Below are 113,742 nucleotides of genomic sequence, written 5' to 3' on the forward strand. Positions count from 1 at the left end.
ACGGTGAGGACGGTTTCGCCGACCGGCAGGAAGCCGCCGAAGTCGGGGTCACACGCACGCGGATGATGGTGCAGGACGCCCAGCGGTTCATGTCGGCCGTGATCCGGATGATCGCCGCGAGCGGGGTGATCACCGCGCTGCATCCGCTGATGCTGCCGCTGGTCCTGCTGGCCGTGCTGCCGGCCGGCGCCGGGGCCGTGCTGTCCGCGCGCGTCGACTACGAGACCCACTACCTCAACGTCGGCGACAGGAACGTCAGGTCGATGATGCGCTGGTGGGCGACGTACTCCCGGCACGGCGACGAGGTCCGGGCGAACGGCATGACCGGCTACCTCATCTACTGGTACCGCGCCCTGTCCGACCGGATCGACCGACGCACCCTGACCGCGGCCCCGCGGATGCTGCGCATCGTTCTGGTCACCAGCGCCCTCGGCGGCCTCTTCCTGCTGGGCACGTGGGCCGCTCTCGCCTGGCTCGCCACCACCGGCCGGGTCGCTCTGCCCGTCGCGGCGACGGCGGTGGTCGCCGTCCAGACCACCCTGGCCGCGCTCTCCCAGTCCGTCATCCATGGCGCCGCGATGTTCCATACGTCGCTCTACCTGGCGGACATGCGGTCGTTCCTCGACATGGCGGAGGAACGCGCTCCCCAGCGCGGTGACCTGACCCTCCCGGAGCGCGTGGACGAGATCCGCCTCGACGAGGTCGTGTACCGCTACCCCGGCAAGGAGGAACCGGCCGTCGCGGGCGTGTCGCTCACCCTGCGCCGGGGCGAGATCCTGGCCGTCGTCGGGGAGAACGGCTCGGGCAAGTCGACCCTGGCCAAGCTCTTCACCGGCATCCTCCTCGCCGACAAGGGCCGTGTCCTGTGGGACGGAACCGATCTCGCCCAGGCCGATCCCGACTCCGTGTGGCAGCGCACCGCGCTGGTCCCGCAGGGCTTCGCGTGCTGGCCCCTGCGCGCCCGCGAGAACATCACCCTCGGCCAGCCGAGGACGTACGACGACGGGCCGGTGTGGGATGTCGTCGACGCCGTAGGGATGCGCGAAGCGATCGAGGCACTGCCGCGGCAACTCGACACCCTTCTCGCCAAGGAGCTCTGGGGCGGCGCCGAACTCTCCGGCGGCCAGTGGCAACGGCTCGTGTGCGGCCGCGCGCTCTACCGGCAAACACCGCTATTGATCCTGGACGAGCCGACCTCACAGATGGACGCGCGCGGTGAGCACGCGGTCTTCACGCAGATCAAGCAGATCGCGGCCGAGCGCATGACGATCGTCGTCACCCACCAACTCGAGAACACACGGCTCGCCGACCGCGTCCTGGTGATGGACAAGGGCCGGGTGATCGAGCAGGGCACGTACGAGGAACTCGTGGGAGGCGGCGGCCTGTTCGCGGACCTCGTCGCACTGGCCAAGGACCGCTGACGGCAGAGCTGTTCCCGCGTCCCGACACCCTTGGGGCAGTTCCGTACGGCTCGGTCCGGCACCCGTCGGCATCTGTTTTTCCTTTCTGTGGACAAAGTATGGACGCACTCCGGCACCATCCCTACGCTGAGCGTCGCTTTGCCACATAAATCTGCGTAACCCCCGTAGGAACCACGCAGGAGGAAGAGTGAAGCCACGCCCCAAGCCGATATCCGGCACCACCCGTCGCAGGGCTCGAAGATCCACCGGTCTGTTGCTCACGGCGATGCTCTGCGGCGGGCTGGTGGCGCCCGCCGTCGGCGCCGAGGACGACCCGCGGCCGTTCGCCGACCTGCCACCGCAGGAACCCGGCGTCACCCTGCGGGTGTTCGACATCCAGTCCCCGCTCGACAAGCTGTGCGACCTCAAGCCCGCACAGACCCCGAACGTCGACAAGTTGATCCCGACCGCCGACTGGACGTCCACCGAAGGCTTCGGGTTCAGCAACAACTTCGTGTCGCAGATCATCGGCAATCTGAACGTGCCCGAAGCAGGCGCGTACACCTTCCGGTTGATCAGTGACGACGGCTCACGGCTCTTCGTCGGCGACCAGCAGGTCATCGACCACGACGGAAAGCACGGCGCCGAGCCCAAGGACGGCGAGATCACCCTCAACGCCGGCTACCAGCCGCTGCGCATCGACCACTTCGACGCGGACGGCGAGCAGCAGGTCACCCTCCAGTGGAAGCCGCCGGGCGCCGACGAGTTCAAGGTCGTGCCGAACTCCGTGCTCAGCACGGACGCCGACGTCGTACGCGTCACCGCGCCCGGCCGCAAGGAGTGCGAGGGGACGCTCGACACCCCCGGCGACGGTCTCCCGCTCACCGAGGTCAACCCCGGATACAAGCTGACGGACCTGCGCCCGAAGGGCTTCGAGCCGCAGGTGTCCGCGATGGACTGGCTGCCCGACGGGCGGCTCGCGATCTCCACGTGGGGCGGCAGCACCGAGACGAAGGGCGAGGTGTACCTGCTCGACAACGTCACCGGTGACACCGGCCCCGAGAAGGTCACGTACAAGAAGGTCGCCGACGGGCTCAAGGAGCCGATGGGCATCAAGTACGTGGACGGCAAGCTGTACGTGTCGGAGAAGCACCAGCTGACCGAGTTGAACGACACCAACGGCGACGACGTCGCCGACGACAAGGAGAAGATCGCCGAGTGGCCCTACGGCGGGAACTTCCACGAGTTCGCCTTCGGACTGCTCTACGACGAGGGCGACTTCTATCTGAACCTCTCCGTCGCCATCGACTACGGCGGCGCCACCACCGACCCGCAGCCCGCCAAGGACCGCGGCACGACCATCAAGGTCAACAAGAAGACGGGCAAGGTCAGTTACCTCGCCGGCGGCCTTCGCACCCCGAACGGCATCGGACGCGGCCCCTCGGGGGACCTCTTCGTCGCCGACAACCAGGGTGGCTGGCTCCCGGCGTCGAAGCTGGTACACATCAAGCAGGACCGGTTCTTCAACCACTACATGAACCCCGACGGGCCGTTCGACGACCAGCCCGTCACCAAGCCGGCGCTGTGGCTGCCGCAGAACGAGATCGCCAACTCCCCCAGCACGCCGATGCAGTTGAAGAAGGGCCCGTTCGCCGGACAGATGGTCTTCGGTGACGTGACCTACGGCGGATTGCAGCGCGCCGATCTGGAGAAGGTCAAGGGCGAGTACCAGGGCGCCGTGTTCCGGCACACCCAGGGCCTGGAGTCCGGCATCACCCGGATCAGCGAAGGGCCCGACGGGGCGATCTACACCGGCGGCCTGGGCGCCGACGGCAACTGGGGCCAGGCGGGCAAGCTCCGCTTCGGCCTGCAGAAGCTGACGCCGAACGGCAAGACGGCCTTCGACATGAAGACCATGCGTGCCACGCGGGACGGATTCGAACTCACCTACACCAAGCCCCTGTCGGAGGAGACCGCGGCCAAGCTGACCAAGGGCGCGTACTCCGTCGAGCAGTGGCGCTACGCCCCGACGCCGGCCTACGGCGGCCCGAAGGTCGACGAGGAGTCGCTGCCGGTCACGTCGGCGAAGCTGTCCGACGACCGCCGCAAGGTGAAGCTCACCATCCCGGGTCTCAAGGCCGACCGTGTCGTCCACGTGCGCTCCCCGCGCCCGTTCTCCTCCTCCTCGGGCGAGCAGCTCTGGTCCACGGAGGCCTGGTACACCCTCAACGCCAAGCCGGGCCCGGCCGAGCCGGTCACCACGTACGACGCCGAATCGGCAACTCTGGCCGGCAGCGCCGGCACCGACACCGAGCACACCGGCTTCACCGGCGCGGGCTTCGTCGACGGTTTCGGCGAGCAGGGCGCCAAGGCGAGTTTCGACGTCCAGGTGGACAAGAAGGGCACGTACGACGTCGGGCTGCGCTACGCCAACGGCCCGCACCCCTTCACCGGTACCAAGACGATCAGCGTCGGCGTCAACGGCGCTGCGGCCAAGCAGACGAGCCTGCCGTCGACGGGCCAGTGGAACCGCTGGTCCACCAAGACGGAGAGACTCGAACTCCGCAAGGGCCGCAACACCATCACGTACGCGGTGGGGGCCGGGGACACGGGGCACGTCAATCTCGACGCGCTCGACGTCCGCCGCCCCGGAGCCCGGATCGACCTCTTCTCGGGCGGCAGCATCGCGTCGGCCTGGCAGCACACCGACGGCCGCAGCGCCGAGTGGCCGCATGCCGCCGAGAAGTCCATGGAGGTCTGCTGCGGGGACCTGCGCACGAAGCAGCACTTCGGCGACTTCAAGCTGCACGTCGAGTTCCGTGTGCCGAAACTGCCGGACGACGTCACCGGGCAGGACCGCGGCAACAGCGGGGTCTACCTCCAGGAGCGGTACGAGGTGCAGATCCTGGACTCGTACGGTGTGCAGAAGCTCGCGAACAACGAGGCGGCGGCGATCTACCAGAAGAAGGCCGCCGACCTCAACGCCTCGAAGGCGCCGGAGACCTGGCAGACGTACGACATCACCTTCCGCGCCGCCCGCTTCGACGGGGACGGCAAGAAGACGTCGGACGCCCGGGTCACGGTGGTGTGGAACGGCAAGAAGGTCCACGACGACGTGGCGGTCGACGGCCCGACGGGCGCGGGTGACCCGGAGTCGGCGGCAGCGGGAGCGATCCGCCTGCAGGACCACGGCAACAAGGTCCGCTTCCGCGACGTGTGGGTGGAGCCACTGTCCTGACCGATCCCTGCCGGCGGCTCCTGGGCCGCCGGCAGGGCCGAGTCAGTAGTCGATCCCCGACCGCTCCCGCCGCCACGATCCCCGCTGGAAGAACAGGCGCCGGGCTCAGTGGTTTTTCTCGCCGTCGTCGCCGGAAAGCGATGAATTCCGCGAACGCGCACGGTCTGTATGGGCAAACCGCGTTCCGGAGGCACTCATGACCCTCAAAGCACTGCCGCCCGTCGTCGATGCCGCGACCTGGCAGCGACACCTCGACGACCTGCGCGTACGGGAGAAGGCCGCGACTCGGGAGCTGGACGCGATCGCCGCACAGCGTCGCCGGATGCCTGTGGTCGAGATGCCCGACTACACCCTCGACGGCGAGGAGGGGCCGGTCCGGCTGGCCGACCTCTTCGACGACACGACCCAGCTGATCGTCTACAACCACATGTGGTTCCCCGGCAAGGAGTGGCAGTGCCCGGGCTGCACGGGGTTCACCTCGCAGTTCACCCGTCTCGAGTTCCTGGAGGATTACGACGCCAGGTTCGTCATCGTCACGCAGGGTCCGATCGCCGAGGCCCTCGCGTACAAGCGGCGGGTCGGGAACCGGATGACCTGGTACTCCACCGCGAACAGCCCGTTCGGCAGCGACGTGGGCGCGCCTCCCGGCGGCGGATTCGCGGTCAATGTCTTCCTGCGGGACGGCGGCACCGTCTATCGCACCTGGCACACCAGCGGCCGAGGCACCGAGCAGCTCAGTCACACCTTCGCGCTGATCGACGTGTTGCCGTACGGGCGGCAGGAGGAGTGGCAGGACTCGCCGGAGGGCTGGCCGCAGTCCCCCACCTACAGCCGATGGGCCGGCTCGGAGGAGATCGCAGTGCGCTACGGCCCGGGGATGTCGTAGCACCTCACGCCTGCGGCGTCAGTCTCCAGGGCCGGGGCTACCAGCCGTCGGCGGCAGCAGGCGCACGCCTGCGCTCGCGACACGCCTTGCGGAACTCCAGGCACACCCAGACGCCTACGGCGGCGACGGTGGCGAGGACGGTGATGCCGACCATGAACGGGATGATCATGTGATGAGCGTAGCCCCCCGGGCGTCCGGAGGTTCCGGCGCCGTCTCATGTAGGAGACATGGCGGCTTCGGCTCCTCAGCGCTTACCGATCCGTTCGATGGCTCTCAGGACCTGGTGGGTGCCGTCTTCGCGGGCGATGGCCGCGGCCGTCTCCTGGGCGCGGGCGCGCAGGGCGGGGCTCTGGACGGCTGTGGTGATCGCCTGGGTGAGGCGGTCGGCGGTCAGGCGCTGGTAGCGCAGCGGACGCGGCGAGAGGCCCAAGGTGTGCAGGCGGGAGGCCCAGAAGTGCTGGTCCAGTTGGACGGGGACGAGGACGGAGGGGGTCCCGGCACGCAGCCCCGCCGCGGTGGTGCCTGCGCCGGCGTGGTGGATGACGGCGGCCGTCCTGGGGAACAGCCAGGCGTGGGGCACTTCCTGCACCGTGATCAGGTCGTCGCTCTCGGCGTGCAAGCCGCTCCACCCGGCCTGGATGATGCCGCGCACCTTCGCGCGGCGCAGGGCATCGGCCAGCAAGGTGCTCAACCGCTCGGAGTCGGCGGTGACGAAGCTGCCGAAACCTGCGAACACCGGCGGTGGTCCCGCGTCGAGGAAGTCCAGCAGCCGTGCCTCGGGCTTCCAGCCGGGCGTGGTCCGAGGCCACCAATAGCCGCCCACCTCATGTCCCGAGGGCCAGTCCGCGGGGCGGGGGACGATGCGCGGACTGAAGCCGTGCAGGACGGTACGCCCGTGCGGCAGGCTCAGCGGTCCGCTGAATCTCCGGCGCGGCAAGCCCAGTTCGCGACGCAGGGCGCCGACCGCGGGGGCGAAGATCGGATCGCTGCCGAGCCACAGCGCCTGGGAGGCCAGGCGGTTGCCGCGGGGCCCGAAGGAACGGGCCCCGGTGATGAGCGGCGGGAAGGCGCCCGTGGGGTGGACCGGCTGGAGGTAGACCCCCATGCTCGGCAGGCGCAGTGCCTCGCCCAGCGCCGCGCACATGGGGTCGGTGACCGTAGAGCTCAGCACCACGTCGGCGCCCTCGCGCACAGCCTCCGCGACACCGGCCGTCAACCGGGGCATGAACGCCCGTGCCATCCGCATCAACCGCGCCATGGCCACAGGCGGGCTGACCGCTCGGGCCAGGCCCTGGCCGTCCTGTGAGGCCAGTTCCTGCCGCGGGTCGACGGGCAGGGGCCGAAACCCGAGGCCGTGGGCAGTCACCGCGTGCGCGAAGCGCTCATGGGTGGCAAGGACCACCTCGTGGCCCGCCGAGCGCAGTCGCACGCCCAGTCCGGTGTAAGGGGCGACATCGCCCCAGCTTCCCGCGGTCACGATCAGTACGCGCACCGCGCCAGGATGTCAGACCGGGGTGGCCCCGAGCCGGGGACGACGGGACCTGAAGGGGATGCGTCGGTGCGTCGGTGCGTCGGTGCGTCGTCCAAGACTTCGGCGTACGCCGCTCGCGGCCCCGGCTCCGCTGACCCAGCGGCCGGAGCGGCGATCCTGCTAGCCTGATCGTTATGGCACGAGGTATCTGGTCGCAGAAGGTCCGCTCCGCCCGCTGACGGCGGCGCCTTCTCCCTGTTGAATCCGCCGCCGTTCCGGTTCCCGCCGGGCGGCCGCTTTCTGCTGCCCGGCTCCACTGCGAGCTGCGGAGCATCCGTTGAACACCTCTCCTCTCCCCGAAGCCGTGTCCCTGCCCGTCGAGGCCGGCGGCAGTGCGCACGTCCGCGCCCAGGGCCTCGCCGTCACCCGCGGGTCCCGGCGCGTCCTGAACGACGTCTCGGTCACGCTCTCCGCCCGGTCACGCATCGCCGTCGTGGGCGAGAACGGCCGGGGCAAGACGACGCTGCTGCACGTCCTGGCCGGACTGATCGCACCCGACGAGGGCACCGTGCACCGGGCCGGGACGATCGGCCTGGCCCGCCAGGAGCTGTCCGTGCGCGACGGGGAGACCGTAGGCACTCTGACCTCCCAGGCGCTGGCCACCTCGCTCGCGGCCCTCGCCGCGTTGGACGAGGCGACGCTCGCCATGGCCGAGGGCGACGCCGGCGCCGATGACCGCTATGCCGCCGCGCTCGACGCCGCTACCCGGCTCGACGCGTGGGACGCCGAACGCCGCGTCGACGTCGCCCTGGAAGCGCTCGGCGCATGCACCGACCGCGATCGCCCCCTGTCGACGCTGTCGGTCGGGCAGCGCTACCGGGTCCGTCTCGCGTGCCTGCTCGGCGCGCGGCACGACATCCTGCTCCTCGACGAGCCGACCAACCACCTCGACGCCGACGGCCTCGACTTCCTCACCCGCAGGCTGCGCGAGCACGACGGTGGCCTCGCTGTCGTCAGCCACGACCGGGCGCTGCTGCGCGATGTCGCGAACCGGTTCCTGGACCTCGACCCGTCCCGCGACGGCAGGCCGCGCCTCTACGCCGGCGGCTATGACGCCTGGCAGCACGCCCGCCGCCGCGACCGGCAGCGCTGGGAGCATGATCATGAGGAGCAGCAGGCCGAGCACCGGCGGCTGCACGACGCCGTCTCGGCGGCCCGCGACCGGCTCACCACCGGCTGGCGGCCCGACAAAGGGACCGGCAAGCACCAGCGCCAGTCCCGCGCCCCCGGCGTCGTACAGGCACTGAAGCGACAGCAGGACGCCCTTCAGGCGCACCGGATCGACGTGCCGCAGCCGCCGCCCATGTTGCGGTGGCCGGACCTGGGCGTCCGACCGGGTACGCCGCAGCTACGGGCGCACGGCCTCGCGGTCGAGGGACGGCTGCGCGAGCCGGTCGACCTCACTCTTGACGGCGGCGACCGGCTCCTTGTCACCGGGCCCAACGGCGCCGGGAAGTCCACCCTGCTCGCGGTGCTTTCCGGTTCCCTCACCCCCACGCACGGTCACGTGCGGACGGCGAAGGGCGCCCTGATCGTCCAGGTCACCCAGGAGACCGCCCGGCAGGACCCCGGTCTCACCGCTCACGAGGTGCACGCCCGTCACGTCGGACGACTGGTGGCCGGCGGGGCGATCCGGGACGCCGACGCCGTCCCGCTCGGGGCGCTCGGGCTACTGGACGCCGAGGCGATGCGCACCCCGGTCGGGCACATGTCGCAGGGCCAGCAGCGGCGTCTCGATCTGGCACTGGCGCTGGCCGGGCGGCCCGGACTCGTCCTGCTCGACGAGCCGACCAACCACCTGTCGGCCGCGCTGGTCGACGAGTTGACCGACGCGCTGCGCGGCACGAGCGCCGCCGTCGTCGTCGCGACGCACGACCGGCAGCTCTTGCGGGACCTGGCTGACTGGCCGCGTCTGGCGGTGGGGGAACCTCGGACACCGAGGTCTGATGCGCGACCCGCTCACCCGGCGGACAGTCTCTGACCCCATCCGCCTGCTCGGCTGCTCGCCTGTCCGCCTGTTCGCCTGTTCGCCTGTTCGCCTGTTCGCCTCTACAGCCAGTCGTGTTCCCGCGCGACTCCGTCGGTCAAACGTCCCGGAACCGGCCCTGGACCTCGGGCAGTTGACGAAAGTCAGCTGCCCGGTAGGTGGCGACGGCTCCGCCGTTCGAGCTCGGCGTGCGGACCGTCGCACTGGACGAGCCCATCTCCCGCAGTGCGGCGGCAGCGGCGACAGTGATCGCCTTGCCGTAGCCCGTCTTCGGCCGGCAGATCCTGGTCCAGCGCGGCCATCGGCGCCTCGATGTTCACCTTGCCGTGCGGCAGTACGCCATGCTGCGGCTCGGTCACGTCCTCCACCAACCGGCGGGCCAGCTCCTCGTCCCGCCAGGCGTCCGGCGCGATCGTCAGTCGCAACAGCCCTGGCCCGTCCAGCAGTCCGCCGGCGAGCATCTGCCCGTCCCGGCTCCACGTCCGAACCGCCGCGAGGATCTCGGCAACCGGACCTTCGCGCTCAGCCGGCGTGAAGGATCCGAAAGCGACCGGGTCGCCCCGGATCTCGGTCGACGACTTGGATCGGCGCCCGAGCCCACTGCCAGACGCTGATGCCAGGCGTACGGGAGAACTGGATCCGCCCCCGGGTGCCTTCGACCGCGACGCGCGGCCAGCATTCGGCGATGCGTGCCCGGTCCGCGCCCTGCGAGCGCAGAACCTCGGCGAGGACGGCGACAGTGTCGTAGCCCTCGAAGGCGACGAAGGAGGGCGCTTCACCGAGCCGCTCACGAAGAAGCGTCTCGACACGCGCGCCGAGTGGGCTGAGGCGCTCGGGCAGATAGCGCAAGAACGGGATCGCCGCCCCGTCGTCGCCCAGCGACACCGCCCATTCGGCGAACTCCGGCTGCCCGGCCGGAGCACCGATCTGGATCTTTGCGAGGCGCGGATCGCGGCGAACGGACCTGACGATCGGCACGGCCGGTTCCGGGTGGCCGACCAGCAGCAGGAGGGCTGTCGCGCCGTGGTCGACGAGCGCGTCGCACACGGTCGCCGGGGTGAGCGCGCTCATGTCGAGTTCGATGACGGTGCCGCCGCGTGGAGCGAGGTGGTCCCGCAGAATGCTCGTCCCGGACGCCCAGTAGACACTCGGCTGTGCTGCCACGGCGATTCGGCTGTGGCCCGCGCCGAGGAGGAAGTCCGCATAGACCCGCCAGCCTCGGGACTGCGGCGGGGGAAGGCGCGCCACCCATTGCGTCGGCTGCTCGGTGAGCACGTCGAGAACCGCCGACGAGCAGAGAAACGGCAGGCCGAGTGCGTCGGCCCGAACGGCGGCGGCGCGGGCCACAACGCTGTGGTACTCCCCCACCACGGCAGGCACGCCCAGGGCGGCCAGTTCGTCCACGGCCGCCGCGGCTTTCCGTGGATCAGCCGCGGTGTCTCGGACGACCAGCTCAAGTGGCTGTCCGGCGATGCCGCCGGCGTCGTTGACTTCGTGAACGGCAAGCTCAAGCCCAGCGAGCAGTTGTCTGCCTGCCTCGACCCAGCCAGGCCGAGTCAGCGGAACGAGAGCGCCGATCCGAACGGATGCCCCGTCAGCTCGTCCGGCTGCGGCTGGTGACGGTGATGGTGGCGTACTGATCATGCCGGACATTGCATCCAAGGCTCTCGCCGACAGGCAACCGTTTTCCGCGACCGCGACGACTGGAACTTCGTTGCGTCCAGAGCGTTCACCGGCAGAACCTCAAGCTGAAGTTGACGTCAAGACATTCATCGACGACCACTCGATGTGCCCAGCCGTCACCACTCCAGAGCCCGACACCACACGCCCATGCGGCTCAGTGCGGCCGACAGACGTGGGCGTGGTGCACGCGGCGCCACCGTGCGGTACAGTTGATCTTGAGCCTGCGGCCGGAGAACTCCCGGCGGCGGGCCCCGCGTTGGTCGTCCAAGGAAAGACGCCCCGCTTCCTGCGGGGAAATGCAGGTGCAAGGCCTGCCCAGCGCTCAGGGCGAAGCCCCGGACTTCCTCACGATGTCCGGGGCTCTCCGCTGCCCCTCCGCTGCGCCACCTCCGGCTACGACACGTCCGCTACGCCGCCTTCAGTGCGGCCGCCAACTCCTTCAGGCTCTCCACCCGCCAGTCGAAGGAGTCGGTACTCGTCGGCGGGTCCCCCACCGGCCGCTGGACGTACGCCGTTCGCATGCCCGCCTCCTGCGCCCCCCGTAGATCCCACGCATGCGCGGCAACCATCAACACCCGCCCGGCCGGGCACCCCGCCGCGTCGATCGCGAGCCGGTAGACCTCCTGCGCGGGCTTGTACGCCCGCACCTCCTCGCCCGACAACGCCTGATGCCAGCGCAAGCCCGCGTACGCGTTCAACCGCAGCAACGTCCCGCGACTGGCATGCGAAAGACCCAGCACCGGAACCCGCCCCGCAAGACGCGCGAGCCCGGCAACCGAATCCCCCCACGGCCGCAGCCGCCGCGACGCCCCGGCCAGCCGCGCGATGGCCACCGGATCACTCAGCCCCACGTACTCGGCCACACGCTCGGCTGCCTCCCGGTCGATGACATCACTGTCGGCATACGTACGGACCCCCTCCCCGATACGCCGCTGCTCACGCTCCACGTGCTCCCGCCAGACCGCGAGCGCGCGCTCCACAGACACCCCGCCGGACGACTCGGCGCCGTACGACTCGACGCCGGACGCCTCGACCCCGGACGCGGACACCGCCTCCCCCAGGGCCGACCGCAGCCCTCCGGACTCATCCACCATCGTCCCCAGCACATCGAAGACGATCACCTCGATATCGACGTCGCCCCTACCAGGCATCCGCTCTCCCCTTTCACAGCAGTTCGGCGAGCAGTTCGGTGCGACGGAAACGGATACCGATCAGGATCCTCTCCGTCACCGGTTAAACAGGTGACAAGAGATGAGTGTTGCCCCGCCCCGCGTCACCGGTCAAGATGGTGACGTGCACTTCGCCTTCGTGAGCGGCAATCCCGCCCTGGACCTGGTCGCCACCGTGGAATCCCGCCGCGACCAGCCCCGCGACCTCCTGACCACCCCCGCCGACCTCGAACAATGGGTGACGGCCTGCGACGAGCTCCCCGATCAGGTCAGCATCGACGCCCCGGCCCTCGCCGACGCCCTACTACTGCGTGAAGCCATCCATCAGCTCGCGCTCGACCGCATGCACGGCCGCCGCTACGACCCGGCCGGCCTGGACATCCTCAACGACGCCGCCGCCGGGCCGCTCCCCGCTCTCCGGCTCGAAGACGCGGGCATCCACCGGACAGGAGATCTCACCTCCGCGCTCACCCACATCGCGCGCGGCGCCATCACCCTGCTCGCCGACCCCCGCACGTGCCTCAAGGAATGCGGCCGCCCGAGCTGTACCCGCCTGTACCTCGACCGCTCCCGCGGTGCGCGTCGCTCCTGGTGCGGCATGCAGTCCTGCGGCAACCGCGTCAAAGCCGCCGCCTACCGAGCCCGCAAGAACACCACCCCGTGAAGCAGCACCACCGGCCCGACGCCGGCCGCGGGGGCCGCGGGGGCCGGGGCCGCGAAGCCGGACAGAGTGGTCGTACTACCCTTCCAGCGTGATGAACCCCTCCGAGCCCCATGGTCCGCGGTCGGCCGCCCGCGGCAGCGCGGCGGGCGCCGCCCGTCCGGCCAACCAGGGGCGGCGGGTGGCGGCCCGCAATCGGGCGGCCCTCATCGCCGCCGCCCGCGAGGTGTTCGCCGAGCAGGGTCTTGACGCACCGCTGTCCGCCGTCGCGCGCCGCGCCGGGGTGGGACAGGGCAGCCTCTACCGGCATTTCGCCGACCGGATCGCGCTGGCCTCCGCCGTCCTGGACGAGAACGTCCAGCAGATCGAACAGGCCGCGGACGAGCCCGACGCGAGCCCGGCCAGCGTCCTGGGCGTGGTCACCTGGCACCTGACCCGGTCGACGGCGTTCGTCGACCTGCTGCGCATACGCGGCTCGCGTGGCGACGGCGCACAGGCCGAAGCGCTGGCAGGGCGCGTCCACAGCGTCCTGTCCCGGTGCCTGCCCGCCGGGCATCGGCTGTCCGCCGACGACGCCATGCTCGCTGTCTCGATGGTCTCCGGGGCCGTCACCGGCCCCACCCCGGCCGAGCGGGAGCGCCGCGCTCTGGCGGCCTGGCGCCTGCTCGGCGTCGACGTGGGGCCGTTGCGGCCCGTCGAGACCGACGTGGAGTCGTGAGCGTCAGCCGCCGTTGGACTGGCGGATGCCGTCGGCGAGTGCGGTGAACCGGTAGACGTATCCGCCGTCGGGGCCGCTCACGGTCATATAGGCCTTCTTGCCGCCCGGCGTGATGGCGACGTTGGTCGCCGACTCCAGGCCCTCGGCGGCCTTGGCGGGGACTTCGACCGTGGCCAGCCGTTCGCCGTGCGGACTGAAGACGGCCATGGCCGGCCGGCCGTGCAGCGCCTGATAGAGATTGCCGTCGGCGTCCACGGCTATGGAGTCGGTCTGGGCCACGCCGGCGTCGACGTGCACGGCTTCGTGCTGGGAGGTCACGGTGGTTTTGTCGGCGTCGAGCAGCAGGTAGGAGATCGTGTTCTCGGCGAGTTCGCTGATCCACAAGCCGTGCAGCTCGGGGTCGAACATCACCCCGTTGGGGTGGGCGAGCCCGTCGGCCAGGACAGTGGCGTTCTCGCCGTCGCGGTCGATGCGCACGATGCGCCCATCGGCCTTGCCCGGCTTCATGCCGTGCAGGTCGCTGACGTACAGGTTTCCCTCGTCGTCGAAGGCGATGTCGTCGAGGTTCATGGCCGAGCCGTCGACCTCACCGGAGAAGAACGTGCGCGGGTCGGAGCCGTCCGGCTCGGTGCTGACGACGGACCCGGTGTAGTCGGTGAGGTAGAGACGGCCGTCGTACGGGCTGATCTGCGCGGAGGTGTAGGCGCCGGTCTTGTCGGTGTAGAGGTCCTTGTGCTTTCCGGTGGTCAGGTCGACGGAGATGACCTTGGGCTCGCCGGCGGGGGCGGTGACGTCCACGACATACAGGTCGCCGTCCTCGTCCAGGACCGGCCCCTCCAGGAGTGTCCTGCCGGTGGCCTCGTGAGGGTCGGTCACGTGCGCGACCTGCGTGGCGCGGATCGTCCTGCCCTCGCCTGACGCCCCGGGGCGCGAGGCCGGGGCGTCGGAGGTCTGGGTGCCGCAACCGGCCAGGACCAGAAGGCTGCCTGCGGCCAGACCGGCCAGCGCGGCGCGGGGGCTGCGGTGGGGTGTGGGGTGGGTGGTCATGCGGTGGGGGTGCTCCTTCTCGTCGTCCGGGTGGACCGGACGTGGTGATGTGCAGGAGACGTGCCGACGTCCGTGGGGCTGGGGACCTGCCGTGGGGCAGAAGGCCTGCCGTGGCGCCGGTGCGTGGAGGCCGGGGCTTCCGCGTGGGCGGCGAGTGCTCCGGGGCGGAGCTCAGGCAGCCGACCAGCCGCCGTCGGAGGGCAGGATGGCGCCGTTGATGTTCACCGCGTCCCGGCTGAGCAGGAAGGTGATCGAGGCAGCCAGCTCATCGGCCGTGGCCAGGCGCGGGATCGCCACGCGCATCTTCGCCGTACGGGCCGAGCCGAACGGCGCGGCGGCAGGCATCGCGATGCCGGTGGCCACCGCGCCGGGGGCAACCGCGTTGATCTGCACGCCTGTTCCCGCGTACTGGTAGGCCGACGACAGCGTCAGGCCGACCAGCGCGTGCTTCGAGGTCGTGTACGCGGCGCCGGCGGCCGAGCCGCGCAGGGCCGCCTCGGAGACGACATTGACGATCCGGCCGCCGCCCGCGGCGAGCATGCCGGGCACGACGGCGCGCATCAGGCGCATCGGGCCGTCGACGTTGACGCGCAGGACGCGTTCCCAGATCGTGTCGTCGACTTCGTGCACGGCGGCGTCGTTGTCCATCACGCCCGCGACGTTCGCCAGGGCGTCCACGCGACCCGCCGCGGCGGCCAAGACCGTCGCGGCGGAGGCGGGTTCGGTGATGTCCGCGGTGACGGGCACGAGCGCCTCGCCGAGGTCGGCGGCCAGGGCCGCGAGGCCGTCGGCAACGATGTCGACGGCGACCACGCGGCCGCCCTCGCGCACGATGCGCGAGGCGACGGCCCGGCCGATGCCGGAGGCGGCTCCGGTGACGACGACCTGCCGGCCGCCGAAGCGTCCGGGCGTGACCTGCTCGGTCCACGGCTCGGGGGCGCCGATCTCGATGCCCGGGTCGGGCTCCGCGACCGCGACCGCGGGGGCGTCGGCCGCCGGCGCGGTCGGCAGGCCCTCGGGTATCCGGCCGGTCTCGGCGGCGGTGACCAGCGTGTCCGCGAGTTCCGGCGGGAACTTCCCCGCGGACACCCGCACGAGCTGCTCCAACGGCAGTCCGAGGGCGGGCGCGAGAGCCTCTTCGCTCTGCCCTTGCGAGGCCAGCAGACCACGGAGTACCTGTCCGGCGGTGGGTTCGGCCAGCCAGTCGCGGAGTGGGGAGGCGGGGGTGATCTTCGGCATCGCAGCACCTTTCATGTCGTGAGACTCGGGCGGGCCGTGGCGGGAACGACCCCCAACCGGACAGCACTGTCCGGTTCCTGGGTTACGGTACCTGTGACGGCTCGGGACGCCCCGGCGAGGGCACTGATCACGCCCGCACGGCGCCCGACGCACCTCCCCCTCCCCCACGAGAGGAACTCGCACCATGTCCCTGCCGAAGTGCGCCACGAGGCAGCCCACCCCGCAGGAGATCGTCGCCCTTCGTGAGCGCTACCGCGTCGAGCGGGAACGCCGCGTACGTCCCGAGGGGTCGGGCCAGTACCGGTCGACGGAGGCGGAGTTCGGCTACTTCGCCGCCGACCCGTACACCGGTGAGGTGACGGAGCGCGAGCCGCTGCGCGACGCGGTGGATGTCGCGATCGTCGGCGGCGGATTCGGCGGAATCCTGGCGGGCGCGCGTCTGCGTCGTCAGGGCGTGGCGAAGGTGCGTGTCATCGAGAAGGGCGGCGACTTCGGCGGCACGTGGTACTGGAACCGATACCCCGGCATCCACTGCGACATCGAGTCCCACGTGTACCTGCCGCTGCTCGACGAGACCGGCTACGTGCCCGAGTGGAAGTACGCACCGGGTGAGGAGATCCGGCGGCACGCGGTGCGTGTCGCCGAGCAGTTCGACCTGTACGAGCACGCCCTGTTCTCCACCACCGTCACCTCCCTGACCTGGGATCAGACGGCCGAGCAGTGGGTGGTCGCCACCGACCGGGGCGACGACTTCCGGGCCACCTACGTCATCACCGCCACCGGCACGCTCTCGGAACCCAAACTGCCCGGCATCCCCGGCATCGAGGACTACCGGGGCCACACCTTCCACACCTCGCGGTGGGATTACGGGTACACCGGCGGCACTCCCGAGGGCGGCATGCGGGGCCTGGCGGGCAAGCGGGTCGGCGTCGTCGGTACCGGCGCCACGGGCGTGCAGGTCATCCCGATGCTGGCCGAGGACGCCGGACACCTGTATGTCTTCCAGCGCACCCCCTCCGCCGTGGACGTGCGTGGCCAGCAGCGCATGACACCGCAACAGGTCGGCGCGCACCGGCCCGGCTGGGCCGCCGAGCGCCGCGAGAACTTCCTGCGGATCTGCTCCGGAGAAGATGCCGCGCAGGACCTGGTCGCCGACCGCTGGACCCAGTCGGCCGGTCTGCTGGAAAAGCTCCTACCCAGCTTCCGCCGCCATGGTGAGCCGGACTTCGAGACCGCCTACGAGGTGGCCGACCACGCCACGATGAACCAGATCCGGGCACGCGTGGCCGCCGAAGTCACCGACGCCGCCACCGCCGCGGCCCTCACGCCCTGGTACCGGTACGCGTGCAAGCGCCCCACGTTCTCCGACAAGTACCTGCCCGTGTTCAACCGCGCCGACGTCACCATGGTGGACACGGCCGACACGCACGGAATCGAGCGCATGAGCGAGCGCGGGGTCGTCGTGGGAGGAGTGGAGTACGAGGTCGACTGCCTGGTGTTCGCCACCGGATTCTCCGTGGGCCTTTCCGGCATCACCTCGGGGAAGCTGCCGGTGACCGGCCGCGACGGGGTCCAGCTTCTGGACGCGCTGAAGCGACGGGGCCCGCGCACTTTGCACGGTTTCACCAGCAACGGGTTCCCGAACTTGATCCAGATGGGTTCATTGCAGAACGCGAGCAGCGTGAACTACTCGCACATCCTGGACGAGCAGGCCGTGCACGCCGCCGCTCTGGTCGCCGCCGCGGAGGAGAAAGGCGCCGTCGTGGAGCCCGCCCCCGAGGTCGAGGACGCCTGGGTCGAGGTCTGTGCGCAGGGCGCCCCCGACCACGCGTGGTTCCACGCCGAATGCACCCCGGGCTACTACAACGGCGAGGGCCGTGGCCGCCCGAACGGCCCCACGGCCTACCCGCACGGCGCCGTCGCCTTCCATGAACTGCTGAGCCGCTGGCGCGAGGAGAACATCGGCGAGGCACTCCGGGCCAGGGCGGCCACCTCCGTCTGACAATTTGCCGGTCCTTCTTGATCAGCCTAACTTTGCGGCGACACAGCTTTTTCTCAGGCAAGAGGAGAAAAGCTTCATGGTGAAGGGCCTTCCGCACCGAACGCCCCGGCGGCCCCGGGGACCGGAGACGGAACCGTCGCGCGCGTCACGGTCGGCGACCGACCGCATGGCGCGCACGCTGCTGCGCCGGCGGAAGAAGTCACTCAGCGCCGAGGACGTGATGGTCTCGGACCGTCCGAAGGTGCGGCGCGCGGTGACGGCCGCCGCTCTCGGCAACACCATGGAATGGTTCGACTTCGGCGTCTACGCCTATTTGGCGGGCACGCTCGGGAAAGTCTTCTTTCCCTCCAGCTCGCCCGGGGCCCAGGTCGTCGCCACATTCGCCACGTTCGCCGCGGCTTTCCTCGTCCGCCCCTTGGGCGGCCTCGTCTTCGGACCGCTGGGCGACCGCATCGGCCGGCAGAAGGTGCTCGCGGCCACCATGATCATGATGGCCGCGAGCACGTTCGCCGTCGGCCTGCTGCCCTCGTACGCCTCCATCGGATTCGCCGCCCCGCTGCTGCTGCTCGTATGCCGACTGGTGCAGGGTTTCTCCACGGGCGGTGAGTACGCCGGTGCCACCACCTACATCGCCGAGTACGCCCCCGATCAGCGCCGCGGTTTCCTCGGGAGCTGGCTCGACTTCGGCACCTTCGTGGGCTACTCCCTTGGCTCGGGTCTGGTCACGGTCCTTACGCTGACCCTCGGGGCGGACGGCCTGGAGAGCTGGGGCTGGCGCATTCCCTTCTTCATCGCGGGACCGCTCGGGCTCATCGGCCTCTACATGCGGCTGAAGCTGGAGGAGACGCCCGCCTTCCAGCAGGAGGCGGCCACCGCCGCGGCCCAGCGCGAGGAGGGCCCGCGCGGCGAGGAGGACCCCGTCGAGCAGGCCCGCCAGTCCGGCAAGGGACGCCTCAAGGAGATCTTCACCCGCCACTGGCAGGCGGTCCTGATCTGCATGGGCCTTGTGCTGCTCTACAACGTCACGAACTACATGGTGACGTCGTACCTCCCCACGTTCATGACAGTGACGTTGGGCGAGAGCGACACGACGGCTCAGGTGCTGGTGCTCGGGACCATGCTGCTGGTGGCTCTCGCCATCACCACGGTGGGACGCAGCTCCGACCGGTGGGGCAGGCGCCCGATGTTCATGGGCGGCAGCATCGCCCTGATCGCGCTCGCCATTCCGGCCTTCCTGTTGATCCGGGAGGGCGGCATCCTCCTGCCCGCGTTCGGCTGTGCCATCCTCGGCCTGCTTCTGGTCTGCTTCGCGGGCACGGCCGCCGCGACCCTGCCTGCCCTGTTTCCCACGCGCCTGCGGTACGGCGCCCTGTCGATCGCCTACAACATCTCCGTCTCCCTCTTCGGCGGTACCACTCCTCTGCTCGCCTCCTTCCTGGTCGAGAAGACGGGCAACCCGCTGGTACCTGCCTATTACTTGATGGTGGCCGGAGCGATCGGCCTGGTATCGACGTTCTTCCTGCACGAGACGGCGGGCCGGCCGCTGCGTGGCTCCGGCCCCATGGTCGAGACCCACGGCGAGGCCCGCGAAATGGTGGCGCGCAGCCGCACGGAGGCCGGGCGTCACGCGCGCGACGTGTGGCTGCGGCTGTGGCGCCCCCGCGGGGGCCGGAACGCATCCACGAAGGACCGTAAGCGCGGGGACTGACAGGTGAGCTGATAATTTGCCTTTCAGATGGCGTCGTGTCGTTCCTGCTGCGCCCGGCCGACGGCGGCCCGGCGCCCGCTTTCCGGGCCGGACAGTACATCTCGGTCCAGGTGCAACTGGCCGACGGCGCACGGCAGATACGCCAGTACAGCCTCATCGGCGCACCGTCCGCCACGACCCGCGCGATCGCGGTCAAGCAGGTCACCGGCGAGGACGAGAACCCCGACGGAGAGGTCTCGCGCCACCTGCACGCGCACCTCCGGCAGGGCGACCCGCTGCACATCTCCCCGCCGTATGGCGACCTCGTCCTGGAACCGGGCGACGCGCCCCTGCTGCTCGCCTCCGCGGGCATCGGCTGCACGCCCATGCTGGCCATGCTGGAAGAGCTCGCGGCCGCCGGGCACCCGGGCCCCGTGACGATCGTGCACGCCGACCGCTCCCCCGAGAGCCACGCACTGCGCGCCGGCCACGAGGCACTGACGGCCGAACTCCCCGCCGCCACAGGCCACTTCTGGTACGAGGAGTCCGGCTCCGGACACCACACCGGCCGCGTCGACCTCACCGACGTACACCTGGCGTCCGGCACTCGCGCCTACCTCTGTGGGCCGCTGCCCTTCATGCGCGCGCTGCGGGGACAACTCCTCGACAAGGGCGTGGCTGCCGCCGACATCCACTACGAGGTGTTCGGCCCCGACCTGTGGCTCGCGCGGCCGTAGCGACGGCGGCTGGTGACGGCGCATCAAGGGGCGTTGTCAGTGCCTCCCCATAGAGTGGAAATCACTCGGGAAGCAGCCTCGGAGAAGGAGCAGAAACATGTCCGCCAACAGGATTCAGCACAAGGTGAATCACGTCGCGCTGGTAGTGGACTGTTCGGGTTCCATGCGTCTGCACCAGAACCAACTCATTCGTGTGGTGGACGAGTTCGTGGCGGGGCTGAAGGCCGAATCCGACAGCCTCGGCCACGAGACTCGGATCAGCCTCTACTCCTTCGACCACAGGGTGGAGAATCTCGTCTGGGACATGGACGTGAAGCATCTTCCGTCCATGCGGGGTCTCTACCACGTCAACAATGGGGCTACGGCGCTCATTGAGGCTTCATTGAAGTCTCTGGACGACCTGGGACACATCTGGGAGGAATACGGCGAGCACAGCTTCCTCCAGATCGTGGTGACGGACGGCGAGGAGAATGCCTCCGGTGGCGACAGGCGGCACGACGGCGACATGAAGATCCTCGGCCCCTGGCTCGACAAGATCGCGGCGAAGATGGGCGGACTGCCGGGCCACTGGACTTCCGCCATCCTCGTGCCGAACTCCCTGGCCAAGCGCACAGCCCAGAACTACGGCTTCCCGGCCGGGAACATAGCCATCTGGGACGCGGACTCCCAGGAGGGCGTCGAGGAGGCCATCGGCACCGTGCGCGCCGCCGCCACCAGCTTCCTCCGGGCCCGCGAGAAGGGCGTGCGCGGCACGAAGAACCTGTTCGCCGTCGGTCAGGACATATCGATCGACGAGGTGCGGGCGAATCTCGAACCGATTCCGGCCGACAAGTACAGGCTCCTGAAGGTCGACAAGGAAGTCGAGATCCGCCCCTTCGTCGACTCACATCCGGGCGTGGCATACGAACGGGGTTCTTGTTACTACCAGTTGGGCGCCCGTGCTCAGGTCCAGCCCGACAAGGAAGTCATAGTCGTTGAGAAGGACACCGATCGCGCCTATACGGGGGACGCGGCGCGCAGTCTTCTCTTCGGGTCCGGCATTCAGGGAACGGTCTCGGTGAAAGCGGGCAACAATCCCAAGCTGGAGGTCTACGTACAGAGTCGTTCGGTGAACAGGAAGCTCAAGCCGAAGACGCGTCTGCTCATCATGCTCTGAAACAGAAAAAGGCCCGGCACAAAACACGCTGCGACATGAATGTGCCCCCGCGCGTCAGAGGGAGCGCCGGGCCGGGGCGGAGAGTTCCGCCCCGGCCCGGCGCCCTGCGGGGTCAGCCGTCGGTGCCCGGCAGCAGAGAGACGATCTCGCTGCCGCTCCGCGCGACCAACGCGTCCTTGTAGAGGAGCAGTTGAGTCGAGTCCGCGAAGCCGATCTGCGGCCCCGGCATGTCGTGGTTCGCCTGTCCACGCCAGACCTGATCGCCCGTGCTCAGATCGAGGCCGGACAGATCTCCCGCCTCGTTGAGGAAGTACACGACCCCCTGCGCCAACGACACCACGGGAGACGCGACGCCCATGGCGCCCTCGTCGGGCATCTTGATGCCCACCGGACGCGTCCACAGAGTCTTGCCCGTGGTCAGCGAATAGGCCGAGGCCTCGCCCTGCCCCGTCACGGTGATCAGGCGGTCACCGAGGATGTCCGAGATGGCCAACTGCCCCTCCACCCGATAGGAGTGCGAGGTCTGCTTGCCGGAGGCGGTGATGGTGGTCAGCCGCATGTCCCTGGGCTTGGACGAGCTCGGGTCGGCCGCGGGCTCCTTCTGCTCGGCCAGGACCAGCCGGTTCCCCGAGGTTCCGACGAGCTGCTGCATCCCGGAGAGCGTGGCGACCTTCCTGGCGTCTCCGGTGCGGGGGTCCAGACGCAAGATGTCGGTGCCGTCCGGCTTCTCGACGTCCGGCGCGCAGGCCAGATAGGGCACGCCGCTCAGCACCGCACGTTGGCAGGCGACGCCCTTGTCCCAGGTGTGGCGCCACTTCTCCTTGCCGGTCCGCGGGTCGAGGGCCGACATCGTACGAAGCGTCGGTGTGTTCGCAAGGACCGCGCCGTCGATGAGCATGGCCGCCTGGTCGGTGCGGTCGTCCTGGGGCATCTCGACCGTCCAGAGCACGTCGCCGTTGTCGGCGTCCACCGCCATCAGATCGGTGCCGCCTCTGTAGTCGCCGTTCGCGTCGTTCTTCGTGGTGTGGTTGCGGTAGGCGTAGACCACGCCGTCGCGCGCGGCGAACGGATGGTCGATCCCGTCGCCTTCCCGCTTGACCTTGACCGCCCACAACCGCTCGCCGGTGTTCGCGTCGAACTTGGCGGCGTCGAACCTGGATCCGCTGCAGTACAACGCGGAGCCGTCCACCAGGCAGCCCCGCTCGCCGGCGCCCGAAGCGTTCGTCTGCCACGGCTTCCAGCCCTCCGGTGACGTCGCGGGCCGTGCGGACCGTCCATCGTCGGTCGCACCTGCGCCCTCGAAGCCGAACAGCGCTCCTACGGTGATCGCGGCAACAGCCACCGCCGCCCCCGCGACCTGCGAGAAGCGGCGCCGGCTGCGCCGCCGCACCACCTTCTCGACGAGGTCCCCGGGCGCCCGCACCTGATCCAGGGCGACCGCGTGCAGCGTTTCCCGGACCTTCTCCTCCACCCGCTCCGTCGTCATCCCTGCATCTCCTTCGGCGTGTAGCTGAGCGACTGCGCCTGTCCCGCGGGCCTTTCGGGTCCGAGCTCCGGGACGAGCGCACGGAGCTTGGCGAGCGATCGGTGCGCCGTACTGCGTACCGTGCCGACCGGGCACCCCAGCAGCGCCGCGACCTCGCCCTCCGGCAGATCCTCGAAGTAGCGCAGAACGACCACCGCCCGCTGCCGCTTGGTCAACCGACGTAGCGCCGCCCACAGAGCGATCCGCAACTCGGAGTCCGACTCGGCGTGGGCCTCGCCACCGGACTCGGGCAGTACGGGCACCGTCGTCTCGGCGCGATGTCTGCGCAGTCGCCATCGGTTGACCTGCTGGCGGTACAGCACTTGGCGTACGTACGCCTCTGGCTGCTCGATGTCCGCCCAGCGTCCGTAGGCCTTCATCAGCGCGACCTGCAGCAGATCCTCCGCCGCGTGCCGGTCCCCACCGGTGAGCAGCACCGCGAGCCGCAGCAGCGCGGTGGAGCGCATCGAGACGAACTCGCGGAACTCGTCGTGTTTTGAGGCCTCCATCGACCCTCCCCTTCTTGGCAACCATCACGACGCGATGGGCAGCCCCCGGCTATCCCTCGGCGGACAAGATCATGTGTGCACAGAAAAATCGGCGCAGCACCGATGAGCTCCGCATAGGGTCCCGGCATGCGCATGTATCTTTCCTCGTTCCGTCTGGGCGACCACCCTGAGCAGCTCATGGGACTCCTGGGTGAAGCCGGGGTTCGACCTGAGATCGCCGTGATCGCGAACGCCGTGGACGGGTTGCCCGAGGACGCGCGCAAGGCCGGCGTGGAGCGAGAGGTCGCCGCGCTGACCTCGTTGGGACTGCGGCCGAGCGAACTGGACCTGCGGGACCTCTTCGACCGTCCCGCAGACGAAGCCGAGGCCGCGCTGAGCCGTTTCCCGGCGCTTTGGGTACGCGGCGGCAACACGTTCATGCTGCGCTATGCGCTGGCCCGGAGCGGCGCGGACGCCGCGGTGACCGCGCTCCTGAAGCGCGACGCCTTGGTCTACGCCGGATACAGCGCCGGCGCGTGCGTCCTCGCCCCCAGCCTGCGCGGACTTGAGCCCTGCGACGACCCGGACGTGGTGCCCGAGAAGTATGGCGAGCCGGCGGTCTGGGAGGGGCTTGGGGTGCTGGACCACGCGGTCGTGCCCCACGTCGACTCGCCGGGCCACCCCGAGACGGACCTGTGCGGCATCGTGGCGGCCAACTACCGCGCGGACGGGACCGCCCATCGAACGCTGCGAGACGGACAGGCCCTGATCATCGACGGCGTAGACGTGCGCGTGTCCTGACGCGTGTCCCGACGCATGTCCCGAGGCAGCCGTCGCTCACTGGGCGGAGACCTTCTGGACGGTTGTGTCGTCGGGGTTCAGCCGTCGCCCGTCCGCGGACAGCACCTGCAGCGGACGGAGGCCATGCCCCTCCCGGCGGTCGACCAACTGTGAGTGGGGTTCGCCGGGGGCGAAGAAATTCTGCTCGCCCCACTGCCGCAGCGCGACGATGACGGGGAAGAGCGCCTCACCCTTGGGCGTCAGTACGTATTCGCGGTAGGCACTGCCGTCCGACACGGGGACGGATTCGAGGACGCCTCCGGCGACCAGGCTCCGCAGGCGCGCGCTGAGGATGTTCTTCGCCACCCCGAGGCTGCGCTGGAACTCCCCGAAGCGCCGGCTTCCGTCGAAGGCGTCCCTGACGATCAGCAGGGACCACCAGTCGCCGATGGCGTCCACCGACCGGGCGACGGGGCATTCGCTGTCGTCGAAGCGCGTCCTGGTGACCATGGCGTCCTCGTCCCTCACTAATTCTCACGATGGTTGCAACATGCTACCAAAAAGCGTTACCTTCGCCGTCATCATTGGTAGCAAGTTGAAACCAGAATGCGGAGGGGCGCCGATGCCCGGCAGCAAGGGGACCTCGACACCACGGGCCGGATCGCGCGATGGGGAGGGTTCCGCGCACTTCCTGACCCGTGGCGTCGTCATGCTGTTCGCCATCGCCTGCGGGACCTCGGTGGCCAATGTCTACTTCGCACAGCCGCTCCTGGTGACCATGGGCCGCGATCTCGCCATGAGCCCGGCCCTCGTCGGCAGCATCGTCACCCTCACGCATGTCGGATACGGGCTCGGTCTCTTCTTCCTCGTACCGCTCGGCGACACGGCCGACCGCAGGCGGCTCGTCGTGGCCCAGTTGCTGCTCCTGGTGGTGGCGCTGGTCGTGGTGGCCACCTCCGGCACGGCGGCGGCACTGCTCGCGGGCATGGCCGCGACGGGCCTTCTCGCGGTCGTCACGCAGACGTTGGTCGCCTTCGCGGCTTCACTGGCCCCGCCCGCGGAGCGCGGACGGATCGTCGGCCTGGTCACCAGCGGCGTGGTCATCGGAATTCTGCTCGCCCGCACCTCATCCGGACTCATGGCCGATCTCGCGGGATGGCGTTCCGTCTACTTCGCCTCGGCGTCGCTCACCGCCCTGGTCGCGCTGATCCTGTACCGAGTACTGCCCCACCACCGCGGTGACGCTCCCCCGGCAACCCTGCGCTACGGACAGCTTCTGCGCTCCACGCTCACCCTGTTCGCGCGGGAGCGACTGCTGCGGCTCCGGGCCCTGTTCGGCCTGCTGGTCTTCGCCGCCTTCAGCACGCTGTGGAGCAGCGTCGCGCTGCCGCTCAGCGAGGCCCCGTACTTCCTGTCCCACGGCGCGATCGGGGCGCTCGGGCTCATCGGCGTCGTCGGCGCCCTGGCCGCGACCGTGGCGGGGCGGCTCAACGACCGTGGACGCGCCCGGCGTACCACCGGCATCGCCCTGGCGCTGCTCACCGTCTCGTGGCTGCCCTTGGCCTTCACCCGCAGCTCGCTGTGGGCCCTGGTCGTCGGGGTGATCCTTCTCGACCTCGCCGTGCAGGCGGTCCATGTCACCAACCAGACCCTGATCTACGCGCTGCACCCGGGAGCGGGCAGCCGGCTGATCGGCGGATACATGGTCTTCTACTCGATCGGCAGCGCCACCGGCGCCATCGCCGCGACCTCCCTCTACACGGCGGCCGGCTGGGGCGCCGTGTGCGCGCTGGGTGCCGCGTTCAGCTGCGTGGGGCTCGCGCTGTGGGCGTTGACCCGAAACGCGCCCGACAACGTCCGAACGGAGCGGCTCAGTTGAGCCTCTGCTTCACCGCTTCCTTGAAGCCGTAAGCGGCGCCGATCACTGAGCCTCGGGTCTGGTGCACGACGGCTCGGAAAGCCGCTCGCGTGCCGCTGCGCCTCGTCAGCTGTGCGCAGGTATCGGCGAAGCGGTCCGCGATGAGCGCCGGCTCGTATCGGGCCGCGGAGACTTGCGCCGCCTCGGCCATGCGCAGACGGAGCTCGTCGCTGTTGATGAGTTCCAGAAGGTGGTGGGCAAGTGCCTTCTCGTCCCCCACGGGCACGAGACGCCCGTCAACTCCGTCGGAGATGATCTCTCTGGGCCCCAGCGGACAATCGGTGGCGACCACGGGCACACCGCACCGCATCGCTTCGACGATTGTCATGCCGAAAGACTCGTGGTCCGAAGCGCTTGCGGCGAGACCCGCCTTGAGCCACTCGGGCTCCAGGGGCGAAACCGCACCCATAAGGGATGCGTGCTTCTCCATGCCCAATTCCTCGATGAGTCCCTGGAGTTGCACTCCGCAACCTCCCCCGATGCCCGGACCGAAGATGCGCAGAACCCAGTCAGGGCGCTCGGCACGCACTCTGTCGAACGCCCGGATCAGCAGGTCGTACCGTTTGGGCGGAACGAGTCTGCCGGCGGCGACGACTGCTTGTTCCCTGCCGCCCGGAATGGAGCCCAACGGCGCCGGGACGGGATTGGGAAATGCCTCGACGCGAACGCCCGGCAGTGTCATCTTCTTCCGGTAGGTGTCCGCGTCCGCCAGGGTCGTGGTCGTCAGCATGTCCAGCCGTGGATACAGCCGCCGCAGAGTCATGCGCAACGGCCGTGTGTGGTTGCGGAATGTCAGGTGTTCCTGACCTACGCGCAGCGGCCCCCGTCTGGCCTGCAGACAGATGTGCGCGTTCAGGCCCGGACGCGTGCCCACGACGACGTCGCTCGTCAGCGCCCCCAAGTGACGGGCGATCCGTTGATCCGTCAGAGCGCTGTAGTACGGGTACTGCGTCTCGCTCCTGGGAAAGACGGCAGCGGGTCTCCGCGCCTCGGGCAGGTCACCCTCGTACCCCGGGGTCCCCTTCCTCAGGTCCACCAAGTGCCGGAGCACGATGCGAGGGTGAACGGGAAACACGGGTGAGTCCCGGTGCCTGTAGACCGACACGATCTCCACTTCATGCTGCTCTACGAGCGCGTTGGCGAGATTGATGGTGGTCCGGATCGTGCCGCCGAAACCGAAGGAATTGTGGATGAGGAATGAGATGTGCAAGGTGCCGTAGCTCCCGTACCCGCACTCCATAAGGAGTCACCAAGGCCCCTGCGCAGAACATTGCGAATGGGGGCCACTCGTCATGCCAACGACAGCGCCGACTGAAGGTTGCGAGACGCAGAAGGTGCGCAGAGCGCCCGCACCTCCTCGGATGAGTGAAATTGTCCGGCAATATGGAGGGACGCGTGCGCATGTACCGCATCGGCCGCTCGGGGACTGATGTCGTCCCCTCATGCGCAGCAGCAACCGGCAGTACCTCGTGTCCGTCGATCACTTGCGTGCCTACGCTGCCGTGCTGGTGCTGCTCTGCCACGGCACGCACATGATCTCTCCGCTTCTCAGGCAGACCCCGAACAGGGACCAGCACGGCTGGCTGTACTCGGAGAACCCGCTGGCCACTCTGGTGCTGGAAGGCCATTCCGGGGTGGCCCTTTTCATGGTGCTTTCCGGCTTCATCTTCACCATCGGCACACTCGGCAAGGACGTCCACTACGGCCGGTTCCTGGGTAATCGGGTGCTGCGGATCTTCCCGCTCTACATCGCGCTGATCATCCTGGGCATCGGCGCGCACAAGCAGGGTGCGAACCTGCTCGCGGTGGTCCAGTCCCTGGCCGGTCTGGGAAATCTGCCCGGCTCCCTCAGCCTGGGGGCCGTTTCGAGCATGTGGTGGGCCATCGCGGTCGAGTTGCAGTTCTATCTGCTGTTCCCGCTGTTCAGCAGGCTCCTCACCAAGCGCGGGCCTGTGGCCCTGTTCAAACTCCTGGCCGCCGTCTTTGTGCTCCGCGGCCTGGTGTGGGCATCGGCCACCGGCGGCATCAGCGTGAACTCGATGCTCTACTACAGCCTCGCCGGACGGATCGACCAGTTCCTGCTGGGCATGGTGGCCGCCTGGTTCTTCGTGCGCCACCGGGAACGGTTCCAGGGGTTGCTGAAGGTCGGAATCGCGACAGGACTGGTCACGGGCGCGATCTGGGCCTTCAACCAGACCCACGCCTTCCACGAACGGCATGCCGCACGTCTGCTCTGGGTCGACGTCGAGGGAGTTCTGTGGGCTCTGGTGGTGCTGACCTACGTGGCCACGGTCTCCTCGACGGGGGTCGTGTCGAGAGGTATCGCCAAGGTCGGCGAGATGAGTTTCTCCGTCTACCTGCTCCACTACATGGTCGTCACCGCGATCATCTCCCACCGCTGGTGGTTGGAGCTGACGGGGCGCCCGGTGGTGGACGCGTTCATCACCGCGACAGCGGCCGTCCTGCCCGTCACACTGGCTGCGGCTGTGGTCACGTACAACGGCATCGAGCGGCCCTTCCTCCGCTGGCGTCGCGCCTACCTCCGCACGGACTCGCCCGATCCCACCGCAATTACCGCCACTCCCAAAGCCGCCGTCGTATCGCCCAGGTAGCCGCCCCCCGCCGCATTGCCACGCCATCAAAAGGTGGAGAACACCTGCCGGGTACACCGGCCGGAACAGGCCCCGTACCCGACGACCGCACACCCTCGCCATTGACTGGCCTCAAGGGCCGCAGTACAAGTCCGCTACGACATCCAAGCCCCGGCGCCCTTTTCCCGTGGCGGTCGCCGTCAATTGACCGGCTCCCGGCACAACTCTGAGAAGGGCTGCTGGGCATTTCGTGCGGTCGAGCACGGAACGAAGGGGGGACATCATGGGTCTGCGCATCACTGTGGACATTTTCTCCGGGCGTGCCAATCCCACGTGGGAAATCCAGGAACAGGAACAAGTGCATGAGCTGATCCAGCTCCTGGCACACCATCAAGAAGCGGTGGCCGACGTCTCCGACGGCTTCTCCGGCCTCGGATTCCGTGGAATCCGAGTGGAGATCACCGACGACCTGGACACCGGGGGCCTGCCCGCGGTGTTCAAGATCGCAGGGGGCGGGGACCGTGACCCGTACACCGGCGCCGACGTCGCCGAGCGCCTGCTGGAGACCATGCCGATCGACGAGAGCGGCCCGCGGCGTCCGGCCGAGGGCGAAAGTGACGCGGAGGCACTCGAAGAGAGCTACCCCGAGGCCTTCCGCGAGGCGGTCCGCCAGGAGATCCGGCGCACGGCGCGTGAGGGGGCGGGCGGGGCGACCACCATCGAACCCACCGAGTCGGGCGGCCTCTCCGAGGCGGACGCCGCCGAGGTCGAGAAGCAGTTACAGACCCTCGTACACCGGGCTGCGCTGGCCTGCGCGTACGACGTGACGCCCTTCAACCCGGCCTTCTGGAACCGACCCGACACCCAGCCCTACAACAACTGCTACAACTTCGCGGTCAATCGACGCACCAACACCTTCGCCCAGCCCGGCCGCGCACACGGCTACACCATTCCCCGCACGGTGCGCTGTGGCGAGGTCTCCACCGGGGCACAGCGCGACGGTCTGCGGATCTGGGGCAACTGCCAGCCTCCGGGATCGCTGCGCTATGTGGTGGCGCTCGTCACCGGCACCTTCCCCGGCAACATCCGGGACTACCACTGGTACCGCCTGCACCCGGGCGGCCTCTGGGCCCATAAACCGGGCGGCACCGCGGCCCGCAACACCGACAACTCCGGCCGCCTCATCACCAACCCGTACACGTGCGACCGGCGCCCCTACAACGAATGGTGCGGTCTCTTCCAGTCGCACAGCGGGCTCGTCATTCGCTGACCCTACGCAGCTGACCCTGCCGACTGTCGGGCCGCCCGGATGCGGTACGAAGTCTTCTGTGAACGAACAGAACCCGCCCGCGACCGTTCGTGTGTTCATCGCTCTCGCCCCACCGGACGAGGCGAAGCAAGAACTGGAACGGGAGCTGGACCCCGCCTATCAGGCTCATCCGCGTATGCGGTGGAACCGCGTCGAGGACTGGCACATCACCCTGGCGTTCCTCGGCGAGGTCCCGGTCTCGGTGGTGCCGCTCCTGCGTACGCCGCTCGCGCGCGTCGCGGCCGCGCGCAAGCCGCTGACGCTGGCGCTGAGCGGCGGCGGGCACTTCGACGAGCGTGTGCTGTGGAGCGGGATCGACGGGGACCTCGACGAGCTGCGTCTGCTCGCCACGGAGGTACGTGCCGTGGTCGACGGCTGCGGTGTCCCTCACACGGGCCGGCCCTTCCGCCCCCACTTGACGCTGGCCCGCGCCCGCCGGGACACCCCGTCGTGTGCGGTGGAAGCCGCTGCCGGGCTCGCCGACTTCACCGGGCGCCCATGGCGGGCCGAACGTCTGCACCTGGTCGCCAGCAACATCGGCCGCGGCCCGGGGCCGATCCACTATCGCGATGTAGGAGCCTGGCCTTTCGACGGTTCGGGCTCGGGCCCTCAGGCTCCTGCCACGCGGTGACGCTTGTAGTGGCGGGCCGCACGGGCCCGGTTCCCGCATGAGGCCTTGCACCACTCCTGCCGGCCGTGGCTCTGGACGAAGTAGCGCACACACCGAGGCGCCGTACAGGCACGCAACCGCTCGCGCTGCGGGCCGCTCAGGAAATCGATGGCGGCGCGGGCCAAGGCCGCCAGAAGGTTTACGTGCTGGTTCCTCTCCTCTGTCAGCAGCCGAGCGGCGGGCGTTCCTTCGTGAGGCCATTCCAACTGCAGGGCGACCAGCTGCCCGGCGGCGATCGCGTTCAGGTGGGCCAGCGCCTTGTCGGCGGGCATCAGGTGGTCCGCGTCCGCAGGGCTGGGCGGCGCCGGGCTCACCGCCCGCGCGAACAACGCCCTTACCGCCCGCCGCAGTTCGGCGACTTCGCCTCTGAGGTCGTCGTCCGCCGTCAGTTCCCCGGCACGGACGTGGGCGGGCAACAGGCCCTCCTGGGCGTGCGTCCAGCGGGTGACTCCGTCGACCGTGGCCAGGTCGTCGGCGACGCCGCCGTCCCCGTCATGGCGGATCGTGCTCGCCAATTCCAGCGCCAGCCAGCGTTCCACAAGTCCTCTCCTTCTTGGTGCGCCCGTCTCCGGTTCTTGGTGCGTCCGTCTCCGGACCGCGCCGTCAACCACTTGATCACACCGCCCGGCACACTCTACTGTCCCTAACGCTTAATTAAAAACTTCCGTTAGGCATGGAGGAGAGAGCGATGACAGCGTTGCTTGCCCACATCAGCGACCTGCACCTGGACGGCAGCGAAAGGGCGACCCGGCGCGCCACGCACGTCATGGACTACCTGCGTGCCCTTCCCCATCCCGTCGACGCGCTCCTGGTCACCGGCGACATCGCCGACCACGGCGACGAGGCCGAGTACGAGGAAGCGGCCCAGATCCTGGCCGCCCCTTTCCCCGTCCTCACCTGCCCCGGCAATCACGACGCGCGCCCCGCCTACCGCAAGGCCCTGCTGGGCCTGCCCGCCGACGAGGGCCCCATCAACCAGGTCCACCACGTCGCCGGAACCGCCGTCCTGATGTGCGACTCCACCATCCCCCGCCGCGACGAAGGGCTCCTCGACGCGGCGACACTCGCCTGGATCGACGCCACCCTCGCCGCGCTCCCCCACGACACCCCCGCGCTGCTCGCCTTCCACCAGCCGCCGGTCGTGCTCCACCACCCACTGCCCGACGCCCACTGCCTGCGACAGCCCGGACAGCTCGCCGCACTGCTCGAAGCCCACCCCCAGGTGGCCGCCGTCCTCACCGGCCACGCCCACACCGCGGCCGCCACCACCTTCGCGGCGCGCCCCCTGATCGTCGGACCCGCCATCACCTGGACTCTGCGCCTGCCCTGGGAGGGCGACAAGCCCGCGGACCGCGAACAGCCCCCCGGCCTCGCCTTTCACGTCCTCGACGACGACCGCCGGCTGACCACCCACTACCGCGTCCTGCCGTGACCCGCCCGGCGCCCGGCGTGGCCGCCGACGCGTACGGAAAGCCGAGTGCCCCGCCCCCTGCATCACGGGGGGGCGGGGCGGCAGCGCTGCAGCCACAGCGCGGATGGAAGAGCCCAGGCTATCGGTGGCCACTGACAAACGCGGGCCGTCTACGACTGCGGGGGCCGGTCCTGGTCCCTGCCGAGCTGGTCCCTGAACTTGTCCTGCGCGGTGTCGACCTGACCGGAGTACTTGCTCTGGGTCTTGTCGTCGACGAAGTCTCCCGCCTTGTCGATTCCCTTCCCGGCCTGTTCCTCGTGCCCTTTGAGCATCTGCTTGAGCTTGTCCATGACTGACATGGGCAGCCGCCTCTCTGTGTCGCCCCCACATCCAGGCTCACACCGCGAGGCATGATTCGCATCCGGTGGCCTCATGGACCGTTCCGGGGCGGCTGACGAGCGGCGGGGCCGGGACGCGTACGTCCCGGCCCCGCGTCCGTCGTGCTTCAGAGCCCCTGGGCGTTGGAGTCGTCAGGGGCGACCGCACCGGCGCCGGGCGTCGGCGGGGCGTCCTCGTCCCGCTCGCCGACGTCACCGATCACGTCCAGAGCGCCCGCGGCGTGGGAGGGCTCCCTCGTCTCCGCGGTGTCCGCTCCCTGGGGCGGGCTGATCGCGGCGATGACAGCCCCGGCGGCGAGGGAGGCAACGGCCAGTACGCTTCGCTTCTTCATACCGGGGTCAACTGCCTGACGCGCATAAGGGCACGGCCTGACCCCCGAGATCACTACAGCGGACGTCTACGGTTCCGGCCCGGGGCAGGGGCCGTCGGCACCTACGCTGAGCGGATGTCGCGGATGTTGGTCTACGCCCCTGCAGTTCTTCTCTTCCTCGTCTTCTGCGTGCGAGTGGTGCGTGAGCGCAGGAAGTTCAGCAATGCCGTGTTCCTGGGGCTCGCCGCGCTCTGTGGTCTTGCCGGCTGGTTGTTCCAACTGATCAGGTCCGGCTCGGCGTCGGGGCAGGCCGTGGCGTGGGCGCTGCTGGTACTGGGCGCTGTGACCATCCTCGTGCTGACGTGCTTCCTGTTCTCCAACGGCCTGCGGATGGTGCGCAAGGAAGGCAGGAGTCCCACCAGCCTGCTGTCCCTGGTGGCCGCGTTGGCGATCCTGGCAGTCGTGGCTTTGGTGGTCATGGCCGTGGTCGTACGGACGCCGGTGTGGGTCGGCGTGGGGACGGCGGCCGGTGGACTGGCCGCCTATCTCGCGTTCCTGTTCATCTGCTTGGTCTGTTACGCGTTCCTCTACGGGCGCCTACGGGTCCACCGCGAGGCCGACTTCGTGGTCGTACTCGGCTCGGGGCTCGTCGGTGGATCCACCGTGCCGCCTCTGCTGACCAGTCGCCTCAGGCGGGCGCAATCGGTGCACGCGCGCCTCGCCGAGCGGGGCGACGCGCCGGTGCTCATCACGTCGGGAGGCCAGGGGCCGGACGAGGACCTGCCGGAGTCCCACGCGATGGCGGACGATCTGATCGCCCACGGATTTCCCGCCGGGCTGATCGAGCGGGAAGACCGCTCGACCACGACCGAGGAGAACCTGCGGTTCAGCAAGGCGATCATGGAGAAGACGAAGCCGGACTACCGTTGCGTCATCGTCACGAACAACTACCACGCCTTCCGTGCCGCCCTCACCGCTCGGCGGACAGGGATCAGGGGCCAGGTCGTGGGCTCGCCCACCGCCGCGTACTTCTGGCCCACCGCGATGATCCGCGAGTTCGCCGCGGTCCTCGTCGCCTACAAGCGGACCAACGCGGCGATATGCCTGCTTCTCGTCCTCGGCGGGGTACTCGCCTGGTGGGTACAGCGCAACGGTTCCGGGTGAGCCGGCTACCCCGGGGCCGCCTCGCGGGCTTCACGGCCGTGGCTACGAGCGACCGCGGGGCCTGCCCCGCTTGGCGCCCTTCGACGCGCCGCCGCTCCCGCCCCGCGCGCTCTTGCCCGACTTTCCGGTGGGCTTGCCCGTCTTCGCTGTGGGCTTGCCCGCCGTCGGCTTACGACGAGCGCCTCCCTTGTCGGGGCTCTTGCGCTTCGACTGGTCCGGTGCCGACGCGGCCGCGGGAGTCTGAGAGCGGCCGCGGGAGCTGTTGACGGTGCGCCCGCGCACGATCCCGATGAAGTCCTCCACCAGATCCGTGGTCGCGTCCTGCGGCCAGGACAGCGCCACCCGCGATTCGGGGGCTTCGGTGAGCGGCCGGTAGGTGAGGTCCTTGCGGTGGTGCAGGCGGGCGAGCGACTGGGGGACGGCGAGGACCCCGATGCCCGCCGCCACCAGTTCGATGGCGTCCGTCGTCGTGGCGGGACGTTCGTTCGCGGGCTGCCCGGGCAGGCTCTCCCACGGGAGGGTGTCGTCAAGGGGGTGCAGGACGATCTCGTCGGCCAGATCCTCGGCCGTCACTTCGTCCACCGCCGCGATCACGTGGTCCTTGGGGACCACCACGACGGTCGTCTCGGTGTAGAGGGGGATCGCGCTGAGGTCCGTACGGTCGACGGGCAGCCGTACGAAACCGGCGTCGGCGCCGCCGCCGCGCAGCAGCTCGAACGCCTCGCCGGGGTCCACGGCCACGAGGGTCAGCGGCACGTCGGGCAGCCGCTCGTTCCAGATCCGCACCCACTTGGTGGGTGTCACCCCCGGGACGTACGCGAGCCTGAAAGAAGGGGTCACCTGCGAGTCCGTCACTCCGCCAGGTTACCGGTCGTGGTCGGCGGTAGCTCACATGCTCGATACCCTGGGGAGCATGACGTCGCACCAGACCACCCAGACCATGAAGCCCGCGACCGCGGCGAAGAAGCTGGGTGTGTACCTCGAGGCCACCCCCGCCGAGTTCCAGGAGGGTGTCGTCTCGCGCACCGAGCTGAACGCCCTCCAGACCGAGCCGCCCGAGTGGCTCCAGGAACTGCGGCGCAACGGCCCGCACCCGCGGCCGGTCGTCGCGTCGAAGCTCGGGGTGTCCATCGCCGGTCTCGCGCGTGGCGGGGTCACGGAGGCCCTCACCACGGAGCAGATCGAAGCGATCAAGACCGACAACCCGGAGTGGCTGCAGAAGGAACGCGCCACCCAGGCCGAGGTCCGCAAGGAGACGGTACGCATCAAGGAGAAGAACGCCGCGGAGCAGGAGCGCCAGTCGGGCTCCTGACCCCGCTCGGACCCGAGCCCCCGGACACTGACGCGGTCAGCCGGGGGCTCAGTCATGCCGCGCCGCCCGCCCCCCTCAGCGCCCGCCCCCGTGGCGGACGCGGCCGGGGCCCTGCGATGCTGGAAGCGTGGCCCTCACCCCCGCCGTGCCGGAACCGATAGCCGCCGATCCGCCCGCGTCCGCACAGAACCCGCTGCTCACGCAGTCGTGGCTGGACCTCGCCTTCGTGCACTGGGCCATGGACCCGACGGATGTCGCCCCACTCCTTCCGGCCGGCACGGTTCCCGATCTCCACGATGGGGCGACGTATGTGGGCCTTGTGGCGTTCCGCATGCACCGGGTCGGCTGGTTCCGGCTGCCCGGCATCCCTTACCTGGGCACGTTTCCCGAGACCAACGTCCGCCTCTACTCGGTGGACGCCCATGGCCGCCGCGGCGTCGTCTTCCGCTCCCTCGACGCCTCGCGCCTGATACCGGTGGCGGTCGCGCGCGGTGCCTTCCGGCTGCCGTACCAGTGGTCGCGGATGAGCATCCGGCACAGCGGCGACACCGTCACGTACACGAGTGCCAGGCGCTGGCCGGGGCCGCGGGGCACGTACAGCAGGATCGCGGTCCGGGTGGGCGAGCGGGTCGAGGAGCCCACCGATTTCGAGCACTTCCTGACGGCCCGATGGGGCATGCACAACACGTTCTTCGGGCGGCAGATGTTCCTGCCGAACGTGCATCCGCGGTGGCCGCTGCACCGGGCCGACCTGATCGAGTGCGACGAGAACCTGGTCGCGGCCGCGGGTCTTTCGCGGCCGGCCGGGGACCCGGTGAGCGTGCTGTACTCACCGGGTGTCCCGGTCCGTTTTGGGCGTCCTGCCCGGCCCGGCGGCATCCCGACTCCCTGACGAACGCCACGACGGCGTACGAGGCGGCCGGCGGCAACTGCCGGCGCGGTCACGGGAGTTCGGCTGGTTCTCCGCGCGGGCGGGTGTCGGTCACGAAGGGGAAAGGCGGGGCTCGGCGTGTCGTCCGGCCCTATGCTGGCCGCATGATCGATCTGCCGCTCTCCGCGCTGGAAGTCGCCATGGTCGAGGCGGGCACCTCGGCCGCGGACGCCCTTCGCGCCTGCGACGGCGCGGCCCGGGAGCTCGACCGTCTCGGCTACCACCGGCTGTGGTTCGCCGAACACCATCACTCCCCCGCGATCGGCGCCTTCCCGCCGTCGATCATGACGGCGCGCATCGCCGCGTCGACGTCGGCCCTACGGGTCGGCTCGGGCGGTGTCCTCGCCCCCCACCACGCGCCGCTCATGGTGGCCGAGCAGTTCGCCACGCTCGCCGCTCTGCACCCCGGTCGCATCGACCTCGGCATCGGCCGCGGCCCCGGCACCTTCCACGAGGGGGCGGCCCGCGCGCTGCGCCGGGGCGCGGGGCCCGCCACGGACGAGGAGTACGCCAGGGACGTAGCGGCGACCCTGGAGTTCCTCACCGAGGTCGGCCTGGGGGAGTTGCCCGAGCCCTGGCTGCTCGCGTCGAGCCGGGCGGGTGCGACGCTCGCCGCCGAGCTGGGGCTGCCGATCGCCGTCGCCCATCACATCCGCCCCGACAACACCGTCGAGGCGCTCGACCACTACCGCGACACGTTCCGTCCCTCCCCCTGGTGCGAGGCACCGCGCGTCCTGGTGTGCGTCGAGGTGGTGTGCGCGACGACCCAGGAGCGGGCCGACGAGCTGGCCCGGCCCATGGCCGTCGTGAAGGCGGGTCTGCTCAAGGGGCAGAGCGACACGGCGTTCCCGAGCCCGGACGGCGCGGCGGCCCACCGCTTCAGCCCCCGGGAAGAGGACGCGCTGGCCGTCTTCGCGGCGCAGCAAGCCCATGGCACACCGACCTGGGTGGAATCCCGGCTCACGCGGATCGCCGAGGACACCGGCGCCGACGAACTGATGCTGGTCACGCCGGTCTATGACCTGGCCGACCGCGTACGGTCGTTCGCGCTGGTACGTGAGCTGTTTACCTGAGCCCTGTAGGCGAGCTGTGCAGGAGGTGGGCTGTGCAGGCGAACCTCGTAGGTGAGCCGCGTGCCGTGAGGTCGTACGTGGGCTCTGTACGGCGACGGGGCCCAGGCGAAGCGCCGTAGTCGTCCCACGACTACGGCGCTCGCCGGTCGGTCGCTCGCCGGTCGGCGGTTGCGGGGCGCCGCACGTGCTAGGCGGCATGGGATCCGGTGGCCCCCTTGCCCCGTTCGGCGGCGTCCGTGTCATGGTGGATCGGCGTGCCGGAACCGGTCAGTGGCACCCCGCTTCCGCCCCTTCGCGCCGCGACGATCTCGGCAGCGATGGACAGGGCCGTCTCCTCGGGTGTGCGAGCCCCGAGATCAAGCCCGATCGGCGAGCGGAGACGAGCCAACTCATCGTCGCTGACACCGACTTCACGCAGGCGCTGGTTGCGGTCCAGGTGGGTGCGGCGTGAGCCCATCGCGCCGACGAACGCGACCGGAAGCCGCAGGGCCACCTCAAGAAGCGGGATGTCGAACTTGGCGTCATGGGTGAGGACGCACAAGACCGTGCGGCCGTCAGTCGCAGTGTCCCGGAGGTAGCGGTGCGGCCAGTCGACCACGATGTCGTCGGCCTCGGGGAAGCGGGCCCTGGTGGCGAAGACGGGCCGGGCGTCGCACACGGTCACGTGGTAACCGAGGAACTTGCCCGTGCGCACCAAGGCGGCGGCGAAGTCGATCGCACCGAAGACGATCATGCGGGGCGGGGGCACACACGACTCGACGAACAGGGTCAGCGGCTCCCCGCAGCGCGATCCGCTCTCCGAGACGGAGAACTCGCCGGTGCGGCCCGCGTCCAGCATCGCGCGGGTCTCCCCCACGACCGTCCGGTCGAGATCCGGATGACCCTCCAGACCTCCTTCGTACGAACCGTCGGGATGGACGTACACGACCCTGCCCAGGAGTTCGGCCGGGCCGCCGGCCACGCGGGCGATCGCCGCCGCATCGCCGCGGGCGGCGGTCGAGAGCGCCGCCGCGAAGACCCGCCTGCCCGGCGCGTCCGCGCCGAGCGGCGTGACCAGGACCTCGATCACGCCGCCGCAGGTCAGGCCGACCGCGAAGGCGTCCTCGTCGCTGTAGCCGAACCGCTCGCGCACGGTCGCGCCATCTTGGAGGGCTTGGACGCACAGGTCGTACACCGCACCCTCCACACAGCCGCCGGAGACCGAACCGATGACCGTGCCCTCGCTGTCGACGGCGAGAGCGGCGCCGGGCGGACGCGGCGCACTGCCGCCCACCGTCACGACGGTGGCGACGGCGAAGTCCCGGCCCTCCTCGACCCAGCGGTTCAGTGCTTCGGCGATGTCAAGCACCCGGGGCTCCTCCCGCGTTCAGGACGCGGTCAGGGCGGATGGGCAGGTGGCGGTGGCGTACGCCGGTCGCGTGCCAGACCGCGTTGGCGATCGCCGCGGCGACCCCCACGATGCCGATCTCGCCGATGCCCTTGATGCCGACGGGGTCGTCCGCGTCCGTGTCCTCCACCCAGTCCGCCTCGATGACCGGCACGTCGGCATGGGCGGCGAAGTGGTAGCCCGCGAAGTCGGCGCCCACGTGGCCGCCCGTCGCCTGGTCGCGGTGGGCCTCCTCGTGCAGGGCCATGGACAGGCCCCAGGTCATGCCGCCGATGAACTGGCTGCGCGCGGTCAGCGGATTGATGATCCGGCCCGCCGCGAAGATGCCGAGCATGCGCCGCACCCGCACCTCGCCGGTGGCGACGTCGACGGCGACCTCGGCGAACTGCGCGCCGAAGGAGTGTCGTTCCTTCTTGGCGAGGGCTCCGACGGCCGCAGTGGTGTCGGACCGCACGGTGATCCCCTGCGGCGGAATGTCACCGCCCAGCGCCAGTTGCTCCCGCAGCTCGGCCACCGCGGCCCGGACGGCCCAGCCCCAGGAGCGGGTGCCCATCGAACCGCCGGAGATCGCCGCCGTGCCGAAGTCGCTGTCACCGATGCGCACACGGACGCGGTCCTGGGGCACCTCAAGGGCTTCCGCGGCGATCAGCGTCAGTGCGGTCCGTGCCCCCGTTCCGACGTCCGCCGCGGTGATCCGCACCGTGAACGTCCCGTCGGCCTCCGCTGTCACGGCCGCCGTGGACGGCGCGACGATCACCGGGAAGGTGGCCGCCGCCGTGCCGGTGCCCAGCAGCCAGCGCCCTTCGCGCCGCAGGCCGGGACGCGGGTCCCGGTCCGCCCAGCCGAACCGGCGGGCGCCCTCCTCGAAGGCCGACAGCAGATTGCGGCTTGCGAAGGGAAGGCCGGAGACCGGGCCCACCTCCGGTTCGTTGCGGGCACGCAGCGCGATCGGGTCGACACCGCACCGCTCGGCGAGTTCGTCAAGCGCGGACTCCAGGGCGAACGATCCCGGAGCCTCACCGGGAGCGCGCATGTAGGTCGGCGTCGGCACGTCGAGGCGCACCACGCGGTTGACGCTCCGGTGGGCGTCGGCGGCGTACATCGGACGCCCGAACCCGGCGCTCCCCTCGACGAATTCGTAGACCCTCGACGTGAGGCTGTGGGCCTGGTGGTCGACGGCACGCAGCCGCCCGTCGGTGTCGGCGCCGAGCCTGACGCGCTGGGCGGTGGGGCTGCGGTAGCCGGTGAGCGTGAACAGCTGGCGCCGGCTGAGGACGACCCGGACGGGGCGGTCGAGCAGCGTGGCCGCCATCACGGCGAGGATCTGGTGCACGCGTACGCCCTTGGACCCGAAGGCGCCGCCGACGTGTTCGGACCGTACCCGGACCGATGCCGGGTCGAGCGAGAACAGCTTGGCCAGCTCGTCCGCGACCCAGGTGCTGCCCTGGTTGGAGTCGACGACTTCGAGCCGTCCGTTGTCCCAGCGCGCCATCGCCGCGTGCGGTTCCATCGAGCCGTGGTGCTCTTCGGGCGTGGTGTACTCCTCGTCCACCACATGGGAGGACGCGGCGAGTTCGGCCTCCAGGTCACCCTTCTCCACCAGGTGGCTGTCGCCGTCCGGCGTGTACGTGCCGGGGTGCGCGGCGAAGAACGCGACGTCGTGCGGCTCCTCCTCGTACCGCACCACCAGCGCCTCGGCGGCCTCTCGCGCCTGCTCGGAGGTCTCGGCGACCACCATCGCCACCGGCCAGCCGACGAACGGCACCCGGTCGTGCTGGAAGACCTCGACGATCGGGTCGGGGGCGCCGAGCATGCCGACGTAGTCCCCGTCGACGCGCGGCGCGTTCCCGTGGTGCAGGACGGCCAGGACACCGGGCATCTCGCGCACGGGATCCGACTCGACCGACAGGACACGGCCGCGGGCGATCGTGGACAACACCAGCCAGCCGTGGGCGAGTTCGGCGAAGGGGATCTCTCCCGCGTACCGGGCCGCGCCGGTGACCTTGTCGCGGCCCTCCACGCGGGTGTACGAAGCGCCGACGGCGCTCGACGCCGCTGTGGACGTGGTCGTCGCGGTCATCGGGCGGCCTCCTCGGTGAGCTCGGTCAGCAGGGCGACGACGAGGTTGCGTATCAGCGTCGTCTTGTAGCCGTTGTCGGGCAGCGTGCGGGCGGCGGCCAGTTCGGCGTCCGCGGCGGCGGCGAACGCCTCGGCGGTCGCAGGTCCGCCGGTCAGGACCCGCTCGGCCTCCCGTGCGCGCCACGGCCGCGACGCCACCGCGCCGAAGGCCAGGCGCACTTCACGTACGGCACCGTCCTGGACGTCGAGTGCCGCGGCGATCGAGCCGATCGCGAAGGCGTACGAGGCGCGCTCGCGCACCTTGCGGTAGCGGGAGTGGGCGGCGACCGGGGCGGGCGGCAGGGTGATGCCGGTGATGAGCGCGCCGGAGGGCAGCGCGGTCTCCAGGTGCGGGGTGGTGCCCACCGACAGGTAGAAGTCCGCGAGCGGCAGTTCGCCGGTGCCCTCCGCCGTCTCGTACGAGATGACGGCGTCGAGGGCGGCGAGCGCCACGCCCATGTCGGAGGGGTGGACGGCGACACAGTGCTCGGTGGCGCCGAGGATGGCGTGGTTGTGGTGCTCGCCCTCGATGGCGGAACAACCGGTGCCGGGGGCGCGTTTGTTGCAGGGTTTGGACAGGTCGGCGAAGTAGCCGCAGCGGGTGCGCTGGAGCAGGTTTCCGCCGACGGTGGCCATGTTGCGCAGCTGGCCCGACGCGCCGGCCAGGACGGCCTCCGCCAACGCGGGGTAGCGGCGGCGCACTTCGGGGTCGGCCGCGAGGTCGCTGTTGGTGACGGTCGCGCCGATCCGCAGACCGCCGTCGTCCGTGGTCTCGATGCGGTCGAGGGGCAACTCGCGTACGTCGACGAGCAGTCCGGGCCGCTCCACGCCGCTCTTCATCAGGTCGACGAGGTTGGTGCCGCCGCCCAGGACGCGCGCGTCGGGGTCGGCGCCGAGCAGCGCGACCGCGCCGGGGACGTCGAGCGCCCGCTGATAGCCGAATTCCCTCATGCCACGGCCTCCGTACCCTGGGTCTCGGCCGCCGCCCGCGCGACCGCCTGGACGATCGACACGTACGCGCCGCAGCGGCACAGGTTGCCGCTCATGCGCTCTCTTATCTCGTCGGCGCTCAGCTCGGGGACGCCCGCTTCGGGCCGTACGTCCGTGGTCGCGGCGCTGGGCCAGCCCGCCGCGTGTTCCTCGATGACCGCGATGGCCGAACAGACCTGCCCCGGCGTGCAGTAGCCGCACTGGTAGCCGTCGAGGTCGAGGAACGCCTGTTGCACCGGGTGCAGTTGGTCTCCTTGCGCCACGCCTTCGATGGTGGTGATCTCGCGCCCCTCGGAGGCGACGGCGAGTTGGAGGCAGGAGACGGCACGGCGCCCGTCGATCAGCACCGTGCAGGCGCCGCACTGCCCTTGGTCGCAGCCCTTCTTGGTGCCGGTCAGATCGAGGCGCTCGCGCAGGGCGTCGAGCAGGGTGGTGCGGTGGTCGACGGGCAGCGAGTGCTTTTCGCCGTTGATGTTCAGCGTGATGGCGCTGGACGTCGATAGGGCCACGATCAGCCTTCTTTCGCTTCTGTCAGCTTGCGTCAGCTTGTGTCACGTAAAAGCGGGAGCGTCGCGCGAGGCGGTCCCGACTGAGGCTCAGGGAGGTGGTGGCGCTGTGCGTGAGGGGGGTCTGCCGGTATGGTGACCCTAAGCGGACAGTTGTCCGTTAGCTTCAAAACTTAACGGACAGCTGTCCGCTTAGCAAGAGCGGCCCGGGCCGCGATTCTCGGGAGGAGGACGAGTGCACCCGAAGAAGGACCCACAGCTGCGCTCGGACGCGCAACGGAATCGCGAGCGCATCCTGGAAGTGGCGCTGGCCGAGCTGACGCAGTCGGCGGATGCCCCGCTCAGCGCGATCGCCAAGAAGGCGTGCGTCGGGCAAGGGACGTTCTACCGCAACTTCCCCAACCGCGAGGCCCTCGTCCTTGAGGTCTATCGCTACGAGGTCCAGCAGGTCGCCGACACCGCATGCCAGCTCCTCGAAACCCGCGCGCCCGACCAGGCCCTGCGGGAGTGGATGGACCGCCTGGCGCAGTACGCCATGGCCAAGGCGGGTCTCGCCGACGCGATGCGCAAGGCCACCAGCACGCTCGGCACGCTGGCCGGAGTGGGCCACGGCCCGGTGACCTCGGCCGTCACGCTCCTCCTGAAGGCGAACGAGGAGGCGGGCACCATCCGCCCCGGCGTGACGCCCGACGACTTCCTGCTCGCCATCGCGGGCCTCTGGCAGATCGACCCGCACGGCGACTGGCAGTCGCGCGCCGGACGGCTCCTCGACCTGGTCATGGACGGTCTGCGCGCAGGAGCGCCGCGGTGACGCCCGCCGCGGCGACCAGGATGACGAAGGCGACCGTCAGCGCTGTGGTGTAGCCGTGCACGGAGGCAGCCGTGCGGGTGGCATCCGCGGTGGACGCCAGGTAGGACGCGCCCGCGCCGGCCGCGACCGTGTTGAGCAGGGCGGTGCCGAGCGCGGCGCCCAATTGCTGGGAGGCGTTGTAGGCCGCCGCCGCGGCTCCGATGTCGTGCGGAGGCAGGCCCGCCGTGGCCAGGCTCGCGGTGGGCGGCAGGACGCAGCCGAGGCCGAGGCCGGTCAGGACCAGCGCGGGCACCAGGTAGAGGCCGAAGACATCCGTGCTCTGCGATGTCAGGCGGGTCAGCAGGAACACCCCCGCCGCCGCGGCCAGCAGCCCCGGCACGATCAGTGCGGCGGGCCTGACACGAGCGTGCAGCCTCCCGGCGATGAGCGTCGCACCGACCAGGGCGGCCATGGCGTTGATGATCAGCGTCAGGCCTGCCTCGACGGGTGAGTAGCCGAGGACCGTCTGCGTGTAGTAGCTCATGAACAGGTAGAAGCCGAACATCGCGACGAACAACAGGGTGATGGAGACGAACGCTCCGGCGCGGGCGCGATGGACGAGCACGCGCATCGGAAGCAGTGGCCGCGACGCCCGGAACTCGACGGCGGCGAACGCGGCGAGCAGCAGGACACCGCCCGCGAACAGGACGAGGACCTTCGGTGCATTCCAGCCGAGAGGCTCGGCCTCGTTGAAGGCGTACACGATCGCGGCGAAGCCCGCGGCGCTGAGCAAGGCGCCCGCGACGTCGAGCCGCCCCTCGCCCCGTGCCGGCCGGTCCCGCGGCACGAACGCCGCGCCGAGCACGGCGAGCAGAGCCACGGGCACGTTGACGTAGAGGCACCAACGCCAGCCGGCGTACTCGGTCAGCAGTCCCCCGGCGACCAGCCCGACCGCCGATCCGGCGGCGCCCACCGCGGCGAACACCCCGAAGGCCCGGCCGCGTTCCCCCGGCTCGCTGAAGGTGATCGTCAGCAGGGAGAGGCCCGCAGGTGCGAGGGCCGCGGCGAACACCCCTTGCAGGGCGCGCGCCCCGAAGAGCATCTCGGGATTCACGGCCGCCCCGCCGAGCGCGGAGGCGGCGGCGAAGCCGACAAGCCCGATGAGGAACGTACGCCGGTGGCCCAGCGCGCTGCTGACCCTGCCGCCGATGAGCAAGAGTCCGCCGAAGGCGAGTGCGTACGCGGTGATCGCCCACTGCCGGCTCGCGTCGGACATGCCGAGAGCGCTCTGCGCGGACGGGAGCGCGATGTTCACGATGGTTCCGTCGAGGACCACGAGGAGCTGGGCCGCGCTCACCGCGAGGAGCGTCCACCACCGTCGTCGGGCGGGGGTGAGGCGTCGGCTTGTTCTCTGGGGCTCAGGGGTGTCCGCGTTCGGCTTCGCCCCGGTCAGTTCGTCATCCGCTGGATTCATGACTTCAAGTGTTTCGTTGAACTCGCCCCGGAGACTTTGCCCTTCTTCCCGTCGGCGGCCCGCGCGTATCACGCTGTGAACCCTCAAGCCCCGGTTGAACCCCGTCGTGACAGAATCTCCGCCTGAACAGCGGCGATGAGGGTGTGAGCGCAGTGAGACGGCGGACCAGGACCGGCACATGGGACCGCTTCGTGGCCTCGGACCCGGGGCTTCTGCGGCTGATGGCGGGGCTGCGGACGGTCGGTGCGATCGCGCTCACGCTCGTCGTCCTCGCGCTGCTCGGCACCGACGTCACCCATATGGTCGCGGGCGCCATGACCGCGATGGTCTCGACCTTCGCCATCAAGGAGAAGGAGGTGCGCGGCCAGGCGATCACGCTCGCGCTCGGTCTGCCCGTCGCGATCGCGGCGATCTCTCTGGGTGCCCTGCTGCACGACCAGGTCATCGCGGGTGACATCTTCTTCGTCGCGCTGATCTTCGGCGCCGTCTACAGCCGCCGGTTCGGCGATCGGGGCACCGCCCTCGGCCTGATCGGCTTTCAGGTCTACTTCGTCTCCCTCTTCGTGGGCGCCACGGCGTCCGCCCTGCCCGGCCTGTGCCTGGCCCTGGCGGTCGCCTTCGTGTGCAGCGCTGTCGTACGGTTCGCCGTCGTGCCGGAGACGCCGGGGCGTGACCTGGGGCGGCTGCGTGTCGCCTTCAGGGCACGGTTCGCGCAGCTGGTGGCCACGCAGATCGAGCTTCTCGACGCCCCGCCCGAGCAGTTGGAGAAGGTCCTCACCGAACTGCGGCGCGGCACCTCCCGGCTGCACGAGACGGCCCTGATGATCCAGGGCCGGCTGGAGGAGGGCACCCCCGACGCGGCGACGGCGACGCTGGTCCAGCGCCGCGTGGCGGACGCCGAGATCGCCGCCGAACGCCTCGGCGTGCTCCTCCTGAACGCGCGCAGCGCCGAACGCGCGGACACCCTCACCCTGCACCTTCCGTACGCGCCCGTACCGGCGACGGGGACGCGCATCCGTGCCGAGGACGACGCGACCGTCACCCTGCGCCGGGACCTGAACGCGCTGCACCTGCTGGTCGGCCGCCCGGTGGCGGACGACCGGGGCACGGGCCTCGCCCACGTACGCAACCGGCTGCTCGGCTACCGCGACGAGGACAATCTGCCGCGGGCCTCCATGGCCGTCCAGGACGTCTTCCGCGGCATCGGTGAGGCGGCCCGCGCCGTCCTCGGCCTGCGGATCGCCCTTGACGGTCCTCAGGACGAGTCCGACGACTCACCGGCGACGACCCGCTCCCGCGAGGAGTTCGACGCCGAGGACATCGCGATCGCCGGTGCCGAGGAGGGCGCCGAACCCGAGGAGGACGACCGCACCGGCCTGCGTCGCCCCACCACCAGGGCCGCGTTCCAGGTCTCGGTGGGCTCGACCCTGGCCATCATCGGCGGCGAGTTCCTCTCCACCCAGCGCTGGTACTGGGCGGTGCTCACCTGCTGGGTGGTCTTCCTCAACACCGCGTCCACGGGCGAGATCCTGGTCAAGGGCTACCGACGGCTCCTGGGCACGGTCCTCGGGGTCGTCGCCGGTGTGGCGCTCGCGGGTCTGGTCGGCAATCACACCTGGGTCGCGTTCGCGCTGGTCCTGCTCTTCATCTTCGCGATGTTCTTCACCGCTCCCCTGTCGTACGCGCTCATGTCCTTCTTCGTCACGGCGATGCTGGGTCTGCTCTACACCCTCCTGAACACCTACAGCCTCGCGGTGCTCTGGCTGCGCATCGAGGAGACGGCGCTCGGAGCCGCCTGCGGCATCATCGCGGCGGTCCTCGTGCTGCCGGTGCACACCGACCGCCGCACCGACGATCTCCTGAACACGGTCCTGTCCCGCCTCGCCGACGTCATCTCCGCGTCGGTCGAGCAGCTCAGTGGCGGCCCGGCGGCCGATCTCCTGGACAAGGCGCGGGACCTGGACACCGCGCTGGACGATCTGCGCGCCTCCATCCAGCCGTTGACCCATCCGATCACCCCGCTGCGCGGCCGCCGCAGGACCGCCCGCTACCTGGTGGCGCTCCTGGAAACCTGCGCCTACCACGCCCGTTCCCTGGCGGCGACGGCCGAGCTCGTGCCGTACAGCAAGAACGTCGCGGCCGATCCGCGCCTCGAACGCGCCGGTCTGCGCATCGCCCACAACATCGAGGTCATCGCCGCGTACGTGGCGGACGACAAGGCCACCGGCGAGGTCGAGTCGGGCGCCAGCATCGCCTCGATGCTGGAGGCCGAGGGCTCAGGCGCCCCCCGCTCGGGCACCGTGACCTACCGTGTGCTGCGCCATCTGCAACGCCTCGACGAAGGCGTGGTGGGCCTTGCCCGGCCGCTGGAGGTGCCGGTCGCGGGGCGGTCGGGAAAGACTTCACGGGTCTGAACCCGACCCCTCGACTACGCGACCACCGGCGCGGCCGTCAGAGCTTCGCGCGCTGTGAGCCTGGGCTGACGGCATCCGGCGTGGGCAAGCTCTCCAGGAGGAACACTGCCGCCTCCCGCAGGGGCGCGGGGGCATCGGGGCTGCTCAGCAGATGGGTCGCCGTCCTTCCCAGTGTCTGGATCGTCCGTACGGACCCGATGCGGGCGGCGCGGGGAGCGACTTCGGCGATGAGGTCCTCCGCCTCCCGCCGGGCTCCCGCTCGTGCCAGGGCAGACAGGAGCTGCGCGGTAAAGAGGTTCCGGTAGGAGGGGCCGGGTGCGGTGGCCGCCTCGTGCAGGAGGGGGATGGCCTGGTCCCATCGGCGCAGCCGGGCCAGGACCCAGCCGTGGTGGCCGAGCAGTTCGGTCCGGTCGATCCACCAGGCCCAGGGCGGATCGTGGCGCGAGATGCCGTCAAGGAACCGGCTCCGGGCGCGGGCCACCAGGTCGAGGGAGTCACCGTGGCCGCCGAGCATGGCGATCGCGTGCGCCCGGCGGATCAGGACCAGGCTGCTGACCCTGGCGGGGAGCGCTCGCGTGCCAGGCACACGGACCGCGCTCCGCAGGGCGGTGCGCGGCGCTCCCGTATGGGCCTGGAGCATGCTGTCGTTCAGCAGGACGAAGCGCGCCGTCCAGCGGTCACCGCAGAGCTCTGCCAGGGCCAGTGCCCGTGCGTTCATCCGGTGGGCCTCGCGGTAGAACCCCGCGTCGAAGAGGATCCACCCGATGACTTCACACAGCTCGGCGAGGGCCGCGAGCACGTCGCTGTGCCGCGTACGAAGGCTGCCGGGATCGGCGCGCAGCTCCGGGATGCGCCGCATGGCGTCGCGCGCCACGGGCATCGCGGAGGTCGCGCCGGAGACGGCGTCCAGGGCCACGAGGCGCTCGATGGTGCGCAGGACCATCGGGATCACCGGATCACCTTGCCCTGATCCGGCAACCGCCGACGCGGACACCGGTCAGCGGTACAGCTCGGCGGAGTGCGAACGGCCCACATCGCGGACCACTTCAAGCCCGAGTACGCGATCGAGGTGGGCGAACGTCTCGAACTTGGCGCCCGCCGGAACGTCGGCGACCGTCTCCAAACCGCCGAGGAGCCTCACCACGGCCGCGGTGTCGAGACCGTTCTCCAGGGCAGCGTGGGCCCTTTCGACCAACTCGGCGGGCATCGCTTTGGACGGCTCGTCCGCCCACGCGGCCACCGACCTGCGCCAGTTGGCCAGCTGCTCAGCGGCGGCGTCGACGCTCCGCGCCGATACGTCGACGGGCTCGTGGTGCGGGCGGCCCAGCAAGAGCAGCCGCAGGGCGAGCGCGTCCCGGCCCTCTTCCTGGCCCGCGTCCGCCCCTGGATCCGCGTCTGGCGTGGTGGCGGCCTCGCCGACGTGGAGCGACAGCCCCGCGGCTCCTTCGTACGTACGGCTGGTGAGGTGCACGGTCGGTGAGCCGCCGAGGGCTTCGGTGATCTCTTCGACGGTGCCGTGGGCGTCGGCCGGACGGATACCGGCGGCGTCGGCCGCCGCGACCGGCGGGCAGGTCCAGCCGATCAGGACGGTCCGGCCGCGCAGTTCGGCCACGCGGGCCAGCACGTCCGCGACGAGCAGCACGCGCAGACCGGTCAGGTCGTCCGGATCGTCGGCCGACTGCGCGTGGGCGCACACGCGCAGCGGTCCGAACCCGGCCAGATCATCAACGATGCTCAGCACACCTCAGAGACTAGGCGCACCGCTCTTCGAAAGGCACCCGACGGGAGAGCCCGCCCCACACCGCGGCCGGCTCCGGCACCGCGTGCAGCAGCGCGAACCCCGCGAAAACCGCGACCTCAGCCCCGACAGCTCCGCGCACCGGACACCCCGCTAACCCACCCCATGATGCGCGAGCACCACGTGCGGATCCGGCACCCCGGGCACCACCGCCGGGTCAGCATGCACCAGCGCCGCCGTCAGCCTCGGCACCGCGTGCAGCAAGGCGTGCTCCGCGCCGACCGCGACCTCGTGCGCCTCCCGCACCGTCAGCTCCCCGTCCACCACGACCGCCACCTCCGCGCGCAGCCTGTGACCGATCCAGCGAAGGCGCAGCTCACCCACGCCGCGTACGCCGGGGACCGTCAGGAGCGCCTCCTCCGCCGCGTCGACCAGGGCCGGGTCCACGGCGTCCATCACCCGGCGGAACACCTCGCGCGCCGCGTCCCGCAGGACGAGCAGGATGGCCGCGGTGATCAGCAGGCCCACGATCGGGTCGGCGAGCCGCCAGCCCAGTGCGGCGCCGCCCGCGCTCAACAGGACAGCGAGTGAGGTGAATCCGTCCGTCCGGGCATGCAGGCCGTCGGCGACCAGGGCGGCCGAGCCGATCTCGCGGCCGACGCGGATGCGGTAGCGCGCGACCCATTCGTTGCCGATGAAGCCGATGACGGCAGCGGCGGCCACCACCCAGAGGTGCTCGAGCGTACGGGGGTTGAGCAGCCGGTCGACCGCCGCCCAGGCCGCGAAAGCGGCCGACGCCGCGATGGTCAGGAGGATGACGATGCCCGCGAGGTCCTCCGCGCGGCCGTAGCCGTAGGTGAAGCGACGGGTGGCGGCCCGGCGGCCCAGGACGAAGGCGATGCCGAGGGGGATCGCGGTCAGCGCGTCCGCCGCGTTGTGCACGGTGTCGCCAAGCAGCGCGACGGAACCGGTGAGCACCACGATCCCCGCTTGGGCCACGGCCGTCACGCCCAGGACGGCCAGCGAGATCCACAGCGCGCGCATACCGCGCGCGGACGATTCCAGCGCCGGGTCGACCTTGTCGGCGGACTCGTGCGAGTGCGGCTTCACCACGTGTCCGAGCTTGTGACGCCACCGGGCCGACCGGTCCGCGGCACCGCCGTGGCCGTGGTGGTGCTCGTGGGAAGGGTGCGGGTGCCCGTCCTGCGCGCTTCCGTGCCCGTCCTGGGACCTCACGAGCCCGTCCTCCGCACTCGCATGTCCGTGCTGCTCACTCACGTGTACGACCTTCCGACGCGGGACGGAGAGTGGACACCGCGAGGCGCCCGCATCCATTATGTGCGTATGAGCGCACGCATGCACCTCTCACCTGCGCACGATGCGCACCCGCAAGAGCCGGGCGCCGAGCACTACACCCACGCGGCCGAGGTACTCGGCCTCCTGGCCGACCGCACGCGCCTTGCCCTGCTGCACACCCTCGCCAAGGGCGAGGCGGACGTCATGACGCTGACCGCCGCGTGCGGCGCCGCTCGCCCGGCGGTCAGCCAACACCTGGCCAAACTGCGCCTCGCCGGACTCGTGTCCGTACGCAAGGAAGGGCGACGCATGGTCTATGGCCCGCCCGACGGGCACCTGCGCCGCGTGGTCGACGAGGTCCTGAACCTCGCCGACCACCACCTCAGCGGCGCGGTCACCCACGACTGAGCGGACCTCAGGCGTAGTCGCGCCTGCCGCGCCGGTAGGCGATCTCCCCCAGCACGATGTCCACGGCAAGGAAGGCCGCCAGCGGGATGCCGAGCAGCGGCACGAAGTAGCCGAGCACGGCGATCGCCGCCATCAACGGGACCACGACATACGCCGGAACGTGTTGCCACGCCCCGCGCGGCAGCGGACGCCCGAAGGAACTGCCGCGCCCGCGCTGCCACCACATGCAGTACCCCCACATGATCATCAGGATCAGGCAGAGGGCGAGAGCGACGAGGGCTATCTGGTTGGCGAGCCCGAAGAGGGTCCCGGTGTGCGCGTCGATGCCCCAGCGGGTCAGCTTGGCGAGCACGGGATAGTCGGAGAAGCGCAGCACCTCGGTCACCTCACCGGTGGCCGGGTCGACCGCCACGGAGTCCTGTTTCTCGGGCCAGCTGCGCTGGATCTGCCGGACGACGTACGCGGACGACGGGTCGGCGGGCGGCACGACCTCCACCGGATGGGAGAGCCCCTCGGCACGGGCGGCCTTCAGAACGGCGTCGAGCCACACTCCGTCGGCGGCGCCCCCCGAGCCCGATCCGCCGTGCCCGGCATGCTCACCTCCACCCCCGGCGGTCGCCGTCAGCGCCGGTGTCGTCTGCCCGATGGCCTCCCGCAGGTCGCCGACGCTCTGCCCGGCGTACGCCGACCAGGTCAGACCCGTCGCCGAGAGGAAGATCAGCCCACCGGCGGCCCACACGCCCACCGAGCCGTGCAACGAGAGTGTGCGCCGACGGCCGGTGCTCCCGCGCAGCTTGCGCTGGGAGCGCCTGCGCGCGAACCACAGCACCAGGCCGCCGCCCGCGATGACCCACAGCCAGCTGGCGGCGAGTTCGCTGTAGAGCCGGCCCGTCTCGCCCAGGTGCAGGTCGCGGTGGAGCTCATCGATCCAGGTGCGCAGCGGCAGCGCGCCGGTTGAGCCGTACTGCTCCAGGGCGCCCCGCACTTCGCCGTTGTACGGGTTCACGAACACGGCGAGGGTCTTGTCGGCGTCCACTCCCGGTGCTCCCGACAGCAGCACGCGGGTCGTCGCGCCGTCCTCGGGTGAGGGCCGCACCGCGCTGAGAGTGCCCTCGGGGTGCGCCTCGCGGGCCGCGGCCACCTGTTCCGAGATCGGCAGCTCGGTCTTGTTCTCACCGACGGGGACGCTCAGTTCGTGGGAGTACACGATCTTCTCGGCCTGATACGAGCAGGCGTACAGGAGTCCCGTGGTGGCGGCGACGAGCAGGAAGGGCGCGATGAACACCCCGGCGTAGAAGTGCAGTCGCAGCACGAGCGGACGCAGCGACGCCCATCCGGACCGTCCTGCGGAGGGCGGTGCCCCCTGGGTCTCCTGCCCGTCGTCCGGGGCGAGGAGTGTGGGTTCGGCGGACATGAGGTGCTCTCCTGGCTGAAAGGTGGCGCGGTTCGGCCGTATCGGGCCGGTGCAGGAGTCGGCCGACGGGGCCAAAGAGTTCCCGGCGACGCACAGGAAGTATGTGATGCGCGCCACACGAGCGAGGATCGGGCCGCCACGGGATCCGTCGGTACGCCGTACGCCGTGCGCCGCGATGGGCGTACGCCGTGCCCTTCACCTGCGTCCCGGGCAGGACTGGCGTCGAGAGACCGGATGCCCTCTGGGCCGGAACCCCCGGGCCTGGGCCCCTCAAGACCGCAGGGGAGACGCGATGCTCCAGACACGCGAGTTGTTCGACAGCCTTGCCTCTCGCGCCGGCCACCTCGACAACCAGACCCTCGCCACCGCCGTCGACGCCCTCTCCGCGTGCGAACTGGCCGTGACCGCCTGCGCGGTCGGCATGCTCGCCCAGAAGGAGGCCGACGAACTACGGTCCGCGATCAACCGCGATCTGAACTGCGCCGACGTGGCCTCCGCCACGCGACTGGTCCTGACGCGGGGCACGGACGCCGGTCCCGCGCTCCTGGCTGCCCAGTTGGAGGAATGTGCGGTCGCCTGCGAGCAGAGTCACGAGCTGTGCGTCCAGCACGCGCCGCAGCACGCGCACTGTCGCCTCTGCTCCGAGGCGACCGACAGCGCGGCGTCCGCGTGCCACACGGTCCTGCGCGGCCTGCGGGCCTGGCGCGCCCCGGAGGCCGGGCCTGTGCGTGGCGTCGGGACCACTGCCGCGGTTCGCTCCGCGGTCCTCGATCCGGCAAACTGCCCGGATGGACTACGAGTTCTGGAACGACATCCACTCCCGCGGCGGCATCCCCGCGGTCAAGGGCGCCCTGGAGGAACTGGCCGAGCGCGGTTCAGCCGAGGACGTGGACGCCGCGATGGAGCTGGCCTGCCAGGTCATCGCCGACGACACCGCCCGCCTCCAGGCCCGCGCGGACCAGGCCGAGGCAAGGCTGCGGATGCTGACCGACGAGGCGCGTGAGGTGGAGCGGCAGGTCGACGCGCACGCCGCCGCCGAGGGGCCCGCCGAACCATCGGGGCGCACGGAACGCGAGTGACCGCCGGGAGCCGGGCGGCTGAGCCGCTCGGCACTTGTCGCCATGTCGCCAGGCCCCAGGCGTTCGGTGCCGGCTACCGACGCTCGGGGTTCGGCGCTTGGCGCTTGGCGCCCGACGCTTGGCGTTTGGCGTTTGGCGCCCGACGCTTGGCGGGTTTCCAGGCTCCGACGCGAGCCTGACCGATGCTAGCGTCCCTAGGTCCGGCGCGTACTTCGTACGCGCCTTTCACCGTCTTCTTGAGCGCAGTTCCTTGCTTGAGCGCAATTCCTTGACCGGCCCCGTCGCTGAAAGGGATGCACCATGACCGTGGAAGACCTCGGCGCAAGCGGTTCGACGGCCCCCACCCCCGAGGAAGTCGGGGCGATGTACGACCAGTTCGGCGACATGCTCGCCATGACGCTCGGGTCGACCGCCCTCCACATCGGCATGTACGCGCCGCACGGGCAACACCCGCCCGTCTCCACCTTGGTCGCGATGGCCGACCTCGCCCAGGACCGGCAGACGGAGTTCCTCGTCGACACCATCGGCCTGGCGCCCCACGAGCACCTTCTCGACATCGGCTGCGGCACCGGAGGCCCGGCCGTCCACCTGGCCGAGCGCACCGGCGCCCGCGTCACCGGGATCAATGTCAGCAAGAGCCAGCTCGCCCGCTGCCAGGACCGCCTCACCGCTCGGGGAGTTGCGCAAGGCCTCGCGGACCGGGTGGACTTCGTCTATGGCAACGCCATGCAACTGGACTACGCGGACGGGGCCTTCGACGCCGCCTGGTCCATCGACTGCGTTCCCCATCTCTCCGACCGGCCCGCAGGGCTGCGGGAAGCCCTGCGGGTGCTGCGGCCGGGCGGGCGATTCCTGTTCACGGAGTTCGCCCTGCGCGGCAGCCCCACCGCGCAGGAGGTGGCGGCCTTCACCCGCATGTGGTCCTGTCCCCCGCTCACGCCCTTCGCCACACTCGTCGGCGAGCTCCAACAGACCGGCTTCCGCGTGGAGTCCGTGCGGGACATGACCGCGAACTCGGTGCTGTGCGGCGAGCTCATGTGCGTGCTCTACGAGGACCGGCGCGGCGAGATCGAGGAGCGGTTCGGCAAGGAGGCCCTGGCCCACACCGATCCGCTCATGGCCCCCTACCGCTCCTTCTGCCGAAACCACATGGAGTACTACCTGCTCGTCGTGCGCGCCCCAGAGGCCTGAGGCGCGCCGTCACCTACGCCCCGGCGGCCCGCAGCGGGCCGGCGGGTCTGCGGAACTCCGCGTCAGCGCACGGTCACCGTGACGACCGGCGAGATGATGGCGACATTGCGATCGCCCGGCGAGCGCGTAACGCAATCCGCCAGCATCGGCCACAGTGCCGCAACTGCCCGCGCGCCCGGGAGCGTTGTTCGGCGGGCGCGCGGTTCGGTCACCGGCGGGTCAGGTAGGCGTGGGTCGCCGCCGTGGAACTCACCAGGCCGGTCACCCGATAGCCGTCGATGCCGTCGGCCACGTTGTCCAGCAGCCGCTCGCCCCTGCCGACGAGAAGGGGGACGACGACGAGGTGCAGTTCGTCGATCAGCCGCGCGCGCAGATACTGCTGCACGGTGGCCGAACCTCCTCCGATGCGTACGTCCCGGCCCGCCGCCGCCTCGAAGGCGCGTGCCAGGACCGTCTCGATGGGTTCATCGGTGAAATGGAAGGTGGTCCCGCCCTCCATCGTGAGCGAGGGCCGCAGGTGGTGGGTGTGCACGAACACGTCGTGGTGGTAGGGCGGATTCTCTCCCCACCAGCCCTTCCACGACTCGTCCTGCCACGGCCCGCGCTGCGGTCCGAACATGTTGCGGCCCATGATGGTGGCGCCGATGTTCTCCTCGCCGCGCTCGAGGCAGTCGACGTCGATCCCCGTCTTGCCGTCGGCGCGGTCGCGCATCGCGGCGACCATCCAGTCGTGCAGCCCCTCGATGTTGTCCCCGAAGGGTTCGTCCAGGCGTTGGTGAGGCCCGGCGGCGAAGCCGTCCAGCGAAACGGTGATGTTGTGTACGCGCACCTTCGGCATGACGTCCTCTTCCTCGAAGTTGCTGCTCTCATCATGACGTCGAACGAACGGCCTCGGGATCGACACATGCCTGGAAGAGCGAATCAGATCCCCGGCTGAACGCTCTTGCACAGCCTCGCACGGCGGTGTCCGGTCACCGCGCCCGTGCGGTCCGGCCGCGGACGAGGGCGATGAGCGAGGGGCCGCCGCGCAGGCACCAGAGCGCGATGACGGGATCGCAGATGGCGCAGCCCAGCGACGAGTCATGGGCGAAGGGGACGATCGGATTGCCCTTGAGGTGGTGAACCACGTCCCATCCGGTGTGGAGCAGCCAGCCGATGCCGATGAAGGTCCAGGACTCCAGGCCACGGTAGGCGCAGTAGGTGACGGCGGCCGCGAAGACGAACTCCCAGCCCCCGAGGCCGCCGCCGCTGAGGTAGGCCGCTCCCGCACCGGCCACCATGATCGCGTTGAAGCGGCGCCGGTTCGGTTCGCGGATCAGAGACATCACGAGGGCGTAGAGGACGCCGATCAGGATCGGTGCGACATACGGCATGACCTGCATGGGGTTCCTTCGGGTGGCAGTGCGCGTCCGGTCGTCGCCGGGCTCGCGTGATCACCGCCGAAGCTATCCGGGTTCGTTGTCGCCTCCCAGTGGCATTAATGACGGGCTTCAACGGGATAGCGCCATCCGCGGTGACGCTCGTTCCCGTGGCCCTTCATCGGCGTCCGGTCTCGCCGTGGAGCGTCTTCCCGGCGGCCAGGACGGACTCGATCCCGTGACGCCTTTCTCCCAGCACACGCTGGCAGTTGGCGGCCCCCGCGGCCGGTCCGAAGACGTCTGGAGCCCGCCGTGCCGACACCGCCGCCGCGGTGTCGGCGGCCACCAGATCGGCGTTGATCGCCATGGCCGCCGTCGTTCCACCGGCTGCGGACACCATGACTCCGGCCACCAGGTCGGTGACGTTACCCGCGGCCCACACCCCCGCGACGCCCGTGAACCCGGTCGCGTCCGACTCCACGTGACTCCCCACGCCCCTCGGGTGGTCGACGCTCGTCAGGCCGAGTTCCGCGAGCACCGAGCCGCGCGCCTGGAACCGCGGCGCCACGGCGAGAGCCCGTACCGGAACACTCCTGCCCGAGGCCAGACGTACGCCGGAGAGCCGGTCGTCCTCGGCATCGAGGCCGGTCACCTCACCGTCGACCACCGCGATGCCACGGGCGGCAAGCTCCTCCCACTGTTCCTCCGTCAACTCCGGCGCGGTGTGCAGGAACAGAGTCACCTCCGCGGACCACTGGCGGAACAGCAGTGCCTGATGCGTCGCCATCGGACCGGTCGCCAGGACGCCGATCGGCTCGTCGCGCACCTCCCAGCCATGGCAGTAGGGACAGTGCAGGACGTCACGGCCCCACCGCTCGCGTACGCCGGGCACATCGGGCAGCTCATCGACGAGCCCCGTCGTCACCAGCAGGCGCCGCGCGCCCTGGCTGCGCCCACCGGCGGTCTCCACGACGAAGCGCTCGCCCGCTCGCCGCACACCCGTCACCAGGTCCGACACGATCCGGCCGCCGTACCCCTCGATCTCCTCCCGGCCGATCCGCAGAAGCTCTCGCGGTGCCAGGCCCTCGCGGGAAAGGAATCCGTGTATCCCGTCGGCGGGAGCGTTGCGCGGCTCACCGGAGTCCACCACCAGCACGGACCGCCTGGCCCGGGCCAGGGTCAGCGCCGCCGAGAGACCGGCCGCGCCGCCTCCGATCACCAGTACGTCGACGTCCGCCGCAGCAATGTCTCGCTCATTCGTCTCAGTCATGCCGACACCGTGCGCCCGGCCGCATGGAGTCAGCAAGCTTCCTTGCTGTTTCAGCAAAGCCACCGCTCGCTGGCCACTCTCACGCCCGAATGAGGGCAGGGACGCCGTTCGGGAGGGAGACGGCGAGCCGGAGAGGCGAGTGTGAAAGAGGGTGGCGGGCGATGCGGATGTGGCAGCAACATGTTCTCGAGGCGCTACCCGAACGTGAGGATCCAGACCTGTGATCTCCTTCGCCCCCGAGACCGGCGTCTGGCTGCTCTGTACGCCGCGCACGTCGTACGCCCTGCGCATCGACGAGACGGGAGCGCCCTGCCATCTCGCGTGGGGGCCACGGCTGACCCTGGCGGAGGCACAGGAACTCGCCGCTCCCCCGGCCCCGCCCGCCAGCAGTTTCGAGGGCCGGCCACCGGTCGGCGAGGAACTGCCCGTCGACGGCGGGGCGCGGTACGGGACCCCCTCGTTGCAGGTGCGCTACGCCGACGGCACGCGCGGCTTCGAATGGGAGGCGTCAAGCCACCGCGTGCATGAGCCCGCTCCGGGATCGACGGAACTGGCCCTGGGGTTCCGCGACCGCCACCACCCGTTGGAGATCGCGCTCCACTACCGCGTCCACGACGACAGCGACGTCATCGAACGCTGGTGCGTGCTGCGCAACACCGGTGAGCAGCCCGTACAACTCCTGCGCGCCGACTCCGCCGCATGGACCCTGCCGGCCAGGGACGACTACCGGCTCAGCCACGTCACAGGGCAGTGGTCCGCCGAGACGCAACTGCGCCGGGACCGCGTGCCGTTCGGCGAGACGGTGCTGACCAGCCGCAGGGGCATCACCAGCCATCACGCGAACCCCTGGGTGATGCTCGACGCGGGCGAAGCGACCGAGGACCACGGTCAGGTCTGGAGCGCGGCCCTGGCCTGGAGCGGCAGCTGGCGCGTCACCGTACAGCGCGCCCCCGACGGCAGGGCGGGCTTCACCGGCGGCGCCGGCCACGAGGGCATGACCCAACCCCTGGCCCCCGGCGAGGAGTTCACCTCCCCCCTACACGCCGGCCTGTACACGGACGGCGGCTTCGGCGCGACGAGCCGTGCCTGGCACGCCTACATCCTCGCCCATGTGCTTCCCCACCCCGACGAGCTACGACCGGTGCTCTACAACTCCTGGGAGGCCACCGGCTTCGACGTCGGCGAGGAAGGGCAACTGGCCCTGGCGACCCGGGCGGCGGCGCTCGGCGCGGAGCTCTACGTCATGGACGACGGCTGGTTCGGCGCGCGCCGCGGCGAGACCGCCGGGCTCGGCGACTGGACGCCCTCACCGGACCGCTTCCCACGCGGGCTCACGCCCCTGGTGAGCGAGGTGCACCGGCTCGGGATGCGCTTCGGGCTGTGGGTGGAGCCCGAGATGGTCAACCCGGACAGCGACCTCTACCGCCGGCACCCCGACTGGGTCCTGCACTTCCCGCACCGCACCCGCACCGAGCTGCGCAGCCAGCTCGTGCTCAACTTCGCCCGCCGCGACGTCGCGGACTGGGCTCACGGCTGGCTGACCCGGCTGGTGGGCGAGCACGGGATCGACTTCCTCAAGTGGGACATGAACCGCCCGTTCAGCGAGGCGGGCTGGCCCGACCTGCCGGACGGCTCGGAGCGCGTCTGGACCGCGTACGTCCACCACCTCTACGACGTCATCGACCGCCTCCGCGCCGACCATCCCGGCCTGCGGATCGAGACGTGCAGCGGCGGTGGCGGCCGGGTCGACCTGGGGATGCTGTCCCGCACCGACCAGGCCTGGACGTCGGACAACACCGACTCGGCGGACCGGGTCTTCATCCAGCACGGCTACGGTCAGATCTACCCGGCCCGGACGATGGCCGCCTGGGTGACCGACGTGCCCAACCAGCTCACCGCCCGGTCGGTGCCGCTGCGCTTCCGCTTTCATGTCGCCATGGCGGGGGTCCTCGGTCTCGGCGGCGACCTGACCCGCTGGACCGAGGACGAGCTGGCCGAAGGGGAACGCCTAGTCGCCCAGTACAAGCGCGTACGACACCTGGTGCAGCACGGGACGCTGCACCGACCGCGCGGCCCGGTCGACGACGGCCTGACCGCGGTGCAGTACACGGCGGCGGGCGCCGACGAAACCCTGCTCCTGATCTGGCGGCGTTCCCCACGCCACGGCACCACGCCCCGGCCCCTGCGCCTCACCGGCCTCGCACCCTCGGCCCACTACCGCGACACCCACACAGGCGCGGTGCATTCCGCGGCGGTACTGAGCAACTACGGACTGCTGCCCGAGCTGCCGCCGGGCGACTGGGCAAGTGCGGCGGTGCATTTGGTGCGGATTTCCTGATGTGACCTCAGCGCGCCTCGACGCCTCAGCGCGCCTCGACGCCTGAGAGGGCCTCTTCGCCGCCCGTGGCGCGCCGGACGCTCCCCCCCCTCCCCCCCCACCGACCGGTGAGCGTCGTCGCTCCGACGTCGGGCAATGGCTGAGAAATCGGATGAGCAATGAGTGAGCCACAGCTGAAAACCCCCTGGCTTCTCGCCCAGAATTTCCACCCGGGCGAGAAGCCGTACCCCTTCGCTCCCCAGCCGGGATCGCTCGCGTCGCATCATGAATTTTTGCCTAATCCCGCCTTACGGGAAATCGTCGCGCCCCGGAGGTGCGGTCAAACTCCCCTGAACAGAGGGCGCTTAGCGAAATGCGTCGGGAAACAGCACACGTTTCCCCAGCACACCGGATGACAACCAATCGCAATCCCCGGCGGTCACACGTGATTGCAAGGACCACGTATGCCCCACGGAGGTTTTGTCATGCCCTCTCACCTCATCCGCCGCCAAGTAATCCGTACCGCGTCGGCAGTGACGCTGGCTCTCGGTACGGGGCTGGCAGCGCCGTTCCTCCTGGCGTCTCCCGCCGGGGCAGCGACGCCCGAGGCGACCGCCGCCCTCAGCGCGAGCCATCACGAGATCGTCTACACCGCCGCCTCCGGTCAGACCAACAAGGTCACAGTGAAGGCGTCGATGTCCGAAGGTTCCGAAGAGATCACCTACGTGATCGACGACGCCGTAGCGGTCGATGCGGGGGAAGGCTGCTCATACCCTGACAGCGCGGACCGCACCAAGGTCTCCTGCACGGTCGCCACCCTGGAGACCCAGGACCCGTACGCCACCTTGAAGTTGGTCCTCGGCGACGGCGACGACTCCATCGCCTACGACAACGCCACCGACCAGACGTACTACTTCGCCTCGGCGGACCTGGGGCTCGGCAAGGACACCGCCACCCACACCGGCAGCGTCGACGGCAACTCCGTCATCGGAGGAGCGGGCGACGACAACCTGACCGTGGGTGAGGCCGGGGTGGTCCTCGGCGACGGCGGCAACGACACCATTCACGCCGCGGACGACAGCATCGCGCAGGGCGGCGACGACAACGACAGGATCTACGCGGACGGCGACGAGAGCGCCGTCGACGGCGGGGCAGGCAACGACGTGATCCAGGGCGGCGCGGAGAGGCAGAACCTGTCCGGCGGCGACGGCAACGACACGATCCGCGGCGGGGCCGGCGACGACTTCCTGTACGGCGGCAAGGGCAACGACACCCTGTACGGCGACAGCGGAAGCGACACGATCTACGGAAACAGCGGCGACGACAAGCTGTACGGCGGCGCCGGTCAGGACACCCTCTCCGGCGGCCCCGGCAGGAACGTCGTCCACCAGGACTGACACTTCGCACCCCGGGGCACTGTGCGATCAGCCGCGCAGTGCCCCGCTCCCTCACGGTCCAGCGGGCCTCAGCGGACCCGGTCGTAGACCAGGGCCAATGTGCCGTGCTCACCCGCGGTCTGGCTCACGAGCGTCCATTTCCCCGCGGGCAGGCCGTCGTCGAAGAGACGCGGCCCGCCCCCGAGGAAGAGCGGAAAGATGGTGAGCGCCAGCCGGTCGACCTTGTCGGCCGCCAGCAATGCCTTGATGACGCTCGCGCTGGAGAGCACCAGGATGTCGCCGCCTTCGGTCGACTTGAGGTCTGTGACCGCATCGGCGGTCGGCTTGTCGACGAGCGTCGTCCGCTCCCACGGCGCCTGGCCGAGGGTGGAGGAGAGGACCACCTTGTCGGTTTCGACGAGCCACTTCGCGAAGGCCTCGTCGCGCGGGTCGGCGCCCGCCATACCGATGACGGTGGGCCAGAAAGCGAGGAATCCCTCGGCGTTGACCCGCCCGAGCAGGGCTGTCGTGGCCGGCTCCCAGAGGGTGGCCAGATGGTCGCGGGCGACATCGGTGTGGGCGTACGGCATCACCCAGCCCATGTTCAGGGGGTCGTCCGGCGCGGCGTAGTGGCCGTCGAGGGAGAGGCTCATGTTCGTGACGACACGGCGGCCTGCCGTCTGCTCCGCCTGCTCGGTGTGCCCTGTCTGCTCTGTCACTTCGTGCTCCTTGAGTCGATGGCGGCGTCCGCTGTACAGGTGTCACGCGAGCCCGCGGCGAGGGCCGCCGCGAGTTTGTCGAGGCTCTGGCCGAAGCCGATCTCGATGCCTGCGATGAAGTCGGCGGAGTCGACCGTGCTGTCGGAGATCCGCCAGTGGACGTCGAGGTCCGTCCCGGTGCTGGTGGGGCTCAGGCCGAACTCGACGTGGGCGGTGAAGGCAAGGCCGCCGTCGGGAAGCAGGGGGGAGAGCCGGTAGGCGAGGTGCTCGCCGGGACGTGTCTCGACGACGGACCCCTCGGCGCGTCCGGCGACCAGGTCGGAGCCGTCGGCGTCCTCGGCGTCGCGGTACTCGTGGACGATCCGTCCGCCGGCCCGCGCCTCGAAGACGAGCTCGGAGACGCGGAGATCGTCGGGCGTCCACCAGCGGGCGAGCAGCGCGGCCTCGGTCAGGTGACGCCAGACCAGATCGGAGTCTCCCGCCAGTGACCGGCGGAAACTGAACGAGCGAACGTCGGCCCACCCCGGCTCCCGCGCGGCGAGCCTCTCGGCGTCGAGGCCGGCCCCGTACGCGTCGAAGGTCGCGCGCGGGCCACTGTCCTGGTCTGAAGCGTCTGCGAGCTGGGTGAGCGCAGCTGCCAGGTCGCGCAGGGCAGCCGACTTGAGTGCGTAGACGCGGCGCCGGCCCGTGCGCTGGGAGGTGACGACGCCGGCGCGCTCAAGGACCTGCAGGTGCTTGGTCGTCTGCGGCTGGCGCGCCGCGGCGAGCTGGGCGAGTACGCCCACCGAACGGGGCCGCTCGGCCAGCAAGCTGACGAGCCGCCACCGAGCCGGGTCGGCCAGTGCGGAGAGGAGTGCGTCCATGACGACTAGTATTCTTCATGACGAATATTCGCGTCAAGGAATATGAAGACATCCACGCCTTGAGGGCCGCCACTACGCCGTGGCGGTGATGCGCCCGACCGCCTGACGCGTCAGCTCGCGACCGTGCGATGTGCCGGTGTCATCCAGGGCTCGATGCAGCGTGAGCCCCTCGATGAGCGCGTCGAGCTGCCGGGCGGTGTCCGGGTCGAAGTGCCGTTCCAGCAGGTGACGACTGCGACGCATCCACGATCGGGTCAGCTCCCGGTACTCCGGGCGCCGAGCGGCGAGAGTGTAGAGCTCCTGAGTGAGGATCAGGTCTCGCCGAGTCCCTGCCGAGAGTGCGTGAATGAGGTCGGTGACGGCCTCACGGGCCTGCGCGGGAGTGTCGGCATGGTCCAAGTGCCGTTCGAAAACAGTCGCGATGTGGTCGGCGAAGAGCGTGAAGGCTTCGCGGAGCAGGTCGTCGATGCCGGTGAAGTGGTAAGTCATCGACCCGAGCGGAACGGCGGCACGCGCGGCGATCTTGCGGTGGGAGACACCGGCGACGCCTTCGTCGGCGATGTGGTCGAGGGTGGCGGCGAGAATGCGCTCGCGCCGCCGGGGATCCGCGTGCCCGGTGGCCATCGTGAGGGGTCCTAGAGGCTGCGGATCGGCCGGGCGGGGTTCCCGACGGCGACCACATCGGGGGGCACGTCCTTCGTGACCACGGCGCCCGCGCCGATGACGCTGTTGTCCCCGATCGTGACGCCGGGGCACACGATGACACCGCCGCCGAGCCAGACGTTGTCCCCGATCGTGATGGGCAACGCGGCCTCCAGCTTGTCGCGCCTCGACTGCGGCTCGACGGGGTGGGTGGGCGTGAGGAGTTGGACGTTGGGGCCGATCTGACAGTCCTCGCCGATGGTGATGCGGGCTACGTCCAGCGCGGTGAGGTGGTAGTTGACGAAGGTGCGGGCGCCGATGGAGATGTTGCTGCCGTAGTCGACGTACAGCGGCGGCCGCACCTCTACGCCCTCGCCCACCGAGGCGAGCAGCTCGGCCAGGACCGACTGCGCTTCGCCGGAGTCCTCGAGAAAGAGCGACTGATAGCGGACGGCGAGCCGCATGGCGCGCTGTTGTCCGCGAGCGATGTCCGGGTCGTCGGCGATGTAGAGGTCGCCCGCGAGCATGCGTTCCAGGTTGGTGCGCGGGTCGTCAGCGAAGTAGTCCGTCGGCATGCGTACGACCGTACCGTCTTGGAAGGTACGGACGTACGCTCCAAGAGCGTTCAGGTCTTGGGCCCTTGACCCGCAACACCGCGCGATCACGCGAAGGCGTTCGAGTTCACGGCGTGCCGCCGCGTCAGGACGGAAGGTAAGTCGCCCGTATGGGCGGTCCGTTGCCGGACGTGCGAGCGATTTCCGAACGCTCCTTGCCGTGTAGTTCGATTTCGCTCCACCGGCGCTCCGCACTGCGGACCTTTCCCGCACGCCAACAGTTTCCCGTCCCTCCGGGCCGTGAGTAAGCTGTGCCCGGAAACCCGCAGGCAACTGCCGGAAACCTACTTCACGTATCAGCTGGCCGACGGTTCCGCCGGGAAAGACCGACGCCACCTGTACGGGTGCTGGGTGAAGCCCACATCTTTGGCCCCACGACGCAAGGCAGATCATGCCGAAAGGTTCCCCCCACACCCAGCCCGAGGCTGACCCACCACGGCTGAGCGTGCGGGTCCTGGCTGCCACGGACGGCAGTGACGCGCTCACCTTCGCACTGGCCGGCGAACTCGATGTGCACAGCGTGAACGTGCTGTGCGATCTGGCCATCACCCACGTGAAGGATGGCCACCGGCATCTGCACCTGGACGCGAGTGAGGTCGCCTGGTGCGACAACGGCAGCCTCTACATGCTCCTGGGCCTGCGGCACGCCCTGGAGGCCGCACATGGCACTCTCGGCTTGGTCGCGGTCAGCGCACCCGTAGAGCAGGTGATCATGCGTAACGAACACAGCCTGCACCTGCACCTGCACCCGCACCACGCTCCGCCATGCTGTCCGGCCGCCGCGAAAAGCTGCACTTGAGGTAGCACAGCCTCCCCGAGGCTTCGAAAGAGCGCTCTGGTGCCCCGGTGCCCACGTCGGGCAACTCCCCAAGGGTGCCCGCCACTTCGGCCGGTATCGGCTGCGGCACCGGGCGCGGCGCGTGATCGCTCCACCGGTGCCGAAGCCGAGAGCAAATATCGTGTGCCTTCCAGTACAGGCGTTCACTGCCGAGGAGACACTCATGAGCACTCCCCCCTCCGCCGCGGGCGCTGCCCAGTTGCAGCGACGGTTCGGGGTCGCCGACGCGGTGGTGATCGGCCTGGGCTCGATGATCGGCGCGGGGATCTTCGCCGCGTTCGCCCCCGCCGCCCGCGCCGCGGGCTCGGGCCTGCTCGTCGGCCTCGCGATCGCCGCCGTGGTCGCGTACTGCAACGCCACTTCATCGGCGCGGCTCGCGGCTCGCTACCCCGCCTCGGGAGGCACCTACGTCTACGGCCGTGAACGCCTCGGTGACTTCTGGGGTTACCTCGCGGGCTGGGGTTTCGTCATCGGCAAGACCGCCTCCTGTGCGGCCATGGCCCTCACCGTGGGTGCCTACGCCTGGCCCGGCCATGAACGCCCCGTCGCGATCGCCGCCGTGGTGGCACTGACCGCCGTCAACTACGTGGGAATCCAGAAGACCGTCTGGCTGACCCGCGGCATCGTCGCCCTGGTCCTCGCGGTCCTCGCCGCAGTGGTGGCCGCCTCCTTCACGAGTGAGGCAGCCGAGGTCACTCGCCTGGAGCCGAGTGGAGACGCCGGCTTCGCCGGTGTGCTGCAAGCAGCCGGACTGTTGTTCTTCGCCTTCGCCGGATACGCGCGTATCGCCACCCTCGGCGAGGAGGTCCGCGACCCGCGGCGCACCATTCCCCGCGCGATCCCCCTCGCGTTGGGCATCACACTCTCCGTGTACGTCGCGGTCGCCCTCGCCGTCCTGGCCGTGCTCGGTTCCGGTGAACTTGCCGAGAGCACCGCCCCGCTCACGGACACGGTGCGAGCGGCGGGAGTACCGGAACTGGCGCCGGTGGTGCGCGTCGGTGCCGCCGTCGCCGCGCTCGGCTCCCTGCTGGCGCTGATCCTCGGCATCTCCCGGACCACACTCGCGATGGCCCGCGACCATCATCTGCCGCACGCGCTGGCCGCCGTCCACCCGCGGTTCCACGTGCCTCACCGGGCCGAACTCGCCGTGGGCGCCGCCGTGTTGACCCTCGTGGCCTTGGCCGACCTGCGTGCAGCGATCGGCTTCTCCTCGTTCGGGGTGCTCGCGTACTACGCCATCGCCAACGCCGCCGCCTGGACCCTGACGCCGGGCGAAGGCCGCCCGCCCCGCGCCATCCCCGTCATCGGCCTGGCCGGCTGCCTGGTCCTCGCCTTCAGCCTCCCGCTCTCCTCCGTCGTTTCCGGCGCCCTCGTCCTGGGGGTCGGCGCGGTCGCCTACTACGTACGCCGGAGAGTGACGGCCGACGGCTGACGAGGTCATCGCCGCGTCGGTGTGTTGGCGCGCAGGAGCGCGGCCCCCAGCGGAGTGAGGGTGTGGAGCACCGATTGGGCGTCGCGGTGGCTGACGATCAGGCCGGCGTCCCGCAGAGCGGTGGCGTGCTGGCTGGCGGACGATGCCGAGACCCCCGCGGCGTGGGCGAGTTCGCCGGTGGTGGCTCCCACGGTCGCTGCTCGGAAGACGGTGGTCCGGGTGCGGCCGAGGAGGGCGGCGAGGGGCGCCCCGGTGCCGAAGTCCTCCGGCAGGGCGGACGGGTGGGGCTCGTGGTTCAGCGCGTAGATCATCACGGGTTTCAGGGCCGTGTCGCCGAAGGTCACCGGGTTTCCCCAGCAGAAGTAGGACGGGATCAGGAGGAGCCCCCTGCCGTCGAGGTGCAGGATGCGCTCTTCGGGATAGACCGTGTGCAGGACGGGGCGCCGCCATTGCAGAGCCGGCCCCAGGTTCTGGAGGATGCCCTCGGTGCCGTGGTCGACGACGCCACGGGCCCGCGCGTGCCGCTCCGCTTCGATGCGGGCCTGGATACGGTCGTGGTGCGGGGCGATCACCGCGTTGTAGTAGGCACGCATCGCTTGGACCAGCTCTTTGCGCATGTCCGGTTCCGCCAGGCGGGCGCCCCAGGCAGGGGCCCCGCTCGTACGGTCGAGGATGTCCAGCTCCTCCAGGACGCGGCGCGGTGGCGTGCTCAGGATGGTTTCCAGACCCGCGTCGAGCCCCTCGGCCGCCTCCGGCGGGGTGAGGAAATCGGGGAAGTAGGCAGCCCGCGGGACCAGGGGCAGAAGGAGAGTGCGCAGGGTGCGGCTGAACCCCGTCGCATGCACTTGGGCGCGGGCGGTGCGATACCAGTCTGCGTAGGCCCACCGGCCGTGACGGGTCTGGAACCGGTGGAGGCTCGCGCAGATTTCCCACAGAGGATCGGGTGCGGCCGCGACGCGCGTCCGGCCGAGATCGGCATCGGTGAAGTGGATACGGAGCATTCGCTTCCCCCTTGTGGCCTGCCCTTGTGAGACAGAGCCGAAAGCTCTGGTTGGCCATGCTCGCGTCAGCGCTGCCCAGGTTCAAAGCGGCGCGAGGCACGGACGTGACAGACGTGGCGTACGGCCACCGCACCCGCAGCCGGCTCCTCACGCGGCGATAAATCGCGTGCTCTCGAGATCTGCGCGCGTTACCGTCGGCCATATGAACGTCACCGGCCTCTTCACCACCGCGACCGCGCGAGCGCCCAGCTCGCCGGTTGCCGCCGCCTGACGTACTTCCCTTTCCACCGGCGACCGGACACGGTCCGCCGGTGGTTTCTTCGTGGCTCTCCCGCCCCGGCTCCTCTGGCGGACCCGCTGTCCGGTGCCTCCCCGCTGCGCACGCGAAGGAGCCACTCATGAGCACCAACGGCATGACCACCGAGGACATCGTCCGCACATTCGTCGAGTACTACGAGGAGCGCGGTCACCGCCGGATCACCGGCTCGACGCTGACGCCCCCGCCCGGCGACCCGGTGCTGTTCACCACCTCGGGCATGCATCCGCTCACCCCTTACCTGGAGGGGCAGCCGCACCCGCTCGGCAGGCGTCTCGTCAACGTGCAGCGCTGCCTGCGGACCACGGACCTGGACGAGGTCGGTGACTCCACTCATCTGACCGTCTTCGAGATGCTCGGCACCTGGTCGCTCGGCGACTACGAGGGACAGCAGAGTCTCGACTGGGGATACGAGCTGCTCACCGACGGCTTCGGCATCGACCCGCGGTCGCTCCACACCACCGTCTTCGGCGGCGACCACCAGGTCGGGCCCGACACCGCCTCCCTCGGCCTGTGGCAGGACCGCGGAGTCCCGGTGGAGCTCACCGTCGAGGACAACTGGTGGTCCAACGGGCCCACCGGACCGTGCGGCCCCGACTCCGAGTTCTTCCTGTGGACCGGCGAGACCCCGCCCGAGTCCACGCCGACAGGCGACGACCGCTGGGTGGAGACGTGGAACCACGTGATGATGCGCCACCGCCGGCTCCCCGACGGGTCTCTCGTGCCGCTCCCCCAGCGCAACATCGACACCGGGCTCGGGCTGGAACGGCTGGCCTCGCTGCTGCAGGGGAAGACGTCGGTGTTCGAGTGCGACCTCTTCGATCCCTGGCGTCGGCTCGTGCCGGGCCTGTGGCGGTTGGACGAGACGACGCTGCGGGTGGTCTGCGACCACCTCCGCTCGGCCATGGTGGTGATCGGCGACGGGGTACGCCCCGCCAACACCGGACGCGGCTACGTGCTGCGCCGACTCGTACGACGCGTACTCACTGTGTTGTGGCGGGACGACCCTTCCCGCCAACTCGGCGACTTGCCGAGTGAGTTGACGCTGCACACCCGGGACCACTTCCGTCAGGACGTGGACCCTGACGAGGTGCGCCGCGTTCTGACCGGGGAGGAGCAGAGGTTCCGACGGCTCCTGGAGCGGGGTCGGCAGGTACTGTCCCGGCCGCGGTTCCAGGGCCCGCTCGGCGAGGAGGAGTTCCACTACCTCCACGACACCCACGGCCTGCCGCGCGATCTGGTCCTGTCCTTGCGTCAGGAGTGACGGGCGTGCACACGACCGCGTAGAGACCGTCAGAGTCCGTCGAAGACCAGGAGCAGGAACTGGTCATGGACGCCGATGGCGGGGGTGCGTCACGATGACGGGCAGCCAGCTGATCAGCGCCCCGCACGTCACCGAGCTTCCCGAGCACGTTACTGACGGCCATGCCGGGCCCGCGAACTGCCGCTCTCTCAGGCCGGTTCGTCCGGGCGCCGGCCTCTGGAAAGGATCGGCCCTGTGTCCCGCTCACCGCGTCCGTCCACCCCACCGTCCGCGTCCTCCCCACCGCCCCCGTCCTCCGCACCCCGCCCCTCCACCACCCCCGCCTTCGGTATGCTCCCGCCGGCCGCCGACGTCGTGATCGTCGGCGGGGGCGTGATGGGCGCCTCCGTCGCCTTCCATCTCGCCGAGGCGGGGGTGCGTGACGTCCTCGTCGTCGAACGCGGCGACCTCGCCTGCGGCAGCTCAGGCAAACCGATCGGCGGCGTACGCGCCCACTTCTCCGACCCGCTCAACATCGAGCTCGGGCAGCGGAGTCTGCACGCCTATCAGGACTTCCCGCACCGGCCCGGCGCGGACATCCGCCTGGACACCGTGGGCTACCTCTTCCTGCTCACCGGCGAGCGACAGGTCACGGAGTTCACCGAGAGCGTGCGGCTCCAGAACAGCCTGGGCGTGCCGAGCCGCATGATCGACGCCGCCGAGGCCCGGCGCCTGTGCCCCTATCTGAGCACCGACGGCCTCGTGGCCGCCGTCCACTCCCCCACCGACGGGCACGCCCGCCCCGGCCTGGTCGTGCACGGCTACGCCGAGGCGGCGACCCGGGCGGGTGTCCGCTTCGCCACCCACACACGTGTCACCGGTATGGACACGACCGGCGACCACGTCAGTGCCGTGCACACCGACCGCGGTGACGTCGCCTGTTCCACCGTGATCTGCACGGCGGGCGCGTGGTCGCAGCAGATCGGCGCCATGGTCGGCGTCGACCTTCCGGTGCGGCCCGTACGACGCCAACTCGCCTTCACACAACGGCTTTCCCCGGCCGCCCCGCGCATCCCCTTCACCATCGACTTCACGTCGTCGGCGTACTTCCACAACAGCGACGACGGGCTGCTCTTCGGCCTCGCGGACCCCCGGCAGACCGACGGCTTCGACACCACCTGGACCCCGGAGTGGCTCGACCTGTTCCAGGACGTCGTACGCCGTCGCGCCCCCGCCCTCGCCACGATGCCGACCGTCGGCGGCTGGGCGGGGCTCTACGAGGTCACGCCCGATCACAACGCCTTGATCGGCCGCTCCGGCAAGCTCCCCAACTTCCTGTACGCCACCGGGTTCTCGGGCCACGGCTTCCTCCAGGCCCCGGCGGTCGGCGAGATCGTGCGCGACCTCCATCAGGGACGTGAGCCGTACGTCGACATCGCCCCGATGAGCGCGGACCGCTTCCGGACCGGGCCCGCGCCCCGCCCCGAGGCTCACGTCGTATGAGCCGTAAACCGCACCCTCCGCCCCCGCACTCGACAGTTCGAAAGGCAGACCTTCCATGATCAGCCAGTGGCAGTTGCGGGCCGCCTTCGCCGCGCGGCTCTCGGAGATGTACGGGCGTGAGGTCCCGGCGTACAACACGCTCGTGGACGTCTCACGCGAGGTGAACGAGGACACCCTGCGCGCCCAGGGCGCCGACGCCGAGCGGCTCGGCTCCATCAGCCGGGTCACCGCGGAGCGGCACGGCGCCATCCGTGTCGGCACCCCCGCCGAACTGCGCGACGTCGCCCGGGTCTTCGGCGCTCTCGGCATGCGTCCGGTCGGCTTCTACGACCTGCGGGAGGCGGCGGCGAGCGCGGTGCCGGTCGTGTCGACGGCCTTTCGTCCGGTGGACCCGCAGGAGTTGGCGCGCAATCCCTTCCGGGTGTTCACCTCACTGCTCACGCCCGCGGACCCGCGCTTCTTCGACGCCGACCTGCGCTCCCGCCTTGAGACGTTCCTCGCCGGGCGCGAACTGTTCCCGCCGGAATTGCTCGTCCTGGCCGACCGGGCCGAGGCGGAACACGAACTGCCCGAGGCGGATGCCGGGCGTTTCCTGCGTCTGGCCGTTCAGGCCTTCGAGTTGTCCGCGGAGCCGATCGACCGGGCGTGGTACGAGGAGCTGGAGAGGGTGTCGGCAGTGGCCGCGGACATCGGGGGTGTCCGCTCCACCCACATCAACCACCTCACCCCGCGCGTCCTGGACATCGACGAGCTGTACCGGCGGATGACCGGCCGCGGGATCGAGATGATCGACGCCATCCAGGGCCCGCCCGGCTGGAAGGGGCCCGACCTGCTGCTGCGCCAGACGTCCTTCCGCGCCCTCGCCGAACCGCGCGCCCTGCGCCTGGCCGACGGCAGCGTGACCCGCGGCGCCCTGCGGGTACGGTTCGGCGAGGTCGAGGCCCGCGGCATCGCCCTCACCCCGGCGGGCCGCGCACTCTACGACCGCCTGCTCACCCTGGTCGACGACGAGTCCGCCCGGCGCCCCACGGCCGACCGCACCGAGGTGGCCCGCGCCCTGTGGACCGCGCACGTCCCGGCCACCGAGCACGAACTCGGCGCACAGGGGCTGGCGTACTTCACCTATCACGCCGCACCCGACCGGCCACGAAACGGCACTCGACCTCCCGCCACGCTCGGCGAGTTGACGAGCCGCGGCTGGGTGCGGGCCGAGCCCGTCGTGTACGAGGACTTCCTGCCACGCTCCGCCGCTGGCATCTTCCAGTCCAACCTCAGCGGCGAGGGCTCCCGGAACACCGAACGGGAGGGCGCCGCGTACGACAGCGAGTGGCTCTCGGGTGCCGTCGAACGCGAGGTTCTCGACCCGTACGCCCTGTACGCACACCAGCGGCGCCTCTCGATCGCCCAGGTCGGCCGCGAACTGGGCCTCGACCTCGACGGCACACACCACTGACCCCTCCACCCCCAACCCGCACACCTCACCCAGGGAGTGTCATGACCGGGACCACCGCCCTGCCCACCACCGACGACCTGCGTACCCGTGCCCGTACGAGCCTGCGGCGTGTCGGCGTGACCGTCCCGGAAGGCGGTGACCTCCAGGCACGTACGCCCATCACGGGCGAGGACCTCTTCGGCCTGACCGCGTCGACCGCCACCGATGCGGGGGACGCCGTCGCCGCGGCCCGCGAGGCCTTCCTCGCCTGGCGCACCACACCGGCCCCGTGCCGTGGTGAACTCGTGCGCCGCCTGGGCGAGTTGCTGCGCGACCACAAGAGCGACCTGGCCGACCTGATCACGATCGAGGCGGGAAAGATCCGCTCCGAGGCGCTCGGCGAGGTACAGGAGATGATCGACATCTGTGACTTCGCCGTCGGTCTCTCGCGCCAGCTCTACGGCCGCACCATCGCCTCCGAGCGCCCCGGCCACCGTCTCGCCGAGACCTGGCATCCGCTGGGCGTCGTCGGAGTGATCTCCGCGTTCAACTTCCCGGCCGCGGTGTGGTCGTGGAACACCGCGGTGGCGTTGGCCTGCGGTGACACCGTGGTCTGGAAGCCGTCCGAGCTGACCCCGCTGATCTCACTGGCCTGCGACCGGCTGCTGACCCGTGCCGCCGAGGAGACGGGTGCCCCCCGCGACGTACACCGTCTGCTGCTCGGCGACCGCGCGGTGGGCGAGCGGCTGGTCGACGATCCGCGCGTCGCGCTCCTCAGCGCCACCGGATCCACCCGCATGGGCCGCGAGGTCGGCCCACGGGTGGCGGCACGGTTCGGACGCAGCCTGCTCGAACTCGGCGGCAACAACGCCGCGGTGGTGGCGCCGTCGGCCGACCTCGACCTTGCGGTGCGGGGCATCGTCTTCGCCGCGGCGGGCACGGCGGGCCAGCGGTGCACCACGCTGAGGCGCCTCATCGTCCACCGCGACATCGCCGACACCCTTGTCGCGCGCCTGACGGCCGCGTACACCCAGCTCCCCATCGGTGACCCGTTCGACGAGAACACCCTCGTCGGTCCGCTCATCTCCGCTGCCGCCCTCGACGGCATGCGGGACGCGCTCAGCCGCGCCCAGGCGCAAGGAGGCAAGATCCTCGCCGGCGGCAACAGGCGCCTCGCGGACGTGGCACCGCGGGCCGCTTACGCCGAACCGGTCGTCGTCCGCGTCGACGACCAGACCGACGTCGTACGCCAGGAGACCTTCGCCCCCATTCTGTACGTGCTCACGTACGACACCCTGGAGGAGGCCATCGCGCTGCACAACGACGTTCCCCAGGGGCTCTCCTCCAGCATCTTCACCCGCGACCAGCAGGAGGCCGAGTTCTTCCTGTCCTCCGAGGGCTCGGACTGCGGCATCGCCAACGTCAACATCGGCACGTCCGGGGCTGAGATCGGGGGCGCGTTCGGTGGCGAGAAGGAGACGGGCGGCGGCCGCGAGTCCGGCTCCGACGCCTGGCGCGCCTACATGCGCCCGGCCACCAACACCATCAACTACTCCGGCCGCCTCGCCCTGGCACAGAACGTCAGCTTCCTCCCCTGACCCCGAACAGGCAGTTCCCGTACGGAGCTTCAGAGCCTCAAGCGACCCATCCCTCAACGCTTCGATGCCGCCCAAGACCCACGGCGGTGAACTCGTCCTCGCCGGTACCGGCCACCGCGCTCAGCCGACGCAGCGCCCGGGAGATCGGGCTGCCCGTGGGCGGAGAGGGGGCACCCTCCGGCTCGTGAAGGGGTCCGAGCACGATGGCGCCCGCATCCCGGACGACGGCCGTCTGCTCGCCCACGCCGCCGAAGTACTCGGCCTCTGCATAGGCCACCGGTCCGGCGGTCGACCACTCGGCGAGGGTCTTCGCGAACCCTCCCGGCAGCCGCCAGAAACCGGGTACGCCGTCGTCGCCACCGTCCGCGACGTAGTCGAGAAGGGCTTCGGTCATCGGCATGAGGGACAGGCCCTGACCGATCGAAGCCAGCTGCGCGGCGGGCTGATCGCGTGCCGCGGCACGCAGCACCTCACCACCGATCACTGCTTGCAGGTCATATCCCAACCCCAACGCCCCCCACCGAATGGTTGTGGCCCCACCCTGTCACCACGCAGGTCGGCCTGGAGCGGCGGGACTCCCGATCAGGGATCGAAGGCGATACCAGCGGCGACCGGCAGATGGTCGCTGCCCGTGGCGGGCAGTGGCCGGACCTGGGTGACGGTCGCCGAGCGGGTCATGACGTGGTCGATCCTGGAGACGGGGAAGGAGGCCGGCCAGCTGAAGGCGAAGCCCCGCCCCGCCGAATCCAGCCGAGTGGTGACCGGGTCCAGGCCGCGGTCGTCCACCGTGCCGTTGAGGTCGCCCAGCAGGATCACCTTCTCCAGTCGCTCGGCGGCCAGTGCCTCGCCCAGCAGACCGGCGCTCTCGTCCCGGCGCCCGGAGCTGAAGCCGTGCCACTGGACGCGCACGGAGGGCAGGTGGGCGACGTACACCGCGACATCTCCCCATGGTGTACGGGCCGTGGCCCGCACCCCGCGGTTCCAGTCCTTTCCGACACCCTCCGGTCTGATGTCCACCGTCCCGACGTCCGTCAGCGGGTGCTTCGACCAGAGTCCGACCGTGCCCCGCACGGCCCGGTGGGGATATTCCGGCGCCAGCACCCTCTCGTACACCGGCAGCGCGGCCGACGTCAGCTCCTCCAGGGCGATGAGATCCGGCCCCGAGTCGCTCAGGACTCGGGCGGTGCCCTCGGCGTCCGCGTTCACGTCGCTGACGTTGTGCTGGACGGCCCTGATGTCGTGTCCACCAGCGTCCCCGGCCGCCGTGCGCCCGGCGAACAGGCTCGCCCAGGCGGCCACGGGCAGCAGCAGGGCCACCAGCGCCAGGGCGGACCGGCGCAGCAGGGCCAAGCCGAAAAGCAGGGGAACGGCGAGGCCGAGCCAGGGCAGGAACGTTTCAAGGAGGCTGCCGATGCGGGCGGCGGTGTTGGGCACGGCGGAGTGGAAGACCAGCAGGGCGGCGGTCAGGACGGCGAGCGCGGCGAGGATCCGGCCGCGTGCCCAGGGCGACCGGCCTGTCGCGGTCTCTCCCCACCGCAGCCGGTCAGCGCGGCCAAGCCTTGGCCGCGGGCCCTCGATCCGCGTCTTCGGCGCCACCCCGCCGCGCATTGGCTCCACTCGGCTCCCCGTCTCCCCGCTCCCCGGCCGTGAGCGTCGCGTGGCTGGTAGGACGCCACCATCGGTCGATCAGGTTCCGGCCGCCGGATGCGGCCCACGCGGGCAAGGGCAACACTGGAAAACGCATGCGCATGCCCGTACAGCATGTGGGCAGGTGTGTTCGCACGCGCACTGGCTCTCCGTCGAAGGGATCTACAGTGGCCGACCTCTACGCCCTTGTCGCAGAGCACCTCGACAAAGCCCGCACCGCCGCGCACGGTCGCAGCGCGGAGCTGCTCCTGCACGACGGTCCGCTGCGGCAGAGCCTCATCGTGCTCACCGGCGGAACCGAGCTGAGCGAGCACGACACGCCTACGGCCGCGACCCTGTTCGTCCTGCGCGGCCGGGTGGGTCTCACCACGGGGAGCGACACGCTCGAACTGGCCGAGGGTGAGTTCGCGCCCATCCCGCACGAGCGCCACGGCCTGACCGCGATGGACGACTCGGCCGTCGTGCTGACGGCCGTCACCGAGGTCTGAGCGGGCAGCGCTACCGCGGCGCGACGGCCTTGATCCACTCCTCGACCGCGACGACCTGCGCCCACTGCGGGAACAGTTTGCCGATCAGGACTTCGTGCACGTCGGGGTCCAGGTCCAGGCAGGCGTCCGACAGGACGGTGAGGCCGAGGTCGCGGTCGTTCGCGTGACACGCGGTGTGCAGGACCACGCCGCTGGTGGCGATGCCGGTGAGAACGAGGTGGTCGATGTCGCGTGCCCTGAGCACCAGGTCCAGGTCGCTTCCCGAGAACGCGCTCCCGCGCCGCTTGGTGATCACTGTGTCGCCCGGCCGGGGCGCGATGTCGGGATGGATCTCGGTGCCGGGCTCGCCCTCGACGTGCAGGCCCGCCCGCACCACGGCGGTGAGCGCCTTGTTGCGGGTGCTGACGTCCGGACAGCCCGGCCGTAACGCGATGGCCACGTAGATCACGGGGATGTCCGCCGCGCGGGCGCCGTCGATCGCACGGCGCAGGCGCGGCAGGTATCCCGAGCCGTCGTCGGCGAGGTCCACGATCTCGCGCTGGACGTCCATCACGAGGAGGGCATTGTTCGCCATGCTCGAAGTCCCTTTCTTCGTCTCTTCTCGTCGCTTCTTTTCATGGGGTGGCTGCTACGGCCGACGGGGGCGGTCCCCGCCCGGTGCGATCATGGCGCGTGATGAATGCCGACGACGAGGGTCCCGTGTGCGAGTCCGCGGAGGGCGGATGGCCGGACGTACCGGGTGACACCGCGCTCACCATCAAGGTCCCCGAAGCCGACCCGCTGGTCCGGGCGGGGTTCCCCGCCCATGTGACCGTGCTCTACCCCTTCGTGCACGAGAGTCGCCTGGACGCCGCGGCCCGCCGCGATCTCTCCGCTCTCTTCGCCGGGCACGACGCCTTCACCCTGACCTTCGCCGAGTTCGCCCGCTACCCCGGCGTGCTCCATCTCGACCCGTGGCCGCACGCCCCGGTCACGGCCCTGGCCAAGGACCTCATCGAGCGCTGGCCGGAGGCCGTGCCCTACCGGGGGATATTCGACCCCCCGCTCGCCCCGCACCTGACGATCGCGAACGACGAGGGCCCCGCGACCCAGGACGCCGCGTACGACGCCCTGCAGACCGAACTGGAGGGCCTGTTGCCGCTGAGCTGCCGCGTCAGCGCGGTACACCTCATCGTCTGGGACGGCACACGCTGGCTGGACCGTGCCGAGTACCGCCTCGGCCTCCCGGCCACCGCCCGCTGACCGGCTACGCCCGCCCGTCGCCCACGCGCACGGGAAGTTTCCGCACGCTGTTCCCCACGAACGAGGCGTGGCGGGGCAGTTCCGGCTCCGGGACAGCGAGGTCGAGGCCGGGGAAGCGGGTGAAGAGCTGCTCCAGGGCGATGGTGGCCTCCATGCGCGCCAGCGGGGCGCCCATGCAGAAGTGCGCGCCGTGCCCCAGGGAGAGGTGCCGGGTGGCGGTGTTGTCGCGGGTGATGTCGAAACGGTCGGCATCGGGGCCGTGCGCCTGCTTGTCACGGCCCGCCGCCGAGTACCCGGCCAGGACGGGGGTGCCCTGGGGGATGACGGTGCCGTCGAGCGTGAGGTCACGGGTCGGGTACCGGAAGGGGAAGTAGCTGACGGGGCTGTCCCAGCGCAGGGTCTCCTCCACCACGTCCGCCCAGCTCACCTCGCCGGACTTGGCGAGGGCGAGCTGCTCAGGGTGGGTGCACAGGGCGCGTACGGCGTTGGTGATGAGGTTGAGCGTGGTCTCGTGCCCGGCGATGATCGTGAGCATCAGGGTGCCGATCAGCTCGTGCGGGCCGAGCCGGTCACCGTTCTCCTCGCGGGCCGCGATCAGGGCGGTGGTCAGGTCGTCTCCCGGGTTCGCGGCGCGAGCGGCGGCGACCGCGCCGAGGACCTCCACCATCTCCTTGTTGGCCGCCATGGCCTCTTGGGGGCCGATGTCGGTGGCGACGATCTGGTTCGACAGGTGGTGCAGCCGGTCGTGGTACTCGGCGTCCACGCCCAGGAGTTCACAGATGACCCCCATCGGCAGCGGCAGCGCGAAGTGCTTGCGCAGATCCGCCACGCCGTCGCCCTCGACGGCCGCCCGGTCCAGGCCGTCGAGCAGCTCGGCCGTCAGAGCCATGATCCGCGGCTGGAGTTCCGCCACCCTGCGGGCGGTGAACGCCTTGCCCATCAGGGAGCGCAGCCTGCGGTGGTCGGTGCCGTCGGCGGTGGTCATCCCCTGCACCGTCGCGAACGTCTTCAGCGGCCAGCCGTCGGCTATCTCGCCCGCCTGCAGCGCGGCGAAGTGCTGGGCGTTCTTCGCGACATCCGGGTGCGCGAGGAACTCCTTGAGCGCGTCGTGGCCGAGGACCGCCATGCCCTGTACGTCACCGGGCAGGACCACCGACGCGACGGCGCCGCGGGCGAGGAGCCGGGCGTTGTCCGCGTGTGGGCAGCCGCCGGCCGGGTCGAAGCGGTGCGGCTGGTCTGCTGCGGCGTCGGTGTTCACCGGTGACGTGTTCAACGGGGCTCTCCTGGTCCGGGGGGCGGGCGGGCTGCTGCGGGGGCGCGGTGTGTCCGGGTCAGAGCACGGCGTGCGGCTCCGGCGTCGGGGCGGGATGCTGCGGCAGGACGGGGGCGGTGAAGTGGACGGGGAGCGCGGCGAGTCCCTTGCTCCAGGGCGATTTGATCCACTCGAGGTCGCCCTGCGGGATGGCCAGTTCGAGGTCGGGCAGCCGGTGGCGGATCGTGTCCACGGCGGTGCGGGTGATGAGCCGGGCCGGGTCCTGGGCGGGGCAGATGTGCGGGCCCGCGCCGAAGGCCAGGTGCGAGCGGTTGCCCACGACCGGTGCGCCGTCCTCCGGGAGGATCCGCGGGTCCGCGTTGGCACCGGCCAGGCCGAGGATGAGCATGTCACCGGTACGGATCGGCTGTCCGCCGAAGGTCATGTCGCGGGTGGCGTAGCGGGCGGGGAAGTTCTGCGTGGGCGGAAAACGCCACAGGACCAGGTCGAGCGCGTCGTCCACGCTGAGGTGGCCGCCGGTGAGCGAGGAACGGAACTGCGGGTCGCACAGCAGGATGCGCAGGGTGGTGGCGATCCAGTTGACGGTGGTCTGGTTGCCCGCGACGAACATGACCACGAGGTTGTGCAGGACCTCTTCGTCGGTGAGCCGGGCGGGGTGGTGCAGCAGCGCCGAGGTGATGTCGTTGCCGCGGCGGCGCCGCTTCTCCTCGATCAACTGCAGCAGGATCGCGCCCATGCGCTTGCTGGCGTCGGCGGACGCGCTGGTGGCGGCGACCGTGCCGGCGACGGCCTCGACCAGGTGCCGACCGGTCTGGTCGTCCACGCCGAGCAGCGCGGTGATGACGCGCATCGGCAGCTTGCGCGCGTAGTCGGCCACCAGGTCGGCCTCGCTGCGCTCCGCGAACGACACGATCAGCTGCTCGGCGGCGGCCCGCACGGAGCGCCGCAGTTCGTGGCCGTTGATCCCGGCCAGCGCGGCGGAGACGGCCGCGCGCATCCTGCGGTGCTGCTGTCCGTCGGCGAACAGCAGGGCGGGACGCCAGCCGACCATGGGCAGGATCGGTGAGTCGGCGGGCACCCGGCCTTCCCTGAGCAGGCTCCAACGGCGTGGATCGTGCGAGAAGTCCTGCTCATCGCGGGTCAGTTGGAGCAGTTCGCGGTGGCCGATGACGAGCCAGGCGTCCACTCCGGGGGCGATGGAGACGGGCGCCACCGGCCCGTGGGCGCCGCGCAGACGCTCGTACAGGGCGGGCATGGCGTCGCCGTCGAGGTCGGGTCCGTGGAGCGCGGCGGCCGGCGCCGGGGCCCCGGTGACCGGGCAGCGGGCGGAGGGCGGCCCGGCCGCGGCGGGTGGCGAGGTCATGAGGTCTCCGTGGCGACGTGGATGAGGTGCTGGACGAGGGCGATCAGGGCCCGGACCGAGGACGCGGGGTCGCGTGCGTCGCAGTTCACCACGGGGGTGCCGGGCAGCAGGTCGAGGGCGGCGCGCAGGTCGTCCACGCTGTGCCGCGGGCTGCCGGGGAAAATGTTGACGGCCACCGCGAAGGGCAGCCCGAGCTCCTCCAGGTTGCCCAGGGCGTCGAAGGACGCCTCCAGGTCGCGCGTGTCCACCAGGGCCAGAGCGCCGAGCGCGCCCTTGGCGAGGTCCCGCCACGCGGGCAGGAAGCGCTGCTGACCGGGGGTGCCGAACAGGTACAGCACCAGTTCCCCGTCGATGGTCATCCGGCCGAAGTCCAGGGCCACGGTCGTGGTCGTCTTGCCGTCGGCCACGAAGGTGTCGACCCGGGCGCCCGCCTGGGTCATGACGGCCTCGGTGGACAGGGGTTTGATCTCCGAGACGGTGCCGATCAGGGTGGTCTTGCCGACTCCGAGCGGCCCGACGACCAGGATCTTGGCGGCGCCCGCGACGCTGGAGGTGAGGTACTTGCCGGACCCGGCCCCCGTGGCGGCACCGACTGTGGAGCCGGGCGGTCGCGGAGCCTGGGACGGTGCGTCAGAGGCGGCTTTCGAGACCATGGAGGACCTTTCTGAGCATGGTCACATCGGTGTATTCGGCCGGGGGCACCGGCGGGCGGGTCACGATGAGCCCCCATTCGAGGAGATCGCAGAGCAACACCTGTACGACCGAGGGGGGCTGGCCGATGTGGGCGGCCACCTCGGCCACCGAGAGGAGTCCCTGGCAGTGCGCCAGGATGGTCTGGTGCTCGGGCTGGAGCGACGCGGGAAACGCCGCGTCGGTCGCCATCACCAGGGACTCCCAGGCCAGCGCCTCGGTGTCGGCCGCCGCCCGCCCGCGAGTGATCACGTACGGGCGGACCGCCGAGGCCGTCGGCTCCTGTGGCCGGGGCTCCGTCATGACGCCGCGGCGGCCGGATCCCGCGGCTGGCTGCTCAGGTGCGCGCCGATCTTCACCACGAGCAGCTGCATCTGCTGCGCGACCAGGCCGACGTCGGCCTGCAGGTCGGTGGCGACCCCCAGGTGCGCGCCGATGCCCGCGTGCGTGAACAGCACGAACCCGTGGTCGGACTCCAGCATCAACTGCCGTACGCCGGCGCCCGAGCCGAAGAGCAGGGAGGTCGTGGACCGGCCCGTCATGGTCATCGCCGCACAGGCCGCGGAGAGGGACTCGGCTTCGGCGACGCTCAGCTCGGACACCGGGCCTGAGAGGTTCTCGGCGGAGGCGTGTCCGAGCCGCAGCCCGTCCTCGGACACCACCACGCTGTGCCGGACCCCTGGGATCTCGATCAGCGGGCGGAGCATCCAGCCCAGGTCGGGAAGGGGGGTGATGATTCCGGTCACTGCCGGCCTCCGTCATGCTCGTCACGGATGGGGGGTTGGGTCGGTGGCACGGCCGGCGGGGGCTCGGCCGGCGGGTTCACCTCGCGTGCCGCGGGCTGGTCCGCGTCGAGGGCCGCCCGGCCGCGCAGTGAACCGGACACCACGCTGGCGATCGACGCGCGCGCCGCCTCCGGCGTCCAGGGAGTCGTGGGCGCGGGCACAGGCGCCTGCCGGTGCTCCGGGCCCGGCCTGCGGTGAGCGCCCGAGGCCGCCTGACGCCGGTTGCGCCGCCGGGGCAGACCGGCCGCCGTCTCGCGCGCCGGAGGCACGGCCGGTGCGGTCCGGACGGGCGGCTCGGCGTGCTCGGCCGGGGCGTGCTGTTCGTGCGGCTCTTGCTGCGCGTGTGACTGCGCGTGCGGCTGCGCGTGTGACTGCGCGTGCGGCTGCGCGTCGGCATAATTCGGCGATCCGCCGGGGGCTGTCGGCTGCCGTGCGGGCACGGCCGCGGGCTCCGGCTCGGCGGGCTGCCGCGGTTGAGCGCTCGCCCGATGAGCTCCCGTGAGCTGCGAAGGGGGTTCGGTCAGCAGGCGGAACGGCACGAACGTCACCGCACGCGTGCCGCCGTAGGCCGACGCCCCGCTCAGTTCCACGTTGAAGCCAAGCTCCCGGCTCCAGCGGCCCACGCACGCCAGACCGAGGCGTGGCACCGCGCCGAGCCGGGCCAGGTCCTGGTCGTCGCGGAGTTGACCCATCGCCCGGTGCAGCACGTCCGGCGGCATTCCGAGCCCGGCGTCGTCGATCTCCAGGACCGCCCCTGCTCCCACCTCGCGGATGGTGACGACGACTTGGGAGCGCGAGGGCGAGAACACCGTGGCGTTCTCCAGGAGTTCGGCGATGGCGTGCATCAGCCCTTCCACCGCGGGTGGCACGGCGTACAGCGTCTGTCCGCCGTGCACCTCGATCCGGCTGTACTCCACGATGCGCGACTGTGCGCCGCGTACGCAGTCGTACAGCGAGACCGGACGTGTCTCCCTGCGGGCGGGCCAGATCCCGCACATCACGAGCAGCGTCTGGGCCTTGCGGGTCATCTGCGCGGCCGCGTGATCGGCCTTCATCACCTCGCCCATGAGGTGCGGGTCGTCGATGGAGCGCTCGACCCGGTCGAGGACCTGCTGCTGCACCGTGGCCATCGCGTGCATGGTGCGTGCGACGGACTCGAAGGCGGCCTGCACCGAGTCGCGCAGGCCGCGTTCGCGGCGCACCGCCTCGTCCGACCCCAGGGCGACCGCCACCGCGGACAGGGCCCGCGAGAACTCCTCGCCGGTCTCCGTCGGCGACGTCAACGGCCCCGGCACGCCCTCCAGTCGCTGCCCCGCACGTACGCGCTCCGCGATCGCCGGGAGCCGGACACCGGCCAGGTGCGTGACCTCGGCCTCCCGGGCCGTGGCGAGCCGCTCCTGGCGGGCCCGGTCCGCCCGCTCGGCGGACAGCTGACGGACGAGCACAAGGACCCAGGCCAGCAACAGCACCGCGACCGCGGCGCAGCCGCCGGCCAGGACCTGCCGCCACTGAGCCGCTGCGTCCAGGGCGGCGAGCACCGCGCCCACGATCGCGAGGGTCACGGCCATCAGCCAGACCACTGCCTCGCGGCCCACCGACCCGCGCTTGAGGCGGCTCACCACGGCCTACTTGCCCCGGCGATCCTGCACACCTTCACCACGACGAACGAACCCTCCCCGCACGCACCGAACTCCCTTACGAATGGGGAGCGTGGCGATCTTAGGTCAACTCGGCGTTTTTTGACTGGTCGTTGAGGAAGTCGGGCCTCCGGCCCACGGATGGCTGCCGACCCCCACCGCTGCCTTTTGCCGCTCGGGACCGTCAGGGGCAGGTGCCGTCGGCGATGACGTAGTAGCCGGCCGGTGACTCCTTCAGGGTGTGCGTGACGGCGGTGTTGTAGAGGCCCATGTTCAGGTTCGAGCCCTTGGCGTAGGTGTAGCCGCCGCTGGTGGTGGCCCGTCCGGCCTGGACCTGTTGGTAGTTGTTCGCGGTCCAGCACTTGGCGGCGGATCCCGTGGTGGAGGCGGTGACCTGGGAGGACCGCGCCCCTTCCTTGCCGCCCGCGTCACGGGCGGCCACGCTGTAGGTGTGGCTGCCGCCGGGGCTGAGACCGCTGTCCGTGAACGCGGGGCCGGTCGGTGTGGCGACACGGGCGCCGTCCCTGTAGACGGCGTAGGACGTGGCATCGGCGACGCTGTTCCAGTTGAGGGTGACGGATGTGTCGGTCGCGCCGGTCGCGGCCAGGCCGCTCGGAGCGGGCAGTCCGCCGGGGTCGGGAGCGGAGCCGTCCAGGCCGAAGAAGCCGGTGATCCAGTGGCTGGAGCAGATGGAGTCGATGAAGTTCGCCGTGCCGGTCCCGCCGCACTGCGTCGCGCCTGTTCCCGGGTCGACCGGAGTGCCGTGGCCGATGGACGGCACCCGGTCGACCTCCACGGCGACGGTCCCGTCCGTGCCGAGGTACTGCTCCCTGCGGGTCGAGTTGGGGCCGATGACGGACGTGCGATCCGGACTCTGGTCCAGGCCGTGGACGGCGGTCCACTGGTCACGAAGCTCGTCGGCGTTCTTCTTGGCGACGGTGGGATCGTTGTCCCCGTGCCAGATCGCCACCCGCGGCCAGGGGCCTGTATGGCCGGGGTTGGCCTCACGCACGGCCCCCGCCCAGGCCGCAGGGGTCCGGTCGACGCCCGGGTTCATGCAGCTGTACGCGGACAGCACATCATCGGCGCAGCCGTACGGGAGACCCGCGACCACGGCGCCCGCCTCGAACACGTCGGGGTAGGCGGCGAGCATCACCGAGGTCATGGCGCCCCCGGCCGACAGGCCGGTGGCGTAGACCTGCCCGGGGTCGGCGCCGTACGCGGAAGCGGCATGCGTGACCATCTGGCGGATCGAGGCGGCCTCGCCCTGTCCGCGCCGCGTGTCGCCCGGCTGGAACCAGTTGAAGCACTTGCTGCTGTTGTTGGCGGACGTCTGCTCGGGGAAGACGAGCAGGAAGCCGTGCCGGTCCGCGAACTTCGTCAGGCCCGCGTTGTCGGCGTAGAGCTGCGCGCTCTGGCTGCAGCCGTGCAGGGCCACCACCACGGCGGGGTTCGCCGCCAGGGTCGTCGGCCGGTACACGTACATGTTCAGACTGCCAGGGTTGGCACCGAAGTTGCCGATCTTCTCCAGGGCAACGGCCGCTTGTGCTGCTTGTGCTGCTTGTACCTCTCGTGCCGCTTGCGCCGAGGACGCGGGCGCGAACACCGCCGCGGTCACGACCAGGCTCACCACGGCCGTCACCCGTCCCAGGGCCCGGCGCCACTTTCCCCTCCGTGTCACGCGGGGAGGGGGTCCTTCGGACTGCGGGTCGAGTCGTGTCGCGTACGACGGCATGGCGGCTCCCGACGGAGGGCGGCGCGGTCTCCGGAGCGGATCACGCGACCCCAGGGCCCGACCGTTCGTGCTGCGGACCTGGACGCTGGGGGTGCCGGCAACCGTAGGAGCCGCCGCGAGCGGGGCAGAATGGCGGCGGACGCCACAAGAACGTCAACCACCGCTGGTGTCCGACCCGTTGCCGTCCGGACTTGGTCCCTGTTATGGGCGACGTTCTGACCTGATGGCCTGATGGCCTGATGGCCTGATGGCCTGATGAATGACTGTGCGGACCCTGGTCGGTCACCCGCACCGACCTGAAGTCAACGCGGCCATGGGTGGCCGTACGGCCAAGCCGTGACGCGGCAGTACGACGATGCGGTGATGTGGGGCTGCCGGGGGCACGCCGGAGCTGGTGGCATGCGGGCGAGCCCGCCTCGTGGGCCGTCGGCCGCGTTTGGCGCCGCCCCGCCCGGGCACTTTGCGTCTGCCCCACGACGGCACTGCCACCACGCCGTCCGCGCCGCTGCCGTCCGCCGGCCCCTGGCCGACACCCGCTCCCCGCCTCACGCCCGGTTCCGTGCCCACGGCACCGCCTTCCCCAAGGACGCCGCCCGGGCCTGGACCGGCCGCCGCCCCGACCGCAACGCGGAGGTGCGCACCATGTCCACGCAGCAGACCATCACGGCCGGTGTCGACGGCTCACCCGGAAGCCTGGCCGCCGCAGGCTGGGCAGCCCACGAAGCCCTGCGTCGTGACCTGCCCCTCCACGTCGTCCACGCCTGCGCCCCGCTGCCCGAACGCAGCCGCCTGCCGGAGACCGACGACCCGTACGACCGCGAACCCGGCGCTCTCGGCCGCGCCGTCCAGCACCTGTCACGCGTCCACCCGACCCTGCGGATCCTCGACGAGCAGGTCACCGGATCACCGGCGGGCGCGCTGCTGGCAGCGGCCGCCTCGTCGGCTCTGCTCGTCGTCGGCTCGCACGGCACCGGCGCGATCACGGGGATCCTTGTCGGCTCGGTCGCGCAGGCCGTCGCGGCACGCGCCTCCTGTCCCACCGCTGTGGTGGGCGTGGGGCGTTTCCCCGAGAACGCCCACCCGGGTTCGACGGCCGACCCGGGGCACCCGGTCGTGCTCGGCATCGATCTGGCCCGTCCCGGCGAAGAACTGCTGGAGTACGCCTTCGACGCGGCGGCATCACGCCGGGCGCCGCTTCATGTCGTGCACGTCTGGACCGCCCCCTTGGTCCCCTCCGCCGACGCCATCGACCCGATGCCGAAGAAGGCTCGGCAGCTGGCCGCCGAACTCGCGCCCTGGCGACGGAAGTTCCCCCGGACGCAGGTGACCGACCGGCTCGTGCACGGTCTGGCCGGCCACTACTTGGTCAAGGCGGCCTCGACGGCCTGCCTGCTGGTCATCGGCCGCCGTGTCCCTGTCGGGGCGCACCTCGGACGGACCGCGCACGCGGCGATCCATCACTCCACATGCCCGGTCGTCATCGTGCCGCACTACTGACGGCTCTTGCCACGGGATGGCCGGAGGAACACGGGACGGCCGGAGGAAGGAGCGCGGCGGTCAGGACTGATGGGGCCTCAGGTCGCCGGACCGCCCAGCGTCACAGGCCCGTACAGCGCGGCGGGCGCCTCGGTCGTGAGGGCCCAGTAGCGGTCGCCGTAGGACCAGTGCCACCACTCCGTGGGGTAGTTGACCAGGCCCGCGGTGGCGAGGGCCGCGGTGAGGGTGCGGCGGTTGCGGCGGGCCGTCGGGGAGATCAGGGCGCTGTCCATGTAGCAGGCACCGTCGCTCTCCTCCGGGCTGGCGTTCACCGGGGTGCCGAGGTCGAGCTCGGTGCCGGACGCGGTGCGCAGGGTGAGGTCGACCGCGGCGCCCGCGACATGCGGGCCCACGTCGGGCGGCGAGAGAGAGCGGCTCGTCTGCTGCTGGAGGTAGGCGTCCGACCAGTCGGGGTTGCCTGCTCTCAGTTCGGCGGCGTACTCCTCGAAGTACTGGATCTGCAGGGCCAGCGGCCGGTACCCCTCCGTGACCAGGAGGCGCAGGCCCTCGGGCAGCAGCCTGGCGGCGCGGGCCAGGCGCCAGGCGACGCCCTCACGCAGCTGGGCGTAGGCCCCCTCCGGGTCGGCGAGGCGGTCGTCGACGTCCACGAAGGGCAGTTGGCGCAGGTCCACGAGGGCGTCGCCGCAGTCGTGGACCGGCATGCCGACGACTCTGGGATCGTTCATGAGGATGATCGACGACATGTCTGCCCCTTCGTGGCGACGGTGGCGGGCACAGCTCCGGGGACGGGCTGCCGCCCGCCCCCGAAGTCCCCTCCGTGCCGTGGCAGGGGCTCTACGCGACGAGCGGCCCACACGACCGACGGTGTCGGTGGTGTGGGCCGTACGAGGCATCAGTGGCCTTCCCCCGTGCTCCCCCGATGAATTCCGCTGAGTCCCCCGTTGTTTCCTGCGATCCCCCGTTGCCGCCGGCGTGTTCACCCGCCGACAACCAAAGGATGACGCGGCCCGCTGTAAATTCTCTGCAAGTCCGGGGCGAGCGGATTACAGGGAGCCGTTTCAGGCGGGCTCAGAGCCCCGGCTCGTTCCGTTCGCGTGCCTCGTACGCTGTGAAGACCTCCCGTGCCTCGGCACGCAGTGCGCCTGCCGCGGCCCTGTCCCCCGCGGCCTCGCGCGCCGCCGCGAGATCGCGCAGGGTGCGGGCGCGTGGCAGGGGAAGCCCCAGGTCGTTCCAGAGGGCGGCGGCCACGAGCAGGTGCTGTTCGGCGGCGTCCAGGCGGCCCGCGGCGAGCTCGCACTCGCCCAGGGTGCGCATGCCCAGCGCCTCGCCGAAGCGGTCACGGTGACCGCGGCAGGTGTCGAGTACGTCGCGGATCTCGGCCTCCGCTTCGGCGAGGCGCCCCAGCCTGATCCGGGCCTTGGCCCGCGCCTGCATGGCGTACGCGAGCATGAGCGGGTCCCCCAGTGTGCTCAGCAGGTCCACCGCCCGCCCGGACAGCTCCTCCGCCGCCACGTACTCGCCAAGGGCCCGGTGGACGAGGCCGAGCGAGCGCAGGGTGAGTGATTCGCCGCGGCGGCTGCCGAGCCTGCGATAGGCCCGCAGCGATTCGTCGAGGAAGGAGCGGGAGGCGGCGAAGTCGCCGAGTTCGAGCTGGACGGATCCGGCGTAGCGGCAGGACAGGCCGAGCCCGGGGTCGTCGTGGAGTGCGCGGAATCCGTCGACGGCGCGCACCAGCGTCTCCTGCGCCGCGCGCAGCCGTCCCGCTTCGCGCAGCGCGCTGCCGAGCCCCGCGAAGGCGGCGGCCTGGCCACGGACATCGCCGAGTTCGGCGCAGAGGCCGGCCGCCTGCTTGAAGTAGCCCTGGGATTCGGGGAACCGGTCTTGTTCGTAACGGAGTTGGCCCAGGCCGATGAGTAACAGGGCCTCCCCCGCCCTGTCCTCGGCGCGGCGCGCGGCGGCGAGGGCCGCGTCGTGGGTGCGCCACCACGCTTCGAAGCGGTTGCCGACCGTGTAGGCGGAGGAACACAGCGCCGCCGCGGCCTCGCAGGAGAGGGTGTGCAGGTCGAGGGCGGCCGCGCGCTCGACGGCGGCGGCTATCGCGTCGGCCTCGGCCTCGAACCAGGCGGCCGGGTCGGCGAGCGCCCGCCCGGTGGCTTCGGGTCCGACGGGCCGGACGAGCTGCCGCAGGGAGCGGGGGGCGCCGTTCGGGCTGGTGGAGTCCAGGAGCCCGCGGTGCAGTTCGACCGCGCCGGAGGGTGTGGCGGACGCGGCCAGGCCGGTGAGCCAGAGCCAGGCGCCAAGCGCGCGGCCGACGGCGGCGGCCCGTTCGGCGGGCGGGTCCTCGGCGTCGGCGCGCTCGGCGGCGTACACGCGGACCAGGTCGTGCAGCCGGTAGCGGGGCTGGCCCGCGCGGTCGACGCCGGTGCAGTGCAGGAGCTGCGCGTCGATGAGCTGCTCCACGACACGGTCGGCCGCGGCCTCCTCCACGTCGAGCAGGGCGGTCACCACCCACGCGGCGACATCGGGCGCGGCGAGCAGGCCGAGGCGGCGCAGGGCGGTGCGGGCGGGGGTGTCCAGGGCCCGGTAGCTCAGGCCGAGACCCGCCCGGACTTCCAGGTCGCCGACGGCGAGTTCGTCCAGGCGGTGGTGCTCGTCGGCGAGCCGGTCGGCGAGCATGCGCGCGGTCCAGTGGCGGCGGGTGGCGAGACGGGCGCCGGCGATCCGGATGGCGAGCGGGAGTCCGCCGCACAGCTCGACGATGCGCCGGGCGGCGTCCGGCTCGTCCCTGAGGTACCGCTCCCCCGCGACGCGGCCGAGAAGCTCCGTCCCCGGCTCCGTGTCGAGCACGTCGAGATCGGTGCGGTGGGTGCAGGGCAGGGCGCCGAGGCGGGCTCGCGCGGTGATGAGCACCCCGCAGGTGGCGCTGCCCGGAAGCAGCGGGCGCACCTGGGACTCGCTGGCCGCGTCGTCGAGAACGAGCAGGACGCGACGTCCGGAGACCAGGCTGCGGAAGAGGTCGCGCCGCTCGGCGTCCCCGTCGGGCGGATCAGCGCCCAAGGCGTACAGGAGCCGTCCAAGCACTTCGCCGGGCGCCACGGGATCGGTGGCGCCGCGCAGTTCGGCGTACAGCTGCCCGTCCGGGTACGCGTCGGCGACCTGGTGGGCCGCCCGCACCCCCAGGGTCGACTTGCCGACACCGCCGGGCCCGGACAGCACGACGACCGGCATGGCCTCGCGGGGCCCGGACAGCGCGGCGCGCACGTCGGCCAGTTGCGCGTCCCGGCCGGTGAAGTCGCCGATGGTGGGCGGCAGGAGGGCGGCCACCGGGGTGGCGGCGGCCTCCCGGAGGGCGGGCTCGGCAGGGCCCGCAGCGGCGGGCAGCAGCTCTTCGTCGGCTCGCAGGATCGCCTCGTGCATCCGTCTGAGGTCGGGGCCCGGGTCGATGCCGAGCTCCTCGGTCAGGACGTCGCGGCCCTCGGCGTAGACCGCGAGCGCCTCGGCCTGGCGCCCCAACCGGTAGAGGGCGAGCATGAGTTGACCGCGCAGGCGCTCTCGCGTGGGGTGCTTGGAGACCAGTGCGGTGAGTTCCGCCACCAGGTCCCTCTCGCTTCCCGTCTGGGCGAGCTGCGCGGCGATCCGCTCCTCCAGCGCCGCCTGCCTCGCCTCGTCCAGCTGGTCGGCGACGGCCCGCAGCGTCTCGCCGATCCCGCCGAGTGCGGGGCCGCGCCACAGGGCGAGGGCTTCCCCCAGCAGGCGGGCGGCAGCGCCATGATCTCCTTCGGCGGCCGCCTGCCTGCCCTGTACGGCGAGGCGCTCGAACTCGACGCGGTCGACGAGGGCGGCGTCCACGTGGATCAGATAGCCGGGCGGCCGGGTCTCGATGGCATCGGCGGACAGCGCGCGGCGCAGTGCGCTGACGTACGACTGGATCAGGGAGCGTGCCGTGTCCGGCGGCCTCTCGCCCCAGATGGCGTCGATCAGCGCGTCGACGGACACCACGCGCCCCGGCTCCAGGAGCAGCGCCGCGAGCAGTGCCCGCGGCTTGGGTCCGCCGAGGCTCAGACGGCGGCCCGCACGCCACGCCTCGACAGGGCCCAGCAAGCGGTAGTCGGTGTCCGTGTTCAAGCCCGTCTCCATGGGTCCTTGCCCCGCGCGCCGCCCCCACCGCTCCGGTCCCCGACCGGCTGGTCATACTACGTCTGCCCGCAATCAACTCGCGTGCACACCAAGGGAATCAGGCCATCTGCCGGGGCCGCCGCGCCAGGCTCTGCACGGGAGGCTTCAGCCGGGCGCGGGAGGGCCCTCGCGGGGAGAGGAATCGTCCCGCTCCGGCGCGTCCGCGGCGGGCGCCGGCACAACGCCGCCGCCCTGGAGTCGCTCCAGGTCCGCGGGCCTCACCTGGATCACCAGCAGGGCGATCAGAGCGGCGACGACGGCGAAGACGGCCGCGGCGATGAAGGAACCGGAGATGCCGGAGGCGAGGACCTGGTCGCCCCAGCGCCCCGGCAGCTGTCCCGTCCTGCGGAACTCCAGCTGCTCGGCCCGGCTCGCCTCCGCCAGGAAGCGGGGGACCCGGTCCGTGGCTTCGTTGCGACTGGCCGTGCCGAAGACCGTGACGAGGACGGAGAGGCCGAGCGAACCGCCCACCTGCTGGGTGGCGTTGAGGATCCCGGAGGCCGCTCCGGCGTCCTGTGGTTCCACGCCCGACACCGCCATCAGCGTCAGCGACACGAACTGCATGCCCATGCCGAAGCCGAAGACGAGGAGGGGGCCGAGCAGGCTTCCCACGTACGTGCTGTCGACGTCGGTCAGCGTCAGCCAGCCGAGCCCCACGGCGGCCAGCGTCGCGCCCACCACCATGAAGGGCTTGGGCCCCCACTTGGGCAGCAGCTGCGAGGCGAGTCCCGCGCCCACCGCGATGATCGCGCTCACCGGCAGGAAGGCGAGACCGGCGCGCAGCGGGCTGAAGTCCAGGATGTTCTGCACGAAGAGCGTCAGGAAGAAGAACATGCCGAACATGGCCGCGGCCAGGCACAGCATCATCCCGTAGACACCGGCGCGGTTGCGGTCGCGGAACATCCACAGGGGGGTGATGGGCTGCCGCGAGTGGCGTTCGACGGCGAGGAACAGACCGAGCAGGACGACGGCCGCGGCGAAGGCCGCGATGGTCACGCTGTCGCTCCAGCCGTCCTCGGAGGCACGGATGAAGCCGTAGACGAGCAGCACCATGCCCGCCGTGGAGGTGAGAGCGCCGAGTATGTCGAAGTGTCCCGGGTGGCGCTCGGACTCACGGATGTAGCGGGGTGTGGCGACGGCGATGAGCAGGCCGATGGGGATGTTCACGAACAGGACCCAGCGCCAGTCGAGCCACTCCACGAGCAGCCCGCCCGCGAGCAGCCCTATGGCGCTGCCGCCCGCCGAGACGGCCGCGAACACGCCGAACGCCCTGTTCCGCTCGGGTCCTTCGCAGAACGTCGTGGTGATCAGCGAGAGGGCGGTGGGCGAGGCGATGGCGCCGCCGACACCCTGCAGGGAGCGCGCCGCGAGCAACTGCCAGGATTCCTGGGAGACTCCGCCGAGCAGCGAGGCGAAGACGAAGAGCAGGACGCCGAACATGAAGACCCGGCGGCGCCCGAGGATGTCGCCGAGGCGCCCGCCGAGCAGGAGCAGACCACCGAAGGTCAGCGTGTAGGCGTTGATCACCCAGGACAGGGTCTCGGTCGAGAAGCCGAGCGAGGTCTGGATGTGCGGCAGGGCGATGTTCACGATGGTGATGTCGAGGACCACCATCAGTTGGCACGAGGCGATGACCAGGAGTGCGATACCGCTGCCGCTGCCCCGCTCCGGGGCGGCGGCAGGCTCCGAGGATGTCGCAGGAGAGCCCGTCATGGGAGTGCCGGTGTGTCAGTCAGGCAGTGAACGGGGGCGTTCACCGCTCTCCAGGCTAAGCCCGGCCGTCCGGCCCCGCCAATCGCTCGCGAGGCAGGACTACGAGGCGGGACCGCTCGCCCAGGGCAGCCCGCTCCGGACGCCGCCGGGGGCCGCTCCGGCCGGAATGTGATCCACGACACCCCGGACCGGCGATGACTTGATCGCTTTCCACCTGTCTTACTGGCGACCACACTGCGAGAGACGGGACGACGCCACCATGACCGAAGCCACCAAGGGCCCTGCCAGCTACTTTCCCTCGATCGAGAAGAAGTACGGGCGGCCGATCGCGGAGTGGAAAGACCTCATCCGTTCCTCTCCGCTGACCAAGCACATGGAGCTGGTCGGCTGGCTCAAGACGGAGCACGGCCTGGGGCACGGGCACGCCAACGCCCTGGTCGCGCACACCCTGGCCGAGGCCCGCGCGAAGTGAGCCGTTCTACCGGCTCAGCACGGCACTTCCCTTTCGGCTGCGGCGCCGGGCGAGCCGGTGGAAGGCCTTCGGGCCGCTTTGCCGGGCGGGCAGTGCGCCGGCGACCGCGTCGGCCAGGAGCGTGGTGACCGTCTCGGCGGCGCAGGTGCGGTTGGCGCCGATGCCGCCGCTGGGGCCCCGCTTGATCCAGCCCACGACGTAGGTGCCGGCCTTTCCGGTCACCCGGCCGCCGTCGTGCGGGACGGTACCGGTGGCCTCGTCGAAAGGCAGTCCGGCAACCGGCACCCCGCGGTAGCCGATGGCGCGCAGCACCATGCCCGTCCGGATCGTCCGCTCTCCCGACGCCTGCGCGACGCGCACGCCCTCGACGGCTTCCTCGCCGAGCATTTCCACCGCGGTGGTGTGGAAGCGGAGCACGATCCGCCGTCCCGGAGCAGGCGCCTGCGCCCAGTCGACGCGGTCACGTGTGACGCCTCGCAGGAGGGCCGCCCGGCCCTTCGGATCAGTCGCCGTGTCCGCTTCGTCGATGGCGGCCGCGATCCGGGGGTCATGGTCGTCCACGACCAGGTCCAGGCCCGGTACGTGCTTGAGGGCGAGCAGTTCGGACTTGGTGTACGCGGCGTCCTCGGGTCCCCGCCGCCCGATCAGGACCACCTCGCGCACCTTCGCGGACCGCAGCGCCGCCAGCGCGTGGTCGGCGATGTCGGTGCGGGCGAGGCCGTCGGGGTCGGCGAGCAGGATCCGCGCGACGTCGAGGGCCACGTTGCCGTTGCCGACGACGACCACGCGCTCGGCGGACAGGTCGATCGCGTCCGGTGTGGCGTCCGGGTGGCCGTTGTACCAGGCGACGAACGCCCTCGCGGACATACTGCCCGGCAGGTCCTCGCCCGGCACGGACAGGGTGTGGTCGGCCGCCGCGCCCACGGCGTAGATGACGGCGTCATGGTGGGCGGCCAGCTCCTGCGCGGTGACGTCGGTGCCCACGTCGAGCCCGAGATGCATCCGCACCCTCGGATGCGTGTGGAACCGCGCGAAGGTGTCGCCGGCCTTCTTCGTGGCGGGGTGGTCCGGTGCCACTCCGAAGCGCACGAGACCGCCGGTCACCGGCAGCCGGTCGATCAGGGTCACTTCGGCACTGGTGTGCAGGAGCAGGTCCTGGACCGCGTACATCCCGGCAGGGCCGGTGCCGACGACGGCGACCTTGAGCGGCGCGAAGTCCGACGGCAGGACGCGCGGGAAGGTCGGCTCGTCCCAGGCATGGAAGTTCGGCCCGTCCGGGACCGGTTCGGGCGTTTGGTCCGCGAAGTACGCCGCGTTGATCGCGGCGTACTCCCGCTGTGCGACGGGCAGGCTGTCCACCGGGAAGATCGCCTCGACCGGGCAGGCGTCGGCGCAGGCGCCGCAGCCTATGCAGGTGGCCGGGTCGATGTGCAGCATCTCCGTGCTGCCGAAGGCCCGCTCCTGCGGTGTCGGGTGGATGCAGTTGACCGGGCAGGCGGCGACACAGGTGGCATCGCTGCAGCAGGTCTGGGTGATGGCGTAGGAGGTCATGTCGTCGGCTCGACTCGCTCGGGTCGGATGAGGCCGGCTCAGGTGAGGCCGGTCCGGCTCGGGCCGGCTACTGGCCGGCTCAGATGAGGTTGGCGCGCTTGTAGAAGGCCAGGGCCGGCTTGGTGAGCAGCCGGGAGGAGGCCAGGAACTCCATCAGGCCCGAACAGCTGGACCGCATCATCGACTTGTGGTGTTCGTTGGCCTTCGCCTCGGCGAGGGCACGCTTCTCGTCGAGTCCGGCGTTCGCGTACACCTTGGGGTTCACCATGCTGGTGACGATGTAGTACGACGCGATGGCGACGACGAACGCGTTGATCTGGCGGCGCAGTCGGCCCGCGCCGGAAAGGCGCTTGGTCGTCTGGTCACGGGCGAACTTCATGTGCCGTGATTCCTCGACGACATGGATGTTGTTGATCGTGCGGACGAAGGGCACGACACGCTCGTCCCGCATCCAGTCGCGCTGCATGACGTCGAGCACCTCTTCGGCCACGAGGATCGCGGCGTACGCCGCCTCGCCGAAGGCGACTGTCTTGAAGACCCGGCCGAGTTCCCTCGTGAAGCGGTTGGGCCGGTAGGCGGGAGCCCCCAGCTTCTGGGCGCCGCGGGCGAACATGATCGAGTGCCGGCACTCCTCGGCGATCTCGGTGAGCGCCCACTGCACTTCGTCGCTGGCCGGGTTCTTCGCGTACACGTCACGCAGCACCATTTGCTGCAGGATCATCTCGAACCAGATGCCCGTACTGGCCACCGACGCGGCTTCCTGCCGTGTGAGCTCCTTGCGCTGGGCCTCGGTGAGTTCCTGCCAGTACGACGTGCCGTACAGGGAGCACCACTCCGGGCTCGCTCCGTGGAAGTCCCGGTCGAGCGGCGTGTCCCAGTCCACTTCGGTGGCCGGATCGTAGGCCGACACGGCGGCCGAGTCGAGCAACCGCCGGGCGACGTCGTCCTCTTCGGGCTCTTCGGGGCGGTGCTGCGAGGTCGGCCGAACAGTGCTGCTTGCCATGCTGCGGCTCCTTGACTCTGATGCGTACGTTCTCGTGTTCGCTCAGGCAACGGACCGGGGCGCCGTCCCGCAACGCGCCGCGACCCGCTTGTTAGACAGACCGTATAACAAGGAGAGCGGCGAGCCTACCCCTCAGTAAGAAGTGAATATGCGCAAGTTCTTGCAGCAATAACTCCGCTCCACGGGGCAGTAGTTGAAATTTCTTGCAGAAAGTATTGACGCGTACATGCGTGAAAGGCAGGCTCCCCCTCGGAATCCCCCCACGGCAGCCTCCCCCTCGAGTAGTTGCCTTCTTTGGGCACAGCTGTGCCCGGTCCCGAAGGAGCCGCATCATGCAGCACCGTCTCCGCCTCCTCGGCTCGACGTCGGCCGGGGTCCTGGCCGCGGCCGGCCTCGCGACGTTCGCCCCCTCGCAGTCGCAGGCGACACCGCCCGGCGAGAAGACCGTCACCGCCACCATGTTCGAGCGGCAGTACGCGGATGTGGGCAAGGCCTGCACCGACCAGCTCGGCCCGTCGGGCTACGGCTACGTCCAGGTGTCGCCCGCCTCCGAGCACATACAGGGTGACCAGTGGTGGACCTCGTACCAGCCCGTCAGCTACAAGATCGCGGGCCGTCTCGGCGACCGCGCCGCCTTCAAGAGCATGGTCGACGCCTGCCACCGGGCGGGCGTCAAGGTCATCGCGGACGCCGTCATCAACCACATGGCGGCAGGCTCGGGCACGGGCACCGGCGGCACCGCGTACGGCAAGTACGAGTATCCCGGCCACTTCCGGGACGCGGACTTCCACGCCTGCCGCACGGCCATCACCGACTACACCAGCCGTGACAACGTCCAGAACTGCGAACTGGTGGGCCTGGCCGACCTCGACACGGGCAGCGACGCGGTACGGAGCACCATCGCCGCGTACCTCGACGACCTGCGGTCCCTCGGCGTGGACGGTTTCCGCATCGACGCCGCCAAGCACATGGCCGCCGCCGACGTGGCCGCCGTCACGGGCAAGATGAGCGACCCCGGGTTCTGGGTGTCGGAGGTGATCCACGGCGACGGCGAGGCGGTGCAGCCCGACGAGTACACGGGCATCGGGGACGTCGACGAGTTCCGTTACGGCGGGCACCTCAAGAGCGCCTTCCAGGGTGGCGACATCGCGCAGCTGAAGTCGGTCGCGGAAGGCAAACTGGGCAGCGGCTCCGCCCGGACGTTCGTCGACAACTGGGACACCGAGCGGAGTGGTTCGACGCTCACCTACAAGGACGGCGAGACCTACGCCCTCGCCAACGTCTTCATGCTCGCGTCCCCCTACGGCTCACCGAACGTGTACTCCGGATACGAGTGGTCCGAGAAGGACGCCGGCCCGCCCAGCGGCGCGGACGGCTGGACGAACACGCACGCCCAGCAGGCGATCACCGGCCTGGTCGGGTTCCGCAACGAGGTGGGCGCCGCCGAGCTGACCGACTGGTGGGACAACGGCGGCAGCGCCCTCGCCTTCGGCCGCGGCGACAAGGGGTTCGTCGCCCTCAACAACGGCGACGGCGAGCTGACCCGAACCTTCACGACGTCCCTGCCCGGCGGCACGTACTGCAACGTCGCCAAGGCATCCCCGGACAGTTGCGACGGCAACACGGTCACCGTCGGGAACGACGGGAAGGTCGAGACCAAGCTGCCCGCCCGCGGCGCCCTGGCCCTGCACACCGGGGCGAAGGCGGGCTGACCCTGCGCCAGGCGGAACTACGTCAGGCGGAACACCGGGTGACGTGCCGACTCGGCGGCGAACTCCTCGTCCGTCGAGTCGCCCGTCACGTCGAAGTAGGGGCGGGTGACCGGCACTTCGCGCCAGTACTGGCGCAGCACGGGGACGCTTTCCTCGGGGCCTAGCTCGACCACGCGCACGGTCTGCGACTTACCGCCCCTGCTCAGCTCGATCTGCCCGGCCGCGCGGGCGTTGCGCACCCAGTTGCTCACCCCGTAGGCGCCGACGACCCAGCGCTCGCCCCCGGCCGACATCACGTCGACCGGGGTGGAGAACAGGCGGCCCGACTTCCTGCCGCGCACGGTAAGGATGTACCGGTAGCCCTTACCGATCCCGAACCGGGTCATCGTCCGGAACACGCCGTTGATCAGACGCGTGCCGAAACCGACGCGATACGTCTTCGCCATAGCCTTCTTCCTGTTCTGCGACCGGCGGTCACCGCGCGGCCAGCAACTGAGCCGCGCCCTGGCGGGCTTGGCGCGCCGGTTCGGGTGAACCCGATATGGCGGCCGCGGTCATGGCCCCCTCCGCGAGCAGGACCAACGGGCCGACAGTCTGCCCGGGTTCGCCCGCGGCGGCCACAAGTGAGGCCATGTAGTCATGAAACGCGCGCTTGTGCGCCCGCACGGTGTCGGCCACCGCCGGGTCGACGGCCCCGAGTTCACCGAAGGAATTGATGAAGGCGCAGCCCCGGAAGTCCGGCTCGGTAAACCATTCGTAGAGCCAGTCGTAGACGGCGAGGACGCGCTCCGTCCCGCCGGGCCGGGCGTCGGCGTACTCGGCGAGCCGTGCCCGCCAGCGGCGGTCGCGGCGTTCGAGCCAGGCGCGGACCAGCTCCGATTTCGACGGGAAGACCTGGTAGAGGCGCTTGAGCGACACGCCGGAGGCCGCACGCACCTGGTCCATGCCCACGGCCTGGACTCCCCGCTCGTAAAAGAGCTCGTCGGCGGTGTCGAGCAGCCTGACTTCCGCTTCGGCGCGGTCCATGAGTGCTCCTGGCAAGGTGAGACGCGAGAACGTACGTTCTCTCACGCTACTACGGGGCGGCTCGCCGCTGCACCATTGCGCGAGAACGACCGTTCTCCTATCGTGGGCGCCCTCGACGGAGAACGAGCGTTCTCATAGTCTTCGTACGCCTCACCCCTGAGGAGAGCCATGACCGCACGACCCCCAGTTCCGCCCTTCACCCGGGAGACCGCGGCCGAGAAGGTCCGCCTCGCCGAGGACGGCTGGAACTCCCGCGATCCCGAGAAGGTGGCTCTCGCCTACAGCAAGGACTCCCGCTGGCGGAACCGCGCGGAGTTCGTCACGGGGCGCGACGCCATCACCGCCTTCCTCTCCCGCAAGTGGAACCGTGAACTCGACTACCGCCTCATCAAGGAACTGTGGGCGCACGACGGCAACCGCATCGCGGTGCGCTTCGCCTACGAATGGCACGACGACTCCGGTGCCTGGTACCGCTCGTACGGCAACGAGAACTGGGAGTTCGACGACGACGGCCTGATGCGGGTCCGGCACGCGTGCATCAACGACCTGCCCATCCAGGAGTCCGACCGCGTGTACCACTGGCCGCTCGGCCGCCGTCCCGACGACCACCCGGGCCTCAGCGACCTGGGCCTGTGATCCCTATGACCCTGGTGTCCGCGGACCAGCGCCTCAGGAGAAGCGGGAACACTGCACCCTGCACGGCGACCGCGACCCAGAACAGACCGGTGCTGCCGGAGCGTTCGGCCAGCTGGTAGCCCTCGCCCCCGGCGGCTCCGCTGGCGAAGGCGCCTATTCCGGCCGCGAGCCGCTGGTGGCCGAACACAAGGGCCGGTGCGCGGGGCGAACGGGCGAGGGCTTCGAGGTCGTTCTTGAAGAAGAGGACGATCTCCCCGAGACAGACGAGCAGCGCACCGGCCAGGATCGCGGCGTGGTTGCCGACAGCGAGCGTGGCCGTCCCTGCGGCCATCGCCCCGAAGCCGAACCACAGGGCTCGGGCGTAGGGCAGGCGGGCGATCCAGTCCGAGAGAAGGGGTTGCGCGACGACGAGCAGGAGGGCGTAGAGCGCGAGGACCAGGCCGTAGTACGTCGTCGATGTGCGGGGCACCGCGTACAGCGCGAGGTAGTGCTGGAAGAACATGAAGACGTACAGGCTCAGGACGGTGGCCGCGAACGGCAGCACGGCGAGACCTGCGAACGCCCTCTCCCGGCACGCCGACTGCCCTTCCCCGGCTCCGATGGTCCACCCGTGATCAGGGCTCTCACTGGGCAGCAGGACATGGCCCACGGCGATCGCCCCGAACAACGCGGTCACGACGGTGAAGAGCCCGGCAGAGGCGCTGAGCACGAACGGCGCCGCGGCCAGCGGCCCCAGGGCGATGCCCGCGTTGAGCGCCGAGCCGCTCGCGGACAGCAGCAGGGGGCGCTGCTCCGCATCGACCTCGTGTATCAAGTAGGCCTTGTTCGCGGGCAGATAGAGCGCGGCGCCGACGGAGACGAGGAAGAGGGCGAAGACGGCGGCGGCCGGATGGCGGAGGCCGGGCAGGAAGCAGGCGAAGCCCGCCGTGCGGATGACCAGGGCCAGCAGCATCGTGTGCCGCAGCCCGATCCGCTCGGCGACCGCGCCGCCCACCACTCCGCCCGAGAACTGCACCAGCGAGGCGACGGCGAGCACGACACCAACCGTGCCGAGCCCCATGCCGAGCCGCTCGTGGAGCAGCACCGACATGAAGGGCAGGACGGCGAAGCTGCCGAGCGGGATCAGGAACGACCCGGCGAGCAGGAAGCGCTGCGGCCCGGTGAGCCGCGCGAGACCGGATCGCAGGCGCCCGCGCGGCTTGCCCGGCAGGGTCACTCCGGGGCGTCGGCGGCGACGAGCGGCCGTATGCTCCCGGCCGCGCTGAGCGCTCGGTGCAGGGCGAGTTCCGCGGTCGCGCCCTCGGCCAGGACGATGCCGGTGCAGCCGCGCTGATCGCTGACGTGCTGCAGGCGGTCGCCGGGGGCCGCGGTGGGGTACCACTCGGGCGAGCCGGGGAAGGCGGCGAGGCCGTCCACGCCGGTCCATCCGGTGAGGATGCCTGGCCGGTCGGGATAGACGAGGACGAATCCTGACGCGGGTCCGGTGGCGAGTCCTGCGGCGGTACCCGTGGCCGCCGGTGCGTCGAGCAGGGCGGGGCGCAGGCCGAGCGCCACGGCGATCATCGCGTCGTACACGTTGGTGCGCAGGGCGCGGCACAGCGCCTCGCCGACGAGCGCGCCACCGATGCGGCGGTTGATCTCGACGAGCTCCGGTCCGTCGGTGGTGAGGACGTACTCGACGTGCGCGAAGCCCGCGTCGTGGCCCGCTGTCTCCAGGACGCGCCCCACCCAGTCCTGGATCAGGGCGAACTCCGGCTCGGGCAGGGCGACGGGGAAGGCCGCGGCCTCCTCGCGGACGGACGGCTCGGGAGACATCTGGCGGCTGAGCACCCCCAGGAGCTTCGTCTCGCCCGCCCAGCTGAGCGTCTCCGCGCTGTAGACGGGTCCGGCGAAGAAGGGCTCCGCGAACAGCCGCCCGGCGAAGGGACGCCCGGCGGCTTCACGGAGAGCCGCGTGCAGCTGCCGCTCGTCACGGACCAGCCAGACGTTGCGGGACGAGGTGCCCGCCGAGTCCTTGAGGACCACCGGCAGGCCGATCTGCCGGAGCACCACGTCGGCCGCCGCGGGGTCGGCCGGGATCGTGAGGGCGGGGCCGCGGCTGAGGTTCTGGGCGTGGAGGAGGTTGCGCACCCGGGGCTTGTCCCGCAGCACGCGGACGGCGGCCGGGTCGGGCCCCGGCAACCCGAGTTCGGCGGCCAGGTCCGCGCCCGGCACGCTCCACGTGTCGGTCGAGTTGATGAGTCCCTTGAGGCCGGGCACGGCGGCCAGAGCCGCGGCGGAGGCCTCCATGTCGTGGGTGTCGACGTCGACGATGTCGAGCGCGCCCGGTTCCAGGCGGTCCAGCTCATGGCGGTAGACCGCGCGGTCGCCCGTCAGCAGGCAGAGCCGGTGCCCGGCGGTCTCTGCCGCCTCCACAAGGCGTCCGAGGCCGAAGGTGAGTGCTTCCAGGGCGGCGATCGTCACGATGCCTTCCCCTCCTTCTCGTGCTTCTCGTGCTTCTTCGTACGTACGTCGTAGCTGCGCCGGTTCCACTCCATCGCCGACCACGGCATGGCGAGGTCGGCGAGGTCCGTGATCTGGTGCGGTTTGAGGGTGCGTGGGTCGAGCGCCTCCTGGTGTCGGGCGAAGACCCGCTCGGTGTAGCGGTGTCCCGTGTCCGCGCCGATCACCAGATGCATCCGGTCCGGGTTCCGAGCCGCCTCCCAGGCCGTGACGAGGTGGGCCGCACCGGTGGAGAGACCGGCGAACACGGCGTGGGCGCGCAGCAGATCGACGGCTCCCGCCATGGCGTGCCGGAAGTCCACCCAGTGGAGGGTGTCGTACAGGTCGTGGCGGACGTTGTCGAAGGGGATCGAACTGCCGATCCCGGCGATGATCGCCTCTGGATCGCTGAAGTCCTCGCTGCCGAACGTGACGCTGCCGAAGGGCTGTATGCCCAACAGCCGCACTTCGCGCCCGCGTTGACGCAACGGCCGGACGAGCCCTCCCGTGGAGGCGCCGGTACCGACGGCGCCGACCACGGTGAGCGGGGACTCGGGCAGCGCGGCGTCGACCAGGTCAGCGAACTCCGCGTAACCGGCGTGGTGGACTCCGTCGTGGTACTGCCGCATCCAGTGCACGTCGGCCCGCCTGCCGAGCAGTTGGCGCACCCGGTGCACCCGGCGCTCCTGGTCGAGCCGCAGACTGTCGGAGGGTGGCATCTGGTCCACCGTGGCGCCGAGAATCTCCAACTGGGCCCGCATCGCGGCATCGACGGTGGTGGAGGCCACGATGTGGCAGCCGAGCCCGTAGCGGTGGCAGGCCATGGCGAGGGCAAGGGCGTAGATGCCGCTGGAGCTGTCGACGAGGGTCTGGCCGGGCCGCACGGTCCCGCGCTCCAGGAGGGTGCGCACCGCGCCGAGCGCCGCGTACACCTTCATCGTCTCGAAGCGCGCGAGGACGACGTTGTCGGAGAGCCGCAGCAGGTCGGGGGCCTTCATCGCGTCGGTGATGTGCCCGTGGACCGTGGCCGCGGGCGCCGCCGCAATACGCGAAGGGGGCAAGGGGATCACCGTCCGACCGACCGGAGGTAGCCGCCCAGGTCCTCGGCGCCCTTGACGTTGCGCGGGCCGCTGACGGCGTCACCGTAGGACATGACGAAGAAGCGGCTCTCCTGCACGGCAGGGACCGACTTCAGGCTGTCGAGCGACTTCAGGTGGGCGATCTTGTCCTTGGCCGGCTGGTCGGCGTAGTCGATGATGACGATGACCTCGGGCCTCGCCTTGATCACGGGCTCCCAGCCCACCGTCGTCCAGCCCTTGTTCAGATCGTCGAAGACGTTGGTGGCGCCCGCGGCCTTGATGATGTCGTTCGGTGCGGCATGACGTCCGGCGGTGAAGGGCTGGTCCGTGCCCGAGTCGTAGACGAAGACCTTGGCCGGGTCGCCCTTCCGGGGCCAGGTCTTCTTCAGGGCTTCGACGCGTCCTTTGAGGTCGGTGACGACCTTCTCGGCACGCTTCTCCACACCGAAGATCCGGCCCAGGTTGTCCAGATCCGTGTAGAGCGCTTCCAGGGGCGTGATGTCGACGCTCTTGTCGCCGTAGTCCCAGCACGTCTCGGTGTGCAGGTAGCTGGCGGCCCCGACCTTGTCGAGCAGGGCGGGCGTGATGCCCCGCTCCTCGCTGAAGCCGGAGTTCCAGCCGGCGAACACGAAGTCGGCCTTGGCGTCGGCCACGATCTCGCGGGTGATGCGCTCGGTGCCCAGGCGCTCCACGTCGGCGTAGTCCTTGCGCCAGGGTGAGCCCTTGATGGAGGGGTCGCCGAGCTTGTTCATGACGTAGCCGCGCATCCGGTCGGCGAGACCGAGGGAGAACATCTTCTCGGCGCCGCTGACGTCGTACGCCACCGGACGCTTCGGACGGGTGTACGTGACGTCCTTGCCGCAGTTGGAGACGGTGACCGTCTGCGTCTTGTTCTCCGCCGTCGGCTCCACCTCGGCGCCGCAGCCGGTGGTCAGGAGCCCGGTGGCCAGCAGCACGGCGGCCGCCACGGCGCGGGACAGCGGTGGTCGGATCATGAGTGCGGTCCTTCTGATAGGGCGCCCAGGGCGTCGGCGGGGGCCGGGGCGCCGGTGGGGGCGAGGTCGTAGACGAGCTGAGGGGCTCCGGTGCGGGGGTGGTGCACGACCGTGGCGTCCACGCCGAACACCTTGCGGATCAGCTCCGGGTCGAGGATCTCCGCCGGGCTGCCCGTGGCTACCAGGGAGCCGGAGCTGAGGACGGCGATGCTGTCGCAGGCGGCGGCCGCCAGATTGAGGTCGTGCAGGGCGGTGAGCACGGTGAGGCCCGATCCGCGCAGGAAGGAGAGGAGCTCCACCTGGTGGCGGATGTCCAGGTGGTTGGTGGGCTCGTCGAGGACCAGGACGCGGGGTTCTTGGACCAGGGCGCGCGCCACGAGCACGCGCTGCCGCTCGCCGCCGGAGAGGGTGAGCACGCTGCGGGCCGCGAGGTGGGTGACGTCGAGACGGTCCATCGCCTGGCGGCACAGGGCCTGTTCGCGTGCGGTGAGGGGCTGGTTGCCGTTCACGTGCGGGGCTCGGCCGAGGGCCACGACTTCCCCGACCGTGAAGTCGAGTTCGGTGTGGCTCTCCTGGGTGAGCGCGGCGATCGACCGGGCGCTGTCGCGCAGTTTGAGCGTCGTCAGGTCGGCGCCGTCCAGGAGCACGGCGCCCGACGTGGGCCGCAGCGCCCGGTAGACGCAGCGCAGGGCGGTGGACTTGCCGCTGCCGTTCGGTCCGACGAGCCCGACGACCCGGCCCGCCTCCACCTCGATGTTCAGCCGGTCGACCAGGGCACGCCCGGCCGCCTCGACCGAGAGTTCGCGCAGTACGAGGGTCATCTACCGCCCTCCGAACAGATAGCCGCGGCGGCGCATCAGCACGATGAACACCGGTACGCCGATCAGCGCGGTGATGACCCCGAGCGGCAGCTCCTCGGGAGCGAAGGCGGTACGGGCGACGAGATCGACCCAGACCAGGAAGCAGGCACCGGCGAGCGGAGCGACCGCGAGCACCCGGCGGTGCGTCGAGCCGACGAGGATGCGTACGACATGCGGCAGGACGAGCCCGACGAAGCCGATCGCGCCGCTGACCGCGACGATGAGCCCGGTGACCGCCGCCGTGAGGAGGAAGAGGCGCCGCCGCAGCGCCTCCGCGTCCACGCCCAGGCTGGCCGCGGTCTCGTCCCCCAGCGAAAGGACGTCCAGCGACCGGCTCTGGCGCAGCAGCACCACGACCGTCACCAGGACGGCGCCGGCCGCGAGCGGCAGCGACTCCCAGGACGCCGAGCCGAGACTGCCGAGCAGCCAGAACAGCACGGTGCGCGCGGCCTGGCCGTTCGGGGAGAGGAAGACGAGCACGCTCATCAGCGCCTGGAACCCGTAGGCCAGCGCGACGCCGGTGAGGACGAGGCGCAACGGCGTCAGGCCGAGCGGCCCGCGCGCGGCCAGATACACGAGGACGGTGGCGCCGAGCGCCCCGAGGAACGCGGCGGCGGACAGCGCGTAGACGCCGAGCCCGGCGAAGACCCCGAACACGACGACCGCGGTGGCACCGACCGAGGCGCCGGAGGAGATGCCGAGGACGAACGGGTCCGCGAGGGCGTTGCGCACCAGCGCCTGGATGGCGACGCCGACGACGGAGAGCCCCGCACCGACCACGGCGGCGAGCAGCACCCGCGGGGTGCGCACGTGCCAGACGATGGAGTAGCCGGTGACGTCGTCCGCCCCGATGCTGCCGCCGGTGAGGGCGGCGGTCAGGAAACGCACGACGTCCCCGAGCGGCACGACGGTCGGCCCGAGGGCGATCCCGGCCAGGACGGAGACGACCAGCGTCACGGAGAGCACCGTCAGCGTGGTCACGAGCCGGCCGCGGCCCGCCTTGCCCGCCGCCGGTTCATGCGGGGGCGCCTTGGGGGAGGTGTCCCATGTTGTGGCCTCGGTCATGAAGTCCCTTCGCCTGTAGGGCGGTTCGGAGCTGCGTGGCCGCTTCCGCGCGGTGCGGCACGCCTCAGTAGTCGGCGGTCGGTGCCGCCGGGTTCCCGGAGATTCACCAACTGGCCCGGTCACCGGCCGGGCTTGGTGCCTCGCACGATCAAACGCCGCGCGTGATGGTCGTAGGGCTCGCCGTCGAAGCCGCCGAAGCACTCCACGCCGGTGAACCCGGCGTCCTCGAAGAGGGTGCGCAGTTCGGCGGCGCTGTAGAGGAAGGAGGTGATCGATGCCTCGCGCGCGACGCCGTCCCGTACGAGCGTCCAGTCGGTCCGCAGCCGCGTCCAGCTCTCCAGAACGGTGTCGCGCTGCACCACGTAAGCGCCGTCGAGTTCGACGATCTGCGGGCGGCCGATCCATCCGGCGAGCACTTCCTTGCCCATCACGTCGATCAGCAGCTGCCCGCCGGGCGCCAGCGAGGCATGCGCGTTGCGCAGCACCCGGAAGTTGTCCTGCGGGGCGTCGAAGTAGCCGAAAGAGGTGAAGACGTTGAGCACGACGTCGTACGCGTCCGGCTCGACGTGGGTGAGCATGTCCGCCCGGATCAGGCGGACATCGACGCCGGCGTCCGCACACCCGGCCTCGGCCCGCTTCAGGAGCTCCGCACTGAGGTCCACCCCCGTGACGTCGTAGCCGCGGCGCACCAGTGGCGCCAGGTAGAGGCCGGGCCCGCAGCACAGGTCCAGGACGCGGCTGCCCGCCGGGAACGCCAGGAGCGGCGAGCGCGCGACGACATCCGCCGTCTCCGCCCGCCGCCGCTCGGAGAACATCGTCTCGGAGAAGTCGGTCCAGAACCCGTCGTCCTCGTACCAGTGCATGCTGCCGCGACCTCGATCCGGTGAGCCGTCCGTGACTTGCTCACCAGTGGTCGGGCGCGGACCACTTCTGGTTCCCGGTCAGTTCCGGGTGTTCCGGGTGTTCCGGGTGTTCCGGTGGGCCAGCCACACCTGTCATCTAGCCATAGATTCCCGTCACTCTAATCGTTAACATACAGACTGTTCAGTACGGTGACACTGCCGCGACCTCGAATCCGGGCCTCCGCGCGCCTTCCTCCGCATGCCCTCTCCGCCGCACCCGCCCCTGCTCCCTCGACCGCAGGAGTCCTCATGGCCACCCCGCACACCTCGCCCCTGACGCTCGAAGACGCCCCGGCGCCACCCGCGTTCGACCGGCGGCGTGCTTGGCTGATCACCGCGATGATCGTCGCGTTCATGCTGATCAACTACGCCGACAAGTCCGTCCTGGGGCTCGCGGCCGTCCCGATCATGGATGAGCTGGACATCAGCAACAGCACGTACGGCATGATCTCCAGCTCGTTCTCGATCCTGTTCAGCCTCTCCGGGCTCGTCGTCGGTTTCGTCTCGTCACGCGTCTCGAGCCGGGCGCTGCTGTTCACCATGGCTCTGCTGTGGGCGGTGGCCCAACTGCCCGTGCTGATCGTGGCGGCGGTCCCGACACTGATCGCGGGACGGGTGCTGCTGGGTGCGGCCGAGGGCCCGGCCGCCTCGATGTCCATGCACGCGCTCTACAAGTGGTTCCCCTTGGACCGGCGCGGACTGCCGTCCGCGCTGCAGATCAGCGGTGCCGCACTCGGCACCCTCATCGCGGCGCCCGTCGTCACCTGGCTCATCACGGCCTTCGGCTGGCGCTCGGCCTTCGCGGCGCTCGCGGTGACCAGCCTGGTGTGGAGTCTGATCTGGTGGCGGGTCGGGCACGACGGCCCCTTCGGGCAGGCGCGCCCCAGCAGCCCCGGCACGAGCGCGCCCCAGCCGGGCCAACCCCGGCTCCCCTACCGGAGACCCCTGCTGAACGGCACGGTCCTCGGGAGTATCGCGGGGGCTTTCGGCGCCTCCTGGGCCCTGGCCCTCAGCCACGCATGGCTGCCCGCGTACTTCAGGACCCAGCTCGACTTGACACCGGGCGGCGCGGCGACGGTCATCAGTGGCATCTCCGCGTTCAGCTTCGTCCTCCTCCTCGCGGTCTCGCCGTTCGCCGACGCGCTGAACCGGCGGGGCGTCTCCAGCCGCTGGGCGAACGGCGCACCCCAGGGGATCGCGGTCGCCGTCGCCGGGCTCGCCATGGCGAGCTTCTCCTTCGTGGGGAGCGGGTGGCCCCAACTCCTGCTGATCGCCGTGGCGTTCGGAGGGCACGCCATCGTCTTCCCCTTGCACTACATGACGACGGCCGCCGTCGTCCCCGCCCACCAGCGCGGAGCCCTCTTCGGCATCGTCGCCGCGACGGGGACGCTGCCCGGACTCGTCGCGCCCTACCTCACCGGCCACCTGCTCGACACCGCGGACTCACAGAGCGCGGGATACACCGGCTCGTTCCTGCTCTCCGCGGCGGTCATGCTCCTGTCCGGGCTCACGGCGCTGGTGTACATACGGCCGGAGCAGGACGCCCGGCGGCTCGGGCTGACTCATGACGAGTCCGACTCATGACGAGTCTGACTCCTGATGAGCCGGGCTCACGATGAGCCGGGCTCACGATGTGTCCGCTCGGGGCGGCGCGTCGCATCAGGCCGGCGCGTCGAAGCCGCTGGCCCAGTAGCGGCCGCGCAGAGCCAGGTCCAGGAGCTGGCGTACGACCTCCTCGGGGGGCATCGGCGGCGTCTCCTGCTCGGCCCACCACCGCAGTACGGCGACCTGCTCGCCCACCCAGACGCGGGCGAGGAGGTCGGCGTCGATGCGTGGTTCGACGCCATTGCGGTCGGCGCGGGCCCGGAACTCCTCGGCGGTGGCCCGTGCGCAGGTGTCCACGAACATCTGCAGGGGTTTGCCGTCGCCCTCGCCGCGCAGCACGATCCGGTACAGATCGCGCTCCTCGCGCGCGTGCCGCAGCATCTCCAGGACCGGCTTGCCCGTGAAGCCCACGGCACTGTCGGCGACGGTCGGCCGCAGCCGCTCCCCCAGCTCTTCGAGCAGGTCGGACGTCACCCGCGCGAACAGGCCCTCCTTGTCCTTGAAGTGGGCGTAGAAGGTCGCGCGGGCCACGTCGGCGCGCTCGGTGATGTCCTCCACGGTCAGCGCGGTGAAGCCGCGTTCGAGGACCAGCTCCACCAATGCGGAGCCCAGAGCCCGTCGCGACCGTCGTGTGCGCCTGTCCTCGGCCATGGAGGCCCTCCTCGCCCGCAGTGGTGATTGCGGGCCCAGTCTAGAAGACTCTTGACAGTCCAGAGGTTACTGAACAAGCTGTCTGTAATTGAGCATGTTGTTTACTTTCATGTCTGCGCTGCTGCCCCTCCCCTGCCTTCTCCGGAGAACCGTGATGAACCTCGGTACCTATCTGACCCGCAGCGCCCGCTACTGGCCGCGGGCGACGGCCCTCGTGTGCGGCGACCGCTCATGGACCTACGACCAGTTGGACACCGCCACCAACCGACTGGCCTCCGCACTGATCGCCCGCGGCCTGCGCCCCGGCGACGCCGTGGCTTCGCTCGCCTGGAACCGGGGCGAGCTGGTGGAGGTCGAATTCGCCCTCTACAAGGCCGGGTTGATGCGCGCTCCGATCAACGCACGCCTGGGGCGCGGCGAGGTCGCGCACATCCTGCGCTACGCCCCCGTACGCGCCCTCGTCTTCGACGCGGCCCACCGCGAGGACGCGCTCGCCGCGATCGCCGAGGCCGGTACCGACTGCCTGCCGGTGCCGCTCGACGGGCTGCATGGGGAAGACGCGCGGTCCGTCACCTACGAGACGCTCCTGGCCGAGGGCAGCGAGGAGACGGTCGCCGTCGACCTCGACGAACACGCTCCCTGCGTCCTGAACTTCACCTCCGGCTCCACCGGAGCTCTCAAGGCCGCCGTGCAGACGGTCGGCAACCGGCTCGCGAACATGCGCAAGCAGTTGATGAGCGATGAGTCCCGCCCGCGGCCCGGCACCCGCTACCTCGCCTGCGGCCCCATCACCCACGCCACCGGCATGGGCCTGCTGGCCGGGGTGTTCGGCGGCTCGACCACGCACATCCTGCCTGCCTGGAGCGCCGAGGCGTTCGTGGAGGCGGTGGAGAAGGAGCACATCACCGCGACGTTCCTCGTGCCCGCCATGCTGAACATGGTGCTCGCCCACCCCGGCGCCGCGGCGCGGGACCTGTCGTCACTGACCAGCGTACGGATCGGAGGCGCGCCCATCTCACCCCAGCGTCTGCGTGACGCCGTGGAGTTCTTCGGGCCGGTCGTCGCGCAGGGGTACGGCCTGGGTGAGACCACCAGCGTGGTGGCCGGACTGAGCAGCGCGGAGATCGCCCACGCGGTCAAGGAGGACCCGGAGCTCCTGCAGTCCTGCGGCCGGGCCTCGTACGACACCGAGATCCGTGTCGTCGACGAGAGCGGGCGCGAGCGCGCGCCGCGCGAGATCGGCGAGGTCATCGTGCGCGGACCCGACTGCGTACGGGAGTACTGGCAGGAGCCGCAGCTGTCCGCCGAGACCTTCCGCGACGGGTGGGTGCACACCGGTGACCTGGCATGGATGCGTGAGGACGGCTATCTCTTCCTGGTCGACCGCAAGAAGGACATGATCATTTCCGGCGGCTTCAACATCTACTGCACCGAGGTCGAGTCCGCCCTCTACGAACACCCCGCCATCCGCGAAGCCTGTGTGATCGGCGTGCCGGACGAGACGTGGGGCGAGGCCGTCAAGGCCGTCGTCGTGGCCGAGCCCGGCGCCACCGTCACCGCGGACCAGCTCATCGCCTTCTGCGCCGAGCGCCTCGACCGCCTCAAGAAGCCGCGCTCCGTCGACTTCGTCGCCGAACTCCCCCACAACCGCAACGGAAAGCTCGACCGCAAGGCCGTGCGTGAACCGTTCTGGGCCGAGGCCGTCCGCCGCGTGAACTGATCCGGCAGCCCCTGCCCCTCCCTTCCATCCCCCCCCCGGCACGAGGAACGACCGACATGACCTTCTCCCTGCGCCCCACCTACGACGACCCGTACCTGGCCGACCTCGTCGACCGGCTGCGCGACTACCTCGACGGCGAACTCGCCGAGCACGAACGGGAGCGCGGCCTCACCCACGAGAGCCGCCTCACCCGCGCCGACCTGGAACCGATCTGGCGCCGCAGCCGCGAACTCGGCTTCTACGGCATCCACCTGCCCGAGGAGTACGGCGGCCACAACCTGACGTTCACTCAACTCGCCGCGCTCAAGGAGGAGATCGGGGCGAGTGGCCGCGTCCTGGCCCACAGCGTCCTGGGTGACATGGGCGGTCCGCTCCGTGCGGGCGACATCCTCAAGCACGCCACCGACCATCAACTCGCCAAGTACCTGCTGCCCCTGGTCCGCGGCGAGCGGGCCTGCTGCTTCTCCCTCACGGAGACCGACGCGGGCTCCGACGTGCGCTCCATGCGCACCACCGCCGTCAGGGACTCCGACGGTGACGGCTACCGTCTGACCGGCCACAAGGTGTTCTCGTCGGCCGGACCGTTCGCCGACTTCGCCATCGTGGTGGCGCGCATGGCCGGGACCGGCGAGCAGGAGGGCGACAAGCCGCTGTTCTCCGCCTTTCTCGTCGACCTCGACAGCCCCGGCTGCCGCGTCGAGGACGGCGCGACCCCGATGTCGGGCGAGCACATCGAAAGCGACATCGTCCTTGAGGACTGCCATGTCCCGGCCGCCAACCTCCTGGGCGAGGAGGGCAAGGGCATGCGCATCGCGCTCGGCCGCGTCACCACCAACCGCCTGCTGCACTGCCCCACCGTCATCGGCGCCACCCGCCGTGCCATCGACCTGACCCTGGACCGCACCCGGCACCGCAAGGTCGCGGGCGGCAAGCCCCTGCTCGCGCTGCAGGCCATCCAGCACAAGGTCGCCGACATGGCCACGGAGTTCTACGCGGCCCGCTCCATGACCTACGCGGCCTTGGCGGCCCTGGACAAGGGCGAGGACGCCCACGCCGAAGCCTTCATGTGCAAGCTCTTCGTCGCCGAGTCCGCCTTCCGGATCCTCGACGAGGCCGTCCAGATCCACGGCAAGGAGGGCCTCACCCAGGGCAACGAGATCGAGTTCCTGTTCCGCAAGATCCGCATGTTCCGGATCCTGACCGGAACCTCCGAGATCCAGCGGAACGCAATCGCCAAACTCCTGGCCTTCCAAATCTGACCGGCTATCCCCTTTGGAAGGTGTTCACCGTGCGACCCCCGGACCCACCGACGCCAGGCTCAGGGCCGCAGGCACGGTTCCCCGTCCCCTTCGGCGCCGGCCTGGACACCTTCCGCCGGGCCGCTCCAGAACTGGGGGAGCACACGAAGGACGTACTAGGAGAACTCCGGCCTGACCAGGCCCCCGCTCGCCTTGGGCCTGACTAGGCCCCGCTCGCCTTGAGCATGTCCTCGCGCTCGACGATCTTCACGCGCTCGCGCTCCTGAGCCTCGCCCAGGGCCTTCTCCGCTGCGTCGAGGCGGTACCAGCCCTCCCACGTGGTGAAGCGGACGTTCCGCTCGCCGAGGAAGGCTTCCACGGCCGCCGGCTCGGGGGTGGTGGGCGTGTGCAGACGCGCGTTCGCGTGGTCGTCCAGGAGGCTGGCGACCGTCTCGTTGGCGTCTCCCTTGGTGTGACCGATGAGGCCCACGGGTCCGCGGCGGATCCAGCCGGTGACGTACGTCGACTGCAGGTGCTCCCCGGTGTCCTCGATGACGCGGCCGGCCTTGTCCGGCACCGTGCCCGACGCGACGTCCCAGGGCAGCTTGGGCAGCTCGTCGGAGAGGTAGCCCACGGCGCGGTAGACGGCACCGAGGTCCCAGTCCTTGAACTCGCCGGTCCCCTTGACGTTGCCGGTGCCGTCGAGGGCGGTGCGCTCGGTGCGCAGGCCCACCACCCGGCCGTCCTCACCGAGGATCTCGGTCGGCGACTCGAAGAAGTGCAGGAACAGCTTGTGCGGCCGGTCTCCGATGTCGCGGATGGCCCAGTTCTCCAGCGTCTTGGCCACCATGTCGGCCTGCTTGTTGCCGCGCCGCGTGGCGATCGAGCCGTCGTCGTAGTCGATGTCCTCGGGGTCGACGATGACCTCGATGTTCGGGGAGTGGTCGAGCTCCCGCAGCTCCATCGGGCTGAACTTGGCCTGCGCGGGACCGCGCCGCCCGAAGACGTGCACCTCGCGCGCCTTGTTGACCTTGAGCCCGTCATGGACGTTCGGCGGGATCTCGGTCGACAGGAGCTCGTCCGCCGTCTTGGCCAGGATGCGCGCCACATCCAGGGCCACGTTGCCGACGCCGAGGACGGCGACCTTCTCCGCGTCCAGCGGCCAGGTGCGCGGCACGTCCGGGTGCCCGTCGTACCAGGACACGAAGTCCGCGGCGCCGTGCGATCCCTCGAGGTCGATGCCGGGGATGTCGAGCGCCCGGTCGGCCGTCGCGCCGGTGGAGAAGATCACCGCGTCGTAGAGGGCGCGCAGGTCGTCCAGGTCGATGTCGTTCGGGTAGTCGACGTTGCCGAAGAAGCGGACCTGAGGCTTGTCGAGGACCTGGTGCAGGGCCGTGACGATCCCCTTGATCCGGGGGTGGTCGGGGGCGACGCCGTAACGGATGAGACCGAAGGGCGCGGGCATCCGCTCGAAGAGGTCGATCGACACACCGGGCTCGACCGCCGCTGCGGATTTCAGCAGCGCGTCGGCGGCGTAGATGCCGGCCGGACCGGCTCCGACAACGGCTACCCGCAGAGGGCGAGACATGATCAGGTTTCCCTTCGAGCGAAGACATGGGGCTCGTCGGGAAGCCTAAACTAAGGCAATCCTAAGTTAGTACTCGGGCTGGACCTATGACCTCATAAGGGCAGCTTATGGGGTCGCGAAGGCAAGGTTTGCCCCGGGCCGGGCGAGCGGCGGGTCAGCGTTGCGTTCGCCGCGCAGGTCAGCGCCGCGTTCGCCGTGCCGTCCGGCGCGCGGAGGTACGGGCGGGACGCGAGGGAACTCCGGCAGGCGACGCCTCGTTGTCAACTCGCCGAGCCCGCCGCCGAGTTGGGGGCGGGCTCGCCAACACCGACCCCGCTGTCCACGGAGGCCCGGAACCATGACCCGCGATCACCGGAACCACCCCCAGCCGTCCCGCCGCACCGTACTCGGCGGCGCCACCCTCGCAGCCCTCGCCGCGGCGACCGGCACCGGAACGGCCGCCGCCACTGCCGCGCGGGGCGCCACATGGCCGACCGAGTTCCCGCTCCCCGACGGCTTCCTCCCCGAGGGAATCGCCATCGGCGCGAAGCCGTACGCCTACATGGGCTCACGCGCCAACGGCGCCGTCCACCGCACCGACCTGCGCACCGGTCGGGGCGAGGTCTTCTACGAGGGGGCAGCCGGCACGGTGGCGGTCGGCCTGAAGCTGGACGACGACGGCCTGCTCTACATCGCCGGGAACACCGGGGTCGCCCGGGTCCTCGACACCCGTAGCGGCAGACTCGTGGCCACCTACCAACTGACGGAAGCCGCCGGGCACTTCATCAATGACGTCACCTTGCTCGGCGAGCGCGCCTGGTTCACCGATTCGCGCGACGGTGTCCTGTACGGAGTTCCGCGCGGCCGCAAGGGCCGGGTGCGCGCGCTGCCGCTCAGCGGGGACTGGGTGCAGACGCCGGACGTGATCAACGCCAACGGCATCGTCGGCACGCCGGACGGCCGCGGACTGATCGTCGTCAGCAGCGCGCCCGGCAAGCTCTACCGAGTGGACCTCAAGACCGGGTACGCCACCGAGATCACGCTGGTCGGCGCGGAGAACGTGGTCAACGGCGACGGCCTGCTCCGCATCGGCCGCACTCTGTACGTCGTACAGAACCGGCTGAACCTCATCAGCGTGTTCCACCTCGACGCGACGTCGGGCACCGCCACCCTGCGCCGCACGATCACCGACCCCCGCTTCGACGTCCCCACCACCGCGGCCCGCTGGGGCGATCGTCTCTACCTGGTCAACGCCCGCTTCACGAGCCCGCAGGAACCGGAGACGACGTTCAACGCCGTCGCCGTCTCCCTCTGAATCCCCCCAGAAGTGGAGGCAAGTGGGGGCAGGCGGCACCCATTGCAAGATCAAAGGAGGCATCGGGTTAGCATATGAGCGCCGCCTAGCTCGAAAGATAAGCCTGTGACTGTCAATGACGACTCGTTCACCAATTGGAAGCACCGCGAGGAGATCGCGGAGTCGATGATCCCGATCATCGGGAAGCTGCACCGGGAGCGGGACGTCACCGTCCTGCTCCACAGCCGCTCCTTGGTGAACAAGTCGGTGGTCAGCCTCCTCAAGACCCACCGATTCGCCCGGCAGATAGCCGGCGCGGAACTCTCCGTCACCGAGACGCTGCCGTTCCTCCAGGCCCTCACCACGCTCGATCTCGGTCCCTCGCAGATCGACATCGGCATGCTCGCCGCGACGTACAAGACCGACGACCGCGGTCTCTCGGTGGCGGAGTTCACCGCCGAGGCCGTCGCCGGCGCCACGGGCGAGAACAAGATCGAGTGCCGCGAGGGACGCGACGTCGTCCTCTACGGCTTCGGCCGCATCGGCCGCCTCGTCGCCCGCCTGCTCATCGAGAAGGCGGGCTCGGGCAACGGCCTCCGCCTGCGCGCCGTCGTCGTACGCAAGGGCGGTGAGCAGGACATCGTCAAGCGCGCCTCGCTGCTGCGCCGTGATTCCATCCACGGACAGTTCCAGGGCACGATCACCGTCGACGAGGCGAACAGCACGATCATCGCCAACGGCAACGAGATCAAGGTGATCTACGCCAACGACCCCTCCGAGGTCGACTACACGGCGTACGGCATCAAGGACGCCATCCTCATCGACAACACCGGCAAGTGGCGCGACCGTGAGGGGCTCTCCCAGCACCTGCGCCCCGGCGTCGACAAGGTCGTCCTGACCGCCCCGGGCAAGGGCGACGTCCCGAACATCGTGCACGGCGTCAACCACGACATGATCAAGCCGGACGAGCAGATCCTGTCCTGCGCCTCCTGCACCACGAACGCGATCGTCCCGCCGCTCAAGGCGATGGCGGACGAGTACGGCGTCGTGCGCGGTCACGTGGAGACCGTCCACTCGTTCACGAACGACCAGAACCTCCTGGACAACTTCCACAAGGCCGACCGCCGCGGCCGCTCCGCGCCGCTCAACATGGTCATCACCGAGACCGGTGCCGCGTCCGCCGTCGCCAAGGCGCTGCCCGACCTCAAGGCGCCCATCACCGGCAGCTCGATCCGCGTGCCGGTGCCGGACGTCTCGATCGCGATCCTCAGTCTGCGGCTCGGCCGCGAG

At 70.6% G+C, this 113,742-nt stretch carries 100 protein-coding genes and 2 pseudogenes (2 of these 102 running past the window's edge); 44 read left to right on the forward strand and 58 right to left on the reverse strand.

What is annotated here, in order from left to right; translation table 11 throughout:
- The 3 genes from AB0I94_RS22320 to AB0I94_RS22330 form a co-directional block, all read left to right on the forward strand.
- Positions 1–1,421, forward strand: the 3' portion of a protein-coding gene (locus AB0I94_RS22320; protein WP_363311341.1) for an ATP-binding cassette domain-containing protein. Its footprint begins 469 nt before the window's first position; only the last 1,421 of its 1,890 coding nucleotides appear in the window; the start codon falls outside the window, past its left edge; it ends in the stop codon at positions 1,419–1,421.
- A gap of 265 nt (positions 1,422–1,686) precedes the next feature.
- Positions 1,687–4,638 (forward strand): family 16 glycoside hydrolase, encoded by a 2,952-nt coding sequence (locus tag AB0I94_RS22325; RefSeq protein ID WP_363311436.1) that lies wholly within the window; start codon positions 1,687–1,689, stop codon positions 4,636–4,638.
- Between the two features lie 196 nt (positions 4,639–4,834).
- Positions 4,835–5,524 (forward strand): DUF899 family protein, encoded by a 690-nt coding sequence (locus tag AB0I94_RS22330; RefSeq protein ID WP_363311342.1) that lies wholly within the window; start codon positions 4,835–4,837, stop codon positions 5,522–5,524.
- A 37-nt stretch (positions 5,525–5,561) separates the two neighbouring features.
- On the opposite strand, the gene AB0I94_RS22335 is transcribed toward AB0I94_RS22330, so the two are convergent.
- Positions 5,562–5,693: a hypothetical protein gene (locus AB0I94_RS22335; protein ID WP_363311343.1), complete on the reverse strand. Its 132-nt coding sequence runs from the start codon at positions 5,691–5,693 to the stop codon at positions 5,562–5,564.
- A gap of 75 nt (positions 5,694–5,768) precedes the next feature.
- On the reverse strand, positions 5,769–7,016 hold the full coding sequence (locus AB0I94_RS22340; RefSeq protein WP_363311344.1) for a glycosyltransferase: 1,248 nt from the start codon (positions 7,014–7,016) through the stop codon (positions 5,769–5,771).
- A gap of 316 nt (positions 7,017–7,332) precedes the next feature.
- Here AB0I94_RS22340 and AB0I94_RS22345 point away from each other — a divergent pair, with 316 nt between their 5' ends.
- Positions 7,333–9,036, forward strand: a complete 1,704-nt coding sequence (locus tag AB0I94_RS22345) for an ABC-F family ATP-binding cassette domain-containing protein (protein WP_363311345.1) — start codon at positions 7,333–7,335, stop codon at positions 9,034–9,036.
- A gap of 103 nt (positions 9,037–9,139) precedes the next feature.
- Here the strand turns inward: AB0I94_RS22345 and AB0I94_RS22350 are convergent.
- The 3 genes and pseudogenes from AB0I94_RS22350 to AB0I94_RS22360 form a co-directional block, all read right to left on the reverse strand.
- Positions 9,140–9,533 (reverse strand): annotated as a pseudogene (locus tag AB0I94_RS22350) (hypothetical protein); the annotation flags it as partial.
- A gap of 31 nt (positions 9,534–9,564) precedes the next feature.
- A complete protein-coding gene (locus tag AB0I94_RS22355) occupies positions 9,565–10,683 on the reverse strand; it encodes an ABC transporter substrate-binding protein (RefSeq protein ID WP_363311437.1) in 1,119 nt (372 codons plus the stop codon).
- Between the two features lie 449 nt (positions 10,684–11,132).
- On the reverse strand, positions 11,133–11,876 hold the full coding sequence (locus AB0I94_RS22360) for a haloacid dehalogenase type II (protein ID WP_363311346.1): 744 nt from the start codon (positions 11,874–11,876) through the stop codon (positions 11,133–11,135).
- A 100-nt stretch (positions 11,877–11,976) separates the two neighbouring features.
- Here AB0I94_RS22360 and AB0I94_RS22365 point away from each other — a divergent pair, with 100 nt between their 5' ends.
- Entirely contained in the window at positions 11,977–12,558 is a 582-nt protein-coding gene (locus AB0I94_RS22365; RefSeq protein WP_363311347.1) for an ABATE domain-containing protein, read from the forward strand.
- Between the two features lie 91 nt (positions 12,559–12,649).
- Positions 12,650–13,273, forward strand: a complete 624-nt coding sequence (locus AB0I94_RS22370) for a helix-turn-helix domain-containing protein (RefSeq protein ID WP_363311438.1) — start codon at positions 12,650–12,652, stop codon at positions 13,271–13,273.
- Between the two features lie 3 nt (positions 13,274–13,276).
- On the opposite strand, the gene AB0I94_RS22375 is transcribed toward AB0I94_RS22370, so the two are convergent.
- Both AB0I94_RS22375 and AB0I94_RS22380 read right to left on the reverse strand, forming a co-directional pair.
- Positions 13,277–14,320 carry an SMP-30/gluconolactonase/LRE family protein gene (locus tag AB0I94_RS22375; RefSeq protein WP_363311348.1) on the reverse strand — a complete coding sequence of 348 codons (1,044 nt, stop codon included), beginning with the start codon at positions 14,318–14,320 and terminating at the stop codon, positions 13,277–13,279.
- A 171-nt stretch (positions 14,321–14,491) separates the two neighbouring features.
- Entirely contained in the window at positions 14,492–15,559 is a 1,068-nt protein-coding gene (locus tag AB0I94_RS22380) for an SDR family NAD(P)-dependent oxidoreductase (protein ID WP_363311349.1), read from the reverse strand.
- A gap of 184 nt (positions 15,560–15,743) precedes the next feature.
- Between AB0I94_RS22380 and AB0I94_RS22385 the strand changes: the two genes are divergently transcribed.
- The 4 genes and pseudogenes from AB0I94_RS22385 (at position 15,744) to AB0I94_RS22400 (ending at position 21,141) form a co-directional block, all read left to right on the forward strand.
- The gene (locus tag AB0I94_RS22385) at positions 15,744–17,561 is read left to right on the forward strand and encodes an NAD(P)/FAD-dependent oxidoreductase (RefSeq protein ID WP_363311350.1); all 1,818 of its coding nucleotides are present in this window, start codon (positions 15,744–15,746) and stop codon (positions 17,559–17,561) included.
- A gap of 166 nt (positions 17,562–17,727) precedes the next feature.
- Positions 17,728–19,269, forward strand: a complete 1,542-nt coding sequence (gene proP, locus AB0I94_RS22390) for a glycine betaine/L-proline transporter ProP (RefSeq protein WP_363311351.1) — start codon at positions 17,728–17,730, stop codon at positions 19,267–19,269.
- Positions 19,270–19,292: 23 nt separating this feature from the next.
- Positions 19,293–19,985 (forward strand): annotated as a pseudogene (locus tag AB0I94_RS22395) (FAD-binding oxidoreductase); the annotation flags it as partial.
- Between the two features lie 97 nt (positions 19,986–20,082).
- Positions 20,083–21,141: a vWA domain-containing protein gene (locus AB0I94_RS22400; RefSeq protein ID WP_363311352.1), complete on the forward strand. Its 1,059-nt coding sequence runs from the start codon at positions 20,083–20,085 to the stop codon at positions 21,139–21,141.
- Positions 21,142–21,253: 112 nt separating this feature from the next.
- Here AB0I94_RS22400 and AB0I94_RS22405 read toward each other — a convergent pair whose 3' ends face one another.
- Both AB0I94_RS22405 and AB0I94_RS22410 read right to left on the reverse strand, forming a co-directional pair.
- On the reverse strand, positions 21,254–22,627 hold the full coding sequence (locus tag AB0I94_RS22405; RefSeq protein WP_363311353.1) for a PQQ-binding-like beta-propeller repeat protein: 1,374 nt from the start codon (positions 22,625–22,627) through the stop codon (positions 21,254–21,256).
- On the reverse strand, positions 22,624–23,175 hold the full coding sequence (locus AB0I94_RS22410; RefSeq protein ID WP_363311354.1) for a SigE family RNA polymerase sigma factor: 552 nt from the start codon (positions 23,173–23,175) through the stop codon (positions 22,624–22,626). The genes AB0I94_RS22405 and AB0I94_RS22410 overlap by 4 nt, the downstream gene beginning before the upstream one ends.
- Positions 23,176–23,301: 126 nt before the next feature.
- On the opposite strand from AB0I94_RS22410, the gene AB0I94_RS22415 reads away from it, so the two are divergent.
- Complete coding sequence (locus AB0I94_RS22415) at positions 23,302–23,955, forward strand: Type 1 glutamine amidotransferase-like domain-containing protein (protein WP_363311355.1); 654 nt, start codon at positions 23,302–23,304, stop codon at positions 23,953–23,955.
- Between the two features lie 36 nt (positions 23,956–23,991).
- On the opposite strand, the gene AB0I94_RS22420 is transcribed toward AB0I94_RS22415, so the two are convergent.
- Positions 23,992–24,444, reverse strand: a complete 453-nt coding sequence (locus AB0I94_RS22420; RefSeq protein ID WP_363311439.1) for a helix-turn-helix domain-containing protein — start codon at positions 24,442–24,444, stop codon at positions 23,992–23,994.
- Between the two features lie 112 nt (positions 24,445–24,556).
- Between AB0I94_RS22420 and AB0I94_RS22425 the strand changes: the two genes are divergently transcribed.
- Entirely contained in the window at positions 24,557–25,813 is a 1,257-nt protein-coding gene (locus AB0I94_RS22425; protein ID WP_363311356.1) for an MFS transporter, read from the forward strand.
- Here the strand turns inward: AB0I94_RS22425 and AB0I94_RS22430 are convergent.
- Positions 25,806–27,092, reverse strand: coding sequence for a glycosyltransferase (locus tag AB0I94_RS22430; protein WP_363311357.1), 1,287 nt, complete (start codon positions 27,090–27,092; stop codon positions 25,806–25,808). The two genes, AB0I94_RS22425 and AB0I94_RS22430, sit on opposite strands and share 8 nt — an antisense overlap.
- Before the next feature lie 202 nt (positions 27,093–27,294).
- On the opposite strand from AB0I94_RS22430, the gene AB0I94_RS22435 reads away from it, so the two are divergent.
- From AB0I94_RS22435 to thpR, 3 genes are all read left to right on the forward strand, one after another.
- Positions 27,295–28,464: an acyltransferase gene (locus AB0I94_RS22435; RefSeq protein ID WP_363311358.1), complete on the forward strand. Its 1,170-nt coding sequence runs from the start codon at positions 27,295–27,297 to the stop codon at positions 28,462–28,464.
- A 262-nt stretch (positions 28,465–28,726) separates the two neighbouring features.
- Complete coding sequence (locus tag AB0I94_RS22440) at positions 28,727–29,713, forward strand: hypothetical protein (protein ID WP_363311359.1); 987 nt, start codon at positions 28,727–28,729, stop codon at positions 29,711–29,713.
- Between the two features lie 58 nt (positions 29,714–29,771).
- On the forward strand, positions 29,772–30,383 hold the full coding sequence (gene thpR / locus AB0I94_RS22445) for an RNA 2',3'-cyclic phosphodiesterase (protein ID WP_363311360.1): 612 nt from the start codon (positions 29,772–29,774) through the stop codon (positions 30,381–30,383).
- On the opposite strand, the gene AB0I94_RS22450 is transcribed toward thpR, so the two are convergent.
- Entirely contained in the window at positions 30,362–30,961 is a 600-nt protein-coding gene (locus tag AB0I94_RS22450) for a CGNR zinc finger domain-containing protein (protein ID WP_363311361.1), read from the reverse strand. The genes thpR and AB0I94_RS22450 overlap by 22 nt on opposite strands.
- A gap of 149 nt (positions 30,962–31,110) precedes the next feature.
- Here AB0I94_RS22450 and AB0I94_RS22455 point away from each other — a divergent pair, with 149 nt between their 5' ends.
- A complete protein-coding gene (locus AB0I94_RS22455) occupies positions 31,111–31,854 on the forward strand; it encodes a metallophosphoesterase (RefSeq protein ID WP_363311362.1) in 744 nt (247 codons plus the stop codon).
- Between the two features lie 149 nt (positions 31,855–32,003).
- Here AB0I94_RS22455 and AB0I94_RS22460 read toward each other — a convergent pair whose 3' ends face one another.
- Positions 32,004–32,192, reverse strand: a complete 189-nt coding sequence (locus AB0I94_RS22460; RefSeq protein WP_363311363.1) for an antitoxin — start codon at positions 32,190–32,192, stop codon at positions 32,004–32,006.
- A 146-nt stretch (positions 32,193–32,338) separates the two neighbouring features.
- Positions 32,339–32,563, reverse strand: coding sequence for a hypothetical protein (locus AB0I94_RS22465; RefSeq protein ID WP_363311364.1), 225 nt, complete (start codon positions 32,561–32,563; stop codon positions 32,339–32,341).
- A 123-nt stretch (positions 32,564–32,686) separates the two neighbouring features.
- Here AB0I94_RS22465 and AB0I94_RS22470 point away from each other — a divergent pair, with 123 nt between their 5' ends.
- Positions 32,687–33,706 carry a YdcF family protein gene (locus AB0I94_RS22470; RefSeq protein ID WP_363311440.1) on the forward strand — a complete coding sequence of 340 codons (1,020 nt, stop codon included), beginning with the start codon at positions 32,687–32,689 and terminating at the stop codon, positions 33,704–33,706.
- 42 nt (positions 33,707–33,748) lie between these two features.
- Here AB0I94_RS22470 and AB0I94_RS22475 read toward each other — a convergent pair whose 3' ends face one another.
- Positions 33,749–34,561, reverse strand: coding sequence for a LysR family substrate-binding domain-containing protein (locus AB0I94_RS22475; protein ID WP_363311365.1), 813 nt, complete (start codon positions 34,559–34,561; stop codon positions 33,749–33,751).
- 58 nt (positions 34,562–34,619) lie between these two features.
- Between AB0I94_RS22475 and AB0I94_RS22480 the strand changes: the two genes are divergently transcribed.
- From AB0I94_RS22480 to AB0I94_RS22490, 3 genes are all read left to right on the forward strand, one after another.
- Entirely contained in the window at positions 34,620–35,018 is a 399-nt protein-coding gene (locus AB0I94_RS22480; protein WP_363311366.1) for a DUF5997 family protein, read from the forward strand.
- Positions 35,019–35,145: 127 nt separating this feature from the next.
- The gene (locus AB0I94_RS22485; protein ID WP_363311367.1) at positions 35,146–35,910 is read left to right on the forward strand and encodes a DUF2071 domain-containing protein; all 765 of its coding nucleotides are present in this window, start codon (positions 35,146–35,148) and stop codon (positions 35,908–35,910) included.
- A 143-nt stretch (positions 35,911–36,053) separates the two neighbouring features.
- A complete protein-coding gene (locus AB0I94_RS22490) occupies positions 36,054–37,022 on the forward strand; it encodes an LLM class flavin-dependent oxidoreductase (protein WP_363311368.1) in 969 nt (322 codons plus the stop codon).
- 187 nt (positions 37,023–37,209) lie between these two features.
- Here AB0I94_RS22490 and AB0I94_RS22495 read toward each other — a convergent pair whose 3' ends face one another.
- The 4 genes from AB0I94_RS22495 to AB0I94_RS22510 are packed head-to-tail and all read right to left on the reverse strand — an operon-like array spanning position 37,210 to position 42,026.
- The gene (locus AB0I94_RS22495) at positions 37,210–38,370 is read right to left on the reverse strand and encodes an XdhC family protein (protein ID WP_363311369.1); all 1,161 of its coding nucleotides are present in this window, start codon (positions 38,368–38,370) and stop codon (positions 37,210–37,212) included.
- The gene (locus tag AB0I94_RS22500) at positions 38,363–40,489 is read right to left on the reverse strand and encodes a xanthine dehydrogenase family protein molybdopterin-binding subunit (protein WP_363311370.1); all 2,127 of its coding nucleotides are present in this window, start codon (positions 40,487–40,489) and stop codon (positions 38,363–38,365) included. Before AB0I94_RS22500 ends, AB0I94_RS22495 begins: the two co-directional genes overlap by 8 nt.
- The gene (locus AB0I94_RS22505; RefSeq protein WP_363311371.1) at positions 40,486–41,478 is read right to left on the reverse strand and encodes a xanthine dehydrogenase family protein subunit M; all 993 of its coding nucleotides are present in this window, start codon (positions 41,476–41,478) and stop codon (positions 40,486–40,488) included. Before AB0I94_RS22505 ends, AB0I94_RS22500 begins: the two co-directional genes overlap by 4 nt.
- Positions 41,475–42,026: a 2Fe-2S iron-sulfur cluster-binding protein gene (locus AB0I94_RS22510; RefSeq protein ID WP_363311372.1), complete on the reverse strand. Its 552-nt coding sequence runs from the start codon at positions 42,024–42,026 to the stop codon at positions 41,475–41,477. Before AB0I94_RS22510 ends, AB0I94_RS22505 begins: the two co-directional genes overlap by 4 nt.
- 232 nt (positions 42,027–42,258) lie before the next feature.
- On the opposite strand from AB0I94_RS22510, the gene AB0I94_RS22515 reads away from it, so the two are divergent.
- Positions 42,259–42,834, forward strand: coding sequence for a TetR/AcrR family transcriptional regulator (locus AB0I94_RS22515; RefSeq protein ID WP_363311373.1), 576 nt, complete (start codon positions 42,259–42,261; stop codon positions 42,832–42,834).
- Here the strand turns inward: AB0I94_RS22515 and AB0I94_RS22520 are convergent.
- Positions 42,800–44,287, reverse strand: coding sequence for an MFS transporter (locus AB0I94_RS22520; protein ID WP_363311374.1), 1,488 nt, complete (start codon positions 44,285–44,287; stop codon positions 42,800–42,802). The genes AB0I94_RS22515 and AB0I94_RS22520 overlap by 35 nt on opposite strands.
- 221 nt (positions 44,288–44,508) lie before the next feature.
- Between AB0I94_RS22520 and AB0I94_RS22525 the strand changes: the two genes are divergently transcribed.
- Entirely contained in the window at positions 44,509–46,701 is a 2,193-nt protein-coding gene (locus AB0I94_RS22525) for an FUSC family protein (protein WP_363311441.1), read from the forward strand.
- Between the two features lie 37 nt (positions 46,702–46,738).
- On the opposite strand, the gene AB0I94_RS22530 is transcribed toward AB0I94_RS22525, so the two are convergent.
- The 3 genes from AB0I94_RS22530 to AB0I94_RS22540 form a co-directional block, all read right to left on the reverse strand.
- Complete coding sequence (locus tag AB0I94_RS22530) at positions 46,739–47,644, reverse strand: DNA-binding protein (protein WP_363311442.1); 906 nt, start codon at positions 47,642–47,644, stop codon at positions 46,739–46,741.
- A gap of 54 nt (positions 47,645–47,698) precedes the next feature.
- Positions 47,699–48,442: a hypothetical protein gene (locus AB0I94_RS22535; protein WP_363311375.1), complete on the reverse strand. Its 744-nt coding sequence runs from the start codon at positions 48,440–48,442 to the stop codon at positions 47,699–47,701.
- 150 nt (positions 48,443–48,592) lie between these two features.
- Positions 48,593–49,675 (reverse strand): cation diffusion facilitator family transporter, encoded by a 1,083-nt coding sequence (locus AB0I94_RS22540; protein ID WP_363311443.1) that lies wholly within the window; start codon positions 49,673–49,675, stop codon positions 48,593–48,595.
- Between the two features lie 108 nt (positions 49,676–49,783).
- Between AB0I94_RS22540 and AB0I94_RS22545 the strand changes: the two genes are divergently transcribed.
- Positions 49,784–50,143 carry a metalloregulator ArsR/SmtB family transcription factor gene (locus AB0I94_RS22545; RefSeq protein WP_363311376.1) on the forward strand — a complete coding sequence of 120 codons (360 nt, stop codon included), beginning with the start codon at positions 49,784–49,786 and terminating at the stop codon, positions 50,141–50,143.
- Between the two features lie 7 nt (positions 50,144–50,150).
- Here AB0I94_RS22545 and AB0I94_RS22550 read toward each other — a convergent pair whose 3' ends face one another.
- Positions 50,151–51,557, reverse strand: coding sequence for a PepSY domain-containing protein (locus tag AB0I94_RS22550; RefSeq protein ID WP_363311378.1), 1,407 nt, complete (start codon positions 51,555–51,557; stop codon positions 50,151–50,153).
- Positions 51,558–52,345: 788 nt separating this feature from the next.
- On the opposite strand from AB0I94_RS22550, the gene AB0I94_RS22555 reads away from it, so the two are divergent.
- Complete coding sequence (locus AB0I94_RS22555; protein WP_363311379.1) at positions 52,346–52,636, forward strand: hypothetical protein; 291 nt, start codon at positions 52,346–52,348, stop codon at positions 52,634–52,636.
- Positions 52,637–52,936: 300 nt separating this feature from the next.
- Complete coding sequence (locus tag AB0I94_RS22560) at positions 52,937–53,827, forward strand: class I SAM-dependent methyltransferase (protein WP_363311380.1); 891 nt, start codon at positions 52,937–52,939, stop codon at positions 53,825–53,827.
- 208 nt (positions 53,828–54,035) lie between these two features.
- On the opposite strand, the gene AB0I94_RS22565 is transcribed toward AB0I94_RS22560, so the two are convergent.
- The 3 genes from AB0I94_RS22565 to AB0I94_RS22575 form a co-directional block, all read right to left on the reverse strand.
- Positions 54,036–54,665 carry a dihydrofolate reductase family protein gene (locus AB0I94_RS22565; protein ID WP_363311381.1) on the reverse strand — a complete coding sequence of 210 codons (630 nt, stop codon included), beginning with the start codon at positions 54,663–54,665 and terminating at the stop codon, positions 54,036–54,038.
- Between the two features lie 133 nt (positions 54,666–54,798).
- A complete protein-coding gene (locus AB0I94_RS22570; protein WP_363311382.1) occupies positions 54,799–55,200 on the reverse strand; it encodes a DUF6010 family protein in 402 nt (133 codons plus the stop codon).
- 163 nt (positions 55,201–55,363) lie between these two features.
- Positions 55,364–56,455 (reverse strand): NAD(P)/FAD-dependent oxidoreductase, encoded by a 1,092-nt coding sequence (locus AB0I94_RS22575; RefSeq protein WP_363311383.1) that lies wholly within the window; start codon positions 56,453–56,455, stop codon positions 55,364–55,366.
- 220 nt (positions 56,456–56,675) lie between these two features.
- Between AB0I94_RS22575 and AB0I94_RS22580 the strand changes: the two genes are divergently transcribed.
- Positions 56,676–58,793 (forward strand): alpha-galactosidase, encoded by a 2,118-nt coding sequence (locus tag AB0I94_RS22580; protein ID WP_363311384.1) that lies wholly within the window; start codon positions 56,676–56,678, stop codon positions 58,791–58,793.
- 464 nt (positions 58,794–59,257) lie between these two features.
- The gene (locus AB0I94_RS22585) at positions 59,258–60,169 is read left to right on the forward strand and encodes a calcium-binding protein (RefSeq protein WP_363311385.1); all 912 of its coding nucleotides are present in this window, start codon (positions 59,258–59,260) and stop codon (positions 60,167–60,169) included.
- A 68-nt stretch (positions 60,170–60,237) separates the two neighbouring features.
- Here the strand turns inward: AB0I94_RS22585 and AB0I94_RS22590 are convergent, their stop codons facing one another.
- The 4 genes from AB0I94_RS22590 to AB0I94_RS22605 form a co-directional block, all read right to left on the reverse strand.
- A complete protein-coding gene (locus AB0I94_RS22590; protein ID WP_363311444.1) occupies positions 60,238–60,801 on the reverse strand; it encodes a dihydrofolate reductase family protein in 564 nt (187 codons plus the stop codon).
- A gap of 62 nt (positions 60,802–60,863) precedes the next feature.
- The gene (locus tag AB0I94_RS22595) at positions 60,864–61,730 is read right to left on the reverse strand and encodes a metalloregulator ArsR/SmtB family transcription factor (protein WP_363311386.1); all 867 of its coding nucleotides are present in this window, start codon (positions 61,728–61,730) and stop codon (positions 60,864–60,866) included.
- A gap of 72 nt (positions 61,731–61,802) precedes the next feature.
- Positions 61,803–62,354, reverse strand: coding sequence for a TetR family transcriptional regulator (locus AB0I94_RS22600; RefSeq protein ID WP_363311387.1), 552 nt, complete (start codon positions 62,352–62,354; stop codon positions 61,803–61,805).
- A gap of 11 nt (positions 62,355–62,365) precedes the next feature.
- Entirely contained in the window at positions 62,366–62,947 is a 582-nt protein-coding gene (locus tag AB0I94_RS22605) for a sugar O-acetyltransferase (protein WP_363311388.1), read from the reverse strand.
- Between the two features lie 430 nt (positions 62,948–63,377).
- Here AB0I94_RS22605 and AB0I94_RS22610 point away from each other — a divergent pair, with 430 nt between their 5' ends.
- Positions 63,378–63,785 carry an STAS domain-containing protein gene (locus AB0I94_RS22610; protein ID WP_363311389.1) on the forward strand — a complete coding sequence of 136 codons (408 nt, stop codon included), beginning with the start codon at positions 63,378–63,380 and terminating at the stop codon, positions 63,783–63,785.
- A gap of 202 nt (positions 63,786–63,987) precedes the next feature.
- The gene (locus AB0I94_RS22615) at positions 63,988–65,256 is read left to right on the forward strand and encodes an APC family permease (RefSeq protein WP_363311390.1); all 1,269 of its coding nucleotides are present in this window, start codon (positions 63,988–63,990) and stop codon (positions 65,254–65,256) included.
- Positions 65,257–65,261: 5 nt separating this feature from the next.
- On the opposite strand, the gene AB0I94_RS22620 is transcribed toward AB0I94_RS22615, so the two are convergent.
- Positions 65,262–66,257 carry an ArsR family transcriptional regulator gene (locus AB0I94_RS22620; RefSeq protein ID WP_363311391.1) on the reverse strand — a complete coding sequence of 332 codons (996 nt, stop codon included), beginning with the start codon at positions 66,255–66,257 and terminating at the stop codon, positions 65,262–65,264.
- A gap of 413 nt (positions 66,258–66,670) precedes the next feature.
- Between AB0I94_RS22620 and AB0I94_RS22625 the strand changes: the two genes are divergently transcribed.
- The 4 genes from AB0I94_RS22625 (at position 66,671) to AB0I94_RS22640 (ending at position 72,349) form a co-directional block, all read left to right on the forward strand.
- Positions 66,671–67,837 carry an alanine--tRNA ligase-related protein gene (locus AB0I94_RS22625; protein ID WP_363311445.1) on the forward strand — a complete coding sequence of 389 codons (1,167 nt, stop codon included), beginning with the start codon at positions 66,671–66,673 and terminating at the stop codon, positions 67,835–67,837.
- 330 nt (positions 67,838–68,167) lie between these two features.
- Complete coding sequence (locus tag AB0I94_RS22630; RefSeq protein ID WP_363311446.1) at positions 68,168–69,319, forward strand: FAD-binding oxidoreductase; 1,152 nt, start codon at positions 68,168–68,170, stop codon at positions 69,317–69,319.
- A gap of 55 nt (positions 69,320–69,374) precedes the next feature.
- Positions 69,375–70,772, forward strand: a complete 1,398-nt coding sequence (locus AB0I94_RS22635; RefSeq protein ID WP_363311392.1) for a DUF1338 family protein — start codon at positions 69,375–69,377, stop codon at positions 70,770–70,772.
- A 41-nt stretch (positions 70,773–70,813) separates the two neighbouring features.
- A complete protein-coding gene (locus AB0I94_RS22640) occupies positions 70,814–72,349 on the forward strand; it encodes an aldehyde dehydrogenase family protein (protein ID WP_363311394.1) in 1,536 nt (511 codons plus the stop codon).
- Positions 72,350–72,386: 37 nt separating this feature from the next.
- On the opposite strand, the gene AB0I94_RS22645 is transcribed toward AB0I94_RS22640, so the two are convergent.
- Together AB0I94_RS22645 and AB0I94_RS22650 are read right to left on the reverse strand one after the other, a co-directional pair.
- Positions 72,387–72,833 (reverse strand): hypothetical protein, encoded by a 447-nt coding sequence (locus AB0I94_RS22645; RefSeq protein WP_363311395.1) that lies wholly within the window; start codon positions 72,831–72,833, stop codon positions 72,387–72,389.
- Positions 72,834–72,931: 98 nt separating this feature from the next.
- Positions 72,932–73,966: an endonuclease/exonuclease/phosphatase family protein gene (locus tag AB0I94_RS22650; RefSeq protein ID WP_363311396.1), complete on the reverse strand. Its 1,035-nt coding sequence runs from the start codon at positions 73,964–73,966 to the stop codon at positions 72,932–72,934.
- A gap of 197 nt (positions 73,967–74,163) precedes the next feature.
- Between AB0I94_RS22650 and AB0I94_RS22655 the strand changes: the two genes are divergently transcribed.
- The gene (locus tag AB0I94_RS22655; protein ID WP_363311397.1) at positions 74,164–74,484 is read left to right on the forward strand and encodes a cupin; all 321 of its coding nucleotides are present in this window, start codon (positions 74,164–74,166) and stop codon (positions 74,482–74,484) included.
- A gap of 10 nt (positions 74,485–74,494) precedes the next feature.
- On the opposite strand, the gene AB0I94_RS22660 is transcribed toward AB0I94_RS22655, so the two are convergent.
- Positions 74,495–75,058 (reverse strand): cysteine hydrolase, encoded by a 564-nt coding sequence (locus tag AB0I94_RS22660; protein WP_363311398.1) that lies wholly within the window; start codon positions 75,056–75,058, stop codon positions 74,495–74,497.
- A 101-nt stretch (positions 75,059–75,159) separates the two neighbouring features.
- On the opposite strand from AB0I94_RS22660, the gene AB0I94_RS22665 reads away from it, so the two are divergent.
- On the forward strand, positions 75,160–75,726 hold the full coding sequence (locus AB0I94_RS22665) for a 2'-5' RNA ligase family protein (RefSeq protein ID WP_363311399.1): 567 nt from the start codon (positions 75,160–75,162) through the stop codon (positions 75,724–75,726).
- 4 nt (positions 75,727–75,730) lie between these two features.
- Here the strand turns inward: AB0I94_RS22665 and AB0I94_RS22670 are convergent, their stop codons facing one another.
- The 7 genes from AB0I94_RS22670 to AB0I94_RS22700 form a co-directional block, all read right to left on the reverse strand.
- Positions 75,731–76,999 carry a cytochrome P450 gene (locus tag AB0I94_RS22670; RefSeq protein WP_363311400.1) on the reverse strand — a complete coding sequence of 423 codons (1,269 nt, stop codon included), beginning with the start codon at positions 76,997–76,999 and terminating at the stop codon, positions 75,731–75,733.
- A gap of 58 nt (positions 77,000–77,057) precedes the next feature.
- Positions 77,058–78,362: a cytochrome P450 gene (locus tag AB0I94_RS22675; RefSeq protein WP_363311401.1), complete on the reverse strand. Its 1,305-nt coding sequence runs from the start codon at positions 78,360–78,362 to the stop codon at positions 77,058–77,060.
- Positions 78,359–79,015, reverse strand: a complete 657-nt coding sequence (locus AB0I94_RS22680) for an ATP/GTP-binding protein (protein WP_363311402.1) — start codon at positions 79,013–79,015, stop codon at positions 78,359–78,361. Before AB0I94_RS22680 ends, AB0I94_RS22675 begins: the two co-directional genes overlap by 4 nt.
- The gene (locus tag AB0I94_RS22685; RefSeq protein WP_363311403.1) at positions 78,993–79,355 is read right to left on the reverse strand and encodes a DUF742 domain-containing protein; all 363 of its coding nucleotides are present in this window, start codon (positions 79,353–79,355) and stop codon (positions 78,993–78,995) included. The genes AB0I94_RS22680 and AB0I94_RS22685 overlap by 23 nt, the downstream gene beginning before the upstream one ends.
- Entirely contained in the window at positions 79,352–79,798 is a 447-nt protein-coding gene (locus tag AB0I94_RS22690) for a roadblock/LC7 domain-containing protein (protein ID WP_363311404.1), read from the reverse strand. Before AB0I94_RS22690 ends, AB0I94_RS22685 begins: the two co-directional genes overlap by 4 nt.
- Positions 79,795–81,405 carry an ATP-binding protein gene (locus AB0I94_RS22695; RefSeq protein ID WP_363311447.1) on the reverse strand — a complete coding sequence of 537 codons (1,611 nt, stop codon included), beginning with the start codon at positions 81,403–81,405 and terminating at the stop codon, positions 79,795–79,797. The genes AB0I94_RS22690 and AB0I94_RS22695 overlap by 4 nt, the downstream gene beginning before the upstream one ends.
- A gap of 253 nt (positions 81,406–81,658) precedes the next feature.
- Positions 81,659–83,209 (reverse strand): PHB depolymerase family esterase, encoded by a 1,551-nt coding sequence (locus tag AB0I94_RS22700; RefSeq protein ID WP_363311405.1) that lies wholly within the window; start codon positions 83,207–83,209, stop codon positions 81,659–81,661.
- 642 nt (positions 83,210–83,851) lie between these two features.
- Between AB0I94_RS22700 and AB0I94_RS22705 the strand changes: the two genes are divergently transcribed.
- A complete protein-coding gene (locus AB0I94_RS22705) occupies positions 83,852–84,706 on the forward strand; it encodes a universal stress protein (protein ID WP_363311406.1) in 855 nt (284 codons plus the stop codon).
- A 77-nt stretch (positions 84,707–84,783) separates the two neighbouring features.
- Here the strand turns inward: AB0I94_RS22705 and AB0I94_RS22710 are convergent, their stop codons facing one another.
- The 3 genes from AB0I94_RS22710 to AB0I94_RS22720 form a co-directional block, all read right to left on the reverse strand.
- Complete coding sequence (locus AB0I94_RS22710; protein ID WP_363311407.1) at positions 84,784–85,449, reverse strand: M15 family metallopeptidase; 666 nt, start codon at positions 85,447–85,449, stop codon at positions 84,784–84,786.
- Between the two features lie 325 nt (positions 85,450–85,774).
- A complete protein-coding gene (locus AB0I94_RS22715; RefSeq protein WP_363311408.1) occupies positions 85,775–88,831 on the reverse strand; it encodes a BTAD domain-containing putative transcriptional regulator in 3,057 nt (1,018 codons plus the stop codon).
- A 156-nt stretch (positions 88,832–88,987) separates the two neighbouring features.
- A complete protein-coding gene (locus tag AB0I94_RS22720; protein WP_363311409.1) occupies positions 88,988–90,595 on the reverse strand; it encodes an MFS transporter in 1,608 nt (535 codons plus the stop codon).
- Between the two features lie 259 nt (positions 90,596–90,854).
- On the opposite strand from AB0I94_RS22720, the gene AB0I94_RS22725 reads away from it, so the two are divergent.
- Entirely contained in the window at positions 90,855–91,067 is a 213-nt protein-coding gene (locus tag AB0I94_RS22725) for a DUF4287 domain-containing protein (protein WP_363311410.1), read from the forward strand.
- Between the two features lie 6 nt (positions 91,068–91,073).
- Here the strand turns inward: AB0I94_RS22725 and AB0I94_RS22730 are convergent, their stop codons facing one another.
- Positions 91,074–92,618, reverse strand: coding sequence for an FAD-dependent oxidoreductase (locus AB0I94_RS22730; protein ID WP_363311411.1), 1,545 nt, complete (start codon positions 92,616–92,618; stop codon positions 91,074–91,076).
- A 79-nt stretch (positions 92,619–92,697) separates the two neighbouring features.
- Positions 92,698–93,621 (reverse strand): diiron oxygenase, encoded by a 924-nt coding sequence (locus tag AB0I94_RS22735; RefSeq protein WP_363311412.1) that lies wholly within the window; start codon positions 93,619–93,621, stop codon positions 92,698–92,700.
- A gap of 332 nt (positions 93,622–93,953) precedes the next feature.
- On the opposite strand from AB0I94_RS22735, the gene AB0I94_RS22740 reads away from it, so the two are divergent.
- Positions 93,954–95,333 (forward strand): alpha-amylase family protein, encoded by a 1,380-nt coding sequence (locus AB0I94_RS22740; RefSeq protein ID WP_363311413.1) that lies wholly within the window; start codon positions 93,954–93,956, stop codon positions 95,331–95,333.
- Positions 95,334–95,350: 17 nt separating this feature from the next.
- On the opposite strand, the gene AB0I94_RS22745 is transcribed toward AB0I94_RS22740, so the two are convergent.
- Entirely contained in the window at positions 95,351–95,779 is a 429-nt protein-coding gene (locus AB0I94_RS22745; protein WP_363311414.1) for a nitroreductase/quinone reductase family protein, read from the reverse strand.
- A 28-nt stretch (positions 95,780–95,807) separates the two neighbouring features.
- A complete protein-coding gene (locus AB0I94_RS22750) occupies positions 95,808–96,359 on the reverse strand; it encodes a TetR/AcrR family transcriptional regulator (RefSeq protein WP_363311415.1) in 552 nt (183 codons plus the stop codon).
- A gap of 168 nt (positions 96,360–96,527) precedes the next feature.
- Between AB0I94_RS22750 and AB0I94_RS22755 the strand changes: the two genes are divergently transcribed.
- Positions 96,528–96,995, forward strand: coding sequence for a nuclear transport factor 2 family protein (locus tag AB0I94_RS22755; protein WP_363311416.1), 468 nt, complete (start codon positions 96,528–96,530; stop codon positions 96,993–96,995).
- Here AB0I94_RS22755 and AB0I94_RS22760 read toward each other — a convergent pair.
- The 7 genes from AB0I94_RS22760 to AB0I94_RS22790 all read right to left on the reverse strand — a co-directional run bounded on the left by AB0I94_RS22760 (position 96,976) and on the right by AB0I94_RS22790 (position 104,338).
- A complete protein-coding gene (locus tag AB0I94_RS22760) occupies positions 96,976–98,211 on the reverse strand; it encodes an MFS transporter (protein WP_363311417.1) in 1,236 nt (411 codons plus the stop codon). The two genes, AB0I94_RS22755 and AB0I94_RS22760, sit on opposite strands and share 20 nt — an antisense overlap.
- Positions 98,208–99,458 (reverse strand): ATP-grasp domain-containing protein, encoded by a 1,251-nt coding sequence (locus AB0I94_RS22765; RefSeq protein WP_363311418.1) that lies wholly within the window; start codon positions 99,456–99,458, stop codon positions 98,208–98,210. The genes AB0I94_RS22760 and AB0I94_RS22765 overlap by 4 nt, the downstream gene beginning before the upstream one ends.
- Positions 99,455–100,474 carry a pyridoxal-phosphate dependent enzyme gene (locus tag AB0I94_RS22770; protein WP_363311448.1) on the reverse strand — a complete coding sequence of 340 codons (1,020 nt, stop codon included), beginning with the start codon at positions 100,472–100,474 and terminating at the stop codon, positions 99,455–99,457. The genes AB0I94_RS22765 and AB0I94_RS22770 overlap by 4 nt, the downstream gene beginning before the upstream one ends.
- Positions 100,475–100,542: 68 nt before the next feature.
- Positions 100,543–101,550, reverse strand: coding sequence for an ABC transporter substrate-binding protein (locus tag AB0I94_RS22775; RefSeq protein WP_363311419.1), 1,008 nt, complete (start codon positions 101,548–101,550; stop codon positions 100,543–100,545).
- Positions 101,547–102,371, reverse strand: a complete 825-nt coding sequence (locus tag AB0I94_RS22780; protein ID WP_363311420.1) for an ABC transporter ATP-binding protein — start codon at positions 102,369–102,371, stop codon at positions 101,547–101,549. Before AB0I94_RS22780 ends, AB0I94_RS22775 begins: the two co-directional genes overlap by 4 nt.
- Positions 102,372–103,475, reverse strand: coding sequence for an iron ABC transporter permease (locus AB0I94_RS22785; RefSeq protein ID WP_363311421.1), 1,104 nt, complete (start codon positions 103,473–103,475; stop codon positions 102,372–102,374). It abuts the gene before it with no gap.
- Between the two features lie 119 nt (positions 103,476–103,594).
- Positions 103,595–104,338, reverse strand: a complete 744-nt coding sequence (locus AB0I94_RS22790; RefSeq protein ID WP_363311422.1) for a class I SAM-dependent methyltransferase — start codon at positions 104,336–104,338, stop codon at positions 103,595–103,597.
- 288 nt (positions 104,339–104,626) lie between these two features.
- On the opposite strand from AB0I94_RS22790, the gene AB0I94_RS22795 reads away from it, so the two are divergent.
- A complete protein-coding gene (locus AB0I94_RS22795) occupies positions 104,627–105,961 on the forward strand; it encodes an MFS transporter (RefSeq protein WP_363311423.1) in 1,335 nt (444 codons plus the stop codon).
- 75 nt (positions 105,962–106,036) lie between these two features.
- On the opposite strand, the gene AB0I94_RS22800 is transcribed toward AB0I94_RS22795, so the two are convergent.
- Entirely contained in the window at positions 106,037–106,633 is a 597-nt protein-coding gene (locus AB0I94_RS22800) for a TetR/AcrR family transcriptional regulator (protein ID WP_363311424.1), read from the reverse strand.
- Between the two features lie 154 nt (positions 106,634–106,787).
- On the opposite strand from AB0I94_RS22800, the gene AB0I94_RS22805 reads away from it, so the two are divergent.
- On the forward strand, positions 106,788–108,353 hold the full coding sequence (locus AB0I94_RS22805; RefSeq protein ID WP_363311425.1) for an AMP-binding protein: 1,566 nt from the start codon (positions 106,788–106,790) through the stop codon (positions 108,351–108,353).
- A 56-nt stretch (positions 108,354–108,409) separates the two neighbouring features.
- Positions 108,410–109,612: an acyl-CoA dehydrogenase family protein gene (locus tag AB0I94_RS22810; protein WP_363311426.1), complete on the forward strand. Its 1,203-nt coding sequence runs from the start codon at positions 108,410–108,412 to the stop codon at positions 109,610–109,612.
- A 202-nt stretch (positions 109,613–109,814) separates the two neighbouring features.
- Here AB0I94_RS22810 and AB0I94_RS22815 read toward each other — a convergent pair whose 3' ends face one another.
- Complete coding sequence (locus AB0I94_RS22815) at positions 109,815–111,179, reverse strand: FAD-dependent oxidoreductase (RefSeq protein ID WP_363311427.1); 1,365 nt, start codon at positions 111,177–111,179, stop codon at positions 109,815–109,817.
- Positions 111,180–111,516: 337 nt separating this feature from the next.
- Here AB0I94_RS22815 and AB0I94_RS22820 point away from each other — a divergent pair, with 337 nt between their 5' ends.
- Both AB0I94_RS22820 and AB0I94_RS22825 read left to right on the forward strand, forming a co-directional pair.
- The gene (locus AB0I94_RS22820) at positions 111,517–112,473 is read left to right on the forward strand and encodes an SMP-30/gluconolactonase/LRE family protein (RefSeq protein WP_363311429.1); all 957 of its coding nucleotides are present in this window, start codon (positions 111,517–111,519) and stop codon (positions 112,471–112,473) included.
- 105 nt (positions 112,474–112,578) lie between these two features.
- Positions 112,579–113,742, forward strand: partial view of a glyceraldehyde-3-phosphate dehydrogenase gene (locus AB0I94_RS22825; protein WP_363311430.1) — the 5' portion only. It continues 282 nt past the right edge of the window; the window shows 1,164 of its 1,446 coding nt (coding positions 1–1,164); it begins with the start codon at positions 112,579–112,581; its stop codon lies beyond the right edge, outside the window.

It is taken from the genome of Streptomyces sp. NPDC050147 (genome assembly GCF_040660195.1).
Lineage (GTDB): Bacteria > Actinomycetota > Actinomycetes > Streptomycetales > Streptomycetaceae > Streptomyces.

Coding starts and splice junctions, on each gene's coding strand:
- AB0I94_RS22815 (WP_363311427.1), bottom strand. CDS start 111,179: ATGTCTCGCCCTCTGCGGGTAGCCGTTGTCGGAGCCGGTCCGGCCGGC.
- AB0I94_RS22505 (WP_363311371.1), bottom strand. CDS start 41,478: ATGAGGGAATTCGGCTATCAGCGGGCGCTCGACGTCCCCGGCGCGGTC.
- AB0I94_RS22420 (WP_363311439.1), bottom strand. CDS start 24,444: ATGGTCACCAGGACGCGCTTCGACGACAGCGAATGCCCCGTCGCCCGG.
- AB0I94_RS22680 (WP_363311402.1), bottom strand. CDS start 79,015: ATGGTCTCGAAAGCCGCCTCTGACGCACCGTCCCAGGCTCCGCGACCG.
- AB0I94_RS22425 (WP_363311356.1), top strand. CDS start 24,557: ATGCCCGGCAGCAAGGGGACCTCGACACCACGGGCCGGATCGCGCGAT.
- AB0I94_RS22440 (WP_363311359.1), top strand. CDS start 28,727: ATGGGTCTGCGCATCACTGTGGACATTTTCTCCGGGCGTGCCAATCCC.
- AB0I94_RS22415 (WP_363311355.1), top strand. CDS start 23,302: ATGCGCATGTATCTTTCCTCGTTCCGTCTGGGCGACCACCCTGAGCAG.
- AB0I94_RS22635 (WP_363311392.1), top strand. CDS start 69,375: ATGATCAGCCAGTGGCAGTTGCGGGCCGCCTTCGCCGCGCGGCTCTCG.
- AB0I94_RS22525 (WP_363311441.1), top strand. CDS start 44,509: ATGGCGGGGCTGCGGACGGTCGGTGCGATCGCGCTCACGCTCGTCGTC.
- AB0I94_RS22365 (WP_363311347.1), top strand. CDS start 11,977: ATGAGTGTTGCCCCGCCCCGCGTCACCGGTCAAGATGGTGACGTGCAC.
- AB0I94_RS22810 (WP_363311426.1), top strand. CDS start 108,410: ATGACCTTCTCCCTGCGCCCCACCTACGACGACCCGTACCTGGCCGAC.
- AB0I94_RS22775 (WP_363311419.1), bottom strand. CDS start 101,550: ATGATCCGACCACCGCTGTCCCGCGCCGTGGCGGCCGCCGTGCTGCTG.
- AB0I94_RS22520 (WP_363311374.1), bottom strand. CDS start 44,287: ATGAATCCAGCGGATGACGAACTGACCGGGGCGAAGCCGAACGCGGAC.
- AB0I94_RS22800 (WP_363311424.1), bottom strand. CDS start 106,633: ATGGCCGAGGACAGGCGCACACGACGGTCGCGACGGGCTCTGGGCTCC.
- AB0I94_RS22410 (WP_363311354.1), bottom strand. CDS start 23,175: ATGGAGGCCTCAAAACACGACGAGTTCCGCGAGTTCGTCTCGATGCGC.
- AB0I94_RS22530 (WP_363311442.1), bottom strand. CDS start 47,644: ATGGTCCTGCGCACCATCGAGCGCCTCGTGGCCCTGGACGCCGTCTCC.
- AB0I94_RS22330 (WP_363311342.1), top strand. CDS start 4,835: ATGACCCTCAAAGCACTGCCGCCCGTCGTCGATGCCGCGACCTGGCAG.
- AB0I94_RS22630 (WP_363311446.1), top strand. CDS start 68,168: ATGCTCCCGCCGGCCGCCGACGTCGTGATCGTCGGCGGGGGCGTGATG.
- AB0I94_RS22585 (WP_363311385.1), top strand. CDS start 59,258: ATGCCCTCTCACCTCATCCGCCGCCAAGTAATCCGTACCGCGTCGGCA.
- AB0I94_RS22565 (WP_363311381.1), bottom strand. CDS start 54,665: ATGCCGAAGGTGCGCGTACACAACATCACCGTTTCGCTGGACGGCTTC.
- AB0I94_RS22685 (WP_363311403.1), bottom strand. CDS start 79,355: ATGACGGAGCCCCGGCCACAGGAGCCGACGGCCTCGGCGGTCCGCCCG.
- AB0I94_RS22550 (WP_363311378.1), bottom strand. CDS start 51,557: ATGTCCGCCGAACCCACACTCCTCGCCCCGGACGACGGGCAGGAGACC.
- AB0I94_RS22610 (WP_363311389.1), top strand. CDS start 63,378: ATGCCGAAAGGTTCCCCCCACACCCAGCCCGAGGCTGACCCACCACGG.
- AB0I94_RS22770 (WP_363311448.1), bottom strand. CDS start 100,474: ATGAAGGCCCCCGACCTGCTGCGGCTCTCCGACAACGTCGTCCTCGCG.
- AB0I94_RS22695 (WP_363311447.1), bottom strand. CDS start 81,405: ATGGCCGTGACCCTCGCGATCGTGGGCGCGGTGCTCGCCGCCCTGGAC.
- AB0I94_RS22640 (WP_363311394.1), top strand. CDS start 70,814: ATGACCGGGACCACCGCCCTGCCCACCACCGACGACCTGCGTACCCGT.
- AB0I94_RS22750 (WP_363311415.1), bottom strand. CDS start 96,359: ATGGACCGCGCCGAAGCGGAAGTCAGGCTGCTCGACACCGCCGACGAG.
- AB0I94_RS22740 (WP_363311413.1), top strand. CDS start 93,954: ATGCAGCACCGTCTCCGCCTCCTCGGCTCGACGTCGGCCGGGGTCCTG.
- AB0I94_RS22470 (WP_363311440.1), top strand. CDS start 32,687: ATGTTGGTCTACGCCCCTGCAGTTCTTCTCTTCCTCGTCTTCTGCGTG.
- AB0I94_RS22600 (WP_363311387.1), bottom strand. CDS start 62,354: ATGGCCACCGGGCACGCGGATCCCCGGCGGCGCGAGCGCATTCTCGCC.
- AB0I94_RS22575 (WP_363311383.1), bottom strand. CDS start 56,455: ATGACTGAGACGAATGAGCGAGACATTGCTGCGGCGGACGTCGACGTA.
- AB0I94_RS22790 (WP_363311422.1), bottom strand. CDS start 104,338: ATGCACTGGTACGAGGACGACGGGTTCTGGACCGACTTCTCCGAGACG.
- AB0I94_RS22725 (WP_363311410.1), top strand. CDS start 90,855: ATGACCGAAGCCACCAAGGGCCCTGCCAGCTACTTTCCCTCGATCGAG.
- AB0I94_RS22400 (WP_363311352.1), top strand. CDS start 20,083: ATGTCCGCCAACAGGATTCAGCACAAGGTGAATCACGTCGCGCTGGTA.
- AB0I94_RS22795 (WP_363311423.1), top strand. CDS start 104,627: ATGGCCACCCCGCACACCTCGCCCCTGACGCTCGAAGACGCCCCGGCG.
- AB0I94_RS22555 (WP_363311379.1), top strand. CDS start 52,346: ATGGACTACGAGTTCTGGAACGACATCCACTCCCGCGGCGGCATCCCC.
- AB0I94_RS22660 (WP_363311398.1), bottom strand. CDS start 75,058: ATGGCGAACAATGCCCTCCTCGTGATGGACGTCCAGCGCGAGATCGTG.
- AB0I94_RS22805 (WP_363311425.1), top strand. CDS start 106,788: ATGAACCTCGGTACCTATCTGACCCGCAGCGCCCGCTACTGGCCGCGG.
- AB0I94_RS22665 (WP_363311399.1), top strand. CDS start 75,160: ATGAATGCCGACGACGAGGGTCCCGTGTGCGAGTCCGCGGAGGGCGGA.
- AB0I94_RS22730 (WP_363311411.1), bottom strand. CDS start 92,618: ATGACCTCCTACGCCATCACCCAGACCTGCTGCAGCGATGCCACCTGT.
- AB0I94_RS22615 (WP_363311390.1), top strand. CDS start 63,988: ATGAGCACTCCCCCCTCCGCCGCGGGCGCTGCCCAGTTGCAGCGACGG.
- AB0I94_RS22710 (WP_363311407.1), bottom strand. CDS start 85,449: ATGTCGTCGATCATCCTCATGAACGATCCCAGAGTCGTCGGCATGCCG.
- AB0I94_RS22460 (WP_363311363.1), bottom strand. CDS start 32,192: ATGTCAGTCATGGACAAGCTCAAGCAGATGCTCAAAGGGCACGAGGAA.
- AB0I94_RS22605 (WP_363311388.1), bottom strand. CDS start 62,947: ATGCCGACGGACTACTTCGCTGACGACCCGCGCACCAACCTGGAACGC.
- AB0I94_RS22700 (WP_363311405.1), bottom strand. CDS start 83,209: ATGCCGTCGTACGCGACACGACTCGACCCGCAGTCCGAAGGACCCCCT.
- AB0I94_RS22545 (WP_363311376.1), top strand. CDS start 49,784: ATGAGCGCACGCATGCACCTCTCACCTGCGCACGATGCGCACCCGCAA.
- AB0I94_RS22380 (WP_363311349.1), bottom strand. CDS start 15,559: ATGCCGAAGATCACCCCCGCCTCCCCACTCCGCGACTGGCTGGCCGAA.
- AB0I94_RS22405 (WP_363311353.1), bottom strand. CDS start 22,627: ATGACGACGGAGCGGGTGGAGGAGAAGGTCCGGGAAACGCTGCACGCG.
- AB0I94_RS22735 (WP_363311412.1), bottom strand. CDS start 93,621: ATGGCAAGCAGCACTGTTCGGCCGACCTCGCAGCACCGCCCCGAAGAG.
- AB0I94_RS22705 (WP_363311406.1), top strand. CDS start 83,852: ATGTCCACGCAGCAGACCATCACGGCCGGTGTCGACGGCTCACCCGGA.
- AB0I94_RS22590 (WP_363311444.1), bottom strand. CDS start 60,801: ATGAGCCTCTCCCTCGACGGCCACTACGCCGCGCCGGACGACCCCCTG.
- proP (WP_363311351.1), top strand. CDS start 17,728: ATGGCGCGCACGCTGCTGCGCCGGCGGAAGAAGTCACTCAGCGCCGAG.
- AB0I94_RS22720 (WP_363311409.1), bottom strand. CDS start 90,595: ATGACGGGCTCTCCTGCGACATCCTCGGAGCCTGCCGCCGCCCCGGAG.
- AB0I94_RS22675 (WP_363311401.1), bottom strand. CDS start 78,362: ATGACCTCGCCACCCGCCGCGGCCGGGCCGCCCTCCGCCCGCTGCCCG.
- AB0I94_RS22560 (WP_363311380.1), top strand. CDS start 52,937: ATGACCGTGGAAGACCTCGGCGCAAGCGGTTCGACGGCCCCCACCCCC.
- AB0I94_RS22595 (WP_363311386.1), bottom strand. CDS start 61,730: ATGGACGCACTCCTCTCCGCACTGGCCGACCCGGCTCGGTGGCGGCTC.
- AB0I94_RS22360 (WP_363311346.1), bottom strand. CDS start 11,876: ATGCCTGGTAGGGGCGACGTCGATATCGAGGTGATCGTCTTCGATGTG.
- AB0I94_RS22480 (WP_363311366.1), top strand. CDS start 34,620: ATGACGTCGCACCAGACCACCCAGACCATGAAGCCCGCGACCGCGGCG.
- AB0I94_RS22785 (WP_363311421.1), bottom strand. CDS start 103,475: ATGACCGAGGCCACAACATGGGACACCTCCCCCAAGGCGCCCCCGCAT.
- AB0I94_RS22625 (WP_363311445.1), top strand. CDS start 66,671: ATGACCACCGAGGACATCGTCCGCACATTCGTCGAGTACTACGAGGAG.
- AB0I94_RS22335 (WP_363311343.1), bottom strand. CDS start 5,693: ATGATCATCCCGTTCATGGTCGGCATCACCGTCCTCGCCACCGTCGCC.
- AB0I94_RS22780 (WP_363311420.1), bottom strand. CDS start 102,371: ATGACCCTCGTACTGCGCGAACTCTCGGTCGAGGCGGCCGGGCGTGCC.
- AB0I94_RS22500 (WP_363311370.1), bottom strand. CDS start 40,489: ATGACCGCGACGACCACGTCCACAGCGGCGTCGAGCGCCGTCGGCGCT.
- AB0I94_RS22325 (WP_363311436.1), top strand. CDS start 1,687: ATGCTCTGCGGCGGGCTGGTGGCGCCCGCCGTCGGCGCCGAGGACGAC.
- AB0I94_RS22490 (WP_363311368.1), top strand. CDS start 36,054: ATGATCGATCTGCCGCTCTCCGCGCTGGAAGTCGCCATGGTCGAGGCG.
- AB0I94_RS22375 (WP_363311348.1), bottom strand. CDS start 14,320: ATGACCACCCACCCCACACCCCACCGCAGCCCCCGCGCCGCGCTGGCC.
- AB0I94_RS22755 (WP_363311416.1), top strand. CDS start 96,528: ATGACCGCACGACCCCCAGTTCCGCCCTTCACCCGGGAGACCGCGGCC.
- AB0I94_RS22430 (WP_363311357.1), bottom strand. CDS start 27,092: ATGGAGTGCGGGTACGGGAGCTACGGCACCTTGCACATCTCATTCCTC.
- AB0I94_RS22455 (WP_363311362.1), top strand. CDS start 31,111: ATGACAGCGTTGCTTGCCCACATCAGCGACCTGCACCTGGACGGCAGC.
- AB0I94_RS22370 (WP_363311438.1), top strand. CDS start 12,650: ATGAACCCCTCCGAGCCCCATGGTCCGCGGTCGGCCGCCCGCGGCAGC.
- AB0I94_RS22820 (WP_363311429.1), top strand. CDS start 111,517: ATGACCCGCGATCACCGGAACCACCCCCAGCCGTCCCGCCGCACCGTA.
- AB0I94_RS22620 (WP_363311391.1), bottom strand. CDS start 66,257: ATGCTCCGTATCCACTTCACCGATGCCGATCTCGGCCGGACGCGCGTC.
- AB0I94_RS22385 (WP_363311350.1), top strand. CDS start 15,744: ATGTCCCTGCCGAAGTGCGCCACGAGGCAGCCCACCCCGCAGGAGATC.
- AB0I94_RS22570 (WP_363311382.1), bottom strand. CDS start 55,200: ATGCCGTATGTCGCACCGATCCTGATCGGCGTCCTCTACGCCCTCGTG.
- AB0I94_RS22435 (WP_363311358.1), top strand. CDS start 27,295: ATGCGCAGCAGCAACCGGCAGTACCTCGTGTCCGTCGATCACTTGCGT.
- AB0I94_RS22465 (WP_363311364.1), bottom strand. CDS start 32,563: ATGAAGAAGCGAAGCGTACTGGCCGTTGCCTCCCTCGCCGCCGGGGCT.
- AB0I94_RS22745 (WP_363311414.1), bottom strand. CDS start 95,779: ATGGCGAAGACGTATCGCGTCGGTTTCGGCACGCGTCTGATCAACGGC.